Source organism: Chitinophaga sp. YR627, assembly GCF_900114995.1.
Lineage (GTDB): Bacteria > Bacteroidota > Bacteroidia > Chitinophagales > Chitinophagaceae > Chitinophaga.
Map to the genome: position 1 here is coordinate 57,672 of NZ_FOUX01000009.1, position 115,343 is coordinate 173,014.

The 115,343-nt window shown below is 46.2% G+C and carries 100 protein-coding genes, 4 tRNA genes and 1 riboswitch (2 of these 105 cut by a window edge); of the genes, 39 read left to right on the forward strand and 65 right to left on the reverse strand.

What is annotated here, in order from left to right; genetic code table 11:
- The 3 genes in view from hemF to hemL are tightly spaced (at most 42 nt apart) and all read left to right on the forward strand, a layout consistent with a single transcriptional unit that may run on beyond the window.
- Positions 1-342, forward strand: partial view of an oxygen-dependent coproporphyrinogen oxidase gene (hemF, locus tag BMZ72_RS35455; protein WP_089816182.1) — the 3' end only. It extends 570 nt beyond the left edge of the window; only the last 342 of its 912 coding nucleotides appear in the window; the start codon falls outside the window, past its left edge; it ends in the stop codon at positions 340-342.
- A 21-nt stretch (positions 343-363) separates the two neighbouring features.
- Positions 364-1,329, forward strand: a complete 966-nt coding sequence (gene hemB / locus BMZ72_RS35460; RefSeq protein WP_255373379.1) for a porphobilinogen synthase — start codon at positions 364-366, stop codon at positions 1,327-1,329.
- A 42-nt stretch (positions 1,330-1,371) separates the two neighbouring features.
- The gene (gene hemL / locus BMZ72_RS35465) at positions 1,372-2,661 is read left to right on the forward strand and encodes a glutamate-1-semialdehyde 2,1-aminomutase (protein WP_089816186.1); all 1,290 of its coding nucleotides are present in this window, start codon (positions 1,372-1,374) and stop codon (positions 2,659-2,661) included.
- 71 nt (positions 2,662-2,732) lie between these two features.
- Here hemL and BMZ72_RS35470 read toward each other — a convergent pair whose 3' ends face one another.
- The 3 genes from BMZ72_RS35470 to BMZ72_RS35480 all read right to left on the reverse strand — a co-directional run bounded on the left by BMZ72_RS35470 (position 2,733) and on the right by BMZ72_RS35480 (position 5,228).
- Complete coding sequence (locus BMZ72_RS35470; RefSeq protein WP_089816188.1) at positions 2,733-3,527, reverse strand: carboxylesterase family protein; 795 nt, start codon at positions 3,525-3,527, stop codon at positions 2,733-2,735.
- A gap of 154 nt (positions 3,528-3,681) precedes the next feature.
- On the reverse strand, positions 3,682-4,473 hold the full coding sequence (locus BMZ72_RS35475) for an O-methyltransferase (protein WP_089816190.1): 792 nt from the start codon (positions 4,471-4,473) through the stop codon (positions 3,682-3,684).
- 14 nt (positions 4,474-4,487) lie between these two features.
- Entirely contained in the window at positions 4,488-5,228 is a 741-nt protein-coding gene (locus BMZ72_RS35480; RefSeq protein ID WP_089816192.1) for a glycosyltransferase family 2 protein, read from the reverse strand.
- 273 nt (positions 5,229-5,501) lie between these two features.
- On the opposite strand from BMZ72_RS35480, the gene BMZ72_RS35485 reads away from it, so the two are divergent.
- Positions 5,502-6,752 (forward strand): hypothetical protein, encoded by a 1,251-nt coding sequence (locus tag BMZ72_RS35485; RefSeq protein WP_089816194.1) that lies wholly within the window; start codon positions 5,502-5,504, stop codon positions 6,750-6,752.
- A 172-nt stretch (positions 6,753-6,924) separates the two neighbouring features.
- Positions 6,925-7,872 carry a hydrogen peroxide-inducible genes activator gene (locus BMZ72_RS35490; protein ID WP_089816196.1) on the forward strand — a complete coding sequence of 316 codons (948 nt, stop codon included), beginning with the start codon at positions 6,925-6,927 and terminating at the stop codon, positions 7,870-7,872.
- 72 nt (positions 7,873-7,944) lie between these two features.
- On the opposite strand, the gene BMZ72_RS35495 is transcribed toward BMZ72_RS35490, so the two are convergent.
- The 3 genes from BMZ72_RS35495 to prmA all read right to left on the reverse strand — a co-directional run bounded on the left by BMZ72_RS35495 (position 7,945) and on the right by prmA (position 10,557).
- Complete coding sequence (locus BMZ72_RS35495; protein WP_089816198.1) at positions 7,945-8,748, reverse strand: M48 family metallopeptidase; 804 nt, start codon at positions 8,746-8,748, stop codon at positions 7,945-7,947.
- A gap of 201 nt (positions 8,749-8,949) precedes the next feature.
- A complete protein-coding gene (plsY, locus tag BMZ72_RS35500; protein ID WP_089816200.1) occupies positions 8,950-9,603 on the reverse strand; it encodes a glycerol-3-phosphate 1-O-acyltransferase PlsY in 654 nt (217 codons plus the stop codon).
- 132 nt (positions 9,604-9,735) lie between these two features.
- Positions 9,736-10,557, reverse strand: coding sequence for a 50S ribosomal protein L11 methyltransferase (gene prmA, locus BMZ72_RS35505; protein WP_177223046.1), 822 nt, complete (start codon positions 10,555-10,557; stop codon positions 9,736-9,738).
- 161 nt (positions 10,558-10,718) lie between these two features.
- Between prmA and BMZ72_RS35510 the strand changes: the two genes are divergently transcribed.
- Positions 10,719-11,306 (forward strand): hypothetical protein, encoded by a 588-nt coding sequence (locus BMZ72_RS35510; protein ID WP_143087871.1) that lies wholly within the window; start codon positions 10,719-10,721, stop codon positions 11,304-11,306.
- Positions 11,307-11,402: 96 nt separating this feature from the next.
- On the opposite strand, the gene BMZ72_RS35515 is transcribed toward BMZ72_RS35510, so the two are convergent.
- The 4 genes from BMZ72_RS35515 to BMZ72_RS35530 form a co-directional block, all read right to left on the reverse strand.
- On the reverse strand, positions 11,403-12,215 hold the full coding sequence (locus BMZ72_RS35515; protein ID WP_089816206.1) for an NIPSNAP family protein: 813 nt from the start codon (positions 12,213-12,215) through the stop codon (positions 11,403-11,405).
- A 173-nt stretch (positions 12,216-12,388) separates the two neighbouring features.
- A complete protein-coding gene (locus tag BMZ72_RS35520; RefSeq protein ID WP_089816209.1) occupies positions 12,389-14,782 on the reverse strand; it encodes a polyribonucleotide nucleotidyltransferase in 2,394 nt (797 codons plus the stop codon).
- 85 nt (positions 14,783-14,867) lie between these two features.
- A complete protein-coding gene (rpsO, locus tag BMZ72_RS35525; RefSeq protein ID WP_012794085.1) occupies positions 14,868-15,140 on the reverse strand; it encodes a 30S ribosomal protein S15 in 273 nt (90 codons plus the stop codon).
- Positions 15,141-15,374: 234 nt separating this feature from the next.
- Positions 15,375-16,067: a cell division ATP-binding protein FtsE gene (locus BMZ72_RS35530; protein ID WP_012794086.1), complete on the reverse strand. Its 693-nt coding sequence runs from the start codon at positions 16,065-16,067 to the stop codon at positions 15,375-15,377.
- Positions 16,068-16,368: 301 nt separating this feature from the next.
- On the opposite strand from BMZ72_RS35530, the gene BMZ72_RS35535 reads away from it, so the two are divergent.
- Together BMZ72_RS35535 and BMZ72_RS35540 are read left to right on the forward strand one after the other, a co-directional pair.
- Positions 16,369-16,749, forward strand: coding sequence for a BlaI/MecI/CopY family transcriptional regulator (locus BMZ72_RS35535; protein ID WP_089816212.1), 381 nt, complete (start codon positions 16,369-16,371; stop codon positions 16,747-16,749).
- On the forward strand, positions 16,746-17,987 hold the full coding sequence (locus BMZ72_RS35540; RefSeq protein ID WP_089816214.1) for a M56 family metallopeptidase: 1,242 nt from the start codon (positions 16,746-16,748) through the stop codon (positions 17,985-17,987). The genes BMZ72_RS35535 and BMZ72_RS35540 overlap by 4 nt, the downstream gene beginning before the upstream one ends.
- Before the next feature lie 82 nt (positions 17,988-18,069).
- On the opposite strand, the gene BMZ72_RS35545 is transcribed toward BMZ72_RS35540, so the two are convergent.
- On the reverse strand, positions 18,070-19,248 hold the full coding sequence (locus tag BMZ72_RS35545) for an AIR synthase related protein (RefSeq protein ID WP_089816215.1): 1,179 nt from the start codon (positions 19,246-19,248) through the stop codon (positions 18,070-18,072).
- A 109-nt stretch (positions 19,249-19,357) separates the two neighbouring features.
- Between BMZ72_RS35545 and BMZ72_RS35550 the strand changes: the two genes are divergently transcribed.
- Positions 19,358-20,293 (forward strand): bifunctional riboflavin kinase/FAD synthetase, encoded by a 936-nt coding sequence (locus BMZ72_RS35550; RefSeq protein WP_089816217.1) that lies wholly within the window; start codon positions 19,358-19,360, stop codon positions 20,291-20,293.
- Here the strand turns inward: BMZ72_RS35550 and holA are convergent, their stop codons facing one another.
- Positions 20,294-21,289 (reverse strand): DNA polymerase III subunit delta, encoded by a 996-nt coding sequence (gene holA / locus BMZ72_RS35555; RefSeq protein WP_089816219.1) that lies wholly within the window; start codon positions 21,287-21,289, stop codon positions 20,294-20,296.
- A gap of 6 nt (positions 21,290-21,295) precedes the next feature.
- Positions 21,296-22,021 (reverse strand): ribonuclease H-like domain-containing protein, encoded by a 726-nt coding sequence (locus tag BMZ72_RS35560; RefSeq protein WP_089816222.1) that lies wholly within the window; start codon positions 22,019-22,021, stop codon positions 21,296-21,298.
- Positions 22,022-22,126: 105 nt separating this feature from the next.
- Between BMZ72_RS35560 and BMZ72_RS35565 the strand changes: the two genes are divergently transcribed.
- Together BMZ72_RS35565 and BMZ72_RS35570 are read left to right on the forward strand one after the other, a co-directional pair.
- Complete coding sequence (locus tag BMZ72_RS35565) at positions 22,127-23,089, forward strand: hypothetical protein (protein WP_089816223.1); 963 nt, start codon at positions 22,127-22,129, stop codon at positions 23,087-23,089.
- Positions 23,090-23,390: 301 nt separating this feature from the next.
- Complete coding sequence (locus BMZ72_RS35570) at positions 23,391-23,789, forward strand: response regulator (protein WP_089816225.1); 399 nt, start codon at positions 23,391-23,393, stop codon at positions 23,787-23,789.
- A 181-nt stretch (positions 23,790-23,970) separates the two neighbouring features.
- Here the strand turns inward: BMZ72_RS35570 and BMZ72_RS35575 are convergent, their stop codons facing one another.
- Positions 23,971-25,617 (reverse strand): ABC-F family ATP-binding cassette domain-containing protein, encoded by a 1,647-nt coding sequence (locus BMZ72_RS35575; RefSeq protein WP_089816227.1) that lies wholly within the window; start codon positions 25,615-25,617, stop codon positions 23,971-23,973.
- Between the two features lie 85 nt (positions 25,618-25,702).
- Between BMZ72_RS35575 and BMZ72_RS35580 the strand changes: the two genes are divergently transcribed.
- The 3 genes from BMZ72_RS35580 to murI all read left to right on the forward strand — a co-directional run bounded on the left by BMZ72_RS35580 (position 25,703) and on the right by murI (position 27,982).
- On the forward strand, positions 25,703-26,425 hold the full coding sequence (locus tag BMZ72_RS35580; protein WP_089816229.1) for an EcsC family protein: 723 nt from the start codon (positions 25,703-25,705) through the stop codon (positions 26,423-26,425).
- 76 nt (positions 26,426-26,501) lie between these two features.
- Positions 26,502-27,167, forward strand: a complete 666-nt coding sequence (locus BMZ72_RS35585) for a carbonic anhydrase (protein WP_089816231.1) — start codon at positions 26,502-26,504, stop codon at positions 27,165-27,167.
- Entirely contained in the window at positions 27,164-27,982 is an 819-nt protein-coding gene (murI, locus tag BMZ72_RS35590; RefSeq protein ID WP_089816233.1) for a glutamate racemase, read from the forward strand. The genes BMZ72_RS35585 and murI overlap by 4 nt, the downstream gene beginning before the upstream one ends.
- 72 nt (positions 27,983-28,054) lie before the next feature.
- Here the strand turns inward: murI and BMZ72_RS35595 are convergent, their stop codons facing one another.
- The 8 genes from BMZ72_RS35595 to BMZ72_RS35630 all read right to left on the reverse strand — a co-directional run bounded on the left by BMZ72_RS35595 (position 28,055) and on the right by BMZ72_RS35630 (position 37,761).
- Positions 28,055-30,187 (reverse strand): S9 family peptidase, encoded by a 2,133-nt coding sequence (locus tag BMZ72_RS35595; RefSeq protein WP_255373380.1) that lies wholly within the window; start codon positions 30,185-30,187, stop codon positions 28,055-28,057.
- A gap of 39 nt (positions 30,188-30,226) precedes the next feature.
- Positions 30,227-31,609 carry a Gfo/Idh/MocA family protein gene (locus BMZ72_RS35600; protein WP_089816237.1) on the reverse strand — a complete coding sequence of 461 codons (1,383 nt, stop codon included), beginning with the start codon at positions 31,607-31,609 and terminating at the stop codon, positions 30,227-30,229.
- Positions 31,610-31,720: 111 nt separating this feature from the next.
- A complete protein-coding gene (locus BMZ72_RS35605) occupies positions 31,721-32,485 on the reverse strand; it encodes a succinate dehydrogenase/fumarate reductase iron-sulfur subunit (RefSeq protein WP_089816239.1) in 765 nt (254 codons plus the stop codon).
- 28 nt (positions 32,486-32,513) lie between these two features.
- Entirely contained in the window at positions 32,514-34,487 is a 1,974-nt protein-coding gene (locus BMZ72_RS35610; RefSeq protein WP_089816241.1) for a fumarate reductase/succinate dehydrogenase flavoprotein subunit, read from the reverse strand.
- 11 nt (positions 34,488-34,498) lie between these two features.
- Positions 34,499-35,185: a succinate dehydrogenase cytochrome b subunit gene (locus BMZ72_RS35615; RefSeq protein ID WP_089816243.1), complete on the reverse strand. Its 687-nt coding sequence runs from the start codon at positions 35,183-35,185 to the stop codon at positions 34,499-34,501.
- A 253-nt stretch (positions 35,186-35,438) separates the two neighbouring features.
- Entirely contained in the window at positions 35,439-36,002 is a 564-nt protein-coding gene (locus BMZ72_RS35620) for a hypothetical protein (RefSeq protein WP_089816245.1), read from the reverse strand.
- 88 nt (positions 36,003-36,090) lie between these two features.
- On the reverse strand, positions 36,091-36,903 hold the full coding sequence (murQ, locus tag BMZ72_RS35625) for an N-acetylmuramic acid 6-phosphate etherase (protein ID WP_089816247.1): 813 nt from the start codon (positions 36,901-36,903) through the stop codon (positions 36,091-36,093).
- Positions 36,904-36,918: 15 nt separating this feature from the next.
- A complete protein-coding gene (locus BMZ72_RS35630) occupies positions 36,919-37,761 on the reverse strand; it encodes an N-acetylglucosamine kinase (RefSeq protein ID WP_089816249.1) in 843 nt (280 codons plus the stop codon).
- A 105-nt stretch (positions 37,762-37,866) separates the two neighbouring features.
- On the opposite strand from BMZ72_RS35630, the gene BMZ72_RS35635 reads away from it, so the two are divergent.
- Positions 37,867-39,468 (forward strand): S41 family peptidase, encoded by a 1,602-nt coding sequence (locus BMZ72_RS35635; protein ID WP_255373381.1) that lies wholly within the window; start codon positions 37,867-37,869, stop codon positions 39,466-39,468.
- Between the two features lie 406 nt (positions 39,469-39,874).
- Here BMZ72_RS35635 and BMZ72_RS35640 read toward each other — a convergent pair whose 3' ends face one another.
- The 5 genes from BMZ72_RS35640 to BMZ72_RS35660 all read right to left on the reverse strand — a co-directional run bounded on the left by BMZ72_RS35640 (position 39,875) and on the right by BMZ72_RS35660 (position 43,709).
- Positions 39,875-40,090: a hypothetical protein gene (locus tag BMZ72_RS35640; RefSeq protein WP_089816253.1), complete on the reverse strand. Its 216-nt coding sequence runs from the start codon at positions 40,088-40,090 to the stop codon at positions 39,875-39,877.
- Between the two features lie 77 nt (positions 40,091-40,167).
- Complete coding sequence (gene der, locus BMZ72_RS35645; RefSeq protein ID WP_089816255.1) at positions 40,168-41,493, reverse strand: ribosome biogenesis GTPase Der; 1,326 nt, start codon at positions 41,491-41,493, stop codon at positions 40,168-40,170.
- A gap of 12 nt (positions 41,494-41,505) precedes the next feature.
- Positions 41,506-42,375 (reverse strand): GTPase Era, encoded by an 870-nt coding sequence (gene era / locus BMZ72_RS35650; RefSeq protein WP_089816257.1) that lies wholly within the window; start codon positions 42,373-42,375, stop codon positions 41,506-41,508.
- 65 nt (positions 42,376-42,440) lie between these two features.
- Positions 42,441-42,512, reverse strand: a tRNA-Met gene (locus tag BMZ72_RS35655).
- Positions 42,513-43,316: 804 nt separating this feature from the next.
- Positions 43,317-43,709: a single-stranded DNA-binding protein gene (locus tag BMZ72_RS35660; RefSeq protein WP_089816259.1), complete on the reverse strand. Its 393-nt coding sequence runs from the start codon at positions 43,707-43,709 to the stop codon at positions 43,317-43,319.
- A 193-nt stretch (positions 43,710-43,902) separates the two neighbouring features.
- Positions 43,903-43,995: riboswitch (TPP riboswitch) on the forward strand.
- A gap of 62 nt (positions 43,996-44,057) precedes the next feature.
- On the opposite strand from BMZ72_RS35660, the gene BMZ72_RS35665 reads away from it, so the two are divergent.
- Positions 44,058-46,433, forward strand: a complete 2,376-nt coding sequence (locus BMZ72_RS35665; protein WP_089816261.1) for a TonB-dependent receptor — start codon at positions 44,058-44,060, stop codon at positions 46,431-46,433.
- 116 nt (positions 46,434-46,549) lie between these two features.
- Complete coding sequence (locus tag BMZ72_RS35670) at positions 46,550-48,109, forward strand: DUF6770 family protein (protein ID WP_089816263.1); 1,560 nt, start codon at positions 46,550-46,552, stop codon at positions 48,107-48,109.
- Positions 48,110-48,191: 82 nt separating this feature from the next.
- Here BMZ72_RS35670 and argH read toward each other — a convergent pair whose 3' ends face one another.
- The 9 genes from argH to BMZ72_RS35715 form a co-directional block, all read right to left on the reverse strand.
- Entirely contained in the window at positions 48,192-49,523 is a 1,332-nt protein-coding gene (gene argH / locus BMZ72_RS35675; RefSeq protein WP_089816265.1) for an argininosuccinate lyase, read from the reverse strand.
- Positions 49,524-49,525: 2 nt separating this feature from the next.
- On the reverse strand, positions 49,526-50,590 hold the full coding sequence (locus BMZ72_RS35680; protein ID WP_089816266.1) for a M20 family metallo-hydrolase: 1,065 nt from the start codon (positions 50,588-50,590) through the stop codon (positions 49,526-49,528).
- 4 nt (positions 50,591-50,594) lie between these two features.
- A complete protein-coding gene (argB, locus tag BMZ72_RS35685; protein ID WP_089816268.1) occupies positions 50,595-51,383 on the reverse strand; it encodes an acetylglutamate kinase in 789 nt (262 codons plus the stop codon).
- 6 nt (positions 51,384-51,389) lie between these two features.
- Entirely contained in the window at positions 51,390-52,346 is a 957-nt protein-coding gene (locus BMZ72_RS35690; protein WP_089816270.1) for an N-acetylornithine carbamoyltransferase, read from the reverse strand.
- 30 nt (positions 52,347-52,376) lie between these two features.
- Complete coding sequence (locus tag BMZ72_RS35695) at positions 52,377-53,507, reverse strand: aspartate aminotransferase family protein (protein WP_089816273.1); 1,131 nt, start codon at positions 53,505-53,507, stop codon at positions 52,377-52,379.
- A gap of 68 nt (positions 53,508-53,575) precedes the next feature.
- A complete protein-coding gene (argC, locus tag BMZ72_RS35700; protein ID WP_089816275.1) occupies positions 53,576-54,559 on the reverse strand; it encodes an N-acetyl-gamma-glutamyl-phosphate reductase in 984 nt (327 codons plus the stop codon).
- 23 nt (positions 54,560-54,582) lie between these two features.
- On the reverse strand, positions 54,583-55,782 hold the full coding sequence (locus BMZ72_RS35705) for an argininosuccinate synthase (RefSeq protein WP_089816277.1): 1,200 nt from the start codon (positions 55,780-55,782) through the stop codon (positions 54,583-54,585).
- Positions 55,783-55,851: 69 nt separating this feature from the next.
- Positions 55,852-56,676, reverse strand: coding sequence for a GNAT family N-acetyltransferase (locus BMZ72_RS37090; RefSeq protein WP_255373382.1), 825 nt, complete (start codon positions 56,674-56,676; stop codon positions 55,852-55,854).
- 449 nt (positions 56,677-57,125) lie between these two features.
- Positions 57,126-59,207 carry an alpha-L-fucosidase gene (locus BMZ72_RS35715; protein WP_255373383.1) on the reverse strand — a complete coding sequence of 694 codons (2,082 nt, stop codon included), beginning with the start codon at positions 59,205-59,207 and terminating at the stop codon, positions 57,126-57,128.
- Between the two features lie 294 nt (positions 59,208-59,501).
- Between BMZ72_RS35715 and BMZ72_RS35720 the strand changes: the two genes are divergently transcribed.
- Positions 59,502-60,896, forward strand: a complete 1,395-nt coding sequence (locus BMZ72_RS35720) for a Gfo/Idh/MocA family protein (protein ID WP_089816281.1) — start codon at positions 59,502-59,504, stop codon at positions 60,894-60,896.
- A gap of 47 nt (positions 60,897-60,943) precedes the next feature.
- Here the strand turns inward: BMZ72_RS35720 and BMZ72_RS35725 are convergent, their stop codons facing one another.
- Positions 60,944-62,260: a sugar MFS transporter gene (locus BMZ72_RS35725; protein ID WP_089816283.1), complete on the reverse strand. Its 1,317-nt coding sequence runs from the start codon at positions 62,258-62,260 to the stop codon at positions 60,944-60,946.
- 334 nt (positions 62,261-62,594) lie between these two features.
- Between BMZ72_RS35725 and BMZ72_RS35730 the strand changes: the two genes are divergently transcribed.
- The 4 genes from BMZ72_RS35730 to BMZ72_RS35745 are packed head-to-tail and all read left to right on the forward strand — an operon-like array spanning position 62,595 to position 67,063.
- Complete coding sequence (locus BMZ72_RS35730) at positions 62,595-64,265, forward strand: MFS transporter (protein ID WP_089816286.1); 1,671 nt, start codon at positions 62,595-62,597, stop codon at positions 64,263-64,265.
- The gene (locus tag BMZ72_RS35735) at positions 64,237-65,202 is read left to right on the forward strand and encodes an ROK family protein (RefSeq protein WP_089816288.1); all 966 of its coding nucleotides are present in this window, start codon (positions 64,237-64,239) and stop codon (positions 65,200-65,202) included. Before BMZ72_RS35730 ends, BMZ72_RS35735 begins: the two co-directional genes overlap by 29 nt.
- Positions 65,203-65,240: 38 nt before the next feature.
- Positions 65,241-66,293 carry a N(4)-(beta-N-acetylglucosaminyl)-L-asparaginase gene (locus BMZ72_RS35740; RefSeq protein ID WP_089816290.1) on the forward strand — a complete coding sequence of 351 codons (1,053 nt, stop codon included), beginning with the start codon at positions 65,241-65,243 and terminating at the stop codon, positions 66,291-66,293.
- A gap of 8 nt (positions 66,294-66,301) precedes the next feature.
- Positions 66,302-67,063: a copper homeostasis protein CutC gene (locus BMZ72_RS35745; RefSeq protein ID WP_089816292.1), complete on the forward strand. Its 762-nt coding sequence runs from the start codon at positions 66,302-66,304 to the stop codon at positions 67,061-67,063.
- Between the two features lie 90 nt (positions 67,064-67,153).
- Here the strand turns inward: BMZ72_RS35745 and BMZ72_RS35750 are convergent, their stop codons facing one another.
- The 5 genes from BMZ72_RS35750 to BMZ72_RS35770 form a co-directional block, all read right to left on the reverse strand.
- Complete coding sequence (locus tag BMZ72_RS35750) at positions 67,154-68,620, reverse strand: RagB/SusD family nutrient uptake outer membrane protein (RefSeq protein WP_089816294.1); 1,467 nt, start codon at positions 68,618-68,620, stop codon at positions 67,154-67,156.
- A 14-nt stretch (positions 68,621-68,634) separates the two neighbouring features.
- Entirely contained in the window at positions 68,635-72,117 is a 3,483-nt protein-coding gene (locus BMZ72_RS35755) for a TonB-dependent receptor (RefSeq protein WP_089816296.1), read from the reverse strand.
- Positions 72,118-72,295: 178 nt separating this feature from the next.
- A complete protein-coding gene (locus BMZ72_RS35760; protein ID WP_089816298.1) occupies positions 72,296-73,393 on the reverse strand; it encodes a FecR domain-containing protein in 1,098 nt (365 codons plus the stop codon).
- A 91-nt stretch (positions 73,394-73,484) separates the two neighbouring features.
- The gene (locus BMZ72_RS35765) at positions 73,485-74,048 is read right to left on the reverse strand and encodes an RNA polymerase sigma-70 factor (protein WP_255373384.1); all 564 of its coding nucleotides are present in this window, start codon (positions 74,046-74,048) and stop codon (positions 73,485-73,487) included.
- Between the two features lie 371 nt (positions 74,049-74,419).
- Entirely contained in the window at positions 74,420-74,836 is a 417-nt protein-coding gene (locus tag BMZ72_RS35770; RefSeq protein WP_089816444.1) for a hypothetical protein, read from the reverse strand.
- Between the two features lie 336 nt (positions 74,837-75,172).
- Between BMZ72_RS35770 and nagB the strand changes: the two genes are divergently transcribed.
- From nagB to BMZ72_RS35790, 4 genes are all read left to right on the forward strand, one after another.
- Positions 75,173-77,098 (forward strand): glucosamine-6-phosphate deaminase, encoded by a 1,926-nt coding sequence (gene nagB, locus BMZ72_RS35775; RefSeq protein WP_012794137.1) that lies wholly within the window; start codon positions 75,173-75,175, stop codon positions 77,096-77,098.
- Between the two features lie 87 nt (positions 77,099-77,185).
- Positions 77,186-77,620, forward strand: coding sequence for an HD domain-containing protein (locus tag BMZ72_RS35780; protein ID WP_089816302.1), 435 nt, complete (start codon positions 77,186-77,188; stop codon positions 77,618-77,620).
- A 124-nt stretch (positions 77,621-77,744) separates the two neighbouring features.
- On the forward strand, positions 77,745-78,638 hold the full coding sequence (locus tag BMZ72_RS35785; RefSeq protein ID WP_089816304.1) for a class I SAM-dependent methyltransferase: 894 nt from the start codon (positions 77,745-77,747) through the stop codon (positions 78,636-78,638).
- A 283-nt stretch (positions 78,639-78,921) separates the two neighbouring features.
- Positions 78,922-79,890: a YpdA family putative bacillithiol disulfide reductase gene (locus BMZ72_RS35790; protein ID WP_177223047.1), complete on the forward strand. Its 969-nt coding sequence runs from the start codon at positions 78,922-78,924 to the stop codon at positions 79,888-79,890.
- Between the two features lie 67 nt (positions 79,891-79,957).
- Here BMZ72_RS35790 and murB read toward each other — a convergent pair whose 3' ends face one another.
- From murB to BMZ72_RS35810, 4 genes are all read right to left on the reverse strand, one after another.
- Positions 79,958-80,974 carry a UDP-N-acetylmuramate dehydrogenase gene (gene murB / locus BMZ72_RS35795; RefSeq protein WP_089816307.1) on the reverse strand — a complete coding sequence of 339 codons (1,017 nt, stop codon included), beginning with the start codon at positions 80,972-80,974 and terminating at the stop codon, positions 79,958-79,960.
- A gap of 71 nt (positions 80,975-81,045) precedes the next feature.
- Positions 81,046-83,493 (reverse strand): replication restart helicase PriA, encoded by a 2,448-nt coding sequence (gene priA, locus BMZ72_RS35800; RefSeq protein ID WP_089816309.1) that lies wholly within the window; start codon positions 83,491-83,493, stop codon positions 81,046-81,048.
- Positions 83,494-83,501: 8 nt separating this feature from the next.
- The gene (locus BMZ72_RS35805; protein ID WP_089816311.1) at positions 83,502-84,242 is read right to left on the reverse strand and encodes a lysophospholipid acyltransferase family protein; all 741 of its coding nucleotides are present in this window, start codon (positions 84,240-84,242) and stop codon (positions 83,502-83,504) included.
- Positions 84,243-84,307: 65 nt separating this feature from the next.
- Entirely contained in the window at positions 84,308-84,763 is a 456-nt protein-coding gene (locus BMZ72_RS35810) for a DUF4258 domain-containing protein (RefSeq protein WP_177223048.1), read from the reverse strand.
- 110 nt (positions 84,764-84,873) lie between these two features.
- On the opposite strand from BMZ72_RS35810, the gene mtaB reads away from it, so the two are divergent.
- The 5 genes from mtaB to BMZ72_RS35835 all read left to right on the forward strand — a co-directional run bounded on the left by mtaB (position 84,874) and on the right by BMZ72_RS35835 (position 87,818).
- On the forward strand, positions 84,874-86,151 hold the full coding sequence (mtaB, locus tag BMZ72_RS35815) for a tRNA (N(6)-L-threonylcarbamoyladenosine(37)-C(2))-methylthiotransferase MtaB (RefSeq protein ID WP_089816314.1): 1,278 nt from the start codon (positions 84,874-84,876) through the stop codon (positions 86,149-86,151).
- Between the two features lie 226 nt (positions 86,152-86,377).
- Positions 86,378-86,452, forward strand: a tRNA-Val gene (locus BMZ72_RS35820).
- 30 nt (positions 86,453-86,482) lie between these two features.
- Positions 86,483-86,557: transfer RNA gene (locus tag BMZ72_RS35825), tRNA-Val, on the forward strand.
- 97 nt (positions 86,558-86,654) lie between these two features.
- Positions 86,655-86,729: transfer RNA gene (locus BMZ72_RS35830), tRNA-Val, on the forward strand.
- 93 nt (positions 86,730-86,822) lie between these two features.
- Entirely contained in the window at positions 86,823-87,818 is a 996-nt protein-coding gene (locus tag BMZ72_RS35835; protein WP_089816316.1) for a methylenetetrahydrofolate reductase, read from the forward strand.
- 140 nt (positions 87,819-87,958) lie between these two features.
- Here BMZ72_RS35835 and BMZ72_RS35840 read toward each other — a convergent pair whose 3' ends face one another.
- Entirely contained in the window at positions 87,959-90,118 is a 2,160-nt protein-coding gene (locus BMZ72_RS35840) for a cation:proton antiporter (RefSeq protein ID WP_089816318.1), read from the reverse strand.
- A 142-nt stretch (positions 90,119-90,260) separates the two neighbouring features.
- Here BMZ72_RS35840 and BMZ72_RS35845 point away from each other — a divergent pair, with 142 nt between their 5' ends.
- A complete protein-coding gene (locus BMZ72_RS35845; protein ID WP_255373385.1) occupies positions 90,261-90,590 on the forward strand; it encodes an ATP-dependent Clp protease adaptor ClpS in 330 nt (109 codons plus the stop codon).
- Positions 90,590-91,234 (forward strand): leucyl/phenylalanyl-tRNA--protein transferase, encoded by a 645-nt coding sequence (gene aat / locus BMZ72_RS35850; RefSeq protein ID WP_089816320.1) that lies wholly within the window; start codon positions 90,590-90,592, stop codon positions 91,232-91,234. Before BMZ72_RS35845 ends, aat begins: the two co-directional genes overlap by 1 nt.
- 53 nt (positions 91,235-91,287) lie before the next feature.
- On the opposite strand, the gene BMZ72_RS35855 is transcribed toward aat, so the two are convergent.
- Positions 91,288-92,211, reverse strand: a complete 924-nt coding sequence (locus BMZ72_RS35855; protein ID WP_089816322.1) for a hypothetical protein — start codon at positions 92,209-92,211, stop codon at positions 91,288-91,290.
- Positions 92,212-92,346: 135 nt separating this feature from the next.
- On the opposite strand from BMZ72_RS35855, the gene BMZ72_RS35860 reads away from it, so the two are divergent.
- Both BMZ72_RS35860 and BMZ72_RS35865 read left to right on the forward strand, forming a co-directional pair.
- Positions 92,347-93,012, forward strand: coding sequence for a metal-dependent transcriptional regulator (locus tag BMZ72_RS35860; protein WP_089816324.1), 666 nt, complete (start codon positions 92,347-92,349; stop codon positions 93,010-93,012).
- 119 nt (positions 93,013-93,131) lie between these two features.
- Positions 93,132-95,009 carry an Nramp family divalent metal transporter gene (locus tag BMZ72_RS35865; protein WP_089816327.1) on the forward strand — a complete coding sequence of 626 codons (1,878 nt, stop codon included), beginning with the start codon at positions 93,132-93,134 and terminating at the stop codon, positions 95,007-95,009.
- 245 nt (positions 95,010-95,254) lie between these two features.
- On the opposite strand, the gene BMZ72_RS35870 is transcribed toward BMZ72_RS35865, so the two are convergent.
- The 5 genes from BMZ72_RS35870 to BMZ72_RS35890 form a co-directional block, all read right to left on the reverse strand.
- Positions 95,255-95,995, reverse strand: coding sequence for a LytR/AlgR family response regulator transcription factor (locus BMZ72_RS35870; RefSeq protein WP_012794153.1), 741 nt, complete (start codon positions 95,993-95,995; stop codon positions 95,255-95,257).
- Positions 95,973-97,031: a sensor histidine kinase gene (locus BMZ72_RS35875; RefSeq protein ID WP_218155330.1), complete on the reverse strand. Its 1,059-nt coding sequence runs from the start codon at positions 97,029-97,031 to the stop codon at positions 95,973-95,975. Before BMZ72_RS35875 ends, BMZ72_RS35870 begins: the two co-directional genes overlap by 23 nt.
- Positions 97,032-97,056: 25 nt before the next feature.
- Entirely contained in the window at positions 97,057-97,410 is a 354-nt protein-coding gene (locus tag BMZ72_RS35880; RefSeq protein WP_089816448.1) for a DUF4288 domain-containing protein, read from the reverse strand.
- Positions 97,411-97,457: 47 nt separating this feature from the next.
- Positions 97,458-98,264, reverse strand: a complete 807-nt coding sequence (locus BMZ72_RS35885) for a LiaF transmembrane domain-containing protein (protein WP_089816330.1) — start codon at positions 98,262-98,264, stop codon at positions 97,458-97,460.
- Between the two features lie 114 nt (positions 98,265-98,378).
- Positions 98,379-99,020, reverse strand: a complete 642-nt coding sequence (locus tag BMZ72_RS35890) for an SGNH/GDSL hydrolase family protein (RefSeq protein ID WP_255373386.1) — start codon at positions 99,018-99,020, stop codon at positions 98,379-98,381.
- 136 nt (positions 99,021-99,156) lie between these two features.
- Here BMZ72_RS35890 and icd point away from each other — a divergent pair, with 136 nt between their 5' ends.
- Both icd and BMZ72_RS35900 read left to right on the forward strand, forming a co-directional pair.
- Positions 99,157-100,422 (forward strand): NADP-dependent isocitrate dehydrogenase, encoded by a 1,266-nt coding sequence (gene icd / locus BMZ72_RS35895; RefSeq protein WP_089816333.1) that lies wholly within the window; start codon positions 99,157-99,159, stop codon positions 100,420-100,422.
- 189 nt (positions 100,423-100,611) lie between these two features.
- Positions 100,612-101,844, forward strand: a complete 1,233-nt coding sequence (locus tag BMZ72_RS35900) for an NADP-dependent isocitrate dehydrogenase (protein WP_089816335.1) — start codon at positions 100,612-100,614, stop codon at positions 101,842-101,844.
- A gap of 60 nt (positions 101,845-101,904) precedes the next feature.
- On the opposite strand, the gene BMZ72_RS35905 is transcribed toward BMZ72_RS35900, so the two are convergent.
- The 9 genes from BMZ72_RS35905 to BMZ72_RS35945 all read right to left on the reverse strand — a co-directional run bounded on the left by BMZ72_RS35905 (position 101,905) and on the right by BMZ72_RS35945 (position 111,589).
- Entirely contained in the window at positions 101,905-102,921 is a 1,017-nt protein-coding gene (locus BMZ72_RS35905) for an aldo/keto reductase (protein ID WP_089816337.1), read from the reverse strand.
- A gap of 560 nt (positions 102,922-103,481) precedes the next feature.
- Positions 103,482-104,375, reverse strand: coding sequence for an AraC family transcriptional regulator (locus BMZ72_RS35910; protein ID WP_255373387.1), 894 nt, complete (start codon positions 104,373-104,375; stop codon positions 103,482-103,484).
- Between the two features lie 28 nt (positions 104,376-104,403).
- Positions 104,404-106,020 carry a L,D-transpeptidase family protein gene (locus tag BMZ72_RS35915; protein ID WP_177223049.1) on the reverse strand — a complete coding sequence of 539 codons (1,617 nt, stop codon included), beginning with the start codon at positions 106,018-106,020 and terminating at the stop codon, positions 104,404-104,406.
- A gap of 278 nt (positions 106,021-106,298) precedes the next feature.
- A complete protein-coding gene (locus BMZ72_RS35920; RefSeq protein WP_177223050.1) occupies positions 106,299-107,126 on the reverse strand; it encodes a transporter family protein in 828 nt (275 codons plus the stop codon).
- A 66-nt stretch (positions 107,127-107,192) separates the two neighbouring features.
- Positions 107,193-107,741: a heavy-metal-associated domain-containing protein gene (locus BMZ72_RS35925; RefSeq protein WP_089816343.1), complete on the reverse strand. Its 549-nt coding sequence runs from the start codon at positions 107,739-107,741 to the stop codon at positions 107,193-107,195.
- Positions 107,742-107,824: 83 nt separating this feature from the next.
- Complete coding sequence (locus tag BMZ72_RS35930; RefSeq protein ID WP_089816345.1) at positions 107,825-108,214, reverse strand: HYC_CC_PP family protein; 390 nt, start codon at positions 108,212-108,214, stop codon at positions 107,825-107,827.
- A gap of 39 nt (positions 108,215-108,253) precedes the next feature.
- The gene (locus BMZ72_RS35935) at positions 108,254-108,466 is read right to left on the reverse strand and encodes a hypothetical protein (protein WP_089816347.1); all 213 of its coding nucleotides are present in this window, start codon (positions 108,464-108,466) and stop codon (positions 108,254-108,256) included.
- A 175-nt stretch (positions 108,467-108,641) separates the two neighbouring features.
- Entirely contained in the window at positions 108,642-110,606 is a 1,965-nt protein-coding gene (locus BMZ72_RS35940; protein ID WP_089816349.1) for a putative porin, read from the reverse strand.
- Positions 110,607-110,767: 161 nt separating this feature from the next.
- On the reverse strand, positions 110,768-111,589 hold the full coding sequence (locus BMZ72_RS35945; RefSeq protein WP_218155331.1) for a purine-nucleoside phosphorylase: 822 nt from the start codon (positions 111,587-111,589) through the stop codon (positions 110,768-110,770).
- A gap of 109 nt (positions 111,590-111,698) precedes the next feature.
- Here BMZ72_RS35945 and sucC point away from each other — a divergent pair, with 109 nt between their 5' ends.
- Positions 111,699-112,913 (forward strand): ADP-forming succinate--CoA ligase subunit beta, encoded by a 1,215-nt coding sequence (gene sucC, locus BMZ72_RS35950; RefSeq protein ID WP_089816351.1) that lies wholly within the window; start codon positions 111,699-111,701, stop codon positions 112,911-112,913.
- A 209-nt stretch (positions 112,914-113,122) separates the two neighbouring features.
- Positions 113,123-114,139 carry a DUF4407 domain-containing protein gene (locus tag BMZ72_RS35955; RefSeq protein WP_089816454.1) on the forward strand — a complete coding sequence of 339 codons (1,017 nt, stop codon included), beginning with the start codon at positions 113,123-113,125 and terminating at the stop codon, positions 114,137-114,139.
- Between the two features lie 53 nt (positions 114,140-114,192).
- On the opposite strand, the gene BMZ72_RS35960 is transcribed toward BMZ72_RS35955, so the two are convergent.
- The 3 genes from BMZ72_RS35960 to BMZ72_RS37270 all read right to left on the reverse strand — a co-directional run.
- On the reverse strand, positions 114,193-114,813 hold the full coding sequence (locus BMZ72_RS35960; RefSeq protein ID WP_089816353.1) for a SprT-like domain-containing protein: 621 nt from the start codon (positions 114,811-114,813) through the stop codon (positions 114,193-114,195).
- Between the two features lie 6 nt (positions 114,814-114,819).
- Entirely contained in the window at positions 114,820-115,131 is a 312-nt protein-coding gene (locus tag BMZ72_RS35965) for a hypothetical protein (RefSeq protein ID WP_143087872.1), read from the reverse strand.
- Between the two features lie 70 nt (positions 115,132-115,201).
- Positions 115,202-115,343, reverse strand: partial view of an AtpZ/AtpI family protein gene (locus tag BMZ72_RS37270; protein ID WP_089816355.1) — the 3' portion only. Its footprint extends 119 nt past the window's final position; 142 of the gene's 261 nt are visible here — the last part of the coding sequence; its start codon lies off the right edge, out of view; its stop codon occupies positions 115,202-115,204.

A 115,343-nucleotide genomic window follows, 5' to 3' on the forward strand; every position in this document is an offset into this window, starting at 1 on the left:
CGTCCCGGTGAAAAGATGGATGCAGCACAACTGTTCAACTTTGCCAAAGCCAATGGTGAAGCTTTTATACAGGCCTATCTGCCCATCGTAGAGAAGACCAAAGACATTCCATATACAGACGCACATAAAGACTGGCAGGAATACAGACGCGGACGCTATGTAGAGTTCAACCTGATCCATGACAGAGGTACTTTGTTTGGTCTGAAAACCAACGGCCGTACGGAATCCATACTTATGAGCCTTCCGCCGAGAGCACGCTGGGAATATGATTACCACCCTGCTGAAGGCAGTCCGGAAGCACAACTGGTGGAATTCCTGAAACCCAGAGAGTGGGCCGTTTAAACACAACAAAAACACATTTTTATGATACGCAGAAACAGGATATTGAGAACATCTCCCGCCATCCGTGCGATGGTTGCGGAAACGATACTGACGCCCAGCGATTTTATTGCACCGTTGTTCATTGTGGAAGGAGAAAATGTGAAAGAAGAAATTTCTTCTATGCCCGGCTATTTCCGCTATTCGCTGGATCTGACCGTGAAAGAAGTGAAAGAGCTCTGGAGCATGGGTATCAAAAGTGTACTGCTCTTCATCAAATGCGCAGATGAACTGAAAGATAATAAAGGCACCGAGGCGGTTAATCCGCAAGGTCTGATGCAACGCGCTATCAGAGCGATCAAGGATGCTGTTCCTGAAATAGTGGTGATGACTGACGTAGCGCTGGACCCTTATTCTTCCTTTGGTCACGATGGTATCGTGGAGAACGGAGAGATCGTGAATGACGCTACTGTAGAGGTCCTGTCCCGCATGAGCCTCAGCCATGCAGAAGCAGGTGCTGATTTTGTAGCGCCAAGCGATAAAATGGACGGCCGTATCCTTTCCATCCGTAGTATGCTGGAGCAGCATAACTTCCATAAAGTGGGTATCATGGCGTACAGTGCGAAATACGCTTCCTGTCTGTATGGTCCTTTCCGCGATGCACTGGATTCTGCTCCGGGCTTCGGTGATAAAAAGACCTACCAGCTGGATTATGCCAACTCTACCCAGGCACTGAAGGAAACCCTGATGGATGTACAGGAAGGCGCTGATATTGTGATGGTAAAACCAGCACTGTATTATCTGGATGTGATTAAGAAGATCAAAGACGAGGTAAATGTACCGGTAAGCGCTTACCATGTAAGCGGAGAATATGCTATGATCAAGGCAGCTGCAAAAATGGGCTGGCTGAATGAAGAAAAAGCTATTATTGAGGCCCTGACCAGTATCAAACGTGCAGGTGCCGATCTGATCGCTACCTATTTCGCAAAAGACGCGGTGCGATTATTGTAATCCGGTACACATGCTTTTCAGTTAAAAATATTTATCACTACCATGTACACGCAAAGCAAAGCATTATTCGAAAAAGCAAAACAGGTTATTCCCGGTGGAGTGAACTCCCCTGTCCGCGCCTTCAAAGGCGTAGGTGGCTCTCCTATCTTCATGAAAAGCGCTAAAGGCGCTTATATGTATGATGTGGACGGGAACCGTTACATTGACTATATCAATTCCTGGGGGCCGATGATCATGGGACATGCCTATGAACCGGTAGTGAAGGCGATTCAGGAATACGCCACTTATTCCACCTCTTTCGGTGCACCTACAGAACTGGAGATTAAGATCGCAGAACTGATCATCAGCATGGTACCGAATATTGAGCAGGTGAGAATGGTGAATTCAGGTACGGAAGCCTGTATGTCAGCACTGAGGCTGGCCAGAGGTTACACCGGCCGTAATAAATTTATCAAGTTCGATGGTAACTATCATGGTCACGCAGATCCATTCCTGGTAAGTGCCGGTAGTGGCGTAGCGACCCTGGACATACAATCTGTACCGGGTGTTACGCAGACAGTAGCCAACGATACGCTTACCGCTCCTTACAATAATTTACCGGCTGTGGAAAAGCTGATAGCAGAAAATCCTGACCAGATAGCAGCTATTATAGTAGAGCCTGTTGCCGGTAACATGGGTTGCATCCTGCCACAGGAAGGCTTCCTGCAGGGTTTGCGTAATCTCTGCGACGCCAATAATATCCTGCTGATCTTCGATGAAGTGATGACAGGTTTCAGATTAGCGCGCGGCGGTGCACAGGAACTGTTCGGTATTAAAGCAGATTTGGTTACCTTTGGTAAGATAATTGGCGCAGGTATGCCGGTAGGCGCCTTCGCAGGAAGTAAAGAGATCATGGAACATATAGCCCCTGCAGGAAAAATTTATCAGGCAGGAACATTGAGTGGTAATCCGATTGCCATGATTGCAGGCTATACATTGTTGCAGACGTTAAACGAAAATCCGGATATTTACCGGCAGCTGGCTGAAAAAGCCGCTTATCTCGCCGGGGGATTACAATCTGTACTAAGTGCAGCAGGGATTGTACACCAGGTCAACAATCTCGGATCTATGATGAGTGTTCATTTTGCAGAGTATCCTATTATCAATTTTGAGGCTGCTTCAGGCGCCAACAATGAGTTGTTCAAACGCTTCTTTCATGCTATGCTGGAACGTGGTATATACCTTCCGCCGTCCGCATTTGAAAGCTGGTTCCTCAGCTCAGCCCTGACAACAGAAGATTTAGACGCGACCGTAGACGCTGCCCGTTCAGCGATACAGTCTATACATAGTTAACAATTCAAATCCTGTGCAGAGTGGAAAAACGCCCCGATCATGTGTCGGGGCGTTTTATTTTTATCAATAGCTTATTTCTTATGGGAGAATAACCAGGGCAGCAGATTCGGTTCTGCAAATGCATTGTCCCAGCTGTTATGTCCAACACCCGGATACTCCGTATACTTTACATCCGCTTTGAGTTTCTTCAGGGCCTCATAATAATTCTTTGATCCAAAAGTAGGTACAACATTATCTTCAGCTCCGTGGAAGATCCACATGGGTACTTTTTTGAATTTCACTGCGTTATCCACATTACCAATACCGCAGATCGGGAAAGCAGCCGCCCACATACCCGGATAACGGGCCAGTATATCATATGTTCCTATCCCACCAAGTGATAATCCACCCAGATATAACTTCCGGCTGTCTACCCTTCCTGCTTTTACCAGACTGTCCGTCAGTAATTTCACCAGCAGTCCCGGTGTCGCTTCTACATCCGTTCCGTCAGAAAAAGAGCGTTCAATCGCCTTTCCGGTTGCATCACGTTTTACCTTCATATTAGCCCACATAGAATCCGGCGGACATTGCGGGAAGATTACAAAGGCAGGAAACTGCTGACGCAGCGAGTCTTTCAGAAAAAGACTGCCACCATGCAGAAGCTGCGCGGCATTATCAGTTCCTCTCTCTCCGGAGCCATGCAGAAACATCACCAGCGGATAGGCTTTCTGTGATTCATAATTCAATGGTTTCAGCATGCGATAGCGCAAAGTGTCCCCGTTGTGTACAAAAGTTTCATAACTGAATGCACTGTAGTCGGGGGTAGTCTGAGCCATAGAAGAGAGATAGGTGAACAATAAGAGCGCAAGGGCACGGAATGTTTTCATAAATGGAAGTATTTGGAATTAAATTAAGCATTAAGCACCGAAATATCGCAGTGATTGGTGTGGATGGCAAAAGAAAAAGGGAGAAGGCTGCTGTTAGCTGTAGCCCTCTCCCTTCTGAAAGTATTTATCTGTTTGTACTGCGTACTTAATTGAACTAATACTTTAATATAAAATGCTGTTTGATCTTCATCTCCGGTTTGAAAAATACCAGTCCGATAAAGAACAGATCAATGGTAAAAGTCACCCTTGGATGCTGCTGAATGGTGTGCCATGCACTTTCCATATCCGGCGTCCAGTGAATATCATCAAATATAAACAGGGAATCGTCGTGTACTTTTTCCAGGCACTGTTCGAAGTAGGCCAGGGTTGGTGCAGAACGATGGTTACCATCTATATAGACATAGTCCAGTCTGGGCATTTCTTTCAGCAAAGCAGGCAAAACAGTGTCGAAATTACCCGTATGCTGTTTAATATTACTGATCTGCAGGGAGGCAAAGTTTTTAGCTGCACGGGCGGCGATATTCGGACAACCTTCAATAGTATGTACGGTGGCACCGGGTGCTGCCTTGGCCATGTAGGAAGTGGACATCCCCATAGATGTACCTAATTCAAGCAGGTATTCCGGCTGGAAGTACTGTATCAGGCGATAGAACAACTGACCAAATTTAGCCGGTTTAGCGGCATGGCGGGTAATATCGCTTACTTTACGCTCACGACCGGCATTAGTGAGTGAACCGGCACCCAGGTCAGTCACCTGTAATGTTTCCGTACTGGCCAGCAGGGATTTTCTCATTTGTTCTATTTCACGGAATACAGGCGGTTTCTTCCTGTCGCGTAACACCTTCTCTACCAGGTCAAATACAAATGGAGAATGTACATCATGACGGTTGCCTGCGGTAAAGTAATAATGCAGGTACTTTTTAGCTAATTCCCACTGGAGGCCCAAATTAAACAGTTTAATCAGTTATATATTTTCGCTTTGATCCACCCCCACCGATGCAGGCAATGCTGCATACTGACCCTCAATACTCCGAATCCGTAGATACTGCTGCGTTTGAAATTAATACTTGAGGCTTCCTCAAAGTATTTGGTGGGGCAAGTTACTTCACCTATTTCATAACCTTTCATAAAAATCTGAGATAACATCTCATTATCAAAGATGAAATCATCATCATTGGCCATGTAATCGATGTTTTTCAGTACTTCTCCCGAAAATGCGCGGTATCCCGTGTGATATTCACTGAGCTTTTGTCCGATCAGCAGATTCTGGGCCAATGTCAGGAAGCGGTTTGCCACATACTTATAGACAGGCATGCCTCCTCTGAGTGCACCATTGCCCAGGATACGTGAACCAAGCACGACCGGGTACACATCATTGGCAATAATACTACTCATGGCAATAATCAGTTTAGGAGTATACTGATAATCCGGGTGTAACATGATCACAATGTCTGCTCCCAGTTCACGGGCCTTGTTATAACAGGATTTCTGGTTTCCTCCATAACCTTTGTTGTTGTCATGGCGTACGATGTGTCTGATACCCAATTGCTTTCCTACAGCAACTGTTCCATCCTTACTGGCATCATCCACCAATACGACTTCATCAACAATGTCAAAAGGAATTTCGTTGTAGGTTTTCTCTAGTGTCAAAGCGGCGTTGTAGGCAGGCAATACGACCACTATCTTTTTACTATTTATCATGAAAGTGGGTAAATTTGCGACCAAAGTTAACAAAGTAGTTGAAAGACTGCGGGTTTCAACTTATCATAAATTGTTATCTTTGTGTAAACACGTTTTTTGGCACCATATTTTCATGGATTGTTAAAGAAACGCTAATTAAACATAGCATGCAGAAACAATTACAGGTCGCAACTAAAAGCGGACATCCTTTCGTCGGCTTTGTGGACAATGTGTATCCTGGTGTGAATGTTATGTTTTTGTCAAATCAGTCTAAAGATCACGCATTTTAATTCTATGAGATATCTGACACTACTACTGATTTTAATTTCAAGTTTCCATTATGCGAAGGCACAGGAACCGGAAAAACCAAAACCACCTACAACCACAGACGCTGAACTCAGAAATGTGGTGATGCCTCAGGTAAGGACACAAGACACGACCATCCGCCGGATAATGGAGGAGTTGCAGCGTATTAACGACAGCGACAAACAGAATTCCAATGCTATTCAGGGATTACTGCAGGGCCGTGAGATTGACAACATTACCAAATATGAACTGATCAGGAATAATATCGTATTCGCCAGCGAAACATATTATCTGCTGAATAAAAAGATCATTGACCTGAAGTCACGTACCACTACCAACAACCTCGACGTATTCATCACTTCACTGAACAACCCTGAAAGTAAAGAACTGGGTTTCTCTCTGAGTGATCGTATCGTTGAACTGGTAGAGAAAGTGGTACTGAAAGGTAAAGCGGATAAAAACGAAAAGAATGGCAAGATCGTGGAGTCTACTAAATCCATTATCGCCAGCCCGATCTTCCAGAGCTTTACTTCCCTGACTCCTCCCCTGGCCATCGCTAACTCTGTGATGAACTTCCTGCACAGCATCAGCGTGAACAACAAGGAGATCAATCAGAACACACTGAAAGAGTTCGAAAAAGAACTGAACAAATATGTAGTGTACTATACTGCATTGAACGATGCGAATCAGAAATTCGAGTATGGTCTGAACTTCAACAAAGATCAGCTGAACTTACTGCAGGACAACCTGTATGATCATATCATGTTCACCGCCAGTGCACTGAAGTTCCAGCTGCCACAGCGTGGTAACAAGTCTATCGGAGAAACACTGAATGACTTCTTCTTCGACTTTAAAAGAGACAAGGTAGTTACCTACTTCAATGACCTGGAAACAAAGTACACGAAAGGCAGAAAGATCGATTACGAAGCATTGCTGCGTGAGAATCCAAACCTGAAAGAAGTGAATAACCAGCTGGAAGACCTCGTACTGCAGACCAAACGTTTTGAGAACCTGTACAACGAGTATTTCACCCTGCTGGATTCTTACTATGGTAAAGTGAACAGCTCCCTGAAAATTGCACAGGATAACGGTCTGGCGGATAAAAACACCATCGATACCAAACAGGCAGAGTTCCGTAACCTGAAAGATGAAGCCGTAAAAGAAATACAGGCTTCCATCAACATTAAGGAACTGTATAACAACACTGACAAGATCAAATACAGATACAGAATATTCTAGTTAAGGCGACTTAACAGTTACGAATGACGGATTACGAATGATCAGGATCAGCCCTGACGCTATTTGTAATCCGTCATTTTTTTATGCATACAGGCGTAATCTTGCAGGGATCATCCCTGTGACAGATCACTGATCGTCATAAATCGTAATTGATAATTCGTAATTTTACCGCATGACCACAGTTCAACTAGAATATATCGTTGCGGTTGATACCTACCGAAGCTTCGTGCTGGCAGCCGAAAAATGCTTCGTTACACAACCCACACTCAGTATGCAGATCCAGAAACTGGAAGACGAGCTGGGGGTCAAGATCTTCGACAGGAGCAAACTGCCGGTGATCCCTACTGAGATAGGCGTGGAAATTGTCACCCAGGCGCGTATCATCCTGAAAGAAAACGGGAAGATCAAAGAGATCATCGGAGAACATAAAAAGGAAGTACAGGGCATTCTGCGTGTAGGCATCATCCCTACGCTGGCGCCATACCTCCTGCCACGTATCCTGACGGGTTTCATGAAAAAATATCCGAAGGTAAAACTGGAGATCTGGGAATATCCGACAGAGCAGATCATACAGCAGCTCAAACAGGAACAGCTGGATTGCGGTTTGCTGGCTACGCCGCTGCATAACCCGAACCTGGAGGAACAGCCTTTATTCTATGAGTCATTCGTGGTATATGCTGCCAAGAATAACAGCCTGTTTGAAAGGAAGTATATCAAACCGGAAGATATAGATGTAAAGGAAGTATGGTTACTGAATGAAGGGCACTGTATGCGTAACCAGGTGCTGAACATCTGCCGGGATAAATTTACCATGGGAGAATACAAAAACCTGGAATATAATACCGGTAGTGTAGAGACGCTGAAAAGAATGGTGGACCTGAACGCAGGATATACCATTTTGCCGGAGTTGTCCCTGCAGGATATGTCAGCCCGCCAGATGAATATGGTGCGTTATTTTAAGGCTCCTGAGCCGGTGAGAGAGATCAGTATCGTTACACACCGTTTCTTTATTAAACAGGCCTTAATAGCGGCCTTTAAGAAGGAAATACTGGCACATGTGCCGGATAAGATGAAGGTCCAGAAAAACAAACAGGTGGTGGACATTGCACTGGAGAAATAAACAGCTGAAATATAAAAGAAAAAGCATCCGCCTCAGGTGGATGCTTTTTCTTTTCAGTATGTTGGACCGGTCTTACTTGATCGGTGTATAATACTTCATTGCTTCAGGCATAAGGCGCTGTAATTCAGCCACACGACGTTCATCGCTTGGGTGCGTGCTGGTTATTTCAGGTGGTTTGTTACTGCCACCCTGCGCAGCCATACGTTGCCAGAAAGGAATCGCTTCCTGTGGATTGTAACCCGCCATTGCCATGAAGATCACACCAAGGTGGTCAGCTTCCAGCTCATTTTTACGGGAATATGCCAGCATACCCAGGTTACCGCCTACACCAAAAGACTGCAGGAAGATATTCTGTGCTGCCGGGTTACGGTTCAGGGCTACGGAACCAGCTACCTGGATACCCTGTGCCACTACCTGCTGGCTCATACGCTCGTTACCATGACGCGCGATAGCGTGCGCAATTTCATGTCCCATTACGCAGGCAAGCGCCGTTTCATTCTGTGTAACCGGCAACAAACCGGTATACACTACTACTTTACCACCCGGCATACACCAGGCGTTCACTTCCTTACTATCTACCAGGTTGAATTCCCATTTGTAGTTGGCAATCGAAGCGCCTGCGCCATTATCGTTCATGTATTTGGTAACGGCATTCGCGATACGCTGACCTACTCTTCTTACCATTTCAGCATCCTTACTGGTGGTTGCTGCTACTGTTTTATTCTGGGAAAGAAAACTCTGATATTCCTGGAGGGCCATAGATTGCATGGTGCTTTCAGGGATCAGGTTTAACTGGCTGCGGCCAGTAATAGGTACTTTGGCGCATGCTGTGATCAGCGCCAGGCCCGTACCGAGAAGAAGGAATTTCTTTTGCATCTGAAATGTTTGTTTTTGACAGGTATTGCACCGTCCAAAGTGTGCTACTAACAGCTATTAAAGCAGTTTTTGATTATCACTTATACAGCATGTAAATACCCTATAACGTAACAATCAAAAACTGCGGAAAGTTAATTATTAATCTCATTCAGTGCAATAGATATGCCAGAAAGGGATGCGGCATACCGTGTGTAGCGGAGCTTATTTTTTGTCTCTCCTGTTCCGGAATAAAGGAACTTTGCTCTCATTACCGTTGATAAGACGGAAAATGTTTTTCTGGTGTGTCAGTACTACCATCAGTGCGACAGCGATGGCAAAAATGCGGTAGAATACTTCTGGCTCGTTAAAGATGTACAGGATCAGGATCGGGAACGCAACACTGGCGGAAATAGAGCTCAGGGATACATATCTTGTCAGGGAAAGGCTCAGCAGAAATACGCCCACGCAGCAGAGTGCTACCAGCGGCTGAATAGCCAGTACCAGACCAAACAGGGTAGCGATACCTTTACCACCACGGAAGTTTGCCCAGATAGGAAAAATGTGTCCCAGCACTGCTGCCAGTCCGAGGCCGATCTGAAAGTTCACCAGCTGTGTGGTTACCTCTGTCAGGTGCTCAGGATTCTGATAGTAGCCAACGAGATAAGCCAGACGCACGGCCATTACTCCTTTGAGCATATCTACCAGCATCACAAAAGAACCCGCCTTTGGTCCCAGTACACGGAAGGTATTGGTAGCACCGGCATTACCGCTGCCATACTCCCGTATGTCCATACCAAAAACGCCTTTACTCACCCATACCGCGGTGGGTACAGAACCGATCAGATAAGCACAAAATAGTAACAATAATTCTGTCATACAACAAGTTAGGTTTTGCTAAGATAGTAAAATTCGTTCGTTAAAATTAAGAAAACATTAAGAATTTTATTAACACGAAAATTGTATAGTTTTCAGAATAATATTAATTAATTTATCTAGAAGGCGCCCCAACTATCGTGCTAATAATTTCATTGCCAGCCAATTGTCCTTTTCAAGCTGAGTTTCCAGCACCAGTGCGTGCTGCCTCGCCGCTTCCAGGATAGCAGTCTCGTCTTCTTTCAGGATACCACTGAGTAATAAAATCCCGTCTCTTACCAGCAGACGGCGCATATCAGCCATAAATTCCAGTAAAATATTACGGTTGATGTTGGCAAGCACCACATTATAACTGTTTCTGATATTCTTCAGACTGTCTGCCTGCCAGACCTTCACCGGTAATGCATTATTACTGGCAATATTCTCCTTTGTGTTTTCCACAGACCATTCGTCTATATCGATCGCATCGATCACAGATGCCCCCATCTTACAGGCCAGGATCGCCAGGATACCAGTACCCGTACCAAAGTCAAACACCTGCTTTCCTCTGAAATCAATATCCTGCATCAGCTTGATCACAGAATAAGTAGTGGCATGATGTCCTGTGCCGAATGACATCTTCGGCGTGATCATTATTTCATACTGTGGCTGCGGATCAAATGGCTCATGAAAAGCCGCCCTGATGCCACAGAAATCATCTACCTGTACCGGTTGGAAATTACTCTCCCATACAGCGTTCCAGTTAGTCTGTTCGATGCGTTCTTTCGTATACGTTAAGCCGAAACCTGTTGTGAGCTCGTTTGTATCTGCTTCGTTAAAATCTTCTTCAGGTATATAAGCAACCAGGATATTACCCGGCTGTTCCTCAAAACCTTCATAACCCTTTTCTGCTAACACTGCTACCAGTATATCTTTCAATTCTTCGGTACAGGTCAGGGTGATTGCGATATGTGCCATAGCAACAAAGATATAGAAACTAACTGCATGATACATAGCATACTGACATGAAACCAGCCCCCATCCCTGTTATTCTAATGTTAATTTGGCCATTTTCAGGGATATAGATACATAAAGTAAGTTTATTATATTTGTGAAATACTTAATGAAACCATACTCATATGAAAACCTTGTTTTTAACAGTGACAATGCTGGTTGCAGCCTTCGCCAGCCAGGCTCAGGAGATCATCAAGTTGTACCCGGATGATACGATGAAAGATTCCATCGTCTATCAGAACAAAACCAGCATCCTTGTTATCAATCGTGTAGATCTTGTTAACTACATGAAAGGCATGGACAGTTTATTACAGAAACAATGCTATAGTGATAACAGCATGTTCCGTAATATACAGTTCAGTCACCTGACAGCACAGGAACTGGAATCTCATTTCACCACCGCACAGGCTTTCCTGGCTGATTCCAATCACACAAACCTGGAGTATAATACCGATAAGTTTGTGCAGTTCTGGACAGAAGATGAGAACATTCTGCTGCCTTATATTGAGGACATGTTATCCAACCTCTTACAGGATGGACGTATTAAAGTAATCGACAGAAGTACACAGAAATCAGTTCCGCAGTATACTATCTTCTGGGAAGATGTAGCCGGAAAAGGTTTCAAGATCTATAAATTACCTACCGGTAAGATCATTTTCAAAGAAAGTAATCACTATATCGAACAGTACGCCGGAACAGGCGCCGGGAGATAATATTCATCACCTGGATAGATAGCCGATAGTCAACATAAAAGGCCGGAACAACAGTTGTTCCGGCCTTTTGTGCATTTATGCGTAACATATTTTTTTTCAGATCTCAGAGTATTCCGCAGGGTATAGGAAAATGATCTCCGACCTGCTCACATTATGTGCGTACTCCGGTTTTGCCAGCAATGTTTTCCATTGTGCATCGCTGCTGAAAGCTTTCCAGTGTTCATCTCTTGATGCCTTATTATCAAAGGTGGTCAGGTACATGAGATTAGGCATACGGCTGCCGCTCAGTACATCCGCATAGAATACCGCGTTAAAACCCAGTCTTTTGAAGATCCCTACTTCATCTCCACTGTTAAACATATCGACCTTATTACGGTATAATTTATCCGACGGACTTTCATAACTCCGTAATTCGTATATACGTTCACTTCTGGCGCCTGTCAATGCAGGTAAAGCCATCTTCGGCATACCTGGAAATGCCTGCAGGATCAGGGTTTCCTGACGTACGAATGCAGGCTGGTCCCATGCGGCATCAATGAAGTCTTTTCCCGCAGCTACATAAGCACTGTTCTGCAATAAGGTAGCCGGCATGTGTAACAGGGTTTCTGCGGAGTTACCCGGGAAGAATACATAGATCCTGCGGTCAGCCGCCGTATCATTTCCTACCGGTTTAAATACGCCTACCTGTGCAGCTCCTGCCTTGTGTAAAGCAGGCATCAGTGCATCTTTCAGATAAGCGTCCATACGCGCTTCCTGTGCGGCATCTTTCAGATGATAAATCAGTATGCTGTAATATTCTTTTTTCGGAGGTGCAGGCTTTGCTGCCTGTGATAAAGCGGGCAGCAGTAAAAGCAGCAGACCGAAAGCCATGGCATGAAAGGCATTCAACGATATACGTGTTGTTTTCACCTGTGTGGAAGTTTTAGTGACCTGAAAATTGTGTACAAATACGGCAGTAATATACGACTTATCAACACCGGATGCCAGGAAAGCTATCTGCTCACAAATAAAATAGCCATAAAAAAACAGCCGCCCTGTTGTTATACAGAGCGGCTGCTATATGTTGTAGTCTGTTTAAAAGACTATTCTTCGTCGAACATTGGTTCCTGTGGAGTTTCTGGTTCTGCCGGAGGAGTGAAACGTTGACCACGGTCTCCGCCTCTGTCACCACGGTCACCACTATCACGTGGACCACGACGATCACCACGGTCACCACCGCGATCTCCGCCACGATCATTACGATCACCACGGAAAGGAGGGCGGCCACCACGATCACCGCGATCGCCTCTGTCACCTCTATCTCCTCTGTCACCGCGATCGCCTCTGTCGCCACGGTCACCTTCAGGTCTTTCTACATAACCTTCTGGTTTTGGCATCAGTACACGACGGCTCAGTTTGAACTTACCGGTCTTAGGATCAGTACCTACCAGTTTCACTTTTACCTTTTCACCTTCGGTCAGTACACCTTCCATTGTTTCCAGACGTTTCCAGGAAACTTCGGAGATATGCAGCAAACCTTGTTTACCAGGCAGGAACTCAACGAATGCACCGTAAGGCATTACTGACTTAACAGTTGATTCATAAGTTTCACCGATCTCAGGCACGGCTACGATACCTTTGATCCACTCGAGCGCTTTCATCAGCCCTTCTTTCTGTGCGGAGAAGATGCTTACTTCACCGGTTTCACCAACTTCTTCGATGTTGATGTTAGTACCGGTTTCACGCTGAATTTCCTGAATTACTTTACCACCTGGTCCGATCACAGCACCGATGAATTCGCGGTCGATGATCAGTTTCTCCATACGTGGAGCATGTGGTTTTGGTTCCGGACGTGCAGCTGGCATAGCAGTGTACATTGCGTCAATGATGTGGAGACGGCCATTACGTGCCTGCTCCAGTGCTTTACGCATTACATCCATGCTAAGGCCATCTACCTTGATATCCATCTGGATACCGCAGATACCGTCACGGGTACCGGTTACTTTGAAGTCCATATCACCCAGGTGATCTTCATCACCGAGGATATCGGTCAGTACAGCCCATTTACCATCGCTGGCACGGGAGATCAGACCCATTGCCACACCGGAAACGTGTTTAGGCAAAGGAACACCTGCGTCCATCAGCGCCAGGGAACCAGCACATACGGTAGCCATAGAAGAGGAACCGTTAGACTCAAGGATATCAGATACTACACGTACGGTATAAGCGTATTCGCTTCCTGGCATCATCTGCTTCAGGGAACGCATAGCCAGGTTACCATGACCTACCTCACGACGGCCTGGACCGCGCATTGGCTTTACTTCACCTGTAGAGAACGGAGGGAAGTTATAGTGGAGTATGAACTTAGTATATTTTGAAGTCGCTGCGCTTTCGATCAGCAGTTCATCATCCGGCGTACCCAGGGTCACTGTGGTCAGGGACTGGGTTTCACCACGTGTGAACAGTGCAGAACCGTGTGGAGAAGGCAGGATATCTGTTTCCATGTTCAGTGGACGAACCTGGTCCAGGCTACGACCGTCCAGACGAACGGACTGATCCAGGATCATGTTACGGATCACTTCCTTTTCCAGGCTATGGAAATATTTACCTACCAGTGGAGCGTCTTCTTCAGGCAGCTCACCCAGGTGTTCTACCAGCTCTTCGCTGATCTTATCGAAAGCATCTGAACGATCATGTTTTGCAGATGCAGATTTTGCTACGGCGAGGATACGCTCCTGAGCGAATGCAGCAATTTTTGCTTTCAGTTCCTCATTTGCATATGGCTTTTCGAATTCGCGTTTGCCACCTACGCCAGCTTTTGCACGGAGTTCTTCCTGTGCTTTCACCTGTACGCGGATAGCTTCGTGTGCAACTTCGATAGCTTTGATAATATCTTCCTCACTGCACTCCTTACTTTCACCTTCCACCATCATGATGTTCTTTTCAGTAGCACCAATGATGAAGTCCATGTCTGCTTTTTCCAGCGGAGTACGGTTCGGATTTATAACTAATTGTCCGTCGATGCGGGCAACTCTAACTTCAGAGATAATTTCCTGAATAGGCACGTCAGAAACGGCCAGTGCAGCAGAAGCAGCAAGGCAGGCCAGTGCATCCGGCATCACTTCCGGATCGGAAGAGATGAGGGTAACCAGTACCTGTACTTCGCAGAAATAGTCATCAGGGAACAGTGGGCGCAGTGCGCGGTCGATCAAACGTGAATTCAGTACTTCGTAATCGGACAGTTTACCCTCGCGTTTAAAGAATGAACCGGGGATACGTCCTGCAGAAGCAAATTTTTCCTGGTAATCAACAGTAAGGGGGAAGAAAGATTGTCCGGGTTTTGGAGTTTTTGCTGCAACAACCGTAGCCAACAGGATACAGTTGCCCAGACGAACCGTAACGGCACCATCTGCCTGGCGGGCTAACTTACCAGTTTCAATGGTCACGATCCGGCCATCTCCTATATCGAAAGTAACTGAGATAGGTGTCAGATTCATAAAAAGAGAAGATTAAAATGGTATACCTAAAAAAAAACTATTCCCAACCTTATAAGTTGGGAATAGCGCTATAAAAAAGTTACTACTATTTTCTGAGACCTAATTTCTCAAGCAGTGCACGGTAGCCTGTGAGGTTAGTTTTAGAAAGGTAGGAAAGCAAACGCTTTCTCTGGCCTACCATTTTCATCAAACCACGGTGTGTAGAAAAGTCTTTTTTGTTTTCTTTCAGGTGACTGGAAATGCTGTTGATACGCTCAGTCAGCAGGGCGATTTGCGCTTCTACAGAGCCGGTATTTTTCTCGCTTCCACCAAATTCTTTAAAAATATTGGCTTTCTTTTCAACAGTTAAGTAAGACATCTTTAATAAATAATAAAATGATAAAGGTTTATTTAGTCGCTATTTTTCCGGGGCAAAGGTAAATCAAATATTGTGAATTAACAATTTCATAAAAATTTTACCTTAAAAGACAAGTCCTTCCTGTTTTTATATCCGGTGACCCCTGCTTCTCAAGGCCAAAGTAGATTGATAATCAAACTAATAAGAACTCCTCTTTACCCCTTTATATATTTAATAAGAAAAAAGCCGTGGTCGTTATACAAAGGTAACACTTGCGTGGTCAGTTACCTTGCCATTTTCTGTACGTAATACCCTGGAAGGGAATTTCTGTAATAATATATAGTCATGTGTAGCCATTACAACAGCAGCTCCTTCTTCCCTGCTGATCCTGAACAGCAACTGCATGATGCCGTCAGAAGTCTCAGGGTCCAGGTTACCGGTTGGCTCATCCGCAAGGATCAGTTTAGGAGAATTGAGCATCGCACGGGCAATGTCCACACGCTGCTGCTCACCACCACTCAGCTCATAAGGCATTTTAAAACCTTTTGTATTCAATCCCACTTTATCCAGCACATCATTGATCTTTTCTTCCATCTTTTTATTGTCAGTCCAACCCGTTGCCTTCAAAGCAAATTTCAGATTGTCCTGTACCGTCCTGTCCGTCAGTAACTGAAAATCCTGGAATACCACCCCCAGATTACGACGCAGATAAGGCACTTTCTTCCAGTCCATCTTTTTCAGATCAAAACCCACTACCTGGCCGGCACCCTCTTTCAGCGACAGATCACCGTAAAGCGTTTTCAGCAGACTGGATTTACCGGTTCCCGTACGGCCTATCAGGTATACAAATTCTCCTTTGTTCACCGTAATATTCACGTCAGCAAGGATCAGGGAAGTTCCCTGGTAGATATTCACATTGGATAATTGTATAATCGGTTGTTCTGTCATTTCTGCCGTATGGGTTTAGTCAAAACAAAAATAGCTATTTATAACATATAATCCGGTGAGTATACCAGGTTCTTTCTTACTACGCCCCTATTTGTTATTGTACAGATGCCGCTTTGATATGTAACATCCTTCGTTAATCCTTCGTTCATGGAATGAAGGATTAACGAAGGATGTTAAATATCAAACCAATATCAGACTATAAATAAGCCCTGCAAATAGCGTTTTTTTTCATTAACTAAAAAAATAGTTTGTAAACTAAAAAACTAGTTATACCTTAGGTGCAGTAATAAATGCTACCGATATGACAGCTGTTAAAACACTCACCAAAGCTGAGGAACAGGTAATGCAGGCCCTCTGGAAAGCAGGGCCAGCCTTTGTAAAAGACCTGATAGACCTTATGCCGGAACCCAAACCGCATTATAATACGGTATCCACGTTAATAAAAATTTTACAGGAGAAAGGTTTTGTAGATTATAAAGCCTTCGGCAAATCCTACCAGTACTTTGCCCTGATCAGTAAAGACGAATATAGCCGTAACACCATGCAGCATTTTGTAAAAGGGTACTTCTCCGGCTCATTCAGAGACATGGTCTCCTTTTTCGTAAAAGAGAAAGATCTCAGTGTTAACGAACTGGAGCAACTGCTCCAACAAATCAAAAACGCTAAAAAAGAACAACCATGAATGCTTTCCTTCCCTACGTTATTAAAATGCTCCTCTGTTCGGGCATCCTATACGGCTACTACGCCTTCGTACTGAAAAACAACTCCTTCCACCGCTGGAACAGGGCCTTTATTCTACTGGCTGTCATTGCTTCTCTGCTGATACCCACGCTGCAGTTCTCGATGAACACGACTCCTGCACCGTCCCAGCAGTTAGATATGATCGTTGTTTGTGGATATGTAGCTCAAAATATGCAGAAAGCCGGACTGGATTTCACCTCCTGGATACCAGCAGGCATCTACCTGTTCATTACATTACTATTATTGACCAATATCGCCCGTAACTGGCTCATGGTCAAAAGACTGGTACGTAACGGACAAAAAACATCCTTTGATGGTTATCAGGTGATCCGTCATCCACAGGTAAAATCCACTTTTTCTTTCTTCGGAGATATATTCTGGGCGGAAGAAGTCACAAAGGAAAGTCCGGAAGGCCGTCAGATACTGAAACACGAACTGGAACACGTACGTGGCGGTCATACGGGAGAAAAGCTGTTCCTACAGCTGGTATGTGCCGTATGCTGGTTCAATCCTTTCTTCTATCTGCTGAAAAAAGAACTGGCTATGGTGCATGAATTCCTGGCTGATAAAGCAGCTACGGAAGATAGTGAGGCTGAAGATTATGCCCGCACACTCCTCCAGGCTACCCTGCAAACCAGGCTGCCGATCATGATCAACACTTTCGGACAGGCGCCTGTCAAACGTCGTATACTCATGTTGTTTACCCAGCGTTCAAGTTATTCACTGATGAAAAGGATCATTGTTATTCCACTCATACTGGGACTGGGCTTTGTCATCGGTTGCCAGCGTGACCTGGATCTGAACGCAAAAAATATTGTCGATGCAACAAAAGCAGTTGCTATCGCTCCGGCAGATAATCAGGTATATACATTTGTCAGTGATCCTCCTACTTACCCTGGTGGAATGGAAGCACTGTCAAAATACCTGGGCAGCAATATGAGATATCCACTGAAAGCACAGCAACATGGTACAACTGGTACCATCTTCGTCAGCTTCGTCATAGATCCGGAAGGAAATGTGCGCAACGCAAAAACAGTCGGCCAGGTGCATGGTGACGGATTGGAAGAGGAGGCCATCCGTGTGGTATCTGCCATGCCAAAATGGAATCCTGGTAAGCAGGAAGGTCAGGCGGTATCTGTCGCTTTCAACCTGCCTATCAAATTTGTACTTATGGACTAAATTTCACTTTATACAACTAAAGTAAAAAAAAAACGGCCTGTCCTTCTGGACGGGCCGCTTCTTTATATAACAGGAGCTGCTATTAATTATAAATAAACTCACCTTTCTCACTGCGTACAGTCACCTGTTTTACAGCAGCAGGTTCTACACGGCCCACGATCTGCGCTTCAATATTAAAGCGCTGGCTGATCTTAATGATGTCTGCCGCGATCTCTTCAGGTACATAGAGTTCCATACGATGGCCCATGTTGAATACCTGGTACATCTCTTTCCATCCGGTGCCTGACTGTTCCTGGATCAGCTGGAACAATGGCGGGATCGGGAACAGGTTATCCTTGATCACATGCAGGTTGTCAATGAAGTGCAGCACTTTTGTCTGCGCACCACCACTACAATGCACCATACCGTGTATGCGGGAGCGATAGGCTTCCAGGATCTTTTTGATCACCGGTGCATAGGTACGTGTTGGCGACAATACCAGACGACCAGCATCTATCTGACCAAAGCCCGGAACGTCAATCTTATCTGTCAGGGCTTTTTTACCACTGAATACCAGATCAGCAGGGATGCCCGGATCGAAGCTTTCCGGATATTTACCGGCCACCTGTTTATTAAAAACGTCGTGACGTGCAGAGGTCAGCCCATTGCTGCCCATACCGCCGTTGTAAGATTTCTCGTAAGATGCCTGTCCGTAGGAAGCCAGTCCCACAATCACATCACCCGCCTGAATCGTATGGTTAGAGATCACTTCGGATCTTTTCATACGACAGGTAACAGTTGAATCCACGATAATGGTACGCACCAGGTCACCCACATCCGCGGTTTCGCCACCGGTAGAGTGAATGCTGATACCATGGTTACGCAGTTCTTCCAGGATTTCCTCTGTACCGTTGATGATCGCTGCGATCACTTCACCCGGGATCAGCTGTTTGTTACGGCCGATAGTGGAAGAGAGCAGGATATTTTCGGTAGCGCCCACACAAAGCAGGTCATCAATATTCATGATGATAGCATCCTGGGCAATGCCTCTCCATACGTCCAGGTTACCTGTTTCTTTCCAGTAAGTATAAGCCAGGGAGGATTTGGTGCCGGCTCCGTCAGCATGCATGATATTGCAATATTCTTCCTGTCCGCCCAGGATATCGGGCACTATTTTACAGAAAGCCTTCGGAAACAGTCCCTTGTCAATATGCTTAATAGCATTGTGCACATCCTCTTTTCCAGCTGAAACGCCGCGCTGCGCGTAGATATTCTGATCCACCAGATAATTTTATAAATGAACAATCTGCTGCAAAAGTAACTGATTAGCCACTTATCTGATATCTAAATGTTGTAATTTGCATAGGATTTTGATCGTTTACAGGCATTTTATGCGGATACACAGGGACCTCACCCATTTGCCAGCTTTGAGGCGGGCGGTTATTACTATCGGAACTTTCGACGGCGTACACAGCGGCCATCGTTATATTATACAGCAATTACAGGAAACAGCAGCCGCCTGTGACGGGGAGACTGTGATCATCACTTTCGATCCGCATCCGCGGGAAGTACTGCAACCTGGCGGTCCTCCCGTAAAACTGCTGACGACCCTCGATGAAAAGATTGAACTGCTGTCAAAAGAAGGGATAGACCACCTGGTGATCGTTCCTTTTACCCGCGCATTCTCCGAACTCTCTGCCCAGGCTTATCTGGAAGAATTTCTGATCGAGAAGTTCAACCCGCATACCATCATCATCGGCTACGACCACCGTTTCGGACACAACCGCGAAGGCGGACTCGAACTGCTGGAAGCGGAGCAGAACAGATATGGCTTTCAGCTGGTGGAAATACCCCAGCAGGTGGTACATGACCTGGCAGTCAGCTCTACCAAGATCCGTAAAAGCCTGCAGGAAGGGAATATCCAGCTGGCCAACGAATTACTGGGTTACCCCTATTTCGTGGAAGGAACCGTGATACATGGCGATAAGATGGGCCGTCAACTGGGCTTTCCTACAGCTAATATAGAAGTGTCTGATGTCCGTAAACTCATACCGGTAGAAGGTATTTATGCCATCAGGGTATATCTGGACAGGCAAAGTAATCCACTCAACGGGGTAATGAGTATAGGTACCCGTCCGACCTTTAACGGCGCCGACCTCCGGGTAGAGGCGCATATCTTTGATTTCAGTCAGGAGATATATGACAAGGTGATAAGGGTGGAGCTGATCAGCTATATCAGGGCTAACCAGAAATTTGACAATATTGATGCACTGGTCGCCCAGATGCACAAGGATAGCCAGGAAGCCAGGACAGTGCTGGCATCCTGATCAATACATCAGCTTATATACTAATTCCTTCATCAGTTCACCATCTTCTACCCCGCTGTCATTGATACCAATGCTGCGGAGGTTATAGGTATGCAGTAGCAGAATGGCCTTTTCTGTGCCTTCCAGACCGTATTGACGCGCGGCGCTGACATAGTCCTTGACAAAGAAAGGATGGACGCCTATAGCGGCTGCAATCTCCTTTTCTCCGCCTTTTACGCCAAACACCATACTCATTTTACTAAAGAAGTTATATAGCGCAGGCAATACCATCTGGATCGGACCGGCTTTGGGATTGGCCGCGAAATAACCAATGATGCGCATTACTTTGGAGATATCTTTTTGTCCAAGGGCATTCTGGAGTTCAAACACATTATATTCCTTACTGATACCAACGTATTTCTCGATATCATTCTCGTCTATTTTCTTATCGGGCGCGAGGTTGACCAGCAGTTTCTCTATCTCATTGGCCATCCTGGACAGGTCATTACCGATATGATCCACCAGCAGGATGCCTGCTTTCTGTGAAATAGCCCTTCCCAGACTGCTGACAAAGGCATCTACCCATGCAGGCAGCTGGTTGTCGTACATCTTCCTGGTGCTCAGCAAAACGCCCTTTTCCTTGATCAGTTTAGCCATCTTGCTGCGTCCATCGATCTTACCCTGCTTATGTGCCACCACGAAAACGGTGGAACCCAGCGGATTGTCGATATAGGCCTCCAGTTTCAGGATATCTTTCATTGACTGGGCCTCTTTCAGTACCACAACCTGTCTTTCGGCAAACATCGGATAACGGCGGCAGGCGTTGATCACCGTGCTCCAGTCCGTGTCTTTACCATAAAGCACCGTCAGATTGAACCCTTTTTCCGCTTCATCCAGCAGATGATGCTCCGCATAATTGCTGACCTGGTCGATGAAGAAATCTTCTTCTCCTTCCAGCCAGTACAGGGGGCGGAACTTCTTTTGCTTCCAGTCTTTTATAATATCCTGATATTCCATGCTTTGTTATTTTGTATATACCACGTCTTCTGTTTCCAGCAGGGGCACTCCCTTGAAACGCATCAGCAGCTGCCCTACTGCTACCACATCTTTCTGGCAATAAGTGGCGATCCTATCCAGGTCATGATCCTGCCAGTACACCCTGCCTACCATACTACCATCAATATCGTCTTTTGGCGTTGGAATACCCATTATTGCTGTCAGCAGTTTCAGGGATGTATAGTTCTTAAAATCTCCGAACCGCCATAACTGCATGGTATCCAGCATGGGTAGCTCCCAGGGTTTGAAACCATGTATCTGCAAAGGCAGCGGCAAAGATAGCTGATGAATAACAGATCGCCTGCAAATAAAAGGAATATCAAATTCTTTGATATTGTGGCCTGCAAACTGGAATCGTGGAAACTTCGTATGGAATTTATTTACTAATTCTAAAAAACTGTTTAATAAAACTTTTTCATCGTCACCGTAGAAGGATTTTATACGTAGCTGATAACGACCGTTTTCCACATAATAGAACCCCACAGAAATACAGACAATTTTGCCGAATTCGGCATAGATCCCGGCCCGCTCTGCGTATGCTTCTGTTGCGTCCCCTGATTCTGGCAAAGTTTTTGCAATTTTGTCCGTCCAGAGCGACTGCATATTGTCAGGTAAATTATCAAAAGTCGCTACAGCTGGAGTTGTCTCAATATCAAGCAACAATAACTGGTCTAAAGATATATTCGGTAACACTTTTTGTACGGTTTATATTTTTTTATAATAAAGTATTTTTAACAATTACATTTGCATAACAAGATTTAACCATATAACAATTAACTATAAAACACAAAAACGACTATGACTGAGAACACTTTTAACAAGCCTGCGGCAGGATCCCCTGGACCTGAAAAACCTAGAAGCCGTAATGGTCTGATATATGGTATTTTGATTGCAGCATTGGCCGGTACCTGGATCTATATGTTGTATGACAAAAATAAAACTACCGATCAAATTGCTCAACAGGCAACACAGATAGATTCCATCTCTACTTCAAGAGATGCCTTACAACAGGAATATAACGCTGCAAATGCACGTCTGGATGATCTGATCTCCCAGAACAGCCGCATGGATAGCCTTGTAAAAACAAAAGATAAGGAAATTGCGGACATGAAATCCCGTATTCAGGGTATCCTGTCCAATAAAAACGCAACTGCGAAAGAACTGGCTGAAGCCCGTCGCCTGATCGAAACCCTGAAAGGGAACATTGAAGGCTATACGGAAACAATCGAACGCCTGGAAGGTGAGAAAATCGTTCTGACCGGCGAACGCGATAATGCCCGTAAAGAAAGAGATGTAGTAACCACTCAGAGAGATAGCCTTGACAAAAAGGTAAACCTGGGTTCCGTATTACACGCATCCAACATTCACCTGCTGCCGATCAATCTGAAAAAGAACGGCAAAGAAGTAGAAACGACCAAGGCTAAACGTGCTGATATGATGCGCGTAACTTTTGACCTGGACGAAAACAGGATCGCTCCAACCGGCGATAAAGAACTGTACGTTTCTATCACTTCTCCTGATGGTTCTCCACTGGCTGTAGAAGCACTGGGTTCCGGCAGATTTACACTCGAAGATGGCACTGAAAAATTATACACTGCCAAAAAAACTGTAAACTATGCTACCGGTCAGAAACAGACAGTATCTATGGACTGGAAACAGAATTCAGATTTCAAACCAGGCGACTACGCTGTTGAGATCTATCACGATGGTTATAAAATTGGTTCCGGTAAAGTAACGCTGAAAAAAGGCGGACTTTTCTAATAGTCACTTCTGATATATACGTCCCGGATGCCATGTTCCTTTACGGAAACAGACATCCGGGATTTTTTTTGCCTGTTTATGAGGACTCCTTAGCAAACACAACCTTTAGTCTCCTATTTTTCAAAATTTGTTAACAATTAGTTATTGCCACTCATTCATATATAAAATCATAATTAATTATTGTTTATTTGCATCCGATTGTATCATGTGAAAACCGGGGATTACATCAGCTTGCATACAATGTTGCCCCTAATGTTATTATAAGGTTGTTAGAATACTAACTGCGCAAAATCAGGTATTTATGGCGGAAAACACTAAACAGGTGTATGTTGTTGACGACGATGAAATATTCCATTTCATTCTGAAAAAGTTGTTCGAACAGCAGGACGATCAACTCAAGGTGACATCCTTCCTATGTGCGGAAGATGCGCTGGCCCGTTTACAACAGCCTGATAACCAACGCCTGCCATCCCTGATCATCCTGGATATGAACATGCAGCGTATGAACGGCTGGGACTTCATAGAAGCCTATCGTGATATCAAATCCAGTCTGAGCGAACAGATCCCTATCATTATGTGTTCTTCTTCTATCGATATGCGCGATATGCAGAAAGTGAAACGTACACCAGAGCTGAAAGCTTACATCACCAAGCCCCTGGATTCGGTAAAAATGCAGCAGATCAAAGATTATTTGTCTTAACTTTTATATATACCGGGAGCCCTTCTCCCGAATAAGAAACGGTTACAATGGAGTGATTCCGCTGTAACCGTTTTTTTGTGGATAACTTATCATATTATCTGAAAAAGAAAGGGTTACAAAAGACTATTCATCCTTTGTAACCCTTTCTTTTTATAAATTATTACGCTTTCGGAATCGCTGATCAGGAAATCGCTACTCTTTCGCCATACATTTCTTCTCTCAGTGCTTTCACCCTGTCATCTGCCAGATACTCGTCAAAGCTCATCAGTCTGTCGATGATACCTTTAGGAGTGATCTCGATGATACGGTTAGCTACTGACTGCATGAAGGTATGGTCATGGGTAGTGAACAATACGATACCCTTGAAGTTCATCATACTTTCGTTGAAAGACTGGATAGATTCCAGGTCAAGGTGGTTGGTTGGTTCGTCCAGCACCACGACGTTAGGATCCTGCAGCATCATACGGCTGGTCATACAACGTACTTTCTCACCACCGCTCAATACGCTGGTTTTCTTCATGATCTCATCACCGCTGAACAGCATTTTACCCAGGAAGCCACGCAGGAACGGCTCATCCACGTCTGTAACGTGTGGTGGCACAAACTGGCGTAACCAGTCCATCAGGTTCAGGGATGGATCTTTAAAGAATTCGGCGTTATCATTTGGCAGGTAAGCGGAAGTCACGGTAGTACCCCATTCGTATTTACCGCCATCAGCCTGCTGTTCGCCGTTGATGATTTCGAAGAAGGTGGTCAGAGCCAGGTGTTCCTTGGCCAGGAATGCGATCTTGTCACCTTTGTTCACGGTGAAAGTTACATTGCTGAACAGGGTATTACCTTCGATGGATTTCGACAGTTTTTCCACATTCAGGATCTGGTTACCCACTTCACGCTGTTGCTTGAAGATGATACCAGGATATTTACGATTGGAAGGCTGGATATCTTCGATAACCAGTTTTTCCAGGGCCTTTTTACGGGAAGTCGCCTGTTTACTTTTGGAAGCGTTGGCACTGAATCGGGCAATGAAGTCCATCAGGTCCTTACGTTTATCTTCCATTTTCTTGTTCTTATCGGCGATCTGACGGGCCATCAGCTGAGAAGACTCATACCAGAAGCTATAGTTACCGGAGAAGATCTGGATCTTAGCGCGGTCAACGTCAGCCACGTGGGTACAAACAGCATCCAGGAAGTGACGGTCGTGCGATACTACGATCACAATGTTCTCATAATCAGCCAGGAAGTTCTCCAACCAACCGATCGTTTCAACGTCAAGGTGGTTGGTAGGCTCATCCAGCAGCAGTATATCAGGGTTACCGAACAGGGCCTGCGCCAGGAGCACACGCACTTTCAGGTTACCACTCAGGTCCTTCATCAGGAGACTTTGTACATCTTCTTTTACGCCCAGGTCGCCCAGCAGTACGCCTGCATCACTTTCTGCAGTGTATCCGCCCATTTCGCCGTACTCTGCTTCGAGCTCGCCGGCACGCATACCATCCTCTTCGGTAAAATCAGCCTTGGCATAGATCGCATCTCTTTCGTGAGCGATTTCCCAGAGCTTTTTGTTACCCATCAGTACTGTGTTCAGTACCGTAACCTCATCAAATTCGAAGTGGTTCTGTTTCAGAACACTCATACGTTCACCCGGAGTGATCTCAACGGTACCTTTGGTAGCGTCGATCTCGCCGGACAATATCTTGAGAAAAGTGGATTTACCGGCTCCGTTAGCGCCTATCACGCCATAACAGTTACCTTTGGTGAAATTGAGGTTAACTTCATCAAACAACACCCTTTTTCCGAAAGAAAGCGATACGTTTTTAACACTGATCATGCTGGCTAAAGAAATTTAAGGCGCAAAGTTACTAAATGTTCCGGGTTTTCCTGTTTTGTGGTTTATTCTTTGTAATAATCTCTCTATGGACGTTTATATGCAACAGGTCAATAAGGACCTCAGAACATGGCAGAAGGCCATGCAGCGCGGCATCAGCCTGCCGGGCAGACTCTCCCGCGGGGTCCAGAAAAAGATCAATAAGGTCATTCCCGAGAAAGTACACCGTGCCCTGACCACCGCCATCAAACAGATGACCAGGGGAGTGATCTCAGGCGCCGGCTTTACCAGTCCGGCGCCGGTCTACGAAAATGACCTGGCCATCCGGGAAAGCAGGGTACGTTCCCGGATCGGATTCTACAAAACGACCGCCGCCACCGAAGGAGCCCTGACCGGCGCAGGTGGTATTCTCCTCGGACTGGCCGATTTCCCCCTCTTCCTGACCATCAAAATGAAAATGCTGTTTGACCTGGCTGCCCTTTACGGATACAACACGGATGACTATAAAGAACGCTTCTTCATCCTCCACATCTTCTTCATCACCTTTTCCACACAGGACTTCCGGAATAAACTCTACCCCGTCATCGCAGACTGGGATAATTACAGCCGGGACCTCCCGGAAGATATCAACGCATTTGACTGGCGTAACTTCCAGCAGCAATACCGGGACTACCTGGATATCGCTAAACTCCTGCAACTGATGCCGGTGATCGGCGCAGCAGTAGGTGCATATGTGAACCACCGGTTAACTGACAAACTGGGTCAGAGCGCCATGAATGCCTACCGGCTACGACTATTGAAACAGTTATGACCGCTTTACTTATCTTTACCTTCCTATCAGGAAATATTATACGAATCGAATAACCTTAACTTAAACTGCATACGTCATGACCAGTTACGACGAAATCTTCGAGAATAACCGTCTCTGGGTAGCCAATAAGACTGCCGGAGACAAGGCTTTTTTTGAAAAGCTGGCAAAGGAACAGAATCCCGAATATCTCTACATTGGTTGCAGCGACAGCCGCGTGCCAACCAACGAGATCCTGGGCCTGGATGCCGGAGAAGTATTTGTACACCGCAACATCGCCAACCTTGTCAACAGCGTTGACCTGAACGTGATGTCAGTGATCAACTACGCTGTACGCCATCTCGCCGTAAAACACATCGTTGTCTGTGGTCACTACAACTGCGGAGGCGTAAAAGCCGCTATGCAGTCAGCCGACCTGGGTCTTCTGAACCCATGGCTCCGCAACATCCGTGACGTATACCGCCTGCACCGCCAGGAACTGGACGCGATCGAAGAGCCAAACGCCCGCTTTAACAGACTGGTAGAACTGAACGTACAGGAGCAGTGTATCAACGTGATCAAAACAGCCGCTGTACAGCAATCCTATGTTGGTAAAGGATTTCCTGTCGTACATGGCTGGGTATACGACCTGTATACCGGTAACCTGATCGATCTCAAAATTGACTTTGAAGGTATCCTGCACAACATCCAGGAAATCTATGACCTGACCGGTCAGGGCCTCATGAAGAAAAAGGATGATCAATGACAGGACCTATCGGTGTGTTTGATTCAGGTTACGGCGGACTGACCGTACTCAAAGAGATTGTGGCCACATTGCCGCAATACGACTATATCTATTTCGGTGACAATGCCCGTGCACCCTATGGTAACCGTGGCTTTGATACCATTCATACGTATACGCTGCAATGTGTACAGCACCTGTTCGACATGGGTTGTCCACTGGTCATTCTCGCATGTAACACGGCTTCTGCACGTGCCCTGCGCACGATCCAGCAGAAAGACCTGCCGCGTATCGCACCCGATCGCCGGGTACTGGGTGTGATCAGACCTACCACAGAAATGGTCGGTACCCTCACCCAAAGCGGTGAAGTAGGTATTCTTGCCACAAAAGGAACAGTCGCTTCCGAGTCCTACCCGATAGAGATCAATAAGTTCTTCCCACATGTGAAAGTCCACCAGCTGGCCTGTCCGATGTGGGTACCCATCATAGAAAACGGAGAAGCCGATAATGAAGGTGCTGATTACTTTGTTAAAAAGTACCTGGACCAGATCCTGACCGACGCACCGGATATCGATACGCTGGTACTGGCCTGCACCCACTACCCTATTCTCACTAAGAAGATCAGACAATTCCTGCCGGGAGGCATTACCCTGCTCTCACAGGGTAAGATCGTGGCGCACGGTCTGAAAGACTATCTCCATCGTCATCCTGAGATGGAAGTACGGCTTAGCAAGAACGGGGGAAGGAAATACTTCACTACAGATGATCCGGTGATCTTTGAGAAGCAGACGGAGATCTTTCTGGGAGAGACGGTCAAAACAGAATACATTGCGCCTTAGCACCTTATAACTAAAAGAGCGTCCACCTTTGGTGAGACGCTCTTTCTTATAATTCCTGATTCGTAATCGAATTTATTTTCCTTCCAGATCCAACAGGAACGCATATTGTAATGCAACATCTTCCAGTGCCTTAAAACGACCGGAAGCGCCACCATGACCGGCTTCCATATTGGTATGCATCAGCAGCATATGGTTGTCTGTTTTCAGTTCACGCAGTTTAGCCACCCATTTCGCAGGCTCCCAATACTGTACCTGTGAATCATGCAGCCCGGTAGTCACCAGCATGTTCGGATAGGCCTGTGCCTTTACATTATCGTAAGGAGAATAAGCTTTCATATAGTCGTAATAATCCTTTTTCTTCGGATTACCCCACTCGTCAAACTCACCTGTTGTCAAAGGAATACTCTCATCCAGCATCGTGGTGATCACGTCTACAAAAGGAACAGCTGCGATGACGCCATTCCATAGACCCGGACGCATATTCACGATAGCCCCCATCAATAAACCACCGGCGCTACCGCCCATCGCGTAAAGATGTGAACTGTCTGTATAATGCGCTTTCACCAGGTATTCGGCACAATCAATGAAGTCGTTAAACGTGTTCATTTTCTTAAACAGTTTACCGTCTTCATACCATTGTCTGCCCATTTCCTCACCACCTCTGATATGTGCGATCGCGTAAGCAAAACCTCTGTCCAGCAGACTTAAACGGTTGCTGTTGAATCCCGGCTCTATGCTATAACCATAGGACCCGTATCCATACAACAACAGCGGCATCTTACCATTCTTCTCAAATCCTTTTTTATACACCAGTGATACCGGTACTTTGACGCCATCTCTCGCAGTAACATACAAGCGTTCTGTTACGTAGTTTTTGGGATCATAACCACCCAGTACTTCCTGTCTTTTACGCAGCTCTGTTTTCTTTGTATCCATGTCATAGTCGTAGGTAGATACCGGCGTTTGCATGGAGGTGTAAGAATAACGGAGTGTCTTTGTATCAAATTCAGGATTGATCGAAATGGAGGCTACATAAGCTGGTTCTTCAAATTGTAAATAGTGGTCTTCTTTTGTCTGTGAGTTGATCACCCGCAGTTGTGTCAGACCGTTCTTACGTTCGCTGAGCACCATATGATGACGGAACAGTTCAATACCCTGTAACAGCACATCGGCACGATGTGCAATGACCTCTTTCCAGTTTTCACGGGCCGTCTTTTCCAGTCCGCATTCCATCAGTCTGAAGTTCACTGCATCCCAGTTGGTCACCACATAGAATTTATCATCCTGATGATCGATCTCATACAGGTGATCACGTTTACGCGGTTCAAAAACACGGAAGGCGCCGTCAGGTTTGGAAGCATCGAGGATACGGTATTCCGTTGATACAGTACTGCTGCTCTCTATCATAATGAACTTACCTGATTTGGAGCGTTGCACTTCCACATAGAAAGTTTCATCTTTCTCGTTGAAGATCTCTTTATCGGCATGTACATCTGTTCCTGTTACATGGCGCATAACGCGTTCTTCCCTGAGTGTAACCGGGTTTTTAACGGTATAGAAAAAGGTCTTGTTATCGCTTGCCCAGGCGGCGCTGCCGGATGTTTCCGGAATAGCATCTGCCAGTACTTCGCCTGTCTGCAGGTTCCTGATATAGATCGTGTATTGACGACGGCTTACCGTGTCTACGCCATAAGCCAGCCACTGTGCATCCGGGCTGACGGATATAGCGCCTACCTGGTAGTACTGATGGCCTGCGGCCAGTACATTCACGTTGAGGATGATTTCTTCCGAGGCCTCCAGACTGCCTTTTTTACGACAATAGATCGGATATTCCTTTCCTGTTTCGTAGCGGCTGTAATAGTAGTAACCGTTCTTCAGATAAGGCACGCTGGCATCTGTCTCCATAATACGGCCCCGCATCTCTTCGTACAACTTCTTTCTCAGCTCTTTATGCGGTTCCATGATGGTATCGAGATAGTTATTCTCCGCTGTCAGATAACTGATGACTTTGGGGTCATTCCGGTCGTTCATCCAGTAGTATTTATCTACCCTGGTATCTCCGTGAATGGTCATTGTCGTATCTATCTGTTCCGCTACCGGCGGCTTTATCGTTTTAATTTCGGCTGACATACTTTTCTTATTTTCCTTACAGGCAAACAGGCCCATGCCTGACAACATCATGATAAATGCAGCGGCTTTCCTCATAGGTGATAAATTGAGGCTACGAATGTAATACATATACTGTTACACAATTCTCATTTTTTGTGCATCCCAGTGTACCACTTTCTTACTGAAATAGCTTTCATTGGTAACCAGTGCAGGCCCTGCTGCACGTAAGCCAAAGGTCGCATCTTCCACTACCGCTTTGCCCGTCCGCATAGACTCAAAAAAGTTGATAAAATGGTCTTTACGGGAATCATAGCCCTGCGGAGCCGCATAGGCATTTTCAGAGCGCTGGGCAGGTTTACGCAGGTCAGCCGGGTATTTCTCGTTGTATTGTTTCACGTAAGCGTCCTGGGTGCTCTTTGTAAAGGTATTCCAGGTATCCCATCCACCATAGCCAGGCGCCTGGGACAGCTTATGTTTTTTGATCTTAAAATCATCCCAGCCCAGTTCCAGTACGCCCTCTGTACCGATAAATCGGGTGAATTCTCCTCCCCCGCCGCCATCGGCAAAGTTTACACGTAATGTCATCTGGAAAGCCGGGTGTGTTTTTGTCTCCGGATAATCGAAGATCGCCACTACTACATCCGGTACGTCACGTCCGTCCTTCCACTGTACCAGGTTACCACTGGCATAGATACGCTCAGGGCCCAGAGAACCGGTAATGAAATGCAGACCGGAAATAAGGTGTACAAACAGATCGCCCGGAATCCCGGTGCCATACGCTTTATAATTGCGCCAGCGGAAAAAGCGTACAGGATCGAAGGGTATTTTGGCGGTATCTTTCAGGAAGGTGTCAAAATCTATGTTAGCGGGCGTGGCATCCGGTGGGATGGAGTACTGCCAGGCGCCTAATGCGTCATGACGGTCCATTCGGGCTTCCACAACGTTCAGCTGACCTATTTCTCCGGCCTCATAGCGCTTCTTTGCTTCCAGGAGGGCTATACTGCTCACCCGCTGGCTACCTACCTGAAAAACGGCCTTTGTGCGCTGTTGTGTGGCAATCACCTTATGCCCTTCTTCGATTTGCTGGACCATCGGCTTTTCGCAGTACACGGCTTTTCCTTTTTCCATGGCATCGATGGAGATCGTATCATGCCAGTGGTCAGGTGTGGCGACGATCACAGCGTCGATATCTTTCCTGTTGAGCAGTTCACGGTAGTCACGGGTCGTGAAAATATCTTTCCCATAAACTTCCTTCACCTTATCAAGATGCCCGGTATAGAGGTCGGCGGCAGCTACAAATTCGACACCGGGTACTTTGAGGGCGGTTTCCACGTCCCCGAAGCCCATAATGCCCATACCAATGCATCCGATGCGGATCTTGTCGTTGGCGGAGATGCGGGTGCCGGGTTTCAGCAGATGTACCTGCTCTTTCCCGAAAGCGGCCAATGAACCGGCGCCCAGCAAGGCGGCTGTACCTCCGAGGTCACGGAGGAATTTTCTCCTGGAGTTGTCTGTCATAACGTAAAATTTGAGTGCTGAAGGGTTTTAACATAAACAATATACAAAAAAAATCCCCCTCGTTAAGAACGAAGGGGATCATGGTATTCACCAATACAATCTTGACAACTACTATTTTTCGTATGTGAGACCAGCGGCAATGTACTCGCGGTTCAGACGTGCAATATTTGTCAGGGAAATTTCTTTTGGACATTCTGCCTCACAAGCGCCGGTGTTGGTACAGCTACCAAAACCTTCCTTATCCATCTGAGCGATCATATTCAGCGCTCTTGATTTCTTTTCAGGCTGACCCTGCGGCAGCAATGCCAGCTGTGATACTTTCGCAGAAACGAACAGCATCGCAGAAGAGTTTTTACAAGCTGCAACGCAGGCGCCACAACCGATACAGGCTGCTGCTGCAAATGCTGCGTCAGCGTCATCTTTCGGAACCAGAATGTTATTAGCATCCTGTGCGTTACCTGTATTTACAGACACATAACCACCAGCTTCGATGATACGGTCAAAAGCACCTCTGTCAACCGTCAGGTCTTTCACTACAGGGAAAGAACCGGATCTCCATGGCTCAACAGTGATGGTATCGCCATCTTTGAACGCACGCATATGCAGCTGACAGGTAGTAGTACCAGCCCATGGACCGTGTGCACGGCCATTAATGTGCATGGAACAAGCTCCGCAGATACCTTCACGACAGTCGTGGTCAAATGCAACAGGCTCTTTGCCTTCATTGATCAGACGCTCATTCAGCACGTCAAACATTTCGAGGAATGACATTTCGGAAGAAACACCAGGTACCTGGTAGCTTTCAAATTGTCCCTGCGCGTTTGTATTTTTCTGTCTCCACACTTTAAGTGTGAGATTCATGTTATAATGTTCCATATCTATTGGACTATTACTGTTGTGAATATTATTTATAGCTACGTTGAGTCGGTTTACATTCTACAAACTCAAGTGGCTCTTTATGCAGCTCAAACTGGCTAGGTCCTTTGTATTCCCATGCAGCTACGTAAGAGAAGTTGTCGTCATCACGTTTTGCTTCACCATCTTCTGTCTGAGATTCTTCACGGAAGTGACCTCCGCAGGATTCGCGACGGTTTAATGCATCAACGCACATCAGTTCTCCCAGTTCCAGGAAGTCAGCCACACGGCCTGCTTTCTCCAGTTCAGGGTTAAACTCATTAGCATCACCAGGGATACGTACATCTTTCCAGAACTCTGCACGCAACTGCTGAATTTCAACGATTGCTTCTTTCAGGCCCTGTTCGTTACGCGCCATACCGCATTTATCCCACATGATCTTACCCAGTTTCTTGTGGAAGTGGTCTACGGATTTGGTACCCTTGATATTCATCAGCTGATTGATCGTATCCTGTACATTCTTCTCTGCTTCAGCAAAGGCAGGATGGTCAGTCGGGATAGCTTTCGTTCTGATATCATCTGCCAGGTAGTTACCCAGTGTGTAAGGAATAACGAAGTAACCATCGGCCAGACCCTGCATCAGTGCGGAAGCACCCAGACGGTTAGCACCGTGGTCGGAGAAGTTAGCTTCACCCAGTGCGTACAGACCAGTGATGGAAGTCATCAGTTCATAATCCACCCAAAGGCCACCCATGGTGTAGTGTACCGCAGGATAGATACGCATTGGCAATTCGTATGGGTTCTCACCGGTGATCTTCGCGTACATATCGAAGAGGTTACCGTATTTCTCAGCAACTACTTCTTTACCCAGCTTAGTTATTTCAGCGGCAGAAGCATTGTGCATCTGACGTTTATTCGCTTCAATTTTACCGTAACGCTCGATCGCAGCAGCGTAGTCGAGGTATACCGCCTGTTTGGAGCTACCTACACCATAACCGGCATCACATCTTTCTTTCGCAGCACGGGAAGCCACGTCACGTGGTACCAGGTTACCGAAAGCAGGATATCTTCTTTCCAGGTAGTAGTCTCTTTCCTCTTCAGGAATATCGGCAGGTTTACGGTTGTCGTTCTGTTTTTTAGGCACCCATATACGACCATCGTTACGCAGTGACTCGGACATCAGGGTCAGTTTGGACTGATGATCTCCGGAAACAGGGATACAGGTCGGGTGGATCTGTGTGTAACAAGGGTTACCGAAGAAAGCACCTTTACGGGTAGCTTTCCAGGCAGCAGTTACGTTAGATCCCATTGCGTTTGTGGACAGGTAGAACACGTTACCATAACCACCTGTACACAGCAGTACAGCGTGACCGAAGTGACGTTCCAGTTTACCGGTGATCAGATCACGGGCAATGATACCACGTGCCTTACCATCGATCGTTACCACTTCCAGCATTTCGTGACGGTTGTACATGGTCACGTTACCTAAAGCTACCTGGCGCTCCAGCGCGGAGTATGCGCCTAACAGCAGCTGCTGACCGGTCTGACCGGCAGCATAGAAGGTACGCTGTACCTGGGTACCACCGAAAGAGCGGTTGCTCAGTAATCCACCATATTCGCGGGCGAAAGGAACACCTTGTGCCACGCACTGGTCGATGATATTGCCACTCACTTCTGCCAGACGATGCACGTTCGCTTCGCGGGCACGGTAGTCGCCACCTTTTACAGTATCATAAAACAGACGGAACACGGAGTCACCGTCGTTCTGGTAATTCTTTGCAGCGTTGATACCACCCTGCGCAGCAATACTGTGCGCACGGCGTGGGCTATCCTGAAAACAGAAAGCTTTCACTTTATAGCCTAACTCTCCCAGAGACGCAGCGGCAGAAGCCCCTGCCAGACCGGTACCCACTATGATCACTTCCATGTTGCGCTTGTTAGCCGGGTTTACCAGCTTACAATGCCCCTTATAATCTTCCCATTTCTTGTCTAATGAACCGGCAGGAATTTTTGAGTCCAACATATATCCTTACTTTACTGAATTGATTTGAAATAGATAACTACGGGAATAATGGCGAAGCCAAGAGGAATAAGGATCCCGAATATCCAAACACCTACGAAATTGATCAGTCCATTGTATTTAACATGGTTCAGACCAAACGTCTGGAACGCGGATTTGAAACCATGTACCAGGTGGAAAGAAAGTCCGATCATACCGATCACATAAATGATCACGATCCAGAGTTCTCTGAAAGCAACCTGTACGGCGAGGTACATGTTTTTCAGCTCTTCACCGCCATAGCTAACCGGCTCCAGCTCTCCATAGTGCATTCTGTACCAGAAATCTTTCAGGTGAATGATGATGAAGATCAGCAGGATGCTACCCATGATAGCCATCTGACGGCTGAACCAGGAAGATGTCTGGTTGCCCGGATTGACAGCATATTTAACGGGACGTGCTGCTCTGTTACGGAAAGTCAGTTGAAGCGCAAGAATAGCGTGGACAAGAATAACAATTTTCAAACCCCAGGCGATGAACTGGATCAGGGCGTTGTGGCTCATGAAAGCGGCATAGACGTTAAATGCTTCGCCCCCATCGTTTTTGAGTAATGCCAGATTACCAGCCAGGTGCACGATTACAAAACTACACAGGAACAGGCCGGTAGCACCCACTAATAATTTTTTACCGATAGAGGTATTAAAGAACTGTGACCACTTCATAAGTTAAATTCTAAGCTTCCTTAAAGATGATATGATAATAATTCGAATATATCGCGCAAATTTAGCGCAGGAAAAATTAAAACCAAATGATATTTCTCAGTTTTTGGTTTCCAATTGAGGGCCAGCTGATTGTTTCTGCCGGCATCAGCTTATGCAGCTGCTGACAATCCACCAGCGCTAACCTGACAGTTAGCACCCATTCGTTTCTCATACATGGAAATTAAACAAAGAAGGCTACCCTTTGTTCGGGCGCCTATTCAAGCCGACGCATCATTGTATTGTCGACAAGGGTATAAAGATGTTGTGGCTGGTAAGTACGCCATTTTTCGACTTCCAGCAGGTGAACGTAATTATCCAGGTGTGCTTTCACAAACTCCTGTTTCGTCTGCTCCGGCATATTAAGGGATACGATCCATCCACCATCGTCACGGATATCATCCCACCACTCCTCATAATAACAGTCGTCTGAAGAGTGGAAGTTCATCACATTCTCCGTGATCAGTATAAATTTGTTGATTTTGCTTGCTATCATCACGTCTATCACATCACGTTTGAGGGTCATGATGTCATTTTCGATCGCGTCATTCCATTCTCCCAGCACCTCAATAATGGCATAGTTGAACTGATAGTCTGCAAACAGCACCTTTATGTACAGGGTCCGTGAACCAAACTCATCCCACTGGGGATGTACATAATAATTATATACAGTATTGCTATAAGTGAACTCACTGTACTCCCTTCCGTAAAAAGGAGATAACTCATCTTCCTCTGCTGTATACAGGTGCCGCCAGTTATAAAAAGGTTCTATATCGTGCATGTCACTCTAACTCTAAAATGTTCGTTTCTACAAATTTCGGCGGAAAATTTAAAAAATAGAAACGCTTCATTTCTGGAAAAATTCGTAACTATATATAGTCTTCGATCGCCTTTCTGACACTGCCGGCCTTCAGCAACAGGGCTTTTGCCTTTTCATAGTCAGTCAGCGATAATTTCTCCATCAGCATCTTCACGCCTCTATCTACCAGCTTATCATTGCTCAGCTGCATATTCACCATCTTGTTATCTTCTACCCTGCCCAGCTGGATCATCACCGCCGTAGAGATCATATTCAGTACCAGCTTCTGTGCGGTACCACTTTTCATACGGGTACTACCGGTAATAAACTCCGGTCCTACCACAACCTCTACCGGATAATCCGCGGCAGCTGACAAAGGCGCCTCCGGGTTACAGCAGATGCTACCGGTGATCACGCCATTCTCCCGGCACTTATTCAGCGCACCGATCACATAAGGGGTCGTACCACTGGCAGCGATGCCCACTACTACGTCTTTGGAGGTGATATCATGTGCCTGCAGGTCTTTCCAGCCCTGCTCCCTGTCATCCTCTGCAAACTCCACCGCCCGGCGGATAGCGGTATCTCCTCCGGCGATCAGTCCGACCACCAGCCCATGAGGTACGCCAAAAGTAGGAGGACACTCGGACGCATCCACAATGCCTAAACGTCCGCTGGTACCTGCACCGAGGTAAAACAGACGTCCGCCGGCCAGCATTTTATCCGCAATGACGGTCACCAGCTTTTCTATCTGGGGCTGCGCCTTTGCGATAGCCTGGGGTACAGTATTATCTTCCTGATTAATGTTGCTGAGGATCTCCTGCACACTCATTTTCTCCAGGTGACGGTAGTTCGACGTCTGCTCTGTTATTCTCTGAAAAGACATTGGTAGTTAATTTGATTATTGATGATATGCCATCAGTCCGTCCATAGGACTGCGCAATATCCGGCCCATCTGCAACTCATACAGTTCACACAGTTCATTCAGGATGTCCTGGAAATGCCAGGCAATACTTCCGGTAAAGTGCAGGGGGTGTGTCCAGCTTTCGGTGTACTTGTAAATATGGCTAAAGAAGAATTCGTTTAAACTGTCTTCCAGGATGTTCTCTACAATGAAATGGCCCCTGTTCTCGCCCAGGAACTGCGCAAAACTGGCCAGGTAACGGTTTGGCAGCGGTCTGCGATATACGTTTTCCAGTATTTCCTCATGGTTGGTATTATACTGGGCGTCGAAACGCGCCTTCAGTTCTTCGTCAAAGGAGTTATAGAGGTAGTACTGCAGGAGCTTTTTACCCAGGTACGCGCCACTTCCCTCATCTCCCAGTACATAACCCAGTCCGGGATTATTCTTTTGAATAGTTTTCCCATCAAAATAGCAGGAATTAGACCCTGTACCCAGTATACTGGCAATACCCGGCTCCTTTCCACACAAACCTCTGGCAGCCCCCATCAGATCATGGTTCACTTCTATGGCCGCAACAGGCCATACCGCTTTCAGTGCAGATTCCACGATCTCGACACTCTTACGCTGCAGACAACCCGTTCCATAATAATGGACCTCGTCTATCTGCACATCGGGGGGCAACTGTGGCAGTAACTCTTTCTCCAGCAACTCTTTGATCTGTGCTGCATTCAGAAAATACGGGCTGATACCGGTTGTCCTGTAACGGCCGGTCTCTCTGGCCCCCAGCAGGCACCATTCTGCCTTGGTAGATCCACTATCTGCAATTAGCTGTACTTTCATGACACTTCCGTTGAAGGTTGAGCTTTAATATACTATTTTTGCCACAAGTTAAATAAATAGCGACAAGATACAAGCTTAGCTTTTCGCTGTTTTCAATACATGATTATGTCGAACAGGAAACTGAATGTTTTTTTACCTCTCTTATTTGCAATAGTACTGGCACTGGGAATGTATCTGGGGCACAAAATGCCAGGTGCTAATACAGGGGCGCAGACCCTATTATTCACCCGACCAAGCCGGGCTCCGCTCCAGGAAGTCATGGATCTGCTGAAAATAAAATACGTAGATACCTTAAAGGTAGACGACCTCCAGGAGGAAGCCATCCAGGGACTGCTCAGCCACCTGGACCCGCACTCCATCTACATACCACCCTCCAATCTGCAAACTGTGAATGAAGACCTGGAAGGCCATTTCTCCGGTATCGGTGTGGAATTCAATATCATCGCAGACACGGTGAACGTCGTATCTGTCGTTTCCGGCGGTCCGTCAGAAACAGCAGGCGTACAAACCGGCGACAAGATCATTAAGGTGAACGATTCCCTGGTTGCGGGCAACAACATTTCCGGCGACAAGATCAGGAAACTGTTACGTGGTCCGAAAAACTCAAAAGTGATCGTTACTATGTTACGCCAGCAGAAAATAACACCTATTCAGATCATCCGCGGCGATATCCCGTTATATAGCATCGATGCTTCTTATATGGTCTCACCGGAAATCGGCTACATCAAGATCAATAAGTTCGCCGGTACCACCTACCAGGAGTTCATGGATGCCATGCGCAAGCTGACCAAGGCAGGTATGACCAAACTGGTGATCGACCTGCGTCAGAATCCGGGCGGTTACCTGGATGCGGCCACCCGTATCGCAGACGAACTGCTGGACGATAACAAACTGATCGTATATACAAAAGGGAAGAGTTATCCCCGTTCAGACTACCGTTGTGAAAAACCCGGTCTGTTTGAAAAAGGCGGATTGACCATCCTGACAGACGAAGGTTCTGCCAGTGCCAGTGAGATCCTCGCAGGTGCTATACAGGAATGGGACCGTGGTACTATTATCGGTCGCCGTACCTTTGGTAAAGGCCTCGTACAGGAACAGTTTGACCTGAGCAACGGAGGTGCATTACGCCTGACCGTAGCACGCTACTACCTCAACTCTGGCAGAAGCATCCAGAAATCTTACGCAGATGGCCGAGAAGCCTATGACGATGATATCATGAACCGCTTCAACCACGGTGAATTTGTCAGCAGCGACAGCATCCACCAGCTGGATACTATTCAGTTCAAAACTGCCAGTGGCCGTGTTGTATACGGCGGAGGCGGTATCACTCCGGATGTCTTCATTCCGTTTGACACCAGCCGCTTCTCCAATGTGCTGACCAGCATGTATTCCCGCAGTACATTCAGCAATTTCACCTACCAGTATTTCAACAGCCATAAAGACGAGTTCAAACGCTACAAAGATGCTACTGACTTCAGTAACCAGTTCCAGGTATCCAATGAACTGTACAATGCCTATAAAGCATTCGCTGTAAAGGATAGTATCCGTGGTGTCGAATCTATCAAACCGCACGATGAAAATGAGATCAGAACACGTCTGAAAGCATTACTGGCCAGACAGATGTGGAGTTATGCAGGTTTCTATGAGTCGCTGAATAAGGATGATGAGATGATGAAAAAAGCGATACAGGTACTTAATAAGAAATAAACATTAAAAGTTGTAAACTGATCGCTGCCGCGCAGGATCGGTGCTTACAACTTCTTAAGTCACATAAAAGAAACAGGGCGTATGCTAATAGCGTACGCCCTGTTTCTTTTATGATAATCATTTATTATTCAATATATTATAACCGTAGTTTCCAGTAGTATTTCAATCTCCGGGTAAGCACTTATTTCCAATTCTGCTCCATGGCTGTTTTTAATCAGGAAAGGCTTACATCCCTCTCTTCCCTCCCCAACTCATCTCTTATAAATTTACCCGATCTGGCGCCCGTCGATCTTCAACACATTACAACCCCTCATTACAATCCCGACCGCCTGTCCCCTACCTGTCCAAAAAGAAAAACCGCCTCGTTTGCACGAGACGGCCAATAAATTAATTCTACAAAACAGGATTAGTGTTTTGCTTCTGCAGCAGGAGCAGCAGTAGTATCAGCAGCTGGAGTAGCAGCAGAATCTACAGTTGTAGCAGCAGAATCAACTGGAGCAGCAGCAACTGTATCAGCAGCTGGAGCAGTAGCAGTAGAATCAGCAGAAGTAGTAGATGCACCGCTGTTGCAAGCTACGAAGAACATACCGGCAGCAACTGCGAAGAAGAATAATTTTTTCATGCTTAGTTTGTTTTAAAAGATGCGCAAAGGTATAGTTATTTTTAGTTATGGAACAATACCTCTACGAAAATTTACTTTTATTTCTTTCTGAAAAACAGTTTCAAAGGAACGCCTTCAAAATCAAAATTGCTACGTAGCTGATTTTCAAGGTAGTTACGATATGGCTGTTTTACGTCATCCGGCAGGTTACAGAAGAACGCGAAAGCCGGTGTAAATGTCGGCAGCTGCGTTACATACTTGATTTTGATCGGAATACCTCTTACTACCGGTGGGTGGAAAGATTCGATCGCCTTCAGCATCACTTCGTTCAGTTTTGAGGTCTGTACCTTACGTTTACGGTTATCGTATACACGTAAAGCCTCTTCGATCGCCTTGAAAATACGCTGCTTTTCCACAACGGAGGTGAATATCACCGGTACGTCGCTGAATGGAGCCAGACGTCCTTTCAGGTCTTTCTCATAATCCCTGGCAGAGTTGGTGCTCTTATCGTCGATCAGGTCCCATTTATTGACCAGTACTACCAGGCCTTTACCTTTACGGCCGGCCAGACTGAAAATGCTGAGATCCTGTGCAGTAACACCTTTGGTCGCATCCAGCAGCAGCAGACACACATCTGCTTCATCCATTGCTTTGATCGCACGGATAACGGAATAGAACTCCAGGTCTTCCTGTACTTTATTTTTACGGCGTAAACCCGCAGTATCGATCAGTACGAAGTCTTTCTGGAACATTTTGTAGTGCGTGTGGATGGTATCGCGGGTGGTACCCGGAATATCAGACACGATGTTCCTTTCTTCACCGATCAGGGCGTTCAGCAGGGATGATTTACCTACATTCGGCTGACCGATGATCGCGATCTTAGGCAATGCTTCCGCAGCTTCGATCGCTTCTCTTGTTTCATCATCTTCCGGGATCTGTCCGACAATTTCATCCAGCAGTTCACCACTGCCGCTACCACTCATGGAAGACATGAAAAATACTTTCTCAAAGCCCAGGCTATAGAATTCCGTCGCTTCCAGCTGACGGGTAGCATTATCTACTTTGTTCACCACGAGGACCACCGGTTTGGAGGAGCGACGCAGAATATTTGCCATCTCTTCATCCAGGTCGGTAATACCTGTCGCCACATCACACATGAACAGCAGGAGGTTAGCTTCCTCCATGGCTATTTTCACCTGTTTGCGTATCTCACGCTCGAATACATCTTCACTTCTGGATACAAAACCACCGGTATCAATCACGTTGAACGATTTCCCGCTCCAGTCCGCCACACCGTATTGTCTGTCACGCGTAACACCGCTCACGTCATCCACGATGGCTTTACGCTGTTCCAGCAAACGGTTGAAAAGCGTAGATTTCCCTACGTTTGGACGACCGACGATTGCTACTGTAAATCCTGCCATAACTAAATAAAATTAATAACCGTATTCCTTTAAATAAATATCATTATCCCGCCACTTGCCTCTTACTTTCACAAACAGTTCAAGGAACACTTTCTGACCCACAAATTTCTCGATATCCTGACGGGCCAGTGTACCGATCTTTTTAATGGAAGATCCTTTGTCCCCCAGGATGATCGCTTTCTGCGTTTCACGCGTCACGATGATATCCGCTGAAATTTTGATCAGCGTATTCTTTTCCTGGAACTGTGTTACAGCTACTGCTGTGTGATAAGGGATCTCTTCGTCAAAGAGCTGGAATATTTTTTCCCGGACGATCTCGCCTACGAAGAAGCGTGTAGACTTGTCTGTTAAAGTATCTTCCGGATAGAAAGGCTCGCTTTCGGGGAGCATGCTTACAATGCTCTGCAGCAATGCCGGCACACCTTTGCCCTGCATCGCTGATATCAGCACCACTTTCTCTGCCTTGCCCCACTCCTCGCACTTTTTCACCAATACTTCCAGCTCCTCTTTCATCAGCAGATCGGACTTATTAAGTACGAGTATGCTGCGGGCTTTCAGTTTCAGTGATGCAAACAGGGAGAGATTTTCTTCCAGATTATCCTTCACGTCCATGATCAGCATGGCCACGTCGGCATCTTCCAGGGCAGACTTAACAGCACCCATCATTTTTTCGTGCAAACGGTACCGGGGATCAATAATACCGGGGGTATCAGAGAATACGATCTGATATTCCGGTGTTGTCACCACACCCGTAATACGATGTCTTGTTGTTTGCACCTTCGGTGATACAATAGCAAGCTTTTCGCCCACCAGAGCGTTCATCAGGGTACTTTTCCCTGCATTGGCCTTACCGAAGATATTTACAAAACCCGCTTTATGCATGCACTACTAATTTCCTGAACTTCCTGAAATAAAAAAAGCCGAATCAGATTCGGCTTTTTTGTTAGTAGCGAGGAGAGGATTCGAACCCCTGACCTTCGGGTTATGAGCCCGACGAGCTACCTCTGCTCTACCTCGCAATGAGGTTGCAAAGATAGAATTAAATTCATTTCTGCCAAATCTTTTTTAGAAAAAAACCTTATCACATGCCGTAAACAGCGAAATAAAACGTATCTTCAATATACTGTAATCCTTTACCACAAAGGATTACAGCACATGCTAGCGATCCTGAATATTACCCAAAATAAAATCTCCATATCATTCATTTCAGTCAAAAACACGCTGGTTAAGCCCGCTTATGATATACAGCATATCTCATACATGTCTATCAGGAACGTATATACTTTGGCGCCAATCTCATCAAAAAATAGTCAGACTGCTGTCAGAGGGTAGTTGAAACGCACAAAATACACACTTCATAACAAACTGAATAACAGATAGATGTACTGATCAAGTCCACCTCATGTCCACCTCTGCTCCGCCTGCCATTCGGGTTTACCGCTCCCCTGCGACCTCCTTCAGTCTGGTAAACGTTTCCTATCCTGGTGTGATCACGTTATTTTCTCTTTCCACAAAGACATAACAGTAATAGTAATAAAGCCTAAGAAATCGTCATTCTATCTGATAGATATCTTCGGGCACAGCATCTATGCTCCCGGCATCTATCTTATCCACAGCCATGAAAGATGATAACCCGGCTATAGTAATAGCAGCAACCTGCACAACGGCAATCATGTTCAGATGTACCGAAATCGCAATGGGTATCTATTCCTTCACTCCTATTTCACATTTTCCCGGAGATACAACTAATTACTTCCACCAAAGTAAAAAGGCTGTCCGCCTCCGACGGAACAGCCTGTAATATCTGTGGTGCCTTTCATCTCCTAAAACGGCAGATCATCCGCCGGATCTTCATTCACCATTACGATCTCCTCCACCTCATTCTCCCGCTTACCTCCATCACGGCGGCTGGTCAGTAACTGCAACTGCAACACCTTTAGCCGCAACACAGACACATTTTCTCCCTGGCCATTCACATAGTTGTCTGGCGCAGGATTCCCTTCAACGAACACCCGGGTGCCCGTTCTCAGATAAGGGCCCAGCTTCTCTTTATTCCAGAGAGAACAATCCACCCAGGTCGTTCTTTCCTGCAACTGACCGTCCCGCGCCTTAAAACGCTCCGTATGCGCCACGCGAAAGCCTAAAACAGTATGACCATTTACATGCCGCTGAACTGCATCATGTCCCAGATGCCCGATTAATTGTAGCTTAATCATTACAGATTCTAATTATGGTTAACAATAAAAAATGTTCAGGGAGTATTCAATTCTGAAGAGACATGTAGATAAATGGAAATTATACTATTTCTGTCATTATGAAAAATATTTTCACTTTTTAACGACGACAGCTATAACTTTGTTCCTGGAAACAGGAGTGCGCAATCTCGCGCAATTAAATATCACAACTCCCGGTTTCACCTCGGGGTGCCTTACTATCAGGCTGAGATCAGACCCGTTGAACCTGACCAGGTAATGCTGTTTAGGAAAGGTAAGCGAACAATCTCTTCCTTACCCATTTGTTAAGTTGAAAGCTACAGATTGTAAGCTATTAAACCGTCATAGTCCATGAGACAATTTTTATTCCTTTTGCTGCTCTGCAGCTTAAGTACTGTGCACGCGCAAACTGTGCTGACCGGAGTCGTTACCAACAAATCCAACGGAAAACCGCTGGAAGGTGTTTCCGTAAGTATCCCCTCCACCAACGCTGGTATGCATACCAACGCCAATGGTCAATACCGCTTCACTATTCCATCCAAAGGCCAGTACACCCTACAGGTGAGCTACCTCGGATTCAAACCGTTTACCACGATCATCAATGCTACGGGTAATACTATTCAGACAGATTTTTCGCTGGAAGAAACCGGTCTTTTCGTAAAACCTGTTGAGATCTCCAGTCTGCGTGTGGGAGAACATTCTCCTTTCACTCAATCCACCCTGACCGCAGAAGAGATCAAGAAACAAAACCTCGGTCAGGACCTACCCCTGCTGCTGAATCAGCTGCCAGGTGTAGTAACCAACTCCGATGCAGGTACAGGTATCGGTTATACCGGCATCCGTGTCAGAGGCTCCGATATCACGCGTATCAACGTTACTGCCAACGGTATTCCTATCAATGATGCGGAATCTCAGGGTACTTTCTTCGTGAACATGCCCGACTTCGCCTCTTCTGTCAGCAGTATCCAGTTACAACGTGGTGTAGGTACATCTACCAATGGCGCCGGTGCTTTCGGTGCTTCACTCAATCTCAGCACCAACGACTTCAGAGATAAAGCCTACGCGGAAGTCAATAGTAGTGTCGGCTCTTACAACTCCTGGAAGAACACTGTAAAAGTAGGCTCCGGATTGATCAGCAACCACTTCACCATCGATGCAAGATTATCAAAGATCTCTTCTGATGGTTATATGGATCGCGCCTCTTCTGACCTGAAATCTTTCTATACTTCTGCTGCCTATATTTCGAAGAATACTGCTATCCGGCTGAACGTATTTTCCGGCAAGGAAAAAACTTACCAGGCATGGAACGGCGTACCTTTCGATTCATTGAAGACGCACCGTACCTATAACTCCGCTGGTCAGCGCGCTGATGGTACTTACTACGATAATGAGACAGACAACTACCAGCAGGACCATTACCAGTTATTCCTCAACCAGTCACTGAGCAGCAAACTCGACTTCAACGTCGCGGCGCATTACACCCGTGGCAGAGGTTATTATGAGCAGTACCGCGAACAGGAAGCCTTTGCTGATTACGGCATCCCGGAACCTGTTATTAATGGTGCTCCCGTAACACACACTGATCTTATCAGACAACTCTGGCTGGACAACCATTTCTACGGTGGCATCTTCTCTGTCAACTATAAAGGCGACAAACTGAACTGGAGCCTGGGTGGCGGATGGAACCGCTATGAAGGTGGCCACTATGGTAAGATCATCTGGGCGCAATACCCGATCGCGAAAGACTACAGATATTACGACAACGACGCCTTCAAACGCGACCTGAACGTATACTGGAAAGGGCAGTATAAGATCACTTCCGCTTTCCGTCTGTTTGCCGATCTGCAATACCGCACCGTACAATACAACATCGATGGATTTGATAAAAATCCTTCCCTGATACAACATAACGCTTATAACTTCTTCAATCCGAAAGCTGGTATCTCTTATACGCTGAACGATCGTCAGGAAGTATACGCATCCTTTGCTGTGGGCAACAAAGAACCTAACCGCGATGACTTCGAAGCAGGCGTGAACAACACACCTAAACACGAAACTCTGCGTGATGTAGAAGCTGGTTATACTTACCGCACCGGTAATATCGTATTGCAGGCAAATGCCTACTATATGAACTATAAAAATCAGCTGGTACAAACCGGTAAACTGAATGATGTAGGCGCTTATACCCGCACCAACATCCCCAAAAGTTACCGCGCCGGTATCGAATTGCAGGGTAGTACCCGCCTGGGTCGTCTGTTTACCCTTTCTGCGAATGCAGCTTTCAGCCGCAACAAGGTGCAGAACTTCCAGTACTTCATCGACAATTTTGACACCGGAGCACAGGATACGGTTGTCTACAAAAGCACCAATATCGCTTTCTCTCCTTCTTTCGTAGGCGGTTATACCCTGTCTGCAAGACCGGTAAAAAACCTGGAAGTAAGTCTGATCGGCAAATATGTCAGCAGACAGTACCTCGACAACTCAGAAGTGAAAGAACGCAGCCTGGACGGTTATTACACCAATGACCTGCGCTTCAGTTACATCATCCCGCAACCACTCTTTAAAGAACTGGGTATTCAGTTCATGCTGAACAATATCTGGAATAAGAAGTATTCACCTAACGGATGGACCTACGCATTTAAAGAGGAAGGGGTCGAAAAATCATCTAACGGATATTATCCGATGGCTGGCACCAATTTCTTTGCCGGCATCAATATAGCCTTCTAAATTAGCCTTAAACAGGAAAAGGGCTGTCACTTCAGATGGGGTGACAGCCCTTTTTATTTCAATCACATAGTATATATTTTTACTATATTGCATTAGAAATCATACCTATACCTAGAATGAAAAAACGTCTCCTATTATTCCTGTACACTTTATTTATCGTACTAAATACCCACGCCCAGTCCAGGGTATTCAAACAGGTGGGCAGTGGCATTTCCACTTCTCTGCACAGCATTGTGCAGGATGGCAGTCTTGTGGGTTATCTCACATTCACAGAACTGGAAAAAGCCAGTAAGGATTCCTTCAACTACGCGATCACGATCATGGACGAAAACCTGAACGATATCGGAAAAGTGAAGTTCCGTCAGCAGAAACTGATCCTGCGGGATGTAGCATTTGAACAGGACATCCTCTGTCTCGCATACATCAAAAGCGACGTGCTGGATATCACACCCAAACATAGGATCTCATACAAACAGGCTGCAAAGAAAGGCTATGTATCTTTCTTCGCACAGTTCATCAACCTGCAGGGAGAGATCACAAAAACATTTGAAAAGAAAGCAGATGTAGATATCTACGTAGCACTGAAAGAATATGATGCGGGCATCCGTCCTTTCAAAGAAGATATACAGCTGAAAAATATCGCCAATGTAGGTTTCGCAGCCTTTTACGGAGATAAGTCCAAAAAGCCTTTACTCACCTTCAATGCAGCAGGCGAAAAGATCAGTGAAAGACAGGTAAAGGAAGTAGCTGCCAGTTATTATCTGCACACAGCAGGTGATGATATCTACCTGCTGACACAAAAAGCAGATATGGAAGCCCGCAGTGGTTATACCCTGTTCGGCTACAGTGGTACAGCAAACTCTCCTACACTGAAGCTACCATTGAAAGATAAAAAACAGCGTATGCTGGATATCCTCGGTTTCGGTAACGATCCTGTTACGGGTAAACTGTTCATCTCCGGCACCGTTGGCAGTAAAACCTGGAATAACGGTATGAACAATGTATACGGTCTCTATAATGGTGAAATTCAGGGTATCTATAAAATGGATATCAACGCTGCACACAAAGAAGATGTAAAAACCATGTATTCCTGCTGGGCAGACAGTACCGGTAAAGATATCAGCAAGAAAGGCTACATCAACAGCGCCCATGGTCATATCGTGCCTCGTCCTTCTTTCAGAGACTTTGATGGCAACACCTATTTCCTGGGAAGCCGTCTGACAGCAAAGAAAAACAAAGGCGCTATCATCGCCGGCCTGGTCATGTCGCCACTGCTGATCCCTTATTACGTCATGCAGGCAACTGGCGCCTTCGGTTCCTATTCTTTTGATGATGTATTACTGATGCAAATGGATAAAAGCGGCAAGATCAGTTACGTGGACAGCATCGGTACTGATCTTTATAAACAAAAGAACTCCGCACCGATATTCAAATCTGATGATAACTGCAGCTTCTATTCTTTAACCAATCCGGACACCAAAACTTCGTTCCTGATCGTAAAAGGTGAAAAAGACATTACCATCTACAATGTACACGACAAAAAGATCGTACGTAAAATAGCCAAGAACAATAATACCGTGAAAACAAACATCTATCCTGCAAAGGATGGTCACATCATTGTTTCAGAGTATGATGAAAAGGAGAAATCCACCAGGTTATCCATCGAAGCCATTTAATAAATACTATTATAAACGAAGCGGCCTGAAAGTGTGATACTTTCAGGCCGCTTCGTTTATAATAACATATTCCTTTTATCGCTTAGCTTAACAGCTTTTCTACTGCTGCGGCTACCTTTCCGAAAGGAAATCCTTTAATCACTTCATCCATCATCCTGCTCACTTCTTCATTGCCCGGATTACCAATGCTGCCTTCATGTGTATGCTGCACGGTATGCTCAGGCGCAAAATTGCCTTTCTCGATATCCAGTCCTACCTGTTTGTACGCTTCGCGGAAGGGCACGCCTTCCAGTACCAGACGGTTTACCACTTCCACACTGAACAGATAACGGTATTTATCATCAGCCAGGATATTCTCTTTAATACGGATATTTTCCAGCATCAGCCCCGCCATTTTCAGACAGTCCTTCAGCACGCCAAAAGCAGGGAAGAGATTTTCCTTCAGCAATTGCAGGTCACGGTGGTAACCGCTTGGCAGGTTCGTGATCATCATAGCAATTTCATTCGGCAGCGCCTGCAGTTTATTACCATGAGAGCGGATCAGTTCCCACACATCCGGATTCTTCTTGTGCGGCATAATGCTGGAACCAGTGGTCAGCTCATCAGGGAAACTGATGAAACCAAAGTTCTGGTTCATGAACAGACAGGCATCCATCGACATTTTCGCCAGTGTGGATGCAATACCCGCCAGTGCAAATGAAACGATCTTTTCTGTCTTACCACGTCCCATCTGTGCATACACCACATTGTAGTTCAGGTCATCAAAACCCAGGAGCTGTGTGGTCATCGTACGGTTCAGCGGGAAAGAAGAACCATAACCAGCCGCAGAACCCAGCGGGTTTTTATTCACTACTTTATAGGCACTCTGTAATACGGTCAGGTCATCTACCAGGCTTTCTGCATAAGCGCCAAACCATAATCCGAAGGAAGACGGCATAGCGATCTGCAGGTGTGTATATCCTGGTATCAGCTGATCTTTATACTGAATGCTTTTCTGTTGTAACAGGTCAAACAGTGTTTTCACCTCTCCTACCAATACTTCCAGTTCATGACGGAGGAACAGTTTCAGGTCCACCAGCACCTGGTCGTTGCGGGAACGGCCGCTGTGGATCTTCTTACCAACTTCTCCCAGTCTGCGGGTGAGCAGCAATTCCACCTGTGAATGGATATCTTCCACCCCATCTTCCAGTACAAAATTGCCTTCCTGTATCTCTTTGTATATCTGCTTTAATTCCTGCTGGAGAATAGCCAGTTCTTCTGCTGTCAGCAGACCAATACTTTCCAGCATGGTGGTATGTGCCAGTGAACCCAGCACATCGAATGGCGCGAGATAAGCGTCCATTTCACGGTCTTTTCCTACTGTGAACCTGTCCACTTCTGCCAGTGCAGTTTTATCTTTTTGCCATATTTTCATATCTACAAGATTTCTTCGAGTAATTTAATATAACTATCAATACCCTGACGTACTTCATCAAGGTAAATGTATTCATCCGCCGTATGTGAACGGGCTGAATCTCCAGGTCCCATTTTAATGGATGTTCCTGGTATCAGTGCCTGATCGGATGTGGTTGGCGAACCATAAGTTGTTTTGCCATGACGCAGTCCTGCCTGTACAAACGGATGCTCCTGTGGAATACCCGAAGGACGCATACGCAGGGAACGCGGCTTCACGTCACACTGTACGTTAGCGCGGATGATCTCCAGCACTTCTTCCAGTGTATACTGTTCAGTCACACGTACATCCACTACAAAGGTACAATCAGCCGGTACGACGTTATGTGCTTTATTGGAAGTATTGATCACTGTCACACTCATCTTAACAGGTCCCAGTGTATCAGATACTTTTGGAAAACGGAAAGTACGGAACCATTCAAGATCGGGCATTGCTTTATACAACGCATTCTCTCCTTCATCACGCGCAGCATGACCAGCTTTACCGGTTACGGTACAATCCAGCACCATCAGTCCTTTTTCAGCAGTGGCCAATTGTGTCTGCGTAGGTTCTCCTACAATAGCAAATTCAATGGCAGGCAGCTGTGAAAGGATACTTTCAATACCATTCACACCGCTGATCTCTTCTTCTGCGGTAGCAGTCAGTACAATGTTGTAAGCCATATCGCTACGTTCGTAGAAATGCAGGAAAGTGGCGATCAGACTAACCAGGCATCCGCCGGCGTCATTACTGCCAAGGCCATACAGTTTACCATCAACTACATCAGGAGAAAAAGGGTCGCGTGTGTATTGCGGGTTAGGCTTAACGGTATCGTGGTGAGAATTGAATACAATTACGGGCTTTGCAGGATCAAAGTGCTTATTCTTTGCCCAGATATTATTCAGATGCTGCTGATAAGGAATATTCCTTTCTTTGAGAAAATCAGCGATCAGTTGTGCAGTCCCCTGTTCTTCCCTGCTCAGGGAAGGAATAGAGATCAGCCCTTTTAATAATGTTACTGCATCATCATACAGTTCTTGGTTCCACATAGGTTTAGCGTATTAAGGTACCCGCTACTGTGTCTGTGGTGTTGCTCTGTACGTCATCTGCGTGACCTATCAGCACTTCTGCCACACCACTTTCAATAGCTGCGAAAGCATTTTCCAGTTTAGGCAGGATTCCGTCTGTCAGTACGTTATCAGCTTTGAGTTCTTCGTAGATCACACGGTCGATCAGATTAATGACCGCATTATCATCATTGGCATCGTGCAGTACGCCTTTCTTTTCGAAGCAGTAGATCAGTCTTACGCTATATGTTTCAGATAATGCTATTGCAAGAGAAGAAGCGATGGTATCTGCATTGGTATTCAGGATCTGTCCTTTGCCATCGTGTGTCAGTGGTGCAAACACAGGTGTCAGACCAGCCTCCAGCAATGCTTTCAGTGGAGCCGCCTGTACATCTTCCGTTTTCACATCTCCGACAAATCCGAAGTCAATCTCTTTCACCGGGCGTTTTACCGCGGGAATGATATTAGCGTCTGCGCCGGTCAGACCGATCGCATTACAGCCATTCGCCTGCAATTTAGCCACCAGCTGTTTGTTGACCAGTCCTCCGTATACCATTGTCACCACGTCAATAGTGGCAGCATCCGTGATACGGCGACCGTTCACGTACTTTGATTCTATGCCCAGCTGATCACCCATGCGGGTGGCAATTTTACCACCCCCATGGATCAGTATTTTCTTTCCTTCAATGGAAGCGAATTTCTGTAGAAATGCTTCCAGCAGGTTTGGATTATCGATGACGTTACCGCCTACTTTTATTACAAACAGATCGATCATACGATATTACATGTTACCTTTTAAGATCTCGCTCAATACAGCCTGTGCAGCCCATACACGGTTAGCCGCTTCAGGGATCACGATAGACTGCGGGCCATCCAGCACTTCGTCAGCAATCACTACATTCCTTCTTACAGGCAGGCAGTGCATTACTTTCGCCTGATTGGTGCCTTTCAGCTTATCGTTGGTCACCATCCAGTTGCTGTCAGTGCAGGTGATCTTACCGTAATCTTTGTAAGATGACCAGTTTTTCACATACACAAAATCAGCGCCTTCCAGGGCTTTCTCCTGGTTGTATTCGATCTGCGCATTACCGGAGAACTTCGGATCCAGCTCATATCCTTCCGGATGCGTGATCACGAAATCTGCTTCACCCCAGCCATTGATCCATTGTGCAAAGGAGTTTGGAACTGCCTGTGGCAATGGTTTTACGTGCGGCGCCCATGTCATTACCACTTTCGGTCTGCGTGGCTGCTGCCATTGCTCCTTAATGGTGATCACATCTGTTAAGCTCTGCAAAGGATGCAGGGTAGCGCTCTCCAGACTTACTACAGGTACGCCTGCGTATTTGATGAACTGGTTGATATATTTTTCTTTGTAATCGGCTTCTTTGTCTTTCAGGCCCGGAAAAGTACGGATCGCCATGATGTCGAAGTACTGGCCCATTACGGCTGCCGCTTCTTTCACGTGCTCTGATGTATTTCCGTTCATGATAGCGCCATCATTCATTTCCAGCTGCCAGCCTTCCTTATCGATATTGAATACCACTACTTCCATACCCAGGTTCTTCGCTGCCACCTGCGTACTCAATCGTGTTCGCAGACTGGGATTCAGGAAGATCATCCCCAGTGTTTTGTTCTCACCTAATTTTCTGTCTTTGAAAGGCTGTTTTTTATAGTCCAGTGCGATATCCACTAAACGCGGGACACTTGGAACATCATCTACGGAAATAAATTGTTTCATTTTTTAGTATGGCTCTGATGATGATTGATGTTAGTTTTTACCTACTTCCTGTTTGAATGCTGTCAGGAACTGATCTGCGTGCTCCATGGTCAGTGCCAGGGAAGGCAGCAGTCTGATTACGTTTGGCTTTGCTTCTCCGGTAAATATCCTGTGCTTAAACAACAATTCTTTTCTCACATGGTTCAGCTCTTCCGGCAGCTCAATACCGATCATCAGGCCTCTTCCTCTTACTTCTTTTACCTGCGGGAATGTCTTCAGCTGTTCGATCAGGTAACCGCCTACTTTTGCAGCGTTCTCTATCAGGTTATCCTGTTCGATCACTTCCAGTACTGCCAGTGCAGCGGCACATGCCAGGTGATTACCACCAAAAGTGGTACCCAGCAGACCGTAAGATGCCTGGATGTGTGGAGCGATGATGATACCACCAATAGGGAAACCATTACCCATACCTTTCGCCATGGTGTAGATATCTGCATTTACGCCGGCGAAATCATGAGAATAGAATTTACCGCTTCTGCCATAACCACACTGTACGCTATCTGCAATAAACACTGCGTTATGCGCATCACACAGACTTCTGATCTTTTGCAGGAAAGAAGCGCTTGCTACCTGGATACCGCCTACACCCTGAATACCTTCGATGATAACAGAAGATACTTCGTATTGTTTAAAGGCCGCTTCCAGTGCAGCTTCATCCTGCCATGGCAGAAATACCACGTTATCAGTTTCATTCACAGGCGCTACGATCTTCGGATTGTCGGTCGCTGCTACTGCCAGTGAAGTTCTGCCGTGGAAAGATTTTTTGAATGCAATTACTTTCTTCTTGCCGTTATGGAAAGAAGCCAGTTTCAGTGCATTCTCATTTGCTTCAGCACCTGAGTTACAGAGAAACAGCTGGTAATCTTCCTTACCGGAGATCTTACCCAGTTTCGCTGCCAGTTCCTGCTGCAAAGGTATTTTGATAGAGTTGGAATAGAATCCTACTTTCTGTAACTGATCTGTTAATCTCTTTACGTAGTGCGGATGTGTATGACCGATGGAGATCACGGCATGACCACCGTACAGGTCAAGATATTGGTTGCCTTTATCGTCCCATACATTGGAACCGGCAGCCTTTTCTATAGTGATATCGTTGATGGGATATACGTCAAATAATTGCATGGTAGCTCAGATTGTTTTCCCGTTTGTGACGGGAGGATTGTAAAAAATTGGCACTTGATCGGGCATAGTTAAAATACGATCGACTTCAGCCTCAGACCTGCAGTTTCATCAAATCCGAACATAAGGTTCATATTCTGGACCGCTTGTCCGGATGCACCTTTCAGCAGATTATCCTCGATGGAATGGATCACCAGTTTGTTACCCACTTTTTCAAGCTGGATCAAACATTTGTTGGTGTTTACGATCTGCTTCAGGTCGATCTGCTTATCACTTACATGTGTAAATGGATGGCCTGCGTAGTAGTCTTTATACAGCTGCTGCGCTTCTTCAAGCGATAAATCGCTCTGCAGGTAAGAGGTGACCCAGATACCTCTTGGAAAATCTCCGCGAACCGGTACGAAGTTGACATCTCCGGTAAAGGAAGGCTGCAACAGCTGCAGGCTTCGTCGTATTTCTTTCAGATGCTGATGGCTCAGTACTTTGTAGGTAGAGATATTATTGGCTCTCCAGGTAAAATGTGAAGTCGCCTGTAAACTCTGTCCTGCACCAGTGGATCCTGTGATACCAGTGGTATGTACTTCCTGCAGCAAACCCGCTTTGGCCAGTGGCAACAATCCTAACTGGATACCTGTTGCAAAACAACCAGGGTTGGCAATATTATTTGCAGTAATGATCTTTTCACGTTGCATTTCGGGAAGACCATATACAAACTCGCGGCCTTTTACCGTCTCTCCCAGCCTGAAATCCTGGCTGAGATCGATGATCTTTACAGACGCTGCGATATCTGTCGCTTCCACGAATTTCTTTGCTTCTCCATGACCCAGACAAAGGAACAAAACATCGATATCGTTGCTTACTTCTCCTGTGAAGGTCATTTCAGTTTCCCCCAGCAGGTCGGCATGTACTGCGTACAGGGGATTGCCGGCGTTACTCCGGCTATGTACATAAGAGATCTCTACGTTGGGATGATTCAATAAAAGACGGATCATTTCTCCACCGCCATAACCAGCGCCACCTATGATCCCTGCTTTTATCTTCTTGTCATTTGCCATTTTCATCTGTTTTACGCCGCCGGCTATTTGCCCTTGACACTTTCTGCAATCTGATGCCAGATCATCGTCTGGTTACCGAATATCTTGCTGAAACCTCTCACATCTTCACCGCTCCAGCCACTGTTCATTTCACCGTATTTACCGAATTTGCTGCTCATCAGATCAAATTCAGATTTGATACCTGTTACCTGGAAGCGATAAGGCTGTAAGGTCACAAATACTTCACCGGTTACATGTCCCTGGCTATTCTGCAGGAATGCTTCGATATCACGCATGATCGGGTCCATTACCTGACCTTCATGCAGCCAGTTACCGTAAAACTGAGACAACTGGTCTTTCCAGGTCAGCTGCCATTTTGTGAGCACGTGTTTCTCCAGTGCGTGGTGCGCTTTGATGATAATAACAGGCGCTGCTGCCTCAAAACCTACGCGGCCTTTGATACCGATGATAGTATCTCCTACGTGGATGTCACGACCAATAGCATATGCACCGGCGATCTCCTGCAGGTGCTGGATCGCTTCTGACGGATGAGAGAAGGTCTTACCATTCACACCGGTCAGCTCACCTTTTACAAACTGCAGAGATACTTTTTCGGTACCTTCTTTAGTCAGCTGTGTTGGCCATGCTTCTTCAGGCAGGAAGCCATCGGAGGTCAGTGTTTCTTTACCGCCCACAGATGTACCCCAGATACCTTTATTAATAGAATAAGCTGCTTTCGCGAAATTCATCTCCACACCCTTCGCTTTCAGGTATTCGATCTCTTCTTCACGGCTCAGTTTCAGGTCGCGGATCGGTGTAATGATCTCTACACCAGGAATCATGATGTGGAAGATCATATCGAAACGTACCTGGTCGTTACCAGCACCGGTGCTACCATGTGCAACGGCGTCAGCACCAACTGCTTTCACATGCTCTGCAATCGCCAGGGCCTGTGTAACGCGCTCTGCGCTTACGCTGAGTGGGTAGGTATTATTCTTCAGCACATTACCAAATACCAGGTATTTGATCGCACTATCATAATAGGAGCGTATTGCATCTACGGTCTTGTGACTCTTTACTCCCAGGCTATATGCACGTCGTTCAATTTCCTGCAGTTCTTCCGCAGAAAAACCACCGGTATTAACGATTACTGAATGCACTTCATACCCTTTGTCATCTGTCAGGTATTTTACGCAATAGGAAGTATCAAGTCCTCCGCTAAATCCAAGTACTACTTTTTTCATTTATGATAAGATTGTGCTCTTCCACCACACTATCGTATGGGTGACGCGTTATAATAAAAAAGTGATCGTTTACAATATATTGAACAGAAAGAAACGCTTTCTGCTGGATGGCGCTCCGCCACCACTGATGCTGTCTTTACCGCTTTTCAGCAGGACAAATCTTTTAAAGCGCAGCCATCTTTCGAACAGCTTGAAATTCTCCTTGAACTTCCTTGCTTTCTTCGCGTGCTTGATCTCACCATTAGCTGCCACCAGGATCTGCGGCTGAGCAGCGCCTACAGCATCCGTCTGGATATGCAGGGCAGCTTTTTTCAGCGCTTCTCTTTCGGCCTCTTCTTTCGCCTTCTCCACAGGATCGTACAGCATAGCCGTACACAGACAGTTCTTGCGGTTCTTGCTTGTCAGCACTTCAAAGTTGACACAGCTGCGGCAGCCCTTCCAGAACTCCTCATCGTCTGTCAGCTCAGAATAGGTCACTGGCTCATAGCCCAGTTCGGAGTTGATCTTCATTACCGCAAGACCGGTAGTCAGACCAAATATTTTCGCTTCCGGATACTTCTCTCTGGACAATTCAAATACACGGTGTTTGATAGCTTTTGCCACACCATGTCCTCTGAATGCAGGGTTGACGATAAGTCCTGAGTTGGCCACAAATTTCTCATGTCCCCAGGCCTCTATATAGCAGAAGCCTACCCATTCGCCTTTATCTGTTAATGCTATAACAGCCTTACCCTCCTCCATCTTCAGTTGTACATACTCGGGAGAACGTTTGGCAATACCTGTTCCACGCGCTTTTGCGGAAGCCTCCATCTCATCTGTGATGGTTTTGCCATAATGCTTATCGTCAGTGGTCGCAACCCTGACAATGATATTCGGATTTTCCAATTTTGTCAATTGAAAACGTAAATCAATAAATTAATACCTGGAATCCATTACTGGATAGAAATAACACCTGCTGTGACTGAGAGTTGTCACGAGGTTGCGATAGCGTGCATTATGTAAGCGGACGCTATCAAATACGAGGTCGTCGGGAAAGATATCTAAAGACATTGAACCCAATAGAGTATTCTCCCTCTCTCAGAGAAGGATGATATGCAGAAAGTGTATGGGCCGCAAAGTTTTCCAACTTCAGTTCAGCATTAAATTGTTAAAAACTGTCTTTATTTTAAATCAAACGCAAAGTTATAATATTATTTTTTCTTAGCGGACAAAAAATTCAAGACGGAAAGTTAAATTATCAAATAGGTAGTTGCAAATTACGGGCCAACATAGATTATTTATACTCATATAAAACGGATGTCCCCGCCATTCTGGCGGGGACATCCTGAAAATCAATTATTTACTCATCTGGTGATCACTCCTAGCTCTGCCACACTGGCCCAATGCTCATTTTCATTGGCAGGCGCAATTGCCACAAGCCGGATAAATCGTCCTTTTGCCGGAATGTTAAATTTAACTGTCTGCGTCACCGGATTGTTGGCAATGTTCGCAAAGTTACCATGTGCCACCGGCTGCCCCCAGTTTTCCCCATCCTCACTTACATAGAACTCATAGCCATAAATAGTACCGGAACGTACTGTCTGGTGTCTTGGCGTATACACAAACCCTTTCAGGACCAGCGACTCATTCATATCTATCTGGATCTCATGCGGATATTTTGACGCATCCGGCTGGTAGTTCGTCATCCAGAAGGAATTCGGATTACCATCGATCGCTCTCTCCGGATCCGCACCATCCGCCTGACCATCTGTATATACCACTTTCCACTTAGCCGGCGCTATATCATAACTGGCAGTCACCGTCGTACTGGCTACCTTCCCTTTCTCCAGGAATGACTTCGCCCTGATCACACCGCCCTTCGGCAGGGAGATCAGACCGGTATATTTAGGTGATTTGAAAGTTGGCTCCTTGCCATCCAGGGTATAATGCAGTTCAGGGTCAGGAGAAGAACAGGTAATGCTCACATCGCCGTTCTTGTTACGGTTAATAATAGGTACCGCCAGTAAACCCGGCGCTTTGTATAACTGCACCTCACTGATCACCGGACAAGCCAGTGCATCCTGTATCTTAATTCGCACCTGCGTGGTCGTCACATCCGGGAAAGACAGAATACGCTTATGCCCGATCGTTGTCGCAGTCGTTACTTCCTTAAACTCCCCTTTTTCCAGTATTTCCACACTGAATGCCTTCACACGCTGGCCCAGCGGAATATACTCCTGCATTACCAGCCGGTTGAAGGTCACCGCCTTCGGGAAGGTCAAGGTGATCGTTCCCTGCAATGCATTATCCGGCGTAGCCCAGTACGTATCATTCTTACCATCGATCAGATTACGCACATTCACATGTGCATTTCCTTTACGGGTTTCTGTAGCTGTCACTTTCGCTTTCAGCGCCAGGTTCGTCTTAAAGCTCTCTTCACGCATTTTCCTGAACTCCATCAGACGGATTGAATCCGCCGAATAGATCAGCCCTCTCCGGTCAACCGGCACATTCAGCAACATATTGCCGTTGCGGCCAACAGAACCGTAGTAGATATCCAGCAACTGCTGTACGCTTTTTACTTTATCATTGGTAGACGGACTATAAAACCATCCCGGACGGATAGACACGTCACATTCTGAAGGCACCCATTTCTCACCGTTCATATTCCCTTCATTCAGTACAGACTGTGCCGGCGCGCCTTTGCCTGGTGTAAAACCAGTCACATTCAGCGTAGACCAGCTCGTAGTACCTGCTATACCATCTTCATTACCTACCCAGCGGCAACCTGGTCCCACATCACTGAAAATAACCGCATTGGGCTGGTTTTTATATACAGTACTGTGGAAAAGCGGCCAGTCATATACCGGCTTCTTGCCATTCGGACCTTCACCATTCGCGCCGTCAAACCACTGTTCAAACACAGGGCCATAGCTGCTCAGCACTTCATTTAATGTATTTGAGAAAACCTGGTTGTACTCCGGCGTACCGTAAGCAGGGTGATTGCGGTCCCATGGAGACAGATATACACCAAACTTCAGCCCGTATTCCTTACAGGCAGCAGATAATTCTTTCAGAATATCCCCCTTACCGTCTTTCCAGGCACTCTCCCTGACAGTATGCGTGCTGTATTTACTTGGCCACAGACAGAAACCATCGTGGTGCTTGGCAGTGATAATGATCGCTTTCATACCGGCGAGTTTCGCGGTGCGCGCCCACTGACGGGCATCCAGCTGGGAAGGGTTGAAAACCTTGGGATCTTCATCGCCATGTCCCCATTCGTTGTCTGTAAAAGTGTTCGGACCAAGGTGGATAAACATGTAGTATTCCATATCCTGCCACTCCACCTGTGATTTGGATGGCAGCGCCCCGTACGGAGCAATGTCCTGCGCATGAGCAGTGGCCAGCGTGCTGCAAAGCCCGGCCATTAATAAGAACTTTTTCATCTCAAATGTTTGACCTTTCGTGGAACCGGACCTAATGCCGGACACAATCAGTGGTATAAGACCTGTTATTTAGTTTCGTAAGACCTGCTGTTTCTGTAAGACCTGTTTATGCACACTTTCCGCAGTATCCAACTAAAATAATGTTTAATAAAGGGAATAGTATATACCATGAGAAAATTGATGAAGGGAAAGTCAAAATAAAATAGAAGTTCCACAACAATTTCTCTATTTTTAGTCACCAGCTACAAATACACCAGCAGTCTTCTTTTAGCAAGAGCTAAAACCAAACAACGCATGAAAAAGCAGCAATTTCACAGGAGAAACTTTCTCAAAACCACTGTGGCCGCAGGTGTAGGATTAACCCTCCTCAATACGCCTGCCCGCCTCTTCGCAGACATCAAAAAGGAAAAAGTAAGAGTAGGATTGATCGGTGTAGGCGCCCGCGGACAAGGGCATCTTGACCTGTGCCTCCATCGGGACGATGTAGATGTTGTGGCCATCTGCGATCCGGACACACAATGGGCTATTCCGAAATCCCGTGAACTGATCACTAAGGCCTATGGCGCTAAAAAGAAAGTAGCGGAATACAGCAACGGACCTGAAGATTTCCACAATCTCCTGAAACGGGATGATATCGACGCTGTTATCATCGCCACGCCATGGGAATGGCACACCATCCAGGCCATTGCAGCCATGAAAGCAGGTAAAACGCCTGCCGTAGAGGTTTGTGGCGCATCAGATATCCAGGAATGCTGGAACCTGGTGAACACCAGCGAAGATACCGGCATCCCCGTGTTCGGTATGGAAAATGTATGCTATCGCCGGGATGTCATGGCCGTACTCAATATGGTGAGACAAGGCCTTTTCGGCGAACTCACACACCTGCAGGGAGGCTATCAGCATGACCTGCGCAAAGTAAAATTCAACAATGGAAAACAGCTCTATGGCGGTGGTGTAGAATTTGGCGAAAAAGCCATGTCAGAAGCCAAATGGCGCACGAACCACAGTGTGCATCGTAACGGTGACCTCTATCCCACACATGGTCTGGGTCCCGTAGCCAATATGATCAACATCAACCGTGGAAACAGACTGCTGTCGCTGACATCCGTAGCCACCAAATCCAGGGGATTACATAAATACGTTGTGGATAACGGTGGAGAAAATCACCCGAACGCAAAAGTGGAATTCAAACTGGGTGATATCGTGACCACACTACTCCGTACCAACAACGGAGAAACCATCATGCTTTCGCATGATACCAACTCTCCCCGCCCCTACTCGCTTAACTTCCGCGTACAGGGCACCAATGGCCTGTGGATGGACGATTTCGACTCCATCTATGTGGAAGGTAAAAGCCCTTATGACGAATGGGAAAAAGCAGGCAGCGATAAAGATCCGAACAGTTATATGGGTAAATATGACCATCCGCTGTGGAAACGCTATACCAGCAGTGCTGCGGGCGCAGGACACGGAGGGATGGACTGGTTTGTGATCAATTCATTTATCGAAAGCGTGAAAAGAGGCGCACCTTATGCGCTGGACGTATATGACCTGGCTACCTGGTATGCGATCACACCGCTGAGTGAACAGTCCGTGGCCGAAGGAGGGAACGTGCAGTATATACCGGACTTTACAAGAGGAAGGTGGATGAACCGAAAACCGATATTTGCGCTGGACGACCAGTACTAAATAAAAAGGCCCGCTATCCGGCGGGCCTTTTTTTATGATCAGTCTGATTATCTTTTACCAACTTTATGTCCTGCCAGTGCATAGTACAGGATGTACAGGTAACCAGGTATCATACAATACAGGAAGGCATGTCTGAAGTCCATTCCCTGTACATAAATGAAGCTCTCCGGATTGTACAGACGGGAGAAGATCTGCGGCAGTACGCCACCACCAACGATACCCATGATCAGGAACGCAGAACCCAGTTTGGTAAAGCTACCCAGCTTTTCAATCGCGAGCGGGAAGATAGCAGGCCACATCAGGGAATTCGCCAGACCCAGTAATGCGATAAAAGTAACCGCTACATAGCCACTGGTCATAAATGCACACGCCGTGAACAGTATACCAAGGATTGCGCAGATCCGTAAACTCATATCCTGAGAAAGATATTTAGGAATCGTGATGATACCCACCACATAACCTACCAGCATCGCTGCCAGGGTAAATGTGGTGAAATATTTAGTTTTGTCAAGGCTCATTCCCAGCTCACGGCCATAAGTACCGATAACGTCACCGGCCATTACTTCCACCCCCACATACATGAAGATACACAGCGCCCCCAGCAACAGGTAAGGATATTGGAAAATACTGCTCCTGCTGTCTGTAACGGTTTTACCCTCATTATCCACAGATTTGTTATCTGTATCGATCTCCGGCAGGGAAGAACGATTGATCGCTACTGCCAGTCCGACCAGGATCACGGCCAGTACGATATAAGGAAGGATTACCCTGGAAGCCAGGTTGTCCAGCAGACCGCTTTTAACCACCGCATCGGTAGTAGCCTTGATCTTCGTTTCCAGTACTTCGGCGTCTTTGAGGACGATGGAAGCCAGGATCAGCGGACTTATCGTACCTGCGATCTTATTACAGATCCCCATGATACTGATACGTTTAGCCGCACTTTCAATAGGTCCGATAATGCTCACATATGGGTTGGAAGCTGTTTGTAACAGGGACATACCCATACCCTGTATGAAAAGGCCGGTCAGGAAAAGGCCGAAATTACGTGTGTTAGCGGCCGGAATGAATATCAGGCAACCCGCTGCGATGATCACAAGGCTGTACGCCATACCGTTTTTAAATCCGGTCTTCTTGATGATAAAGGAAGAAGGGATCGCCAGGAAGAAATATCCCAGGTAAGAAGCAAATGTCACCAGCAAAGCTTCCGCAATGGTCAGCTGACAGGATAACTGCAGAAACGGGATCAGTGTGGCATTTACCCACGTGATGAAACCCAGCATGAAATAGAGAACCCCCAGAATAAGGAGCGATTGTACATAGCTGGCCTGTTTTGGCGCAGCAAGCGTAGTTGCGGTGTTAGACATTGTTTCCCCTGTTTTACAAATAATTAAATGATTCTGATTGATCTTTGCGAACTTATGTACTTATTTCTGCATTTCATAGTTAAATACGCCGAAATAGCACTTTTGAGTAGATATAAGTTAATTTCCCATCTTAAAAGGCGTAAATAGTACACTTTTAAACTTTCGCCAACGCATTTTAATCAACTTCTATTTAAAATAAATAGAAATTTTACAACATATTAGCTAAAACGTTTTTGCTTCAGGAAAATAGGCATATTTATTTTGAAAATTTAGGAATTCTCGAAAAATAATTTATACATTTATCGCGCAAAAATTACAGTAATTTAACACGTTTATGGCTCAACAAACAAAGCAAAGTACACATCCATCTTTCTTTGTACTGATACTTGTATTTTTTTTCTGGGGCTTCGTGGCTGCTTCAAACAGCATCTTCATCCCCTTTTGTAAGGCGCATTTCCACCTTGGACAACTGGAATCTCAATTAATTGATTTCTCTTTCTATGGCGCTTACTTTATCGGCTCGCTGTTGCTGTATCTCTTCTCAGCACTGCGGGGCGTAGACATCTTAAACAAGATCGGTTACCAGAAAGGTATCATTTACGGCCTGCTCATATCGGTAGTAGGTGCAATCGCGTTAATCGCCGCAGTGAACATCGGTAACAAAATGGCTGATTCCACTGCCGCGTTCTATCTTATTCTGGGTGCTTTCTTTATTGTTGCGCTGGGCTTTTCTCTGCAGCAGACTGCAGCTAACCCCTTTGCCATCTTATTAGGCGATCCGGCTAAAGGTACTCACCGTCTTAACCTGGCGGGAGGTATCAACTCCTTTGGTACCACTATCGGACCACTGGTTGTAAGTATTCTTCTTTTTGGTTCTGCGAAAGATGCTTCCGTGTCTGCTGACACTGACATCAGCAAGATCAATACGCTCTACATCCTGTTGATCGTACTGTTCCTTGTTGCCGCAGCCATCTTCTGGTTCTCTAAAATGCCTAAAGGCACTTCTGATGAACCATTTGAACAATCTCCGCGTGCAAGTAAATCCCTGAGCGCTATCACCGGCATGTTCGTCCTGATCATGGTGGGTCTCGTACTCAATGCGATCAAAACTTCCATCGGCGTTGACGAATCAACTGACCTGGGCCTGCCTTTCTTCCTGATCGGTATCGTAGGTATCCTCGCAATTCTCTTCTATTCCCTGAACAGCGCACGCAAGGATGGTAATGGCTGGGGAGCTATGAGATATCCACAGCTCATCATGGGTATGATCGCCATCTTCGTGTATGTTGGTGTGGAAGTAACCATCGCCAGCAACATGGGCGCCCTGCTGAAACATCCGGGCTTCCTCACACTGGAAGGTTTATCAGAATCCCAGATCGACCCTTATGTATCCCTCTTCTGGGGTAGTATGATGGTAGGTCGCTGGACAGGTGCTATCACCGTATTCAATGTATCCAGGACCGGTCGCCAGATCCTGTCTGTGATCGTGCCATTCGTTGCTTATGGCGTAGTACTGACAGCAAATCACCTGAAAGGTACAGATGTAAGTGTACTGTATCCTTATGCAGGTGTACTGGTCGTTCAGATCATCGGCTTCTTCGCCGGTCAGGACAAACCAGCTAAAACACTCATGATCTTCGCACTGCTTGGTATCATGGCAATGGTGATAGGTCTCTTCACTACCGGTGAAGTAGCGATCTTCTCCTTCGTTGCGGGCGGTCTGTTCTGCTCCGTAATGTGGTCCTGTATCTTCGCACTGGCTATCGCTGGTCTGGGCAAATACACCAGTCAGGGTTCTTCCTTCCTGGTACTGATGATCCTCGGTGGTTCACTCGTTCCTCCGGTTCAGGGTGGTCTGGCAGATATACCTTCTATCGGTATCCATTATTCTTACATTATTCCGGTTGTATGCTTCGCATACCTGGCATTCTTTGCATTCAGAGTTAAAAACATATTAAAATCACAGGGAATAGATTATGAGTCAGCAATTAGCGGTGGGCATTGATATTGGAGGAACCAATACAAAGTTTGGCATAGTAGATCGCAGAGGTAATATTCTGTGTGATGGTCGTATGCTAACGAACCAACACGAAGACGTTCATGGCTTCCTGGATGAGTTGCACGAGCACCTCTCCGTATTGATCGCACAGGTAGGTGGCATTGAAAACATCAGAGGTATCGGTGTAGGTGCACCAAATGGTAACTTTTATACCGGTAACATTGAATATGCTCCAAACCTCCGCTGGAAAGGTGTTATACCTTTGGCAAAATTGCTGGGTGAAAAGTTTGGCGTACCGGCTATCCTCACCAATGACGCTAACGCAGCGGCACTCGGTGAGTTCCAGTACGGTGCTGCAAGAAGCATGAGAGATTTCATCGTTATCACCCTGGGTACAGGCGTAGGTAGCGGTATCGTTGCCAACGGTCAGCTGATCTATGGTCACGATGGCTTCGCCGGTGAACTCGGTCACTGTATCGTTATCCCTGGTGGCAGATATCATCCTGGTACAGGCGCACATGGTTCCCTGGAAGCATATGCTTCCGCAACAGGCGTAACCAACACTGCCCTGGAATTCCTGGCTAACCGTCCGGATACTCAGAGCATCCTGCGTGATCATCCGAAAGAAGAGATCAATTCCAAAGTGATATATGAAGCTGCAATGAAAGGCGATCCGCTGGCAGTAGAAGTATACGAATTCACCGGTAAAATACTGGGTGAGGCCCTGGCCAACTTCGTAATGTTCTCCAGCCCTGAAGCGATCATCCTGTTCGGCGGTCTCACAAAAGCTGGCGACATGATCATGAAACCTGTACGCGAGCATATGGAGAAAAACCTGTTGCCTATCTTCCAGAACAAGGTGAAACTGGTCTTCTCCGAACTGAAAGAAAGTGATGCGGCTATCCTCGGCGCCAGTGCACTGGCCTGGGAAATGAAAGATTAAACTTTCGACCGGTTTTCCGGTATCATAAATAAAGAATTATGCAAGATCGCAGACATTTCTTAAAAGCAGCGGCCCTGAGTGCCGCTGCTTTATCTTTAGATGGTATTACATCTGAGAAAGCACAGGCAGCTGCTGCCTCAAAGGGTAAAGTGACCAAACCAATCGTTGTCTCTACATGGGACTTCGGCCGCGCCGCCAACGACGCTGCATGGGAGGTACTGAAAAAAGGTGGTCGCGCACTCGACGCCGTTGAAGCTGGGGTAAGAGTACCGGAAGCTGACCCTAACAACCATACCGTAGGATACAGCGGGTTTCCTGACCGAGATGGTCGTGTGACCCTCGACGCCTGCATTATGGATGAACTGGGCAACTGTGGCTCTGTAGCCGCGCTGGAACACGTGACACACGCTATCTCCGTAGCCCGTGCTGTAATGGAAAAAACACCGCATGTAATGCTGGTGGGTGATGGTGCACTCCAGTTTGCCCTCGCCAATGGTTTCAAAAAAGAAAACCTGCTCACACCGGAATCAGAAAAAGCATGGCGCGAATGGCTGAAAAAGTCAGAATACAAGCCGATCATGAACATAGAGAACTCCTCTTATGGTCCTGACAAGGCTACGACCTTCAACCCGCTCAAACTGCCAGGTAACGTCTATAACCACGATACTATCGGTATGGTGGCACTGGATGCCAACGGTAACCTGTCCGGCGCCTGCACTACCAGCGGTATGGCCTTCAAACTGCATGGCCGCGTAGGCGACTCTCCGATCATCGGAGCAGGTCTCTATGTGGACAATGAAGTAGGCGCTGCTACCTCCACTGGTGTTGGTGAAGAAGTGATCCGCGTCGTAGGCAGCTTCCTCGTTGTAGAACTGATGCGTCAGGGCTACTCTCCTGAAGCAGCCTGCAAAGAAGCAGTAACGCGTATCGTGAAGAAGAATAAAGACAGAGCTAAAGGCTTACAGGTAGGTTTCCTCGCCATCAATAAAAAAGGCGAACACGGTGCTTATTGTCTGCAGAAAGGATTTAATTACGCTGTGAAGTCTGAAAAGGAAAGCAACGTCCTGATCGATGGTAAGCACTATTTCTAAGTATAAGAATGGAGAAAAAGATCACGCTTGAGATCTGTGCCGGTTCGGTCGCTTCCTGCATCGCTGCAGAAGAAGGCGGCGCACACCGTATTGAGTTATGCGACAATCTGCTGGAAGGTGGTACCACCCCCAGCTATGCAACGATTGCCCTGGCACGTGAGAAAGTAAAAATAGACATCTACCCTATCATCCGCCCCCGTGGTGGTGATTTCCTGTACGATGACCTCGAATTCACCCTCATGCAGAAAGACATTAAACTCTGCAAATCCCTCGGGTGTAATGGTGTGGTGATCGGACTACTGACCGCCGACGGTAAAGTGGATAAAGTACGTACCAAAGCCCTGGTCGATCTGGCCTGGCCCATGGGTGTTACCTTCCACCGCGCCTTCGATATGACAGAAGACCCGATGCAGGCGCTGGAAGATATCATCGAAACAGGTTGTGAACGTATCCTGACCTCCGGTCAGCGGAATACAGCGGTAGAAGGGATCCCTTTACTGAAAACACTGGTAGAAAAGTCAGCAGGGCGTATCGCTATTCTCGTAGGCTCCGGCGTACGGGCGCATAACATCGCCGAACTGGTAAAAGAAACAGGCGCTGTAGAATATCATACAACCGCCAAAGCATATGAAGAAAGCGGTATGGTGTACCGCAATCCGAATGTCAGCATGGGCGGTATTCCCGGTGTACCTGAATACGGCATTTCAAAAACACAGGTAAGCGAAGTGAAAAAGATCCTGGCCCTGGCTACTGAAGCCGCAGGAAACTAAACATTATGCTGCTGTTATAAAAGCAAAAAGGGGCGTCTGCTAAATAGCTGACGCCCTTTTTCGTATCGGTTTAGATTTGCTGTTAAGCTATTACAGATCGTTCTGAATGATGTTACCATTCGCATTGATCTCGTCCTGCGGGAACAGGAATTCCCAGCGAACATCACCTGCAGGTACCTGCATCAGACCATTCGTCAATGTAGTCGTATGGTTGCTGCCGGTTCTGTCAAGCGCCTGATTCATACGTTTCAGATCATATAAACGGAAACCTTCACCCCACAGTTCGATACGGCGGTGTCTCAGGATCTCCTGCAACAGCGCATCGCCTGTGTTTGTACTCTTTGTATAGTTCGGATCCCGGTTCACCATCAGTGTGTACAGCGCATCAGCTGCACCTGCATTGTCATTCAGACGCGCTTTTGCTTCTGCTTCTATCAGGTACATCTCCGCTGCACGCATCATCGGTACGTCACCAATGCTGCTGCTGGTTGCTGTCAGGAACTTCTTGTTGATATAAGCCGGGCTGATACCACCTGATGGAACAGGCACATTCTTACCATCCGGGCTGAACACCAGTCTGCGTACATCTGTAGCTGACATTGTTTCGTACAGTGTGCTATTGATCGCTTTAGGATTTGTTCTGATAGCGCTGGAGTTGAAGTTTGCAGAGATGAACGCAAAGAAGGAATAGAAGTAAGTGGTCTGCTCAGATATCTGGTGACTACCCCACATCCACTCTGCATTGTTATAATCATTGAAACCTTTCACATAATCAGCATTGGACATCAGCGCTACGCCTGCTCTCGCTTCAGCTGCAAATTTTGCTGCCGTAGCCCAGTCCTGCTGTGTCAACGCGATACGTGCTTTGAAACCTTTTGCTACTGCTTCGCTGATGTGTGACCTGTTATCACCATTATAACCAACCAGACCTGTGAGCGCTGCATCGATATCTTTGTTGATCTGTGTATATACCTGTGCAACAGTAGATCTTGGCAGTGGCTCAACCGTGTTGGTCAGTACCAGTGGTACACCTAGCTGACTGTTATTACCGTTTGCGTCAAAGCGTTTGCCATACATCTGCACCAGGTTCCAGTAAGACCATGCACGGTAGGCAAATGCCTGTCCTTTGATGATAGCTTTCTCCGCCGGATCAGCATCTACCGCATCGATATTGTCGATGATCATGTTTGCGTTCGCAATGATCTTGTAGTAGAAATAGTAAGTGTATTTCAGGAAAGTCGCAGAAGTGGTACGGTGTGTCACCCACTGATACTGTGAGTTGAACCAACCGTTACCTGCTGCTGTCATTACCAGGTCATCACCCAGCATATCATTGTTGATCATGATGCTACCCTGGCCGCCCTGGTCCTGGCTATCATACTGGATATACAGAGAACGGTGAATACCATTGATAGCAGACCATGCACCGGCAATATTGCTGAATACAGCACCGGAAGGATAAGCATCAGTAGGATTTGTATCGAGATAATCTTTGCTGCAGGAACTGAAAATTAATACCGGTACAGCTATGAGTATATATAATAATTTCTTAGTCATCTTTCTTTCTGTTTTTAGAGTCCAACATTAATACCTACTGTTACAACGCGGGCAGGAGAATACACGTTAGAAGTAACGCCAGTGAATGCCTGTGATACGTTCATACCCTTACGCGCTGTTTTCAGATACAGGTTCTCACCACTTGCAAAGATGTTTGCATTGCTGATACGCATAGCAGATGTCCATGCTTTAGGCAGGGTGTAACCGAGGCTTACTCTTCTCAGGTTCACATAAGAAGCACTTGTCAGCCAACGGTCAGAAGTACCACCGTTGATATTGGCGGTATTGCTGAACTGCATTTTTGGTACATCAGTAACATCACCTGCTTTCTGCCAGCGTTTCAGTGCGTCTACATGCAGCGCAGAACCATAAGTACCACCGTGCATCAGACCCATGTAAGTCTGGTCATATACTTTACCACCGATCTGGTAGCTCACTACGAAAGACAACTCGAAGTTTTTATAATTAAAGGTATTTGTGATACCACCATATACATCAGGAATTGCAGAACCTGAATAATGATAACGTGCGTTGCTGATCAGGATAGTAGCAGTATCACCGTTTTTAGTTACGCGGGTATTCCTGTTGTTAGGATTGATAGTCGTGTTCTGTGCTCTGTACAGTGCCGCACCATCTTCCGGATCTACCCCCAGGTATTCTCTCAGCCAGAAATCGTACTGAGACTGTCCAACCATCAGCTTTTTAGTACCAGTGATGATCTCTTTCTGTGGTTGCTCAGTGATCTTGTTTTTGTAGGTAGTCGCATTCAGGTTGATATTCCATTTGAAATCTTTATTGCGTACCACATCAACACCTATCTGCAATTCGAAACCTTTGTTCCACATCGTACCGATGTTTTTGCTTTCGTATTTCAGACCGCTGGAAACCGGCGCAGGCACGCGGAATAACAGGTTACCGGACTCACGGTGGAAATATTCGATGCTACCGGACACTCTTTCTTTCAGGAAGGAAAAGTCTACGCCCACATCAAAAGTTTTGTTCTGTTCCCAACGCAGGGTGCTGGCGATGGAACGTTGTAAAACGCCCGGCTCACTCGCATTCGCATAAGGATCATATAAAGCCTGCCATGCATAGTAAATAGCATTTGAGTTTTCATCCAGTAACGCATCGTTACCCACTACACCATAGGAAGCACGTGCTTTCAACAGGTCTATCCAGCTGATGTCTCTCATGAAGTTCTCTTTGTTCACTGCCCATGCAGCACCTACAGAGTAGAAACTACCCCAGCGGAGTGACTGGGAGAAACGGCTGGTACCATCACGACGGTAAGAAGCAGAAGCAAAGTATTTCTCATCGTAGTTATAAGTCGCACGGGTGAAATAACCTTCAGTGCGGTATTTATCAGTACGGGAGCTCAGAGAGTTAGTAGTAGTGAAGTTGTCCAGTTCTGTAGAAGCACCATCAACGATCACCATCTGTCTTGCACCATAGAGATAGTTGTAGGTACGATCAAAATTCTCATGACCTAACAGTACATCTATATTATGTAAACCAAAAGAACGGTTGTAATTGAGCAACTGGTTGAAAGTAAAACCGGTTGTCATACGGCTGGTACGGCTTGCACGACCTGCCGGAGCACCATCACCTACAGTTGTGTTGTCGAAAGTACCTACCAGGTCATTGGTTACGTCCACACCGATATTGGTAGTGAATTTGAAATCACGAAGGAATTTCACTTCACCGAATGTTCTTGCTGATAACGCGTTACGTTTGAAGCTATTGTCATTCAGTTCGGTTTCCTGGATAATATGACGGCCTGCGTTTGCACCTGCTGGTCTTGCTACCTGACCACCCAGTGAACCATCACCCAGATCATAAATAGATTGACCATTTCTGTCCAGTACCAGTGCACCTGTTGTTGCATCATGTGCGTGGATAGGATAGATAGGACCCATATTCCTTGTGAAGTTGAACGGGTTGATATATGCAGAGCTATTATCAATAGTACTTGCCTGGTTTGATTTAGTGAATGTACCATTCACATTCAGACCGGTTTTGAACCAGGTTGTTGGATTCGCATTTACATTGATACGGCCGTTGATCCTTTCGAAATCTGATTTCATCACGAAACCTTTCTCTTTCAGATAACCAAGGGAGATGAAGTAGTCGTTCTTATCGGAACCACCGTTGAAACTAACACCATAATCACCACGGCTACCATCACGCTGAATAGCTTTCGTCCAGTCCAGATCGTCTGCATACAGCAGCTTTGCATCCGGGTTCAAAGTACCATCTGTACGTACGATATCATTATTGGCAACGTTGAAAGGATTGTATCCCAGACGTGCTTTGATGTTGGTTGTAGCGCCCTGGTTAGCCTGCTCCAGCGTAGTGGCGCCGGTGAACAGGGTATTTCTGTAAGACTCCCACATCAGCGGATAATACTGAAAGGCATCTACACGCTCATATTCAGGGATTGCGCGGGAAGTAACACCCTGCATTGCTCTCACCGATACGTGGTTACTACCGCGTTTACCTTTTTTGGTGGTGATCATTACCACGCCATTCGCAGCACGTGCACCATACAAAGCAGAAGCAGAAGCATCTTTCAGCAGAGACATGCTTTCGATATCATCTGTGCTCAGGGAAGAGATATTACCTTCAAAAGGCACACCATCTACTACATACAGCGGATCGCTGGATGCGTTGATGGAACCCACACCGCGGATACGGATGCTTGGACCGGCACCTGGCTGACCACTACCGGAGTTCACCTGGATACCGGCAGCCGCACCTTCCAGTGCATTAAATACGTTGGAAATAGGACGGGTTTGCAGTGCTTTGGAATCGATCTGGGCAAGCGAACCGGTAAATGTTTTACGGTTAGCAGTACCATAGGCGATCACCACCACTTCATTCAGACCTTTGGTGTCTATCTGCATGGTCACGTTCAGTGACGTACGGCCATTTACAGCGACTTCCTGATCGATGTGACCAATATAGCTGAATACTAATGTTGCGGTGGAAGGCGCTTCAATAGTGTACTCACCTTTCATATCGGTAACAGTACCCTTGCCGCCTTTGGCGATCCTTACACTTACACCTACGAGCGGCGTACCTGCGGGATCAGTAACACGACCTCTCACATTGATGTCGGCGATCACTTCACTTTTAGGAGCGATGCCCACCAGTTTGTCAGACATTACACGAAAGGTAAGACCAGTGCTGTTCAGCGCCACGGCCAGTACCTGTTCAACAGTCTTATCTGTTACACTTACCGTCACCTTTGTATCAGCAGCGATCATATCATTGCTGTACACAAAGCGATAATCGCTTTGCTTCTCAATGATTTTAAGCAATTTAGCCAGCTTTACATCTTCCAGATTCAGCGTAAACTTATTCTGTGAGAAAACACTGGCAGACACCTGCATGCAGGTTACGAGCGTCAGCAAAAAGGCCAGTTTCATCAATAGAATTGCTTTTAGAAAAGACTTTGGTTTAGGTAAAAGAAGCAGATTAAGTCTGGTTTTTTCCATACTTTTAGATTGTTTAAGGTCAATAAAATGCATGGACAGGCTTCATCGCCAAATGAAACGTTCCTGTCATGCGCTGATCTTGGTTGAGAGGGGAATGTTGCCGCATCTCCCCTTTCTTTTTGTTTAATAGTTACTAATCAATAAGTTCAATAGTCTTGCTACATAAGTAAAGGCGTATTTATCGTTTTATTATAATCTTCTTTTTGTCAATACTGTAATGAAACGGAGATGTAAATCGTAGCGCTTCTAAAGTCTGTTCGACTGTTTCGTTAATGAATGTCCCGGTAAAGCGGCTCTCTGCCAACTGCTTCTCTTCAAAAATGATCTGCACATCATACCATCTTTCCATTTTGAGGGCAATGTCTTCGAAACGTTCGTTGTTAAACACAAGGCAGTTTTCTTTCCATGCTGTTTCTGCAACGAGGCTGTCAGTAGGATTGACGGTCACTTCTTCCAGCCGGTAAGGATCCTTGTCATGCATGTCCTGTATGCGGACTGCGGGCATTGTTTGCTGCTTTATTTCGTTCAGCAGTACGATTTTCTGATTTGGCGAAAGAATGACCTTTTTAGGAATATCCCCTTTAATAGTTACTTCGACTTTCCCCTGTATTAATGAGGTTTCTACTGTTTTATCCTCTTCATAAGCTCTTACGTTAAATGTGGTACCCAGTACCGTAATATCCATCTTTTTAGTGTGGATGATGAATGGCCTTTGTTCATCTTTTTTTACATCAAAAAAGGCCTCCCCTTCCAATATGACCTGTCTGCTGTCTTCCTGACCATAATCATAGGTCAGTTTACTGCTTACGTTGAGATAGACAGTGGATCCGTCAGGTAATGTCACTGTAGAACGTGACCCGTGCCTGGTAGTGATCTCGCTAACCAGCTCTTTATTTTCATGTTGTTTACGCTCACGCAGGCTCCATAATCCGCCAATAACAGTGATCAGGGAGGCGGCAGCTGCAAGCATACGCCATCTGTTGGCACGCATCCAGGATGGTTTTCCTGTTGCTTCCTTCAGTATGATCTGTGGCGCTGCTGCTACCGGAAAATCGGCAGGAAACAGTTCCTGCATGCGCTGCATATGTTTTTCCAGTGCAACTTCGGTATTTTCAGTGCCGTCAGGTGTATGCAGTTCCAGTTCTTTCATCAGAGATGCCTGATAACTCAGTTGTGCATCATCTTTCAGGATTTGTTCCAGTTCCCGCAGTTCATCTAATGTAGCCTCACCCGATATTTTTCTTCCCAGCAATATCCAGGTTCTGTCTTGACTCATAAACGTTTTTATGGGCTTTACATCTATTAAGACAGTGTTTTTTTGAGAATCTACTAATCGTTTTTAAAAAAAATTTAACGAAAATTAAACATTAGCGTTTTGGTAAATATAAGCGGAGAGATTCACTGATCTTTTTGCAGGCAATGGCCATCTGTACATCAATGGTGTTTACAGAGATTTCCAGGATACTTGCTACTTCTTTGTACTTCAGACCGTCTTCACGGATCAGTTTATAGATCATTTTACAGCGTGGTGGCAGGTTATTCACCGCATCGGCCATCTTGCGGGCCATTTCGCCTGAGATCAATAGTTGTTCGGGCGTATTATCAGCAACTGTCAGTTCTACGGACAGTTCATCGATACTGAAATGTTGTAACTGTTGCTGATTCAGATAGTTGAGTGCAGTATTACGTGTGGCCACATACAGATACACCTTCAGGTTGCTGACCTGTAAAAGGCGCTCCCTGTTCTTCCAGATGTTCATAAATACATCGGAAGCAATTTCCTCCGCCTGTTCATTAGAACGCACGATAGAGGAAGCAAACTGGCATAAAGGCTTATAAAACTGCCTGAACAGTTGCCTGTAAGCCTGCTCATCTCCGGTGGCTATTCTTCCGGCGAGTATTTGTATGGTGGCATGGTCAGATGTCTGCACTACTTCGGTTGATATTTTTTCTCTGCACGTTAAAAGTAGTTGAAAACACTTCAAAATCACAATAGTGATCCAACGGCCGAAAACATATAATTATAATCACAATAAGTTCTAACCTGTTCCGGTAAATCGTTGTGCTGCTGTTGGTGGCAGTGTAAAAGTGGTGTCCCGGTCCTAAAATGTATATCCGCAAGGGAGATATATGAGAACCAAAATATTGAATATTCCACTTATAAAAAAATCAGAAACATTAAAGTTTATAACATTATTAGCCATAAAACTTATAACTCCCCTTTTTGTGTTAAAATTCAAAAGCCTGATAATACACACTATGTGCAGCATCAGGCTTTTGAAATAAAATAAATATCGGAATATTACATACCCGCTTTAGTTACCCAAAGGGACCAGTCTTTATCAAACTTATACCACTCACCTTTAGGACCCTCCCATTTCCACTCAGGAACTTCGGCCCAGTTAGCGCCTTTATCTGCGCTCCACCACAATTTACCATCACCGATCTTCAGCCATTTCCCCTCTTTATCTGCCCACATGCCATTTTCTACGGCAGCCCACTTTTTACCATCAGTGCTCCACCATAATTTTGCATTCTTATCTAACTTATACCAGTAGGTTTTGTTATCCATCTTTCCTTCCCATACACCACCTTTTGCCTTCATCCATTCTTCTGCCACATAGTGATGTGCCACTGGTACTGGCGTACCGGCATTAGCTGAAAGATAAACAGTTGATAGCAAACAGATACTGGTCATTAATACTAACGACTTTTTCATAAACATGACTTTTTTAGAAGATAAATACCGGTACGTGACAACAAGGGCTTTTTTGTAGCGCTTCCGGCAGGATTGATTGAGGTTTTCTGCGGTCATGCCCTCTGTGACCGTTGTTTTTACTGCTTGCAGGTTAGAATGATCATCTGATATAATTAACGGGATATCAGTACTGATGGTTTTCTCACAATTATGAATATTATGTTAAGGGTACTCTGTACATTTATCGAAATTTCACGTTTCCTGCTTAAACAAACCCATAATCTTCTATGTGAATAGAGAGATTTTTTTTAATTTTCCGTCTCGTTTTTAAACCGCATCTAATCCAAAACATTAATCATGACGCTTAATCATCAGGAAATTGAACTGATCGACAGTTTCGAACAAATAGCCGTGGATATATATCCTACCGCTAAGGACGGTTCCAGAGCAGTTGCGCAGGAAATAGCAGCACTGATTAAGGAAAGGCAGGCAGCTAACAAACAGGTTGTGTTAGGCCTCGCTACGGGTTCAACCCCTAAATATCTTTATGCAGAACTGGTAAGGTTGCACAAAGAAGAAGGACTGAGCTTCAAAAACGTGTTGACTTTCAACCTGGACGAGTACTATCCGATCGAACCAGATGCACTTCAGAGCTATAACAGGTTCATGAAGGAGCAACTGTTCAATCACATCGACATTCCTGCAGGCAACTACTTCGTTCCGGATGGCACACTGCCAAAGGAAAAAGTAAAGGAATACACAGCTGAATACGAGCGCCGTATTGAAGCTGCCGGTGGTATTGATCTGCAGATCCTGGGTATCGGAACAAATGGCCATATCGGTTTCAACGAACCTGGTTCAACCCTGACTTCCCACACCCGTCTTGTAACACTGGATCATAACACCAGACAAGCGAACGCATTCGAGTTTTCAAATATCAGCCAGGTTCCTCGTCTGGCTATCACCATGGGGCTGAGCACCATCTTCAAAGCAAAACGTATCGTCCTGCTGGCGTGGGGTACCCACAAAGCTAAGATCGTACGCAGATCTGTTGAAGGTCACAGCTCTGACCAGGTGCCTGCATCTTTACTGCAACAACACCCTGACTGTAAATTCGTGATAGATGAACAGGCGGCTGAAGAGCTGACCCGTTACAAAGAGCCATGGCTGACCGGTGACTGCGAATGGACGCCTAAACTGCGTCGTAAAGCGGTAACCAACCTCGCCCTGAAACTCAACAAGCCGATCCTGATGCTGACAGACAGAGACTATAACGAAAACGGTCTGAACGACCTGATCGTACAATATGGTTCTGCTTATGAGCTGAATATCGAAGAGTTCAACGGTATCCGTGACACCATCACCGGATGGCCAGGTGGTAAACCAGGTACACAGCTGCCAAGCCACCCTGAACGTTCACAGCCTGAGAAAAAACGCGTACTCCTGTTCTCTCCGCACCCGGATGATGATATCATCTCCATGGGCGGTACCTTCATCCGCTTACATGAGCAGGGACATGATGTACACGTTGCTTACCAGACTTCCGGTAACATCGCTGTAACTGACGAATTCTTACTGCGTTACATCGACTTCGCAGTAGGTTTCGAAGGTATGTTCGACATCGACCGCAGCAAAAGCTCCCAGATCCTGGAAGATGCAAAAGCATTCCTCCGTGTGAAGAAGCCAAGCCAGAAAGATACGCCTGAAAACCGCGCTATCAAAGGTCTGATCCGTCGTGGTGAAGCAAAAGCTACCTGCCGTTACGTAGGTATCCCTGAAAGCAACATCCACTATCAGAACCTGCCTTTCTATGAAACAGGTACTATCGAGAAAAAACCAATGGGTGAAGAAGATATCCAGATGACGGTTGATCTGATCCGTGAAGTAAAACCTCACCAGATCTACTGCGCAGGTGACCTCGCTGACCCACATGGTACACACAAGGTATGTCTGGAAATCATCTTCGCTGCACTCGACAGACTGAAGCATGAAGATTTCATGAAAGACTGCTGGGTTTGGATGTATAAAGGTGCATGGCAGGAATGGAACATCCATGAAATCGAAATGGCTGTACCAATGAGCCCTGACCAGGTATTACAGAAACGTCTCGGTATCTTCATTCACCAGAGTCAGAAAGACGTCGTTCCTTTCCAGGGTAGCGATCTCCGTGAATTCTGGGAAAGAGCAGAAGACCGTAACGCTAATACCGCTAACCTGTACGACCAGTTAGGTTTACAGAAATATGCTGCCATGGAGGCATTCGCAAGATATCACTTCATGTAGGCTGCCAGCTTTATATAACATTTGCCCCCGTTCTTCATCAGTAAGAACGGGGGCTTTTTATTGCACACTTTTTGCTAGCTTTAAAGCATGACACTTGCTACTGCTATATCCATTGCTACTGAAGCCCACGCCGGCCAGCTCGACAAATACGGCGCTCCTTATATCGCACACGTTATGCGCGTCATGCAACAGGGCAAAACAGATGATGAAAGAATCGTCGGCGTCCTGCACGATGTAGTGGAAGATACCGCCTGGACCTTTGAACAGCTGACGGAAAAAGGACTCGCCCCACATCTCGTAGAGGCATTACGGTGTGTCACCAAACTCTCCGATGATGAAGACTACGATCACTTCATCAACCGCATCATTCCCAATCGCCTCGCCTGCCTGGTAAAGCTCAATGATCTTACTGATAACATGGACATCAGAAGAGTGCCTGCACTAACGGAAAAAGACATACCGCGTTTCAATAAGTACCTCAAAGCTTATAATAAAATTGCGGCGGTCATTTCCCGTAATTAAATATTTACTACATTTAGGAAATCTAAAATTTCGACCAATATCTGGCACGCTGGTAATGTAATGCTGTTGCTAAACCTGCTACGTTTGTAAATCTGCCACTCCTAATAAAAAAACAATATCCGTTATGAGTCTGGTTCCTGCCAGCAAGGCTGCCACCTACTTAGCCTTATTACGCGCCATTGAATCTAACCGTCCGGCCAGCAAGCGCCTGTTTGACGATCCTTATGCCAGGTTGTTCCTGTCTCCTGCTTTCAGACTGGTTGAAATGCTGTCCCGTATCTCATTCCTCAATGATTTTATCTCCTGGTTTATTGACAGAAACTGGACCGGTGCACTGACCTGCTGTTCCGCCCGTACACGACTCGTCGATGTAATGACCGTCAATACTATTCAGGATGAAGGCGTCAATCAGGTCATCGTTTTCGGCGCCGGATACGACTGCCGCTCGCTGCGCCTCCGGACGAAGAAAAGGGTACAGTTCGTAGAAATAGACCATCCCGATTTCCAGGCACAGAAACGGGACATCCTTTTTGAAACAAAAGCAGGCAGGGAAGCCACTGTCAACTACATTTCCGCCGATCTCCATACCCAGGATCTCGATCAGGTCATCCCGCAACTCTTCCAGAGAGGACATTATAAAACCATGTTCATCTGGGAAGGCGTTACCAACAGCCTCACCGCTCCTATCGCACCCAAGGTATTCGACTACTTCAAACGCTTCCGTCCCGGCACCATCATTATTTTCACCTACGTCGACAAAGAAATGCTGGAACATCCGGAGAAATTTACCGGGGCTGCCAGCGTAACCAGACTGCTGCAACGCAATAACGAGTTCTGGAACTTTGGTATCGATCCTGCCAGTATAAAGACATTCCTGGCCTCCTATAACATGGAACTGCTATATAATCTCGACGCTTCCGCCTACCGGAAAATGTATTACGGCGATGAGGCGGAAAACATGAAAGGATATGAGTTCTACAGGGTCGCCATGGCCCGCGTAACTGAACACGCCTGGTAATTATACCTGACGCTTTTCTGGTTTGTGTAAGCGCCTATATTTCATACAGACCGCTCCGGATTTCCTTTTTCAATGGCTATTTCTTCGGATAATACCGCCATTATACCGGTATTACGCCGCTATTTGTCCGCTCATGAGCGGACAAATAGCGGCGTAATGGTGGCGTAGTAAGGGTTTAATGGTAGAAATACGCCGGAAATACGAAGAAATTAACATTTCCCTGCAAACCGGCACACACCGGGATGCTAGTTATTCCGGGCATTCATTCGTAATTTTAACCATTATGCAGATTTACGATATATTAATAGTAGGGGCTGGTCCGATTGGCATCGCTTGCGGACTGGCGGCACAAAAGGCAGGATTGAGTTATGTTATTGCGGAAAAAGGATGTCTGACCAATTCCCTGTATAATTATCCCCTGTACATGACCTTCTTTTCCACCTCGGAAAAGCTGGAAATCGGCGGTATCCCTTTCGTTTCCATCAGCGCAAAACCTATCCGGCCGGAAGCACTGGAATACTACAGACGCGTCACCATTTCCAATCAGCTGAATGTACGTTTATTTGAGCCTGTAGACGGTATCACCCGCGAAGGGGAACTTTATCATATCAACACCGATAAGGCCGCCTATGTCGCTAAAAATGTCATTATTGCCACCGGCTTTTATGATATTCCCAATATGCTGCATGTACCGGGTGAACACCTCGCAAAAGTGAATCACTATTACAAAGACCCGCACTTCTACGCAGCCCAGAAAGTGGTAGTGATCGGGGCGAATAATTCCTCTGTGGATGCCGCCCTGGAAACCTGGCGGAAAGGTGCAGATGTAACGATGGTGATAAGAGAAGAAGGGATCGGAAAACGCGTGAAATACTGGGTAAAACCAGACATTGAAAACCGTATCGCAGAAGGTAGTATCAAAGCATATTACCATTCCAATATCAAGGCAATCAGGGAAAATGAAGTAGATATCCAGACGCCGGATGGTCTGATCACAATAGAAAATGATTTTGTGCTGGCGCTGACGGGGTATCAGCCTAACTTTAATTTCCTGGAAAAAGTAGGGATCACCTTATCCCGTGATGCAAAGAAACATCCTACCTATAATCCGGATACGATGGAAACAAACCTGCCCGGCGTTTATCTGGCAGGCGTAGTATGCGGCGGTATGGATACGCATGTGTGGTTCATCGAAAACTCCAGAGACCATGCAGATAAGATCATTGGACATATAGCAGGTAAGCTCCCTTAGGCGCTTACCTGTTTCAATTAAGAATGAAGAATTAATAATTAAGAATTGAGGTGCAGCGAAGTGGGTGTTATATAATGTTCACTTCTCTTTCCAGTGCAACACCGAATTTTTCTTCGACACTATCCAGCACACGCTGCGACAGACCATAGATCTCATTACCGGTCGCATCGCCATAGTTCACCAGTACCAATGCCTGACGGGCATGTACGCCTGCATCCCCTTCTCTGAAACCTTTCCATCCACACTGCTCTATCAGCCAGCCTGCCGCCAGTTTAAACTCACCGTTTGCTACCGGATAAGCTACGATATGCGGGAATGCTGCTTTTAATGCTGCATGCTTTTCAGCAGGTACCGTCGGATTCTTAAAGAAGCTGCCTGCATTACCGATCTTCGCAGGATCAGGTAATTTGGAACTGCGGATATTGATCACCGCCTGACTGATCGCCTGAATCGTCAGGTCCTGTACGCCCATATGCTTCAGTTCCTCTTCTATAGCGCCGTAACTGGTATTTAATTTCGGATGTTTAGACAAGCGATAGGTCACGGAAAGGATCCCAAACTGCCCTTTATACCGGCGTTTGAATACACTCTCCCGGTAACCGAAATGACAATCCTCATTGTTGAATTTTACGATGGCATGGTCCTGTATGTGATACGCTTCCAGTTCGTGAAAACAGTCTTTTATTTCCACACCATAAGCACCGATATTCTGCATCGGACTGGCCCCCACATTACCTGGGATCAGGGACAGATTCTCCAGTCCTGCGCGGTTGTTTTTTATACAATCCATCACAAAGCTATGCCAGGTCTCACCGGCACCGGCTTTCACATATACATAGTCTTCATCTTCTTCCACTACGCTGATGCCTTTCATCTCATTTTTGAGAATAATGCCATCAAAATTCTTTGTGAACAACACATTACTGCCGCCTCCCAGTATCATATGCTCCAATCCCTGCTGTGGTGGTGTTTTGAGCAGTTCTTCCAGTTCAGCAGCGTTGGAAAAAGACGCGAAAAAACGTGCCTGGGCAGCAATGCCAAATGTATTATAAGGCCGGAGCAAAACATTTTCGGATATGCGCATATGATCGTACAATTTAGGGTAAGGCTGCTATGCAGCGTTTATCAGGCGACAAATATAGTAAAAGGAGTGTCTCAGACACAATCCACATCCGGTACAATGACAACCGAACGGAACTGCTTTTCTGCCAGCAGTTTGATAAAATGTTCCTGGAGCAGCCTTTTGGTATCGGTAATGACCTTTGAATCGCGGGGCAGTTTGATCAGCATTTCCTGGAGGTAATTATTCCGTACACGGCCTACCAATGGTATGGCAGGACCAACCAGCCTTGGGCCTATATGCGGTCTTAACCAGTTGCCCAGTACCTGGGCAGCCTGTTCAACGGTTTGCTGGTTTTTATGCTTGAGTGTTATTTTCAGCAGGCGGGTAAAAGGCGGATAACCGAAGTTCTCTCTTTCCGCCACTTCTGCGGCATACATGGCCTTGTAATCATGCGTGGTCACGTAGCTCAGTACCGGGTGACGGGTATTACTGGCCTGTATGATGACCTTTCCTTTACCATGTTTCCTGCCCGCACGACCACTCACCTGTTCCATCAGCTGGAAAGCCCGTTCATTCACACGGAAATCAGGAAAACTCAGCAAGCTATCAGCACTCAGGATACCTACCAGGTTAACGTTATCAAAATCCAGTCCTTTCACCACCATCTGCGTCCCTACCAGGATGTCGATATCCCGTTGTTCCAGCAGCTGGATCATCTTATTATGACTGTCCTTATTACGCACAGCGTCCATATCCATACGTGCGATACGCGCTTTAGGGAACAGCTGTTGCAGATCGTCTTCGATCTTTTCTGTACCAAAGCTTTTCGGATTAAGCGTCTGACTGCCACAGGCCGCACAGGTCTGTGGATAAGGATAACGGGTACCACAATAGTGACAATGCAGTTTATCCTGGTTCTTATGATAGGTCAGTGATACGTCGCAGTTCTTACAGCTGGGAATCCATCCACAGGTAGCACACATCAGGAAAGGTGCATAACCACGTCTGTTCTGAAAGAGGATCACCTGATTGCCTGTCGCCACACTGTTGTTAATAGCGGCATTCAGTTGCGGTGTGAAGTTTTCCTGCATACTCTTCTCCGCACGTTCCTTCTTCACGTCAATAATGGAGATTTCAGGCATTTCCAGTCCGCCGAAACGTTCCGACAATTCCACCAGACCATATTTCCCCTGTTGGGCATTAAAATACGATTCCAGTGAAGGGGTGGCAGAACCTAACAGGACCTTCGCGCGAAACAAACCGGCATAATAAATCGCCGCATCTCTGGCGTGGTAACGGGGAGCAGGATCCTGCTGTTTATAGGAGGGATCATGTTCTTCATCCAGGATGATCAGACCCAGGTCCTGAAAAGGGAGCAACAAACTGGAACGGGCGCCGAGTAATATCTTCAGATCACCATTCTTTACCTTGTTCCAGATCTCTACTCTTTCATTATTATTAAAACGGGAGTGATAGATCCCGATCTTATTACCAAAATGTTTTTGCAGGCGACGTACAATCTGTGTTGTCAGGGCGATTTCCGGAAGCAGATAAAGCACCTGTTTACCAGCAGCCACATACTCTTCAATCAGTTTGACATAGAGTTGTGTTTTACCGCTGGAGGTAACGCCATGCAGTAAGGTCACCGGTTTAGCGGCAAAACTGTCACGTACTTCCGCCAGGGCTTTTTCCTGGGCAGGGCTCAGCTGAAAATCTATCTGGGCTTCCACCTTACCACCACCGGGTACACGGTCTACGACCCTTTTCTCTATCCAGAGGATGTTTTTATCTACCAGCCCTTTGAGCTGGGCGGTCGTAGCGCCTGATTTCTTTAATAATTCCGTCTGTAATACACTACCCTGTGTTTTGATCAGGTGCAGATACGCCAGGAGCAGTTCCATCTGCTTGGGCGCTTTAGCCAGTTCGTTGAACAGGGGCGCCAGCAGTTCTTCATCTTCGTACTGTGTGTGCAGTTGTACGTAGTTCTCCTTCTTCTCCTTATACACCTCTTTCAGTTCCTCATACACCAGCAGGACGTTCTTTTCTATCAGTTTTTTGATAGTGGAATAAACATTTGCTTTATCCAGGATGAGTTGTACTTCATCAACGCGCAGTTCCTTGCGGATATGCAGGGCTTCTGCTACCAGGTATTCATCATCATCGAGGTTGGAGAAGTCGTCGCCATAGGCGTCGTTAAAAAGCAGGAGTGTTTCACTGGCCAGTTTCAGATGGGCAGGCAGGGCAGCATTGAGCACCTCCCCTTCTGTACACATATAATATGAAGCGAGCCATTGCCAGAATGACAGCTGCGTAGGATATACGACAGGGTCTTTATCCAGCATATCCAGCAGGGGTTTAGTCCTGTAGTCGGCCGGGGCCTGTTCATGGATCGCTTTTACAATACCTGCATATTTCTTTTGTTTGCCCAGTTGTACGGCCACACGGCTGCCTACCTTCAGCGATTCCTCCATATGCGGAGGTACCGCGTAAGTATAATTTTTTGGCAGGGCCAATGGCAGTATGACGTCAGCAAATTTCATCCGGCAATTTATACAGTAGCCTTCAATTCTTGTTCCATAATGTTAAATACCCGCTGTTTAAGGGCTGGGAGGTCTTCCATTGTCAGTCCGGCGACAGGAACAGGTGGCAGATATACCACACGACAGCGGCCGGGGGTCAGACTGAACCCTTTGGCATGCAGACGTTTACCATTATCCAGGTACAGGACAGGCTGGATAGGTGTCTGTGTTTCAATGGCTATACGGAATGCGCCATTATGGAATGGCTGTAACGGTGATTCGGTTTCGTTGGTAGTACCTTCCGGGAATATCAGAATGGAAACGCCTTCTTTGATAACGGAGATCATTTCACGTACGCTGCGGGCACGGGCCTTGGCGTCGGAGCGGTCTACCATTACAACGGACTGACGGTAGATGTAACCGAAAGCCGGGATACGTTTCATTTCGATCTTACCCAGGGGACGGAAAGGAAGTCTCATCACCTGCACAGCGAGTGCGGCGTCCAGGTAGGAACGGTGATTGACAACATACAGGTATGGTGTTTTATCCTTTTTGTCATGTTTATAGATCCGCTTTACCATGATCCCTACGGCAGGGAACCAGGTATGAGACCAGAAGCGCAGAAAATAGAATATGATATTTCCCCCCTTGATCCTTCCCAGGAATGACGCCAGAAAGATTGGCGGGATAATAAGGAACATGATAACAAGGAACACGATTGCAGCGTATATCATATACACCACATGTAACGGCTTGAGCAATAACTTCATAATAATGCCAGTCTCTGTTTTAGTCTGATGCAAGCCGGAAAATTACAGTATACATATGGAAATACCTAATTACAACTGCAGGACCAATCCTTATCAAGGTCGATACAGGTAACTACGCTGGTGGTATCTTCGCAAGGTGCGAATACTACGCGGAGGTGCTGGCCTTCTTCAGAATAGCCTTCAAGTGCATAGGTGGGACATGGTTCGTCCTGGGGATTCGATTTTTCGGTATTGACACTGCCGGTTTCCAGGATCCCAACTACTTCGGCTTCCGTTACATGACGGCATTCCATACGGCATCTGGCATGCCGTGTGTACTTGAGTGGTGCATGACGGTTAAGTCCTGCAGGTGTCTTTTCGGTGATCTTCTTGTCCCTCTTGTCTGTTGTGGCGATACTTGTGTTATTGTGTGCGGTAACGCGCGGTTGACGCTGCGGTCCTTTCCACCATTGTTGTTGCCAGGCGAGCCATAACAACAGCGTTAATAACAACATAGGTATATACTTACCCTTAGATTTCATGGTCATGCTCTGTTACGAATACATTCAGCATTGCTCGTGCCGGACGGCAATCTAGTACAATTTTAGCAATATAACCAGTATAAAAAAAAGGTGCTACCTTTGCGATCCTTATGACAACAGGTAAAAAAGTAGCATTCCATACCCTCGGCTGTAAGCTGAACTTTTCAGAAACCTCCTCGCTGAGCAGGCTGCTGGAACAGGATGGTTTTGTGAAAACAGATTTCGAAGAGCAGGCGGATGTTTATGTGATCAATACCTGCTCTGTTACCGAAAACGCAGATAAGGAGTGCCGTCACCTGGTACGCCGTATCCAGCGGAGAGCGCCGGAGAGCATGATTGTGATCACCGGCTGTTATGCACAGCTGAAACCAAAAGAGATCGCTGAGATCGAAGGCGTTGACCTCGTACTGGGGGCCGCAGAGAAGTTCAATATTGTGGACCACCTGAAAACCCTTACCAAAGGTGACAGCGCAAAGATCTGCTCCTGCGACATCGAAGATGTCAATACATTCCATGCCTCCTACTCCGTAAACGACCGTACCCGCACCTTCCTGAAGGTACAGGACGGCTGTGACTATACCTGCACCTTCTGTACCATCCCGATGGCCAGAGGTAAAAGCCGTAGTGACAGTGTTGCCCGCGTAGTAGAACACGCCCATTCCCTGGCGGCTTCCGGCGTAAAAGAGATCGTGCTGACCGGTATCAACCTCGGCGATTTCGGAAAAGGCCTGGAAGGCGGCAAGAAAAGAGAAGAAACTTTCTTTGAACTGATACAGGAGCTGGACAAAGTGGAAGGTATCGAGCGGTACCGCATCTCCTCCATCGAACCCAACCTGCTGAGTAATGAGATCATCGAATTTGTGGCTAACAGCAAACGCTTCATGCCTCATTTCCATATTCCTTTACAGAGCGGCAGTAATGATATACTAGGGCTGATGCGCCGTCGTTACCGTCGTGAACTGTATGCAGAAAAGGTCGCGCTGATCAAACAGTTTATGCCACATTGCGCCATCGGCGTGGATGTCATTGTAGGCTTCCCGTCTGAATCAGAGGCGCATTTCCAGGAAACGTACGATTTCCTGCACGGACTGGATATCTCCTACCTGCACGTATTCACTTACTCAGAAAGAGCCAACACCGCCGCACTTGACATTACCCCTGTAGTGCCTGTGAACGTACGCAATGAGCGGAATAAAATGCTGCGTAACCTGAGCCATAAGAAACAACAGTACTTCAACGAACAACATGTCGGTGAAACCAGAAAGGTATTGTTTGAAAAACATGGCAAGGACGGTATGATGGAAGGATATACGGACAACTATATTAAAGTCACTACGCCTTACCGCCTGGAATGGACAAATCAGCTGATTGAATGGGAACTGAAGTAGTGTATTTTTGATAAACTCACACTGATAATGTTCCTGCAATAACAAAAAAGTTCTTAATTTATTATTTCAATAAAATCCTTTTCTGCAAAGGATTTGAGAGCATTCATACTTCATAGCCGATTCACTTTTTGATAATTATTCATTAAAAAAATTTGGCAGAATGAAAATACTTTCTACCTTTGCAATCCCATCAGACAAAAGGACTGGTGGTCACGAAGAAAAGAATGGGAGTTTAGCTCAGCTGGTTCAGAGCATCTGCCTTACAAGCAGAGGGTCGATGGTTCGAATCCGTCAACTCCCACTCAGTTACTTTTAAATTTCTTTTTCTTCAGGGAGTTTAGCTCAGCTGGTTCAGAGCATCTGCCTTACAAGCAGAGGGTCGATGGTTCGAATCCGTCAACTCCCACCCAGAAGCTTCATCAACAGGATGATGCTTTTTTTTTGACAAAAATGTTTCCGCTGTATGGCGGTCCTCTCAGGGAAACCTGATAGCGAAAAGATAAGGGAGTTTAGCTCAGCTGGTTCAGAGCATCTGCCTTACAAGCAGAGGGTCGATGGTTCGAATCCGTCAACTCCCACATAGAAAGCTTCATCGTTAGATGAGGCTTTTTTTTTGCCCCATCTTTTTCAATTAAGAATTAACTTGCACTGTTTTTAAAAACCGCCACCCAATGGGCCATACGCTTGCTGATAAAATTAAATCGGGACATTCAAGACTTGTTTTTTACAGCCTTACTCCTCCTAAAATAACTACCAACCAGGATAGGATCGCTGAAATAGCACAGGCACAGGCTGAACGCATCAGTGCTCTTGATATCGATGGACTGATCCTCTATGATATCCAGGATGAAGCTACCAGAACTGAACAGGAAAGAACATTCGCTTTTATACCGACTGTACTGCCGGAACAATATAGCAGGGATTATTTTCATCAGCTGAAAGTTCCCCGTATCATCTATAAAAGTATTGCCAATCTGAATGCTGCGCAGTTTCAGCAATGGTTAACTGACAACACAGATATACAGCACTCCGTGTTTGTAGGCGCTTCTTCTCAGCAACAGATCGAACAAACCAACTTCTCTCTGCTGGATGCTTACGCACTCAGACAACAATATGCACCTAGCCTGGTCATCGGAGGTGTAACCATCCCGGAACGCCATGCGAAGAAAGGAGATGAACACATCAGGCTTACCAGCAAGATGGAACAGGGTTGCAGCTTCTTTGTATCACAGTGCGTGTATAACGTGAATGATACCAAAGATGTACTGGCAGATTATTACTATCACTCCCGTGAAACCAGTCAGACACCTGCACCGATCGTCTTTACACTGGCCCCCTGTGGTTCACTGAAAACATTGCAGTTCATGGAATGGCTGGGCATCAAGGTGCCGAAATGGCTGTATAATGACCTCAAACATTCTAAAGACATCTTACAGGCCTCTATAGACACCTGTCTTAATGTAGCATCTGAACTCCTGGAATATGCTGATAAAAAGAACATGTCCATCGGCTTCAATATCGAAAGTATTTCGATCAAAAAAGACGAGATCAGCGCTTCTATCGATCTGCTGGACCAGGTACTCAAACTGAGTAAACAATCCTTTAAAATGGCACCGGAAAGGTCATTAGGAAAGGTGGTGGAAGAAGTGAGAATGCCACATTATTAATTAAGGATTAACATCAATAATCTTCAAATAAACCAAAAGAGGCGTCCGGCAAAATGGACGCCTCTTTTGATTTATAATGACTGCTACGATCTTCGCGGCATTCAATTCTTAATCCTTAATTTTTAATTCTTAATTTTCCTTTACCGCTTCCCTTTCAAGATCCTCCTCACTGCTTTACCCAGTTTATTCAGATTCGCCAGCTGCTCCTGAATAGGCGCCAGGGTAAGATCTTCCGGCTGTACACCGGCTTCAATATAATCGATCTCCTGTTGTTCCGGATAGATCAGCACAATGTTATGTGCCGGGAAATGGCGGCTCAGCCTTCCCGGCATACCATCCAGATAAGGACGATGAGACAACGTACCCTTACGGGCTGCCACTACCATTACCAGGTCATTCTTCGTGATATCTTTCGCCAGTAAAAGCAGTTCTTCGATATTGTCAAACTGTTTGAAGTTGATCTCTATGCTGAGTTTAAACTGTTGCAGATAAGCTTCTATGGCTTTCTGCGTATTCGTACTACAACAGATCATCAGCCTCGCTCCTATCTGCTTGCTGAGCAGGAAGACCTTCTGAATGTAATGCAGGAAGCCTATTTCATATTCTGCATTTTTGGGCATCACCAGCACCAGCTTTTTAGTCGCATTCAATGGATAATGGAAGTCGCATACATAGATCGTTTCCCTTACACTTTGTAATACGTTGTCCAGCGTCGTACCGAAGATCGAACCAAACAAACGTTCTGTCGTACTGTTATTCTTATCTGTCCAGCCCAGCACCACGTCTGTGATCATCAGTTCCTTTGCTGCTCTCGCAATACCATCCGATACGTTCAGGTCAATACGTGTCACCGCCTGTACCTTACTTTCTGTAGCACCTGCATACATCACAGCTGCTTCCATGATCTTGTTGGTCAGCGCTACTTTCTGTTTCGCCTCTTCATCATCCTGCACTACTGCCAAAGGATAAATGGGCGTATGCGTGTCCGGATCCTTGATCATCAGCGCAAAGTCCAGTAAAGGTTCCATATGTCCCTGCCGGGAGATCGGCACCAGTACTCTTTCCTGTGTATCTTCTGTGGCAGGTTTACGTTCTGCTTCTATGATCGCCAGTTTGCGGCCCGCGCTCTCTGTTACGAAAGAACCGGCCAGACAGGTAATCAGGATCAGCACGACGGTACCATTCAGTACATGTTCGTTGATGATCCCCATATTAAATCCGATCAGTATCACTGCAATCGTTGCGGCTGCATGCGAACTGCTCAGCCCAAATATTACATTCCGTTGTGTAGATGTATAACCAAAACTCAGTTGCGTAAAAAATGCCGCGAGGTATTTACTGACAAGCGCCATTGTGGTCAGCACACCGGCTATCAGTAAGGCTTCCGGTCCTTTGAGCAGTACACGCAGATCTACCAGCATCCCCACGCTGATCAGAAAGAAAGGAATGAATAATGCATTACCGGTGAACTCAATCCTGTTCATCAGCGGAGAGGTATGCGGAATCAGCTGATTCAATGCAAGTCCGGCGAGGAAGGCCCCGATAATCCCTTCCACACCTGCCAGTTCGGCCAGGAAAGCAGCCAGAAATACCAGCGCCAGCACAAAGATGAAGTGAGAGGTTTTATCGTCTTTGATCTTCTTGAAAAACCAGCGACCTATCATCGGAAATATCCAGAGAATGATGGTGGCAAAGACCACCAGTGACACCGACAGACGAATCCAGAACTGTGTGTTCAGATTACCGGCCGCAGCTCCTGTAATGATCGCCAGTATGACCAGTACGGCGGTATCTGTAATGATCGTACCTCCTACCGCTACCGTGACCGCTTCATTTTTAGTGATACCCAGCCGGCTTGCCAATGGATAAGCTACCAGCGTATGGGTGGCAAACATACTGGAAACCAGCAGCGTAGCCATAAAATTAAAGTGCAGCACATACATGCAGATGACATATCCTAAAATGAGTGGGATGAAAAAGGTAAAGGCGCCAAATACCAGACTACGGTTCCGGTTTTTCCTGAACTCGGTCATGTCCAGCTCTAGTCCGGCGAGGAACATGATATACAACAGACCTGCCTTTCCAAACAGGTCAATACTACCTTTCTCGATGATCTTAAACCCATGATCTCCGATCGCCATACCTGCCAGGATCAGTCCGATGATACTGGGAATACGGAACTTACGGAGGATAATAGGAGCTAACAGGATGATAAATAACACCAGTGAAAAAATCGGAATAGGGTCTTTCAGCGGTAGCTTAATATCTATCAATAACTTAATGCCGTTCAATACATTCATAACCTAATTGCTAGTGTTTACAATAATAGTAATTCTCGCTCAATGCTCACTGATTATGTTAAATATGTGATTTTCATATTCATCTGTGCCGCGCTACACTAAAACATTCCTATTTAATTTAACGATTATTAAGCGTAGTTTTGTGGAAAGTTTTTACCGGATTATGAGCCAGCGTAATCAAACAGGCACGAAGATTCAAGAATGGGAAGACGTATTGGTAGCTGAAGACGAACAGTTTCCCTTCAGCCTTATCGTTTGGAATGATGAGGTTAATACATTTGACTGGGTGATACAGTCGCTGATCGAAGTATGTGACCATACTCAGGAACAGGCTGAACAATGCGCTCTGATCATTCACCACAACGGTAAGTATGCCGTGAAACAGGGCGAATTCACCCGCCTTCGCCCGATGTGCGAAGCTCTGCTGGACAGAGGCATCAGCGCTACCCTTGAAGAAGCGGTAGAAGGATAATGCCCATATTTGAGCTTTCAGAAGATTTGATTTTCCCGCCTGTCGATCTGGCTGAGCCGGATGGATTGCTGGCCTATGGCGGAGACTTATCCGCAGAACGCTTATTGCTTGCCTATAGTGAAGGCATCTTTCCCTGGTATGATGAACCACCTATCCTCTGGTGGAGTCCCGATCCAAGATTCGTATTATTTCCCGAAGATTTAAAGATATCCGCCAGCATGAAACAGGTGCTGAAGAAGGGCATATTCACTATTACGGTGAATAAGGATTTCCCTGCGGTCATTGCCGGCTGCAGAAAGGTACCCCGCCGCGGACAGGACGGTACCTGGATCACCCGTGATGTGGAAAAAGCCTATATCTCTTTACATAAAGCAGGTTATGCACATTCTGTAGAATGCTGGCAGAACGGTGAACTGGTAGGTGGATTCTATGGTATTCAGCTGGGAACCAGTTTCTTTGGTGAATCAATGTTCTCGCTCGTCAGCAATGCCTCCAAAGCAGCCTTTATCACCTTTGTGCAATATGCCGCCGGCAAAGGTATCACCCTGATCGATTGCCAGGTATATACCGACCACCTGGCCTCACTGGGAGCCGGTATGATACCAAGAGCAGAATTCCTCCGCATCATCAAAAAAGACCAATAAAAAACTCCGCCCTGTTGGTACAAAGCGGAGTCTGTTACTATACTGATCTGTACTTACTTTGCTTTTTTCTTCGCGTAACTTCCTTCAAAGAAACAACGCACGCCCCTGTAAGCGCCACAACCACCGATCTCTTTGATACTCACTCTACCGGCAGCAAACTGGAATGCGATACCGCAGTCAGTCTCCTTATCCTTGTATTCGCCTTTATTAGCGCCGGTAAAATGACCTGTACCGGATAATTCTCCTTTACAGCCTGTCTTATTAGAGAAAGAAATAAAGAACTGGAAAGATTTAGGATCATCGCCATCACGTACAGACACCAGGCTGTTTTCACCGCTTACATAATCACCAGAGAGTTTATGTGCCGCTTTCAGCGTGTCTATCGGATTGAATAACTGACCTGCTCCCGGATCACCGGTGGTATTGGTCATAATCAATGTCGTACTGCCATTGTCAGATACCCCAAAGAAATCTTCACGGGTGGATCTGTGGCCAGGTTCCAGTTCCCGCTCATTGGTCACTTTGATGACCTGACGGGTATCTATTGAGAAATAAAATACATCGCTTTTATCAGCCACTTTACCTGCCGGCAGGCGGTTCAGGTAATGACCTTTTTTATCCAGGAAGCATATATAAGCGGTAGTTGCTGTTTTACCCACTGCTTTTACCACAAAGTAATTCACAGCAGCGCCGTCAACAGCAGCCACCGGATAGAACTTAATAGTCGCTCCCTCCGGGAAATCAGATTTACCCAGGGTATCTGTCAGGAACTGTTTCAGTACTTCCGGAGAAATACCGGCAGTATCCGATTTTTTGTTCGCCAGCTCTTCCGGCATCAGTTTATAAGGCAGTTTAGCCTCTGCAAACAAGTGGCGGAAGTCTTCAAATGTGAAGTCATCCTTACCTGATTTGTTCTTTTTTGAGCCACATCCGGCCAGCAGACCGATAGTCAACAGCGCTAATACTAGCTTATTCATGCGTATATGCTTGTTTATTACGGCCGAAAAGTTAGAGAAAAAAATGATATGATCAAAATAAGGACCCCACCCGGAGCGTTGCGTTTGCATTTCTGGCAATAATTATTTAGATTTACCTAAACTTTATTTTAAGGAATGATGAATTTGACGATTGCTGAGGAGAACTACATTAAGTCGATTTATAAACTGGAGGAAGAAGGACAGGAAGCGGTCAGCACGAACGCCTTAGCTGGTGAACTGGAAACCAAGCCGGCATCTGTAACAGATATGGCGAAAAAACTGAAGGAAAAGAAGCTTATTTCCTACGAAAAATACCAGGGTATCAACCTGACCGCTGAAGGTAAAAAAGCGGCGCTGAATATCATCCGGAGGCATCGTCTCTGGGAATGTTTTCTGGTAGATAAATTATCATTCAGCTGGGAAGAGGTACATGAACTGGCGGAAGAACTGGAACATGTACGCAGCGAGAAACTGATCAACCGTCTCAGCGAATTCCTGGGAAATCCGCAGATAGATCCTCATGGCGATCCTATTCCTGATGCACAGGGTAAAATGGGTAAGCCCCGTCCGCAAACACCGCTTGATAAAGCCAGGGCCAAACGACTGGAAGTCGTGGCTGTTTCTGATAAATCAACCGCATTACTGGAGTTCCTGAATGCCAAAGGCATCCGCTTGGGCACACAACTGGACGTCATAGAACGTTACGAATTCGACAACTCTATCGAACTAAAAATACGAAACCAGCCTGCCTTCACCATCAGTGAACAGGTATCAAAAAATATAATGGTCAAACCGATATAACGCAGTCCGTAGCGGCCGCTTACAGCCCACCGGAACACATGGGACAGACTAAAAAATTCAACCTGCACTACCGGTATATCACCGGGTCACCGGCCAGCAGACTGCATAACAGCTAAAATATGAATCATCAGCACACTTCGTTAGGCGAAGTTCATCAAAGCGTAGATACTACCGTTCCCAGCACCAGCCGCTGGCGTAAACTGCTCTCTTTCTTCGGACCGGCATATCTTGTCAGCGTGGGTTATATGGACCCGGGCAACTGGGCGACCGATCTCGCGGGTGGCAGCCAGTATGGTTACACCCTGCTCTGGGTACTGCTTATGAGTAACCTCATGGCCCTGCTGCTGCAAACACTGAGCGCCCGTCTGGGTATCGTGAGAGGAAGAGACCTTGCACAGGCCAACCGTGAAACCTATCCTGCCGGCGTTAACTTTATACTTTATATACTGGCCGAAATCGCTATTGCCGCCACTGACCTGGCGGAAGTACTGGGTATGGCCATCGGTATACAACTGCTGACAGGTCTTCCATTGGAATGGGGCGTTAGCATCACCGTATTTGATACTTTCCTCCTGCTGGTTTTACAGCGTTATGGCATCCGGAAAATGGAAGCCTTCATTATCGCATTAGTGGCCATTGTAGGCATCTCTTTTCTTGTGGAACTGTTTATGGCCAAACCTGTATTAAGCGAGGTCGTAACGGGCTTTAAACCTATTATTCCTGACAATGCCGCCCTGTATATCGCTATCGGTATCATCGGTGCTACTGTCATGCCGCATAATCTCTACCTGCACTCTGCACTGGTACAGACCCGTAAGATCAAAAGAGATGAACAGGGTATACGGCAGGCTTTGAAACTGAACTTTATTGATAGTGCGGTGGCCCTGAATCTGGCCTTCTTTGTGAATGCCGCCATCCTGATACTTGCTGCAGCTGTCTTCTTCAAAACCGGCCGTACCGATGTTGCAGAAATACAGGATGCGCATCAGTTGCTGGAAGGTTTGCTGGGGAATAAATGGGCGCCTACCTTATTTGCGATTGCATTGATCGCTGCGGGACAAAGCTCCACCGTAACTGGTACCCTGGCTGGCCAGATCGTGATGGAAGGTTACCTGCGGCTGCGTATTAATCCCTGGCTGCGCCGTCTGCTGACACGCCTGCTGGCCATCGTGCCGGCCCTCCTGGTGATCCTGCTGGCGGGTCCTGAAAAGGTAGGCGAATTGCTGGTGTTCAGTCAGGTGCTGTTAAGTCTGCAGTTAGGCTTTGCCATCATCCCGCTCATTCACTTTGTGAGCGATAAAAAGACAATGGGGACTTATGCAGTCAATACACCGGTAAAAATTATCAGCTGGATCATCACTGCTGTACTCGTATACCTCAATACCCGCATGGTGTTTACAGAAGCAGTAAAATATATCGGTGGCGATGGTAATATCCTGGTGGATATCCTGATTATTGCGGCCGGCATAGGCTTCCTGGTACTGATTGCGATCACAGTGGCCTATCCGCTGATCAGCCGTTATCAACAGAAAGCGTCTGCCCGTATTCATACAACACCTGACTTTTCACTGGGTGATATCCAGCCGCCTGTATACCAGCGCATCGCACTGGCGCTTGACTTCAGTAAGGATGATGAAAAGATCATTTCCAACGCGCTCGCACATGGTAATCCACAGACGGAATACCTGCTGATCCATATCGTGGAAAGTGCGTCTGCAAGATACCTGGGGAGAGAGTCTGATGACTTTGAAACAAGGAAGGACCAGGAGCAGATGGACGCTTACATCAATCTTTTACGCGCCAGAAATATACGCGCAAAAGGCTTACTGGGTTACCGTCACCGTGCGGAAGAGATCGTGCGTATCGTAAAAGAAGAAAAGGCCGATTTCCTGATCCTGGGCGGACATGGACATACCGGTATCAAGGACTGGATCTATGGTGAGACAACCAATCAGGTGCGACATAAGGTAAGAATACCGGTGCTCGTCGTACAATAAACAAATAGCATATTTATCTTTACAGATAATCAAGCCGTAGTTACTGACAAAATATTGTTAAGTAACTGCGGCTTTTCTTATTTACTTATCTGACTATAGTTACCCTTCGTTAGTCCTTCCTTTCCGAACGAAAGACTAATGTAGAAGAACTATAGTCTGACTACTTTCCGACCATTATTTCCCCAAAAAAGAAAGGGAAAGATCATTAAGATCCTTCCCTCGTCTCCTGAAAAAAGCAATATATCTTACAATCCCAGTGATGCTTTCAGTCTGGGATAACCTGTCTTACTAACCGGTACTTTCGCACCTGATTTCAATATAGCCAGATGATTTTCTTTTTCATATGGCTCGATACGCGTTACCTGATTTACATTCAGCATATAAGAGCGGTGTACGCGTGCAAACTGTTGCGGGTCCAGCGATTTCTCGAAGAACTGCATTGTTTTATTTTTAAGGAAGGTACCTTCCGGAGTAACGATCTTTACATAATCATCTGCCGCTTCAAGGTAGTGTATATCCTGTACGGGAATGATTTTGATCTTACCATTGATCTTTACCACGACCCTGTTGCTCTGCATCGGCGAAGCACCAGCTGTATCCAGTAAAGCGGCGGTCTGCTGCATTTCATCTGCTACACGGCGGTCCAGCCATTTGGAGACAGCTTTATCAAAACGTTCTTTTGAAAAAGGTTTCAGCAGATAGTCGATGGCATTCACTTCGAATGCGCGGATCGCATGTTCTTCAAAAGCAGTGGTGAATATAACCGCGGGCAATGATTCCACGAGTTCCAGCATTTCAAAGCCATTGATCTTTGGCATCTGTACATCGAGAAAAATGATATCGGGTTGTTGCTGTTGTATGGCTTTCAATCCTTCAAAACCATCTCCGCATTCCTGCATCAGTTGTATCTGAGAGAAGGACTGGAGATATTCTTTCACGATCTCACGCGCCAGGGGTTCATCATCAATTATTACTGCTTTTATCATATAGTTGCGGCACTTTAATCAGGGTGGTAAAAATGTTTCCGTTTTTGTTTGTTTCCAGCAGGTCCTGTCTTCCGAAGAGCAGGTACAATCTGCGCTGGATAGATGCGAGTCCGAAGCCAGTGCCGGCAGGCGCCTGCAATTCCGGATCGAATGGATTCTGCACCTGTATATGGAGCATATCGTCCGACTGCCATGCATTGATCGCAATCGTGATAGCGTCTGTTGTATCGTATAGTCCGTATTTGATGGCATTCTCCACAACAGGTTGCAGCAGCATAGGCGGCAGTTTAAATGTTGTGGCGCTGTCTTCGGCAGTGATGTCGGTGGACAGGCGGTGCCCAAAGCGGACCTTTTCTATGTCAAGATATAATTGCAGGTACTGCATTTCTTCCGGTAGCAGTATCCATTGCTGGTCTTCACGTTTCAGCGTACCACGCAGGAAATCACTCAGCTTCAGTACCATTTCTCTTGCCTGCTGCGGACGTAAGGCGATCAGTGCATTGATAGAGTTCAGACTGTTGAACAGGAAGTGCGGCTGTAACTGCTGTCTCAGTTTGAACAGCTCTGCTTCTCTTGCCATGCGTTCTATGGCTTCTTTACGGGCGAGTTCCTGTTCCTGTTCTGCCATATCATACCACATCAGTGTTTTCATCCCGATGAAGATGACGATCAGCCATCCCATAATAAATCTGATGGGGATTGCAAAGAATAACCAGTGCTGATAATAAGGGGTGGATCCAAACATTTCACCCATGATCCAGAAACAGCCGCCTGCCCACATAAAGGTCAGTACCGAACAGTAGATCAGCAGGAAGATATATTTACCTTTTGCCGGTCTGTAATGTGATAAGCTGAAACAAACGCCTACTCCTGTCAATGCCAGCGTTACGTTGTGGATAACACTGTCTGTCCATGCGATGCTATCGCTGATGTTGAACCAGCATATCAGCAGATAGGCCTGTACGACGGTCGCGACGTAGGTAGCCACTATTAAGGTCCATCTGAATGATTTATTTGCCAGTAGATGATTTGCCAAGGAGTACGGAATAAGAATGAAAAAATCAGGCGCGTTTATCGATCAGGCTGGGTCCTTTCAGGTGAGCGGCCTTCACCTGAAGCCAGGAAATATAAGCATTGGCATCTTCCGGTTCTTCGATGCGGGAATAGAGTTCCATACCATCGTCCAGAGCGGAAAGATTGTTTACTTCCGGTACGTTGATGAAACGCCATTCCACCATTTCCTGCCGCTGATTCTTAAAGGCGTATTGTTCCTGTACACCGATCTGGCAGGCACGTCTCCAGGCGTCTTCTCTTGTATCGGCACTGATCAGTCTTAACTGCTCGTCAAATTGAGGGGTATGATCACCATTACCGCTGATGATCTGGTAAACGATTTTAGCTACAAACCACTGCATAAAATCTATCATTAAAAAGGTGAAATAAAAGTTAGTCAGCCGTTGATTCAGACATAGTTTCTGATCTCCACTCCACCGAAGATGCAGGTACCTTTGAGTACGAAGATCTTTTCAGAGTTGCTGGCATTGGAGAGGAGTTCTACCGGGCGTTTATCGGTCACGCCCCCCATGATGATGGTATCCATTTCGATACGCACATCCCAGTTGGTGGGCAGGATGATTTCCACGCCGCCGAAGATACAGGTTACTTCAAACTCGACCCTGTCTTTAAAATCGGACTGGATGAGGTTATAGTCTGCTCCACCGAAGATAGCGGTGACATTGGCGCCTTTGAATTCTTTAGATACAACGGCCCTGTTTTCTCCACTGAATATGACATTGGATTCGATAAAATCTTCTGAGGAAGTCATTGGCGGCATGACACGCAGGTCTTTTTTCATGGAAGACTCCTGACGTTTGCCGAAGAGGATGGCCAGACCAACGATCACAAAGATGGCGGGCCATATGAAGCGGGTCAGGTCATAGCTGAGCATCAGGTAATCTTTGGCGAAGAAGACGATACCTACCAGCATTACGATCAGACCACCCCAGTTTTTAAACTTACTGGCTGCCAGGAGGATACCACCGATCACGATCAGCAGCAGCTGCCAGGAGAATACCCATTCAGGCATTGCGAGGTCAAGGCTTCTCAGAAAAAGAAACAGACCGATGAGTATAAAGATGAGGCCTTTGTTGATCCTGCTGCCTTCCCTGTTCTCGCTTTTGCGCTGGATGCGGCGAAGGCGTCTTTCTGCCTTACGTTGCTGTCTTTCACTTGTCCAGCTATCTCCTTTCGTATATTCCTGGTTGTCCATAGATGTTTAATGTTTACGATACAAACTTAGGAAGAGGGCGTGGGTTCCCGAAGCCTATTTAGGCAACAGGTTGGAGAGTTCCGGTGAAAGGCAGGAAAAAGCCGGTAAAAAAGATCATTGCAGGATGGTTCGCATTACACCGGCTAATTTACCGGCCCAGACAGCCATTCCCTTAGCAGAATAGTGTAATCCGTCGCTGGCTACCAGTCCGGGGTCATGTGGCGCTTTACGCGTATCTTCTGTAACATCCAGGTAATGCACCTTAAACTTTTTCGAAACGCTTTTGTTAACCGCATTAAAGGCGTCTATTTCAGCGGCAATCTGTTGCCTGTCACGCCCTTCTGCAAAAGGCACGGCGCCCCAGTCGGGAATAGAGAGTACCACGACCCTGTCTGAATGGTCAGCAGCGAAGTGGATAGCCTGTTTAAGCAGGCGGGTGAATTCGGTCTTGTATTCGGAGACGCTACGGCCACGGTACTGGTTATTGACCCCGATCAGGAGGGTGACGATGCTGAAGGTGTCGGTGACATTGGCCTCCGCGATAGCGGCTTCCAGCTCATCAGTAGTCCAGCCGGTTTTAGCGATGATACGCGGAGGAGCAAGGGAAACCCCCTGTGCTGCCAGCAGTGCGGCTGTCTGATTGGGAAAACGCTCGTTTTCCGGTACGCTTTCGCCAATAGTGTAGCTGTCGCCCAAAGCGAGATAAGTAAATTGGTTGATAGTAGTATCCTGGGAAGGATGATGACCCGGTGTCATAGGGATTTGCTCTTTTTTTGCTCCCAAAAATAAGAAAAAGAGCATTGAACATAGATAGTAGCCCATAAGATGTGTGTTATTCCGTACCTTTGCGCTCGATTATTATAAATTACGAAACTCGTAAAGAAACTGTTTTATGCCGGCAGAAAAAATATCAATGACCAATGGCCAGTTACAGGTGCCCAATGAACCGATTATTCCTTTTATTGAAGGTGACGGAATTGGACCCGATATCTGGCAGGCTAGTGTGCGTGTGTTTGACGCCGCTGTTGAAAAGGCCTACGGTGGAAAAAGAAAGATAGAATGGAAAGAAGTGCTGGCTGGAGAGAAAGCATTCCAGCAGACAGGTGAGTGGCTGCCAAAAGCGACACTGGAAGCATTCAAAGAATACCTGGTTTCCATCAAAGGACCTTTATCTACACCGGTAGGTGGCGGTATCCGTTCCCTGAACGTAGCAATGCGCCAGGAACTGGACCTGTATGCCTGTGTACGCCCTGTACGTTGGTTTGATAAAGTACCTTCTCCTGTAAAACATCCGGAAAAGGTAGACATGGTGATCTTCCGTGAGAACACAGAAGATATCTATGCCGGTATAGAATATATGTACGGAACACCGGAAGCTGAAAAGCTGCTGAACTTCCTGCAGAACGAAATGGGTGTTAAAAAGATCCGTTTCCCTGAAACTTCTTCCCTGGGTATCAAACCAGTGTCCAAAGAAGGTACGGAAAGACTGGTTCGTGCTGCATTGAAATATGCGATTGAGCAGAAACTGCCTTCCCTGACCCTGGTACACAAGGGTAATATCATGAAATTCACTGAAGGTGGCTTCAAAAACTGGGGCTACGAACTGGCAGCACGCGAGTTTGGTGAGCAGGTATATACCTGGGAACAGTGGGAAGCCACTAAAAAAGCAAGCGGCGAAGACGAAGCGAATAAAGAACTGAATGTAGCCATTGCACATAAAAAACTGATCGTAAAAGACGTTATCGCGGATAACTTCCTGCAGCAGATCCTGCTGGCGCCACAGGACTACTCCGTAGTAGCTACCCTGAACCTGAACGGTGACTATATCTCCGATGCACTTGCTGCTGCGGTAGGTGGTATTGGTATCGCTCCGGGCGCTAATATTAACTACCTGACCGGCCACGCTGTGTTCGAAGCAACCCACGGTACTGCACCACGCTTCGCTAACACCAATACTATGAACCCCAGCTCCGTTATACTGAGTGGTGTAATGATGCTGGAATACATGGGCTGGAAAGAAGCTGCCGATATCATTGTACACGGCCTCAGCACTGCGATTGCACGTAAACGTGTGACAGTCGATTTCTACAAGCTGATGGACGATGCTACCCTGGTGAAAACCAGCGAGTTTGCAGATGAAATCATCAAGCACCTGTAACCCTACCGGTTACGCAACATAGCTAGTTCCGCTTTTCAAAGCATTGGTTGACAGACAAATTCATTTTTTTGTAAAAGAAATGCTGTCTGCCCCCGCTTAGGAAAGCGGAACTTGTAAATTATGACCGGTTATCGTATATTTCACGATTATCACATGAACACTCGTATCTAATTAAAAATCAAAGTCGAAATGGCAGAAAAAATCAAAGTCGCCAACCCGGTGGTTGAACTGGATGGGGATGAAATGACACGAATCATCTGGAAATTCATTAAAGATAAACTGATCCTTCCTTACCTGGAAGTTGATATCAAATACTATGACCTTGGCATGGAACACCGTGACGCTACAAACGATCAGGTGACCATCGATGCAGCAAATGCGATCAGGGAAATCGGCGTTGGTATCAAGTGTGCCACTATCACTCCGGATGAAGAACGCGTAAAGGAATTCAACCTGAAACAGATGTGGAAATCTCCAAACGGCACTATCCGTAACATCCTGGACGGTACTGTATTCCGCGAGCCAATCGTAACCCAGAACGTACCACGTCTGGTGCCAAACTGGACTGCTCCTATCTGTATCGGTCGTCACGCTTTCGGTGACCAGTACCGTGCAACTGACTTCGTAACAAAAGGTAAAGGTAAACTGACCATCAAGTTCGAAGGCGAAAACGGAGAAGTGATCGAGCACGAAGTATTCAACTTCAAAGGCGACGGCGTTGCCCTGGCGATGTACAACACTGACGAGTCTATCAAAGGATTCGCACGTGCATGTTTCAACCAGGCACTGATGAAAAAATGGCCGCTGTACCTGAGCACCAAAAACACCATCCTGAAAAAATATGATGGTCGTTTCAAAGATATTTTCGAAGAAATTTACCAGAACGAATTCAAAGCTGCATTCCAGACAGCAGGCCTGACCTATGAGCACCGTCTGATCGATGACATGGTTGCGAGCGCACTGAAATGGAACGGTAACTTCGTATGGGCTTGTAAAAACTACGATGGCGACGTACAGTCTGATACCGTAGCACAAGGTTTCGGTTCACTGGGTCTGATGACCTCTACCCTGATCACTCCTGATGGTTCCGTAATGGAAGCTGAAGCAGCTCACGGTACTGTAACCCGTCACTACCGCGATCACCAGGCTGGTAAACCAACTTCCACTAACCCGATCGCTTCCATCTTCGCATGGACCCGCGGTCTGGAATTCCGTGGTCGTCTGGACAAAAACCAGGAACTGATCGACTTCTGTCATGCACTGGAAGCAGTTTGCGTTGAAGTAGTTGAAAGCGGCAAGATGACAAAAGATCTGGCTGTTTGTATTCACGGTAATAAAGTTGAGCACGGAAAACATTATCTTTATACAGAAGAGTTCCTCCAGGAACTGGATAATGCGCTGAAAGCAAAACTGAAAAAGTAAGTACACGTACGTAATACTGATATAAGCAAAGGGCCTTGCAATATGCAAGGCCCTTCTTTTTTACTTACGGTCCCTCCTATAGGCAATCCAGCCTGGATACTCCACCGCCAGCTTACTGACTTCATCCAGCTGCTTTAACTCTTCCGGCGTCAGTGTTACGTCTACTGCTCCCAGATTATCTTCCAGCTGAGACATCTTATTTGCTCCAATGATCACACTGCTCACTGCCGGCTGATGCAACAACCAGGCTAAGGACAGTTGTGCTACAGAAGTGCCTTTGTCTGCCGCCATTACATGCAGTACATCCAGAATATTGAATGCACGCTCTGTATCTACCGGAATAAAGGAGTGATGCTGATAACGGCCTGCTTCTGTCGTTTCTCCGTTTCGCTGGTATTTACCACTCAGCAATCCTGCACACAGCGGACTCCATACCATCAGACCTACGTTTTGGTCTGATAGTGCGGGTACTACGTCCCTTTCCAGTTCTCTTGTTGCAATGGAATAATGGGACTGCATAGAGATATAGCTATGCAAGCCATGTTTATCGGAGACTGCCAGCGCCTTCATCATGTACCAGGCCATATGATTGCTGCCGCCAATATACCTTACCTTACCACTGCTGATCAGATCATCCATCGCTCTCAATGTCTCTTCCAATGGTACCAGCGGGTCCCAGTTGTGTGTCTGATAAAGGTCGATATAGTCAGTCTGCAGACGTTTCAGACTGGCCTCTACCTGCTGCATAATGTGTTTACGGGATAGACCCTGATCATTCACACCTTTACCGGTAGGTGCACAGACCTTCGTAGCCAGCACCAGGTTATCCCTTTTCAGCCCCAGATTCCGGATAGCTTGTCCGGTTAGTTCCTCTGACCTTCCTTCCGCATATATATTGGCAGTATCTATAAAGTTGATCCCTGCATCTACCGCCCGCTTTATCTGTTCATCAACAGCTGGTTGTTCTAATGTGCCGACCATTTCATAAACGCCCTTTCCTTTTCCGCCGAAAGTCATGGTACCCAGACAGAGTGTGGAGACCATTAATCCGGAGTTGCCTAATACCTTGTATTTCATATGATATGATTAAAGTGATTGATGATGCAAAGGTATTTGGAGAAGGAATGGCAAAAGAGCCGGGGTCAAAGAAATAAGTACGAAATTCAAAGAATGAAAGAGCGCTATCCGTGGTGGAAGGAGTTCAGGGGTGAAGCAGTCTATTCAGTGAACAGATTTGCAATAGTAGTAGGTCTTTAAATCGCTTGTGAAAGTATTATGGAGGCTTGTTAGGAGGAGTAAATCTAAAAAGCGATGCTTACATCCACAGAAGCATATCACTGGCCGGACCTGTCTATAAGAAACTTATTCGCAGTAATAATTAAACACAATTAACTCAACCTGTCTGGTAATAGTAAGCAGTACATTACACACACATTGTGCAAACACACGTGCAAAGACCAATGGATGGTCAATGCCAACAAGGGGGCTTTATTCGCAGTAATAATTAAACACAATTAACTCAACCTGTCTGGTAACTAGTAAGCAGTACACTACACACACACATTGTGCAAACACACGTGCAAAGACCAATGGAAGGTCAGTGCCAACAAGGGGGCTTTATTCGCAGTAATAACTAATTACTTTCTCACACCAAGCGGTGTCGTTCCAACATTCTTCTTGAAGAAATTATTAAAGTGATTCGGATACTCAAATCCCAGGCTGTAGCCGATATCAGCGATACTCCAATCCGTATGCTTCAGCAATGCTTTTGCCTCATTCAACAGCCGGTCGGTAATATGGGTGGTCGTAGACTTTCCAGTCACTTCCCTGACCGCAAAATTGAGGTGATTCACATGTATAGATAAAGCAGCTGCGTAGTCGCCAGCTCTTCTAAGCGCAAGTGTACGCTGGGGAGATTCAATGGGGAACTGCCTTTCCAGTAGCTCAATAAACAGTGATGCGATCCGCTCATTGGCATTCCGGTGCCTGGCGCCATTGAGGGCGGGCTGCATCTTCATTGCCTCATGGGTAATGAGCTGAATATAGTTCCGGATGATATCGTACTTATACACATATTCTGACGCTGCTTCAGCGATCATTTTATCAAACAGTGCACGGAAGATGACCAGTTGCTCCTGATTGGGAAAGAAGACATTATCCCCTCCTACTCTGAACAGGGGTGATTCCTGTAAACTCTCAGCCCGCTCACCTGTCTTCAGGAACTGCTCCGTAAACACACACCAGTATCCACAACGGTTTTCATCTTCCGTTTCAAATGAATAAGGCACTAAAGGATTGGAAAATATGATCGCAGGCTGCTCCCTGCTGATATGCACGGTTCTGTCGGCAAAATGAAGTTTGCTTTCACCAATGATGATCCAGATCTTGAAATAATCTCTTCGGTGATAAGGCAGGGAGATCGGTGCACTCGATACCTCATAATAGGCCACATTCACATCCGGAGGTGTGTTATTATGAAAAACCGGCATTCCTGCCCTTACCTTTTCCGCCACTGAGAGATTATCAGACATCCCATAAAGGTACGAAAATCAAATATTCCTAGCGCTTCATCTGCTTCCGCAATATCCTGTCTTCTCCATAGATATCTTCGTGCAGTACCAGACGGCCATCGCGTCCTTCTGCTGTAAAGTACCGGAAATAGATAGGTACGGAATGCTGGATATCGATCTGTTTCTTATCGCCATTGGCCAGCCATCTGCGCATACTATCCCTCGGATGACGGGTATCATCTTTGGTCAGGTACATCGAAAGACTATCCCATTGCTGCACGCGTACACAGCCATGGCTGAGTGCACGGTAGGAATTGGCAAACAGTCCGCGGGCATTGGTATCGTGCAGATAAACGGCGTATTTATTCATGAAATTGAACTTCATGATACCGAGTGAGTTCTCGATACCGTCCATCTGGCGAAGTACATAAGGAAAGTAGTTCTTACTCATCCGACTCCATTTCACGCTATCCGGACTTACCGCATTACCATGGGAATCAATGATTTCCAGGTTCTTTTTTGCCAGGTAAGCGCGATCTCTCTGAATAGCCGGCAGCATTTCCTTGATGGTAATACTGAAAGGTACCCTCCAGTAAGGATACATCACGAAGTTGGTCATGCGGGAGTTCAGCAATGGTGTGCGGGTACGGGGCGCACCGACAATCACTTTGGAGGCCACCGCTACAGTGCCACTGTCTACCAGTTCCATACGGTAACCTGGTACATTTACAAGGATATAACGTTGCGGCAAAGTGTCGGGGAACTTACGCCAGCGGTCCATACTAAGGGCTACCTGTACTTCCCAGTCAGCAAAAGACTTGTTCATTGCCTGAACGGTCTTCTTGCCTGCCTGTCCGTCCTCATACATGTTAAACTCTTTCTGGAAAGCCCTGATCCCCTTTTTCAGGAGCGAGGTATCTGTACTGTGACCACCGGAAGTATCCAGGTGTCCGCTCTGTGCGAGTCGGTTGATCAGCAGCTGGCGATACCCTGGCGTATCTGTATAGGAAAGCGGTAAAGAATCCCACTTCATTTCGCTGTATTTGCCTTTGAAGTTGGTCCAGGCCGATTTCAATAACTGATAGCCCTGATGCTGCGGCTCCTGGGCCCGTAGTGTAGCACCGATAATATGCTGATGGAGTGCGGAGTTGAGGTAGTTGGCGAGCAGGGTGTCCGAATAAACAGAGTCCTTCCGCAATGTGATACTGTCCCGTGGGCCTGTACCAAAACGCAGGTGCGTAGCCATTTTCATAAAAGCGTCCGTCATCAGCAGGTCTACCTGCGCCCAGAGTGTTGCATCTTTTTTGGCGCTTGCATCCTCATGGATACGCTTCATCGCCTGATCCAGGGCTACGCTGTGGTAATCAGCCGGCAGCAATCCTGATTCGTCTGCGTGCATCACATAATAATACATGGAGTCAGCCTGACCATCCAGCACGCCGTTAGACGACCATACCGGATTGTTGCTGGTCTGCTGATAGAAATAGTTCAGCGCCCCGCTGCGAAGCGCAGGTACACTATCCTCCATGACATCCTGGTTATCAGCAATATACTCAAGACGTTCTGTAATATTTTCCGGTATAACTTCACTTAACTGACGTATGTCACCTACAATTTCTCTGTCCCGGAGCACCCGCTTTCTATGGCAGGCAAACAATGAAAACAATACAACTACAAAAATTAGATTGTCCCTTAGAAAACTATACTTCATTGGCGTCAAAACAATGGGTTAAAGATATACAATGCTATATACAAAATCATAAAATATATTGTTTAACGTTAGCAATTGCCGCGCCAGATTCAGCAATAAAGAAAAAGGACAGGCTGGCGCCTGTCCTCCGGAAGAACAACAACTTTACTAAATAGATTGGAATAGTTATTTACAACAATTCTTCTTCACAAACAGTGACTGGAGCAATCGCAGGACTGTTATAACTGCCTTCTTCATTTTCGTTTTGTTGAAATATTGAAAATATTGTGCTCGAACCGTAATGTAAAGGTATTAAATACATTGCGAGACATATCACCAAATAATTCTGTACGGTAAGAAAAATCCAAACGGGTAGAGCTGTTGAAGATGAACTGAATCGCTGGAGCTACGTCCAGGTACTGGTTTCGGCTGACAGCGTCCGTATTTGCCTTCCCTAAAAATTCTACATAAATGTTCAGATTTGTCTGATCATAACTGCGATAACTACGGGGTAAAAGCAGGTAACCTGCTGAAAGACTGTAATTAACGGCGTTAGCGGATAAGTAATCCGGTAAGTTGTCCTTTGTATTATTCAGGAATCTGTTATATCCTACTGTAGCAGAAACAGCCAGTTTGTGAATCAGTTGTGTTGCGATGATACCACCGGAAACACCAGAAGCGCCTCCTTCCAGGTCTAGCTCCTGATTATCATAAGGCTTTACAGCACCTTCACGCATCACGGGCACGAAAGGATTATCAATCACTGAGCCCTTAACATAAGCGGCCATACGGAAATGCGACTGCACATCATCATTGGACAGGAAACGGTATTTGGCATAAACGCTTCCTCCTTCAAATCTGAGAGAAGGCTGCATCTGATTGGAAGCCAGTCCGACCACATGCACCATCAGCTTTTTAGAAATACCCCACATCAGCTCAGGTTCGATACGCATACCGGTTACCCCTTCATGTTCCATTTTAAAAAAACGGTTGGTTACACGGAATCCAAATGAATTAGCCGCCATATTGCTGGCTGGTTCCGTAGAAACGTACAACTCCTGTGCATGCAAAAATGCGGGCATAAGGAGGACGATAAAGAATAAACATCTTTTCATTTACAAGTATTGCGGGACAAAATGCCCAATGGATCAGATAGTAACGTGATAAATGCGTTCAGGAGCGGAATGACCTTCCATTTTGCAGCAGCTGGCCATAACGCCTGTCTGGTAACAAGGCATGGTCGTCTGTGTACTGAACTTTTTGAACTGTTTTGCAGAGACAAAGTCTTTGTCTATCACGGTTATCTGCTGATCGCCTGACAATACCTGATTTTTTGCATTGATGAAGTGGAAAGTTGCGCCCGCATATTTGATATGAGCGTCTTTTTCAACGGCTATCTTATCGAAAGAAGCTGTCAGTACCAGTTTCCCAACAGAAAAACCTGCATCTTCCACCTTCGCTTTTATCTCATCGATATTCACATTAGCGCCGGGTTTAAAAGACAGCAGGAAAGTGGTGTTGTTTAGATCTGTGTCGATCTTATCAACAAAAGGAAGTGTTTTAAGCGCTTCCATAGTGGCGCGTGAACACATGGCGCAGGTCAGTCCTGCGGCCTGTAATGACGCCTTTTTAAACTGTGCGGAAGCGGATGTCTGCAGGCCGATGGCCAGGAATATAATAGCAAATAATGATTTCATGATCTGTGATTTGTAATCGGATAAATAATAGTGATGGCTGCTATGAGCATAGCAGATACGTATCGGTTAATACGATGTACAAATCAGATCAGATAAGTGCAGAATTGAATATACAGGGGTATGGCTTTACAATCAGGGGGACCATGACTGTAGTAAGCGATGGTTGGCGTGTTACTGATAGCAGGAGCCGGTACGATTATGACCGGCAGACTAAGATCCTTCACAGCAGGCTCGGAACTTTGCTGTGTTTTGGCAATCTGGTGAGACGAAATAGCTGCTTTACAGAACTTCGCCTCTTCTCTGCAGCATTTACCCTTTTTACCAGGTTTGCCACATTTATTGCACAGATCATCTGCATGAGAAATCAAACCTACAGAAGCCAGTTTACCCATACAGTAATGCGCGTTCACCGTGAACCCACTGGTGAGCGTGATATACAGGAAAACTAGTAATATGGTAATAATTCTCTTCATGAATAACAGACGCAAAAATAGCAATTTCTGCCAGATTTGCTACATACCTGTGTTCTCTTCTATTTTGTCAGCTATCGCAAGTAATAATGACATGCTGGCCACCTTATTTGCCTCTGCCCGGATATGACCGTCCATATCGTGTTCAAAGATAACTTCCTGTCCGTTGACATTAACGCGGAAACGAGGGGAATGACCATTCAATGGTTTCACCATATACCTGTCTGTGTTATAAACTACTGTAAAGGCCTTCATGTTAAAATGCTTTATACAAACTTAAACAAAACGTGCGCCAGAAGGTTGCAGTCTGAAACAAATCTACCTGCTTAAGTAGTAGTAAAACGGTTTACTTAACAGAAATATAACAATATGATTTAAAACACTTTACAGCGTTAAATAATAACAATTACGGCCATTGGTTAATAACTGGTTAATTGATAAACCACCAGCGTAAACCCAGTCTGAATGTGAAGTTATTGTATGGGTAAGAAGGTCCGGCAAAGTTGTTTGTTGCGAAAAACGTATTCAGATTTTCACCCCTGATAAATGCCGACAGTGACTTGATACGGAAGTGTACAAATGCCGCCAGATCAGGCGCATAATATTTCACCCGTTGGGTAGTCTGATACACAAATTGGCCTATCACCGGAGAGTAATCATCGGCATAGTAGGAAGTGTTGTATTTCGCCTCGATACCGGTCATCAGGTTCAGGTTGTTAAACAGCTTATTCTCATATGCTAAACGGTGACGGGTCCAGATAGTGGGCACATTGATCCTGCCATCTCCATGTACCTGCTGGAAGGCGAACTCCGCATACCAGTTATAGTGTTTGTATCTGAAGTGCTTACTGAAAATGACCTGTAACAGGTTAAAGAGTGCAGGTGCCTGTGTGCTCTGATAATAGTTTTCGAAGTAAGTATAGTTCTCTATCAGGTAATAGTTCACTGCCAGGTTATACTTTAACTTCTTATTATCAGCTGCAAACTGCAACTGGGTAATGTTCTCTTTTCCAAGCCCACTGTTATACCAGCTGTCATAGGTACTGCTGAAATATTTATAGATGTACGATGCTTCACGGTTGGTATTACTGAAAAACAGATGCACATTTCCCAGTGTTTCATTCAGGTAACGACTCAGCATACCACTTACATTATAATCTCCGGAGTTGCGGCCTGCGAGATAAAACTCACCTTTGGCTGACAGGTCCCATTTCTGGTTACGCGTCTTGTTCCGGTATTCGCCGTGCAGCACCATGTTGCTGAAACTGATACTGGCGTCCAGAAAAGTACCACGTATACTCTCATAGCGGGCCCCGGCACTGATAAAGTGCCCCTGGTTGCCACGGATAGGGAATTGTATCAGGGATACATCATTGGAGATCGTACGCCATTCATGCAGGGCGCGGACAGTATCGCCGTTGAATGCCCATCCGTATTTTCTGGTATAGAAGGACGTGTCCGGCTGACCATCCAGGTAGGCCAGACTATTATTATCTATCCCAATCGTATACTGTACGCGGAAAAAAGGATCAAACTTATAATAGTCGGTGGTATCGTTCACATGCACAGTATCTCCTTTACCCCAGTCATACTGCTGCACAAACTTGAACCCGGACTGTTTATTGGTCGTCTTTACCGGCAAAGTAGTATTAAAGAGGCCTGAAGTGGTGGAAGCATAGTTACCCAGGTTCACGTCAATTGTCTTACGCTGACTATACCTTGGATTATCCAGGATGGAATCCCCTACGCGGAGACCACCATTCTCACCGTTATTGATCTTATTATAGAAATAGCTCAGGTAAGCATTGTAGCGCTTGTTTTTGCTGTTGAAACGGGCGGTCAACCGGTAAATATCGTGGTTGGTCGCCTGTGAGCGGAAATAACCAGGTGCGTATTTCTTATTGTATTCGAAGCCGAAGTTGAAACGGTCGGTACGGTTCTGTGTATGGAGTACGCCGATATTCTGTTCCTGCTGACTACCTACCAGGTACAGTAATTCAGAATAAGGCTTGGTCGTATTATAGATACGGGCATTCTGGTGATTAAACCCATATACGTCAAATGTATGGAAACCAGGATCGAAACCGGCCTTCATAAATGGCGTGAACAGGATATTACGGGCAGGTGCGCCACTGTTACCCATCATTACATAGCTGGCAGGTACATGCATGTAGGACGAGCTGAAGTCCGCTATGGAGGAATCCAGCCTGTAATCTGTTGGCTCCCCCAGCAGGCGGTAGGTGATCGTAATCGTATCCGGTTCATGCGTATGGGTACCGGTATCACGCTGTGCTGCGCCACCGCCGCCACCGCCCATATTACCGAAACGTTGAAACTGCGCCTTTACGCATTGCGCGGTCACCAGCAAACAACATATTAAAATAAATGACCTCATCCTGTGATATAATTTCCTGCTTCGAGCTTCTTAACTTATTGGTATTGATACATTTTGGATTGCCGGCACAAGGTCTTGTCTGTGAACGTTTGTTGCAGACGGACGTTTCCAGCTTACCCCCGGCATTCCCGCGGGCAGGGATGCAAGCTAATACAAGCAATTTATATAACCTTGATCAGCTCCCTGAAAATAAGGGTTAATTTCGGTTCAGCTGCATTGGCAGCCTCCAGTACTTCTTCGTGGGTGATCACATTTTCTTCTTCACGGATCCCGATATCAGTAATAACACTCATTGCAAAAACCTTCATGCCGCTATGGATCGCAACGATCACTTCCGGAACGGTGCTCATCCCTACAGCATCTCCACCGATGATGTGCATGTACATATATTCAGCCCTGGTTTCGAAGGTAGGACCCTGTACACCTACATAAACGCCGGTGTGTACCGGAATACTATTGGCAGCGGCAATTTCTTTTGCTTTGGCAATCAGCGCTTTGGAATATGGTTCGCTCATATCCGGGAAACGGGGACCCAGGGTATTGTTGTTGGGGCCACGCAGCGGATGCTCCGGCTGCAGATTAATATGATCGCGGATGATCATCAGATCTCCTACGTTAAATGCCTTGTTCATACCACCGGCAGCATTGGAAACCAGCAGTGTATGCACACCAAGGGCTTTCATTACCCGAACCGGGAAGGTCACCTGCTGCATAGACAGTCCTTCATAAAAATGGAAACGGCCGGCCATTGCCACTACAGGGCGGCCATTCATGTTACCCAGTATCAGGCGGCCTTTATGTCCTTCCACTGAAGAGGACGGAAAATGCGGGATCTGCTCATAAGGGATTTCAACGCTGTCATTGATATCACTGGTCAGGTTGCCCAGTCCACTACCTAAAATAATGCCCACTTCAGGGGTACCGGACCATGATTTACGGATAAATTCCGCAGCTGCAGCTATTTGTTGTAAGAGATCACTCATTGATTTAATGTCTTTAAAACAGGTTGCGCAAAGTTATTTTTAATTCACAAAACACTGAGGTTTTATATTTAAATCATAATGACCTATTTTAGCGCCAAATTTTTATCAGATGAACTTACATGAATACCAGGCTAAAGAACTGTTGAAGAAATATAACGTACCGGTACAGGAAGGGATTCCGGTAGATACCCCTGAAGCGGCAGCAGAAGCCTATAAGCAACTTAAAGTGCAATATGGCAACGAGTTTGCAGTCGTAAAGGCGCAGATACACGCCGGTGGACGTGGTAAAGGTACCATCCGTGGTAAAGAGCAGAGAGGTGTAGCTGTAGGTAAGAATGCGGAAGATGTGAAAACCATTGCCGGCAACATCCTGGGTGGCGTACTGGTTACCATCCAGACCGGAGAAGCCGGAAAATTAGTTAACAAGGTGCTGGTAGCACAGGACGTGTACTACCCTGGCCCTAACCCAATAAAAGAATTCTATCTGTCTATCCTGCTGGATCGTGCAAAAGGTCAGAACGTGATCATGTACTCTACAGAAGGTGGTATGGATATCGAAGAAGTTGCACACAACACTCCTGAAAAGATCTTCAAAGAGCTGGTGCAGCCAAACACTACCCTGCAGCCATTCCAGGCAAGGAAAATAGCGTTCAACTTCGGTCTGAGCGGTGAAGCTTTCAAAAACATGGTGAAATTCGTGACTAACCTGTACAACGCGTACGTAGGTCTGGACGCAGCTATGCTGGAAATCAACCCACTGTTCAAAACCAGCGACGAGAAGATCATCGCGGTTGACTGTAAGCTGAACCTGGATGACAACGCGCTGATGCGTCATGCTGACCTGGAAGCAATGCGTGACATCAACGAAGAAGATCCAACTGAAGTAGAAGCAGGTAAATTCAACCTGAACTACGTAAAACTGGATGGTAACGTAGGTTGTATGGTAAACGGCGCCGGTCTGGCAATGGCTACCATGGATATGATCAAACTGAGCGGTGGTGAGCCAGCTAACTTCCTGGACGTAGGAGGTACTGCAAACGCACAGACCGTAGAAGCAGGTTTCCGTATCATCCTGAAAGATCCTAAGGTAAAAGCGATCCTGATCAACATCTTCGGTGGTATCGTACGTTGCGACCGTGTTGCACAGGGTGTTATCGATGCTTACCAGTCTATCGGTGATATCAAAGTTCCAATCATCGTTCGTCTGCAGGGTACAAACGCAGAAGAAGCGAAAAAACTGATCGAAGAAAGTGGTCTGAAAGTACAATCAGCTATCCTCCTGAGCGAAGCTGCTGCACTGGTTAACAAAGCCGTGACTGCTTAATTATATTTTGTAGTGATTGACTAAAAAATAGAAAACAAAACCCCGGACAATGTCCGGGGTTTTGTTTTTTTATCACTTTATACGCCGCTTTGGTCACATTCCTATACCGGAGCTGAAAAAAGTCGTACCTTCATAATCCATCCTTCACTATATACCTGCGTTTCTGCGGGTGCATTTTTTTTTATATATACCAAACAAGTTCAATGATCATGAAGCGCTTCCGCGACTTTTTCCTGTTTTGTTCAGGAGTGCATGTGCCTATGCTGAAAAGAGCCCCATCTGAAACAAACAAATACGGCGGTATCGGGGCAACGATCTTTTTCACCGGATTACTGGCTGCTTTTTCCGGTGGGTATGCATTGTGGACTGTATTCAGTTCTCCCTGGGGTGCTGTTGTATTCGGCATCGTATGGGGACTGATGATCTTCAACCTGGACAGGTACATCGTTTCAGGTATGAAAAAGCGTAGCAGATTCCTCCAGGAATTCGGTATGGCCGTTCCCCGGCTGATACTGGCCATCCTCATTGCCGTGGTGATCTCCAAGCCACTGGAACTGAAAGTATTTGAAAAAGAGATCAACCAGGAACTCATCGTCATGGAGCAACAGGTGTTCAAAAACCAGGAAGACAAGGTAAAAGACCGCTTCCAGCAACAGGTCAACACACTGAATGTAGAAATTGCCCAGCTCAACGAGGGTATCCGTCAGCAGGCTACCAAGGTAGACACCCTGCAGCTCATTGCCCAGCAGGAAGCGGATGGTACTGGAGGTTCCCGTAAACAAAACCTCGGTCCTATCTACAAAGCGAAAAAAGCGGATGCTGACAGTGCGGCGGCCCTGTTACAGCGGGTTACGGCACAGAATGGCGCCCTGATCGCCCAGAAACGGCAGCAACTGGCAAGTATCGACTCTACCCGTCAGTCAACCGTCGGTACGCTGGACCGTAGTCACATTGATGGGCTGGCGTCCAGACTGGATGCACTGGGTCACCTGACTGACCGTAGTGAGCCCGTGAAATGGGCCAACTGGTTTATCATGCTGCTGTTCATTACTATCGAAACAGCGCCGGTATTCGTAAAACTGATCTCTCCCCGCGGACCGTATGACGATCTGCTGGAAGCACACGAACATGCTTATATCATTTTCCGTAAGGAAACGATAGAGAAAAGAGAACGCGAATACAATAAGCGTATGATGATAGGGCAAACGGCGGGTGTAAATGCGTAAATGGAGGTTTAAAGTAAGAAGGGATCTGCGGCTTCAGGGTGGCAGATCCTTTTTTATGCAGCGACCAGCTCTACTTCATAAACGGGACTGAAGAGATACATTCTTTTGGTAGCCACTTCTTCACAACGGTAACGTTTACGGATACGTTCTCCTTTCCGGAAAACGCGGCCATCTTTTGTACGAAACAACTGGTTGGTTTGTAACTGCTCTACCAGGAAATGATTTTCCTTCTGGCGGTCATAGCGTTTAAGTACCCGCATCAGGTCATCATCTGCACAGGAACTGGCAGCCGGATTACGGATACTCTGCCGGAGGGCAGCTTCCACATCGGCCGGCAGATAATCCTTTCCGACAAATTCCTTTAAAATATTGGAGAAATGCTGCTTCCATTCCTTCCCATGTGATGCAACGCTATTGGCATATTGCATAAATGTGGTAAGGTGTGAAATTTCGTGCAGCAACGTGATCAGAAAAGCATACCGGTTCAGATTACCATTAATACTGATACGATGACCACCCCTTCTATCGGGATGGCGGTAATCGCCCAGGATGCTTTGCCGTTCGCGTGTCACCGTTAAGTGGACCTTGTACTGGTTAAGGTAGGCCATCACCTGCCCGAAGGTTCCTTCAGGCAGATATGCAGCTAATGCATGTAAAGGAGCCTCCTGCTTCACGGATCGCTAACTGTTTTTTCTTTTGATAATTTTTTGCAGACTAAAGTTCTCTACTACCGCATATACGGCATAGAAGAACATCAGTATGAAGATAGTAAATTTGCTGGTATGCGGTCTGTTCGCTACGGCATATATAGTAATGCCGGCCAGACATAACATCATTCTGCTGATCATGGAGCCATATACACGAAGGAGGAAATCTCCGTTGTTCTCAGATCGTATTCCCTTGCGGCTCATGCTGTAGGTCATGGCGGAGAGGGCAGCTAAAGCCAGGTTGCCGATAAGAAGTGCCGTGTGGTGTACTCCATTGTCTAACAACCAGGCTTTTAAAAATAATAATACGCCATTCAAAATAATGAATAGGCTAATAACTCTAAAGTAGAACCTGTCACTCATTCCTGCTGGTATCTTTGATAATTTGCCGCAAAATTAAGACTAAAGCTAATAAAGACAAAATGATCAGAAAGAAAGGGAACGACCATCCTGTCCGCTGGTCAATTTTATAACCAGCAAATACCGCTATGCCTAAT

Bases quoted from the DNA above. Each gene is read 5' to 3' on its own strand.
- hemB (WP_255373379.1), top strand. From the start codon at position 364: ATGATACGCAGAAACAGGATATTGAGAACATCTCCCGCCATCCGTGCG.
- hemL (WP_089816186.1), top strand. From the start codon at position 1,372: ATGTACACGCAAAGCAAAGCATTATTCGAAAAAGCAAAACAGGTTATT.
- BMZ72_RS35470 (WP_089816188.1), bottom strand. From the start codon at position 3,527: ATGAAAACATTCCGTGCCCTTGCGCTCTTATTGTTCACCTATCTCTCT.
- BMZ72_RS35480 (WP_089816192.1), bottom strand. From the start codon at position 5,228: ATGATAAATAGTAAAAAGATAGTGGTCGTATTGCCTGCCTACAACGCC.
- BMZ72_RS35485 (WP_089816194.1), top strand. From the start codon at position 5,502: ATGAGATATCTGACACTACTACTGATTTTAATTTCAAGTTTCCATTAT.
- BMZ72_RS35490 (WP_089816196.1), top strand. From the start codon at position 6,925: ATGACCACAGTTCAACTAGAATATATCGTTGCGGTTGATACCTACCGA.
- BMZ72_RS35495 (WP_089816198.1), bottom strand. From the start codon at position 8,748: ATGCAAAAGAAATTCCTTCTTCTCGGTACGGGCCTGGCGCTGATCACA.
- plsY (WP_089816200.1), bottom strand. From the start codon at position 9,603: ATGACAGAATTATTGTTACTATTTTGTGCTTATCTGATCGGTTCTGTA.
- prmA (WP_177223046.1), bottom strand. From the start codon at position 10,557: ATGGCACATATCGCAATCACCCTGACCTGTACCGAAGAATTGAAAGAT.
- BMZ72_RS35510 (WP_143087871.1), top strand. From the start codon at position 10,719: ATGAAAACCTTGTTTTTAACAGTGACAATGCTGGTTGCAGCCTTCGCC.
- BMZ72_RS35520 (WP_089816209.1), bottom strand. From the start codon at position 14,782: ATGAATCTGACACCTATCTCAGTTACTTTCGATATAGGAGATGGCCGG.
- rpsO (WP_012794085.1), bottom strand. From the start codon at position 15,140: ATGTCTTACTTAACTGTTGAAAAGAAAGCCAATATTTTTAAAGAATTT.
- BMZ72_RS35530 (WP_012794086.1), bottom strand. From the start codon at position 16,067: ATGACAGAACAACCGATTATACAATTATCCAATGTGAATATCTACCAG.
- BMZ72_RS35535 (WP_089816212.1), top strand. From the start codon at position 16,369: ATGACAGCTGTTAAAACACTCACCAAAGCTGAGGAACAGGTAATGCAG.
- BMZ72_RS35540 (WP_089816214.1), top strand. From the start codon at position 16,746: ATGAATGCTTTCCTTCCCTACGTTATTAAAATGCTCCTCTGTTCGGGC.
- BMZ72_RS35550 (WP_089816217.1), top strand. From the start codon at position 19,358: ATGCGGATACACAGGGACCTCACCCATTTGCCAGCTTTGAGGCGGGCG.
- holA (WP_089816219.1), bottom strand. From the start codon at position 21,289: ATGGAATATCAGGATATTATAAAAGACTGGAAGCAAAAGAAGTTCCGC.
- BMZ72_RS35565 (WP_089816223.1), top strand. From the start codon at position 22,127: ATGACTGAGAACACTTTTAACAAGCCTGCGGCAGGATCCCCTGGACCT.
- BMZ72_RS35570 (WP_089816225.1), top strand. From the start codon at position 23,391: ATGGCGGAAAACACTAAACAGGTGTATGTTGTTGACGACGATGAAATA.
- BMZ72_RS35575 (WP_089816227.1), bottom strand. From the start codon at position 25,617: ATGATCAGTGTTAAAAACGTATCGCTTTCTTTCGGAAAAAGGGTGTTG.
- BMZ72_RS35580 (WP_089816229.1), top strand. From the start codon at position 25,703: ATGGACGTTTATATGCAACAGGTCAATAAGGACCTCAGAACATGGCAG.
- BMZ72_RS35585 (WP_089816231.1), top strand. From the start codon at position 26,502: ATGACCAGTTACGACGAAATCTTCGAGAATAACCGTCTCTGGGTAGCC.
- murI (WP_089816233.1), top strand. From the start codon at position 27,164: ATGACAGGACCTATCGGTGTGTTTGATTCAGGTTACGGCGGACTGACC.
- BMZ72_RS35595 (WP_255373380.1), bottom strand. From the start codon at position 30,187: ATGAGGAAAGCCGCTGCATTTATCATGATGTTGTCAGGCATGGGCCTG.
- BMZ72_RS35600 (WP_089816237.1), bottom strand. From the start codon at position 31,609: ATGACAGACAACTCCAGGAGAAAATTCCTCCGTGACCTCGGAGGTACA.
- BMZ72_RS35605 (WP_089816239.1), bottom strand. From the start codon at position 32,485: ATGGAACATTATAACATGAATCTCACACTTAAAGTGTGGAGACAGAAA.
- BMZ72_RS35610 (WP_089816241.1), bottom strand. From the start codon at position 34,487: ATGTTGGACTCAAAAATTCCTGCCGGTTCATTAGACAAGAAATGGGAA.
- BMZ72_RS35615 (WP_089816243.1), bottom strand. From the start codon at position 35,185: ATGAAGTGGTCACAGTTCTTTAATACCTCTATCGGTAAAAAATTATTA.
- BMZ72_RS35620 (WP_089816245.1), bottom strand. From the start codon at position 36,002: ATGCACGATATAGAACCTTTTTATAACTGGCGGCACCTGTATACAGCA.
- murQ (WP_089816247.1), bottom strand. From the start codon at position 36,903: ATGTCTTTTCAGAGAATAACAGAGCAGACGTCGAACTACCGTCACCTG.
- BMZ72_RS35630 (WP_089816249.1), bottom strand. From the start codon at position 37,761: ATGAAAGTACAGCTAATTGCAGATAGTGGATCTACCAAGGCAGAATGG.
- BMZ72_RS35635 (WP_255373381.1), top strand. From the start codon at position 37,867: ATGTCGAACAGGAAACTGAATGTTTTTTTACCTCTCTTATTTGCAATA.
- BMZ72_RS35640 (WP_089816253.1), bottom strand. From the start codon at position 40,090: ATGAAAAAATTATTCTTCTTCGCAGTTGCTGCCGGTATGTTCTTCGTA.
- der (WP_089816255.1), bottom strand. From the start codon at position 41,493: ATGGCAGGATTTACAGTAGCAATCGTCGGTCGTCCAAACGTAGGGAAA.
- era (WP_089816257.1), bottom strand. From the start codon at position 42,375: ATGCATAAAGCGGGTTTTGTAAATATCTTCGGTAAGGCCAATGCAGGG.
- BMZ72_RS35660 (WP_089816259.1), bottom strand. From the start codon at position 43,709: ATGATTAAGCTACAATTAATCGGGCATCTGGGACATGATGCAGTTCAG.
- BMZ72_RS35665 (WP_089816261.1), top strand. From the start codon at position 44,058: ATGAGACAATTTTTATTCCTTTTGCTGCTCTGCAGCTTAAGTACTGTG.
- BMZ72_RS35670 (WP_089816263.1), top strand. From the start codon at position 46,550: ATGAAAAAACGTCTCCTATTATTCCTGTACACTTTATTTATCGTACTA.
- argH (WP_089816265.1), bottom strand. From the start codon at position 49,523: ATGAAAATATGGCAAAAAGATAAAACTGCACTGGCAGAAGTGGACAGG.
- BMZ72_RS35680 (WP_089816266.1), bottom strand. From the start codon at position 50,590: ATGTGGAACCAAGAACTGTATGATGATGCAGTAACATTATTAAAAGGG.
- argB (WP_089816268.1), bottom strand. From the start codon at position 51,383: ATGATCGATCTGTTTGTAATAAAAGTAGGCGGTAACGTCATCGATAAT.
- BMZ72_RS35690 (WP_089816270.1), bottom strand. From the start codon at position 52,346: ATGAAACAATTTATTTCCGTAGATGATGTTCCAAGTGTCCCGCGTTTA.
- BMZ72_RS35695 (WP_089816273.1), bottom strand. From the start codon at position 53,507: ATGCAATTATTTGACGTATATCCCATCAACGATATCACTATAGAAAAG.
- argC (WP_089816275.1), bottom strand. From the start codon at position 54,559: ATGGCAAATGACAAGAAGATAAAAGCAGGGATCATAGGTGGCGCTGGT.
- BMZ72_RS35705 (WP_089816277.1), bottom strand. From the start codon at position 55,782: ATGAAAAAAGTAGTACTTGGATTTAGCGGAGGACTTGATACTTCCTAT.
- BMZ72_RS35715 (WP_255373383.1), bottom strand. From the start codon at position 59,207: ATGAAAAAGTTCTTATTAATGGCCGGGCTTTGCAGCACGCTGGCCACT.
- BMZ72_RS35720 (WP_089816281.1), top strand. From the start codon at position 59,502: ATGAAAAAGCAGCAATTTCACAGGAGAAACTTTCTCAAAACCACTGTG.
- BMZ72_RS35725 (WP_089816283.1), bottom strand. From the start codon at position 62,260: ATGTCTAACACCGCAACTACGCTTGCTGCGCCAAAACAGGCCAGCTAT.
- BMZ72_RS35730 (WP_089816286.1), top strand. From the start codon at position 62,595: ATGGCTCAACAAACAAAGCAAAGTACACATCCATCTTTCTTTGTACTG.
- BMZ72_RS35735 (WP_089816288.1), top strand. From the start codon at position 64,237: ATGAGTCAGCAATTAGCGGTGGGCATTGATATTGGAGGAACCAATACA.
- BMZ72_RS35740 (WP_089816290.1), top strand. From the start codon at position 65,241: ATGCAAGATCGCAGACATTTCTTAAAAGCAGCGGCCCTGAGTGCCGCT.
- BMZ72_RS35745 (WP_089816292.1), top strand. From the start codon at position 66,302: ATGGAGAAAAAGATCACGCTTGAGATCTGTGCCGGTTCGGTCGCTTCC.
- BMZ72_RS35750 (WP_089816294.1), bottom strand. From the start codon at position 68,620: ATGACTAAGAAATTATTATATATACTCATAGCTGTACCGGTATTAATT.
- BMZ72_RS35755 (WP_089816296.1), bottom strand. From the start codon at position 72,117: ATGGAAAAAACCAGACTTAATCTGCTTCTTTTACCTAAACCAAAGTCT.
- BMZ72_RS35760 (WP_089816298.1), bottom strand. From the start codon at position 73,393: ATGAGTCAAGACAGAACCTGGATATTGCTGGGAAGAAAAATATCGGGT.
- BMZ72_RS35770 (WP_089816444.1), bottom strand. From the start codon at position 74,836: ATGAAAAAGTCGTTAGTATTAATGACCAGTATCTGTTTGCTATCAACT.
- nagB (WP_012794137.1), top strand. From the start codon at position 75,173: ATGACGCTTAATCATCAGGAAATTGAACTGATCGACAGTTTCGAACAA.
- BMZ72_RS35780 (WP_089816302.1), top strand. From the start codon at position 77,186: ATGACACTTGCTACTGCTATATCCATTGCTACTGAAGCCCACGCCGGC.
- BMZ72_RS35785 (WP_089816304.1), top strand. From the start codon at position 77,745: ATGAGTCTGGTTCCTGCCAGCAAGGCTGCCACCTACTTAGCCTTATTA.
- BMZ72_RS35790 (WP_177223047.1), top strand. From the start codon at position 78,922: ATGCAGATTTACGATATATTAATAGTAGGGGCTGGTCCGATTGGCATC.
- murB (WP_089816307.1), bottom strand. From the start codon at position 80,974: ATGCGCATATCCGAAAATGTTTTGCTCCGGCCTTATAATACATTTGGC.
- priA (WP_089816309.1), bottom strand. From the start codon at position 83,493: ATGAAATTTGCTGACGTCATACTGCCATTGGCCCTGCCAAAAAATTAT.
- BMZ72_RS35805 (WP_089816311.1), bottom strand. From the start codon at position 84,242: ATGAAGTTATTGCTCAAGCCGTTACATGTGGTGTATATGATATACGCT.
- BMZ72_RS35810 (WP_177223048.1), bottom strand. From the start codon at position 84,763: ATGAAATCTAAGGGTAAGTATATACCTATGTTGTTATTAACGCTGTTG.
- mtaB (WP_089816314.1), top strand. From the start codon at position 84,874: ATGACAACAGGTAAAAAAGTAGCATTCCATACCCTCGGCTGTAAGCTG.
- BMZ72_RS35835 (WP_089816316.1), top strand. From the start codon at position 86,823: ATGGGCCATACGCTTGCTGATAAAATTAAATCGGGACATTCAAGACTT.
- BMZ72_RS35840 (WP_089816318.1), bottom strand. From the start codon at position 90,118: ATGAATGTATTGAACGGCATTAAGTTATTGATAGATATTAAGCTACCG.
- aat (WP_089816320.1), top strand. From the start codon at position 90,590: ATGCCCATATTTGAGCTTTCAGAAGATTTGATTTTCCCGCCTGTCGAT.
- BMZ72_RS35855 (WP_089816322.1), bottom strand. From the start codon at position 92,211: ATGAATAAGCTAGTATTAGCGCTGTTGACTATCGGTCTGCTGGCCGGA.
- BMZ72_RS35860 (WP_089816324.1), top strand. From the start codon at position 92,347: ATGATGAATTTGACGATTGCTGAGGAGAACTACATTAAGTCGATTTAT.
- BMZ72_RS35865 (WP_089816327.1), top strand. From the start codon at position 93,132: ATGAATCATCAGCACACTTCGTTAGGCGAAGTTCATCAAAGCGTAGAT.
- BMZ72_RS35870 (WP_012794153.1), bottom strand. From the start codon at position 95,995: ATGATAAAAGCAGTAATAATTGATGATGAACCCCTGGCGCGTGAGATC.
- BMZ72_RS35880 (WP_089816448.1), bottom strand. From the start codon at position 97,410: ATGCAGTGGTTTGTAGCTAAAATCGTTTACCAGATCATCAGCGGTAAT.
- BMZ72_RS35885 (WP_089816330.1), bottom strand. From the start codon at position 98,264: ATGGACAACCAGGAATATACGAAAGGAGATAGCTGGACAAGTGAAAGA.
- BMZ72_RS35890 (WP_255373386.1), bottom strand. From the start codon at position 99,020: ATGACACCGGGTCATCATCCTTCCCAGGATACTACTATCAACCAATTT.
- icd (WP_089816333.1), top strand. From the start codon at position 99,157: ATGCCGGCAGAAAAAATATCAATGACCAATGGCCAGTTACAGGTGCCC.
- BMZ72_RS35900 (WP_089816335.1), top strand. From the start codon at position 100,612: ATGGCAGAAAAAATCAAAGTCGCCAACCCGGTGGTTGAACTGGATGGG.
- BMZ72_RS35905 (WP_089816337.1), bottom strand. From the start codon at position 102,921: ATGAAATACAAGGTATTAGGCAACTCCGGATTAATGGTCTCCACACTC.
- BMZ72_RS35910 (WP_255373387.1), bottom strand. From the start codon at position 104,375: ATGTCTGATAATCTCTCAGTGGCGGAAAAGGTAAGGGCAGGAATGCCG.
- BMZ72_RS35920 (WP_177223050.1), bottom strand. From the start codon at position 107,126: ATGCCCGCATTTTTGCATGCACAGGAGTTGTACGTTTCTACGGAACCA.
- BMZ72_RS35925 (WP_089816343.1), bottom strand. From the start codon at position 107,741: ATGAAATCATTATTTGCTATTATATTCCTGGCCATCGGCCTGCAGACA.
- BMZ72_RS35930 (WP_089816345.1), bottom strand. From the start codon at position 108,214: ATGAAGAGAATTATTACCATATTACTAGTTTTCCTGTATATCACGCTC.
- BMZ72_RS35935 (WP_089816347.1), bottom strand. From the start codon at position 108,466: ATGAAGGCCTTTACAGTAGTTTATAACACAGACAGGTATATGGTGAAA.
- BMZ72_RS35940 (WP_089816349.1), bottom strand. From the start codon at position 110,606: ATGAGGTCATTTATTTTAATATGTTGTTTGCTGGTGACCGCGCAATGC.
- BMZ72_RS35945 (WP_218155331.1), bottom strand. From the start codon at position 111,589: ATGAGTGATCTCTTACAACAAATAGCTGCAGCTGCGGAATTTATCCGT.
- sucC (WP_089816351.1), top strand. From the start codon at position 111,699: ATGAACTTACATGAATACCAGGCTAAAGAACTGTTGAAGAAATATAAC.
- BMZ72_RS35955 (WP_089816454.1), top strand. From the start codon at position 113,123: ATGAAGCGCTTCCGCGACTTTTTCCTGTTTTGTTCAGGAGTGCATGTG.